Annotated in this window: 102 protein-coding genes and 1 tRNA gene (2 of these 103 running past the window's edge); 47 read left to right on the top strand and 56 right to left on the bottom strand. The window is 61.3% G+C overall.

The window, feature by feature from the left end; translation table 11 throughout:
• The 3 genes from rpe to KP703_RS00770 form a co-directional block, all read left to right on the top strand.
• Positions 1-285, top strand: partial view of a ribulose-phosphate 3-epimerase gene (gene rpe, locus KP703_RS00760; protein WP_215753489.1) — the 3' end only. 387 nt of this gene lie to the left of the window's left edge; only the last 285 of its 672 coding nucleotides appear in the window; the start codon falls outside the window, past its left edge; it ends in the stop codon at positions 283-285.
• A gap of 93 nt (positions 286-378) precedes the next feature.
• Positions 379-2,568 (top strand): heparinase II/III family protein, encoded by a 2,190-nt coding sequence (locus KP703_RS00765; protein ID WP_215753490.1) that lies wholly within the window; start codon positions 379-381, stop codon positions 2,566-2,568.
• An 8-nt stretch (positions 2,569-2,576) separates the two neighbouring features.
• Positions 2,577-3,689: a glycosyltransferase family 4 protein gene (locus KP703_RS00770; RefSeq protein WP_215753491.1), complete on the top strand. Its 1,113-nt coding sequence runs from the start codon at positions 2,577-2,579 to the stop codon at positions 3,687-3,689.
• A 98-nt stretch (positions 3,690-3,787) separates the two neighbouring features.
• Here the strand turns inward: KP703_RS00770 and KP703_RS00775 are convergent, their stop codons facing one another.
• The 6 genes from KP703_RS00775 to KP703_RS00800 form a co-directional block, all read right to left on the bottom strand.
• Complete coding sequence (locus KP703_RS00775; RefSeq protein WP_231866209.1) at positions 3,788-4,294, bottom strand: hypothetical protein; 507 nt, start codon at positions 4,292-4,294, stop codon at positions 3,788-3,790.
• Between the two features lie 145 nt (positions 4,295-4,439).
• A complete protein-coding gene (dnaQ, locus tag KP703_RS00780) occupies positions 4,440-5,117 on the bottom strand; it encodes a DNA polymerase III subunit epsilon (protein WP_062250689.1) in 678 nt (225 codons plus the stop codon).
• On the bottom strand, positions 5,114-5,701 hold the full coding sequence (gene coaE, locus KP703_RS00785; RefSeq protein ID WP_215753492.1) for a dephospho-CoA kinase: 588 nt from the start codon (positions 5,699-5,701) through the stop codon (positions 5,114-5,116). The genes dnaQ and coaE overlap by 4 nt, the downstream gene beginning before the upstream one ends.
• Positions 5,702-5,752: 51 nt before the next feature.
• Positions 5,753-6,628 carry a shikimate dehydrogenase gene (locus KP703_RS00790; protein WP_215753493.1) on the bottom strand — a complete coding sequence of 292 codons (876 nt, stop codon included), beginning with the start codon at positions 6,626-6,628 and terminating at the stop codon, positions 5,753-5,755.
• A gap of 246 nt (positions 6,629-6,874) precedes the next feature.
• On the bottom strand, positions 6,875-7,732 hold the full coding sequence (locus KP703_RS00795; RefSeq protein ID WP_215753494.1) for an N-formylglutamate amidohydrolase: 858 nt from the start codon (positions 7,730-7,732) through the stop codon (positions 6,875-6,877).
• A gap of 94 nt (positions 7,733-7,826) precedes the next feature.
• Positions 7,827-8,150 carry a hypothetical protein gene (locus KP703_RS00800; RefSeq protein WP_215753495.1) on the bottom strand — a complete coding sequence of 108 codons (324 nt, stop codon included), beginning with the start codon at positions 8,148-8,150 and terminating at the stop codon, positions 7,827-7,829.
• A 247-nt stretch (positions 8,151-8,397) separates the two neighbouring features.
• On the opposite strand from KP703_RS00800, the gene argH reads away from it, so the two are divergent.
• The 6 genes from argH to KP703_RS00830 all read left to right on the top strand — a co-directional run bounded on the left by argH (position 8,398) and on the right by KP703_RS00830 (position 16,232).
• A complete protein-coding gene (gene argH / locus KP703_RS00805) occupies positions 8,398-9,852 on the top strand; it encodes an argininosuccinate lyase (protein ID WP_062270883.1) in 1,455 nt (484 codons plus the stop codon).
• A gap of 2 nt (positions 9,853-9,854) precedes the next feature.
• Positions 9,855-9,998 carry a hypothetical protein gene (locus KP703_RS00810; RefSeq protein WP_167375208.1) on the top strand — a complete coding sequence of 48 codons (144 nt, stop codon included), beginning with the start codon at positions 9,855-9,857 and terminating at the stop codon, positions 9,996-9,998.
• A gap of 134 nt (positions 9,999-10,132) precedes the next feature.
• Entirely contained in the window at positions 10,133-11,476 is a 1,344-nt protein-coding gene (gene lysA / locus KP703_RS00815) for a diaminopimelate decarboxylase (protein WP_215753496.1), read from the top strand.
• Complete coding sequence (locus KP703_RS00820; RefSeq protein WP_215753497.1) at positions 11,473-14,307, top strand: DUF4175 domain-containing protein; 2,835 nt, start codon at positions 11,473-11,475, stop codon at positions 14,305-14,307. Before lysA ends, KP703_RS00820 begins: the two co-directional genes overlap by 4 nt.
• A gap of 91 nt (positions 14,308-14,398) precedes the next feature.
• Positions 14,399-15,385 (top strand): UDP-glucose 4-epimerase GalE, encoded by a 987-nt coding sequence (galE, locus tag KP703_RS00825; RefSeq protein WP_062250719.1) that lies wholly within the window; start codon positions 14,399-14,401, stop codon positions 15,383-15,385.
• Positions 15,386-15,491: 106 nt separating this feature from the next.
• Positions 15,492-16,232 (top strand): trypsin-like serine protease, encoded by a 741-nt coding sequence (locus KP703_RS00830; RefSeq protein WP_252353724.1) that lies wholly within the window; start codon positions 15,492-15,494, stop codon positions 16,230-16,232.
• Positions 16,233-16,347: 115 nt separating this feature from the next.
• Here the strand turns inward: KP703_RS00830 and KP703_RS00835 are convergent, their stop codons facing one another.
• Positions 16,348-16,677, bottom strand: a complete 330-nt coding sequence (locus KP703_RS00835) for a helix-turn-helix transcriptional regulator (RefSeq protein WP_215753499.1) — start codon at positions 16,675-16,677, stop codon at positions 16,348-16,350.
• Between the two features lie 95 nt (positions 16,678-16,772).
• Between KP703_RS00835 and KP703_RS00840 the strand changes: the two genes are divergently transcribed.
• Positions 16,773-17,864: an NADH:flavin oxidoreductase/NADH oxidase gene (locus KP703_RS00840; RefSeq protein ID WP_215753500.1), complete on the top strand. Its 1,092-nt coding sequence runs from the start codon at positions 16,773-16,775 to the stop codon at positions 17,862-17,864.
• Positions 17,865-18,116: 252 nt separating this feature from the next.
• Here KP703_RS00840 and panB read toward each other — a convergent pair whose 3' ends face one another.
• Positions 18,117-18,938, bottom strand: a complete 822-nt coding sequence (gene panB, locus KP703_RS00845) for a 3-methyl-2-oxobutanoate hydroxymethyltransferase (protein ID WP_062140796.1) — start codon at positions 18,936-18,938, stop codon at positions 18,117-18,119.
• Positions 18,939-19,103: 165 nt separating this feature from the next.
• On the opposite strand from panB, the gene KP703_RS00850 reads away from it, so the two are divergent.
• Positions 19,104-19,189 (top strand) — tRNA-Tyr (locus KP703_RS00850).
• A 106-nt stretch (positions 19,190-19,295) separates the two neighbouring features.
• Here KP703_RS00850 and KP703_RS00855 read toward each other — a convergent pair.
• From KP703_RS00855 to KP703_RS00875, 5 genes are all read right to left on the bottom strand, one after another.
• Positions 19,296-20,042, bottom strand: a complete 747-nt coding sequence (locus KP703_RS00855; protein WP_215753501.1) for an HNH endonuclease — start codon at positions 20,040-20,042, stop codon at positions 19,296-19,298.
• 89 nt (positions 20,043-20,131) lie between these two features.
• Positions 20,132-20,944 (bottom strand): SDR family NAD(P)-dependent oxidoreductase, encoded by an 813-nt coding sequence (locus tag KP703_RS00860; RefSeq protein WP_373687407.1) that lies wholly within the window; start codon positions 20,942-20,944, stop codon positions 20,132-20,134.
• 81 nt (positions 20,945-21,025) lie between these two features.
• Entirely contained in the window at positions 21,026-21,910 is an 885-nt protein-coding gene (locus KP703_RS00865) for an S-methyl-5'-thioadenosine phosphorylase (RefSeq protein ID WP_215753502.1), read from the bottom strand.
• On the bottom strand, positions 21,897-22,637 hold the full coding sequence (locus tag KP703_RS00870) for a cytochrome c1 (protein ID WP_252353741.1): 741 nt from the start codon (positions 22,635-22,637) through the stop codon (positions 21,897-21,899). The genes KP703_RS00865 and KP703_RS00870 overlap by 14 nt, the downstream gene beginning before the upstream one ends.
• Before the next feature lie 137 nt (positions 22,638-22,774).
• A complete protein-coding gene (locus tag KP703_RS00875) occupies positions 22,775-24,037 on the bottom strand; it encodes a cytochrome b N-terminal domain-containing protein (RefSeq protein WP_252353742.1) in 1,263 nt (420 codons plus the stop codon).
• A 177-nt stretch (positions 24,038-24,214) separates the two neighbouring features.
• Here KP703_RS00875 and hemF point away from each other — a divergent pair, with 177 nt between their 5' ends.
• Both hemF and KP703_RS00885 read left to right on the top strand, forming a co-directional pair.
• Positions 24,215-25,129, top strand: coding sequence for an oxygen-dependent coproporphyrinogen oxidase (gene hemF, locus KP703_RS00880; RefSeq protein WP_215753503.1), 915 nt, complete (start codon positions 24,215-24,217; stop codon positions 25,127-25,129).
• Positions 25,130-25,263: 134 nt separating this feature from the next.
• Entirely contained in the window at positions 25,264-26,424 is a 1,161-nt protein-coding gene (locus KP703_RS00885; RefSeq protein ID WP_215753504.1) for a hypothetical protein, read from the top strand.
• On the opposite strand, the gene KP703_RS00890 is transcribed toward KP703_RS00885, so the two are convergent.
• From KP703_RS00890 to KP703_RS00905, 4 genes are all read right to left on the bottom strand, one after another.
• Positions 26,389-27,012 carry a Smr/MutS family protein gene (locus tag KP703_RS00890; protein WP_215753505.1) on the bottom strand — a complete coding sequence of 208 codons (624 nt, stop codon included), beginning with the start codon at positions 27,010-27,012 and terminating at the stop codon, positions 26,389-26,391. The genes KP703_RS00885 and KP703_RS00890 overlap by 36 nt on opposite strands.
• Positions 27,013-27,125: 113 nt before the next feature.
• On the bottom strand, positions 27,126-28,559 hold the full coding sequence (locus KP703_RS00895) for a cytochrome-c peroxidase (protein ID WP_215753506.1): 1,434 nt from the start codon (positions 28,557-28,559) through the stop codon (positions 27,126-27,128).
• A gap of 125 nt (positions 28,560-28,684) precedes the next feature.
• The gene (locus KP703_RS00900; protein WP_215753507.1) at positions 28,685-29,530 is read right to left on the bottom strand and encodes a site-specific DNA-methyltransferase; all 846 of its coding nucleotides are present in this window, start codon (positions 29,528-29,530) and stop codon (positions 28,685-28,687) included.
• Positions 29,527-30,204, bottom strand: coding sequence for a Tim44/TimA family putative adaptor protein (locus KP703_RS00905; protein ID WP_062250654.1), 678 nt, complete (start codon positions 30,202-30,204; stop codon positions 29,527-29,529). The genes KP703_RS00900 and KP703_RS00905 overlap by 4 nt, the downstream gene beginning before the upstream one ends.
• 102 nt (positions 30,205-30,306) lie before the next feature.
• Here KP703_RS00905 and KP703_RS00910 point away from each other — a divergent pair, with 102 nt between their 5' ends.
• Both KP703_RS00910 and secB read left to right on the top strand, forming a co-directional pair.
• Entirely contained in the window at positions 30,307-30,885 is a 579-nt protein-coding gene (locus KP703_RS00910) for a histidine phosphatase family protein (RefSeq protein WP_373687408.1), read from the top strand.
• Between the two features lie 124 nt (positions 30,886-31,009).
• Positions 31,010-31,507, top strand: a complete 498-nt coding sequence (gene secB / locus KP703_RS00915) for a protein-export chaperone SecB (RefSeq protein ID WP_062250651.1) — start codon at positions 31,010-31,012, stop codon at positions 31,505-31,507.
• A 115-nt stretch (positions 31,508-31,622) separates the two neighbouring features.
• On the opposite strand, the gene KP703_RS00920 is transcribed toward secB, so the two are convergent.
• On the bottom strand, positions 31,623-32,357 hold the full coding sequence (locus KP703_RS00920) for a uroporphyrinogen-III synthase (RefSeq protein ID WP_215753508.1): 735 nt from the start codon (positions 32,355-32,357) through the stop codon (positions 31,623-31,625).
• 9 nt (positions 32,358-32,366) lie between these two features.
• Entirely contained in the window at positions 32,367-33,440 is a 1,074-nt protein-coding gene (gene hemC, locus KP703_RS00925; protein ID WP_062270900.1) for a hydroxymethylbilane synthase, read from the bottom strand.
• 172 nt (positions 33,441-33,612) lie between these two features.
• Between hemC and tsaD the strand changes: the two genes are divergently transcribed.
• Together tsaD and KP703_RS00935 are read left to right on the top strand one after the other, a co-directional pair.
• Entirely contained in the window at positions 33,613-34,725 is a 1,113-nt protein-coding gene (gene tsaD, locus KP703_RS00930; protein WP_215753509.1) for a tRNA (adenosine(37)-N6)-threonylcarbamoyltransferase complex transferase subunit TsaD, read from the top strand.
• The gene (locus KP703_RS00935; protein WP_215753510.1) at positions 34,722-35,543 is read left to right on the top strand and encodes a 23S rRNA (adenine(2030)-N(6))-methyltransferase RlmJ; all 822 of its coding nucleotides are present in this window, start codon (positions 34,722-34,724) and stop codon (positions 35,541-35,543) included. The genes tsaD and KP703_RS00935 overlap by 4 nt, the downstream gene beginning before the upstream one ends.
• A gap of 88 nt (positions 35,544-35,631) precedes the next feature.
• On the opposite strand, the gene KP703_RS00940 is transcribed toward KP703_RS00935, so the two are convergent.
• The 3 genes from KP703_RS00940 to KP703_RS00950 are packed head-to-tail and all read right to left on the bottom strand — an operon-like array spanning position 35,632 to position 40,121.
• A complete protein-coding gene (locus KP703_RS00940; RefSeq protein ID WP_062250641.1) occupies positions 35,632-36,360 on the bottom strand; it encodes a MarC family protein in 729 nt (242 codons plus the stop codon).
• 47 nt (positions 36,361-36,407) lie between these two features.
• Positions 36,408-38,444: a lysylphosphatidylglycerol synthase domain-containing protein gene (locus KP703_RS00945; RefSeq protein WP_252353725.1), complete on the bottom strand. Its 2,037-nt coding sequence runs from the start codon at positions 38,442-38,444 to the stop codon at positions 36,408-36,410.
• A gap of 54 nt (positions 38,445-38,498) precedes the next feature.
• Positions 38,499-40,121 carry a lysine--tRNA ligase gene (locus KP703_RS00950; RefSeq protein WP_043553235.1) on the bottom strand — a complete coding sequence of 541 codons (1,623 nt, stop codon included), beginning with the start codon at positions 40,119-40,121 and terminating at the stop codon, positions 38,499-38,501.
• Between the two features lie 165 nt (positions 40,122-40,286).
• Here KP703_RS00950 and KP703_RS00955 point away from each other — a divergent pair, with 165 nt between their 5' ends.
• Complete coding sequence (locus KP703_RS00955; RefSeq protein ID WP_215753512.1) at positions 40,287-41,042, top strand: molybdopterin-binding protein; 756 nt, start codon at positions 40,287-40,289, stop codon at positions 41,040-41,042.
• A gap of 27 nt (positions 41,043-41,069) precedes the next feature.
• On the opposite strand, the gene KP703_RS00960 is transcribed toward KP703_RS00955, so the two are convergent.
• From KP703_RS00960 to KP703_RS00970, 3 genes are read right to left on the bottom strand one after another with little or no spacing between them, the layout of a single operon-like run.
• On the bottom strand, positions 41,070-42,026 hold the full coding sequence (locus KP703_RS00960; protein WP_062250637.1) for an acetyl-CoA carboxylase carboxyltransferase subunit alpha: 957 nt from the start codon (positions 42,024-42,026) through the stop codon (positions 41,070-41,072).
• 59 nt (positions 42,027-42,085) lie between these two features.
• Positions 42,086-43,024 (bottom strand): tyrosine recombinase, encoded by a 939-nt coding sequence (locus KP703_RS00965; protein ID WP_264821245.1) that lies wholly within the window; start codon positions 43,022-43,024, stop codon positions 42,086-42,088.
• Positions 43,021-43,410, bottom strand: coding sequence for a hypothetical protein (locus KP703_RS00970; protein ID WP_215753513.1), 390 nt, complete (start codon positions 43,408-43,410; stop codon positions 43,021-43,023). Before KP703_RS00970 ends, KP703_RS00965 begins: the two co-directional genes overlap by 4 nt.
• 63 nt (positions 43,411-43,473) lie before the next feature.
• Between KP703_RS00970 and aroB the strand changes: the two genes are divergently transcribed.
• From aroB to KP703_RS01000, 6 genes are all read left to right on the top strand, one after another.
• A complete protein-coding gene (gene aroB, locus KP703_RS00975; protein WP_082779324.1) occupies positions 43,474-45,207 on the top strand; it encodes a 3-dehydroquinate synthase in 1,734 nt (577 codons plus the stop codon).
• 339 nt (positions 45,208-45,546) lie between these two features.
• Complete coding sequence (locus tag KP703_RS00980; RefSeq protein ID WP_062140923.1) at positions 45,547-46,689, top strand: OmpA family protein; 1,143 nt, start codon at positions 45,547-45,549, stop codon at positions 46,687-46,689.
• Positions 46,690-46,806: 117 nt separating this feature from the next.
• Positions 46,807-47,319: a GtrA family protein gene (locus KP703_RS00985; protein ID WP_062250710.1), complete on the top strand. Its 513-nt coding sequence runs from the start codon at positions 46,807-46,809 to the stop codon at positions 47,317-47,319.
• Between the two features lie 168 nt (positions 47,320-47,487).
• A complete protein-coding gene (gene alaS / locus KP703_RS00990) occupies positions 47,488-50,133 on the top strand; it encodes an alanine--tRNA ligase (protein WP_215753514.1) in 2,646 nt (881 codons plus the stop codon).
• Between the two features lie 81 nt (positions 50,134-50,214).
• Positions 50,215-50,904, top strand: a complete 690-nt coding sequence (locus tag KP703_RS00995) for a phosphatidylserine decarboxylase (RefSeq protein WP_062140758.1) — start codon at positions 50,215-50,217, stop codon at positions 50,902-50,904.
• Between the two features lie 4 nt (positions 50,905-50,908).
• Positions 50,909-51,814, top strand: coding sequence for a phosphatidylcholine/phosphatidylserine synthase (locus tag KP703_RS01000; RefSeq protein WP_061507142.1), 906 nt, complete (start codon positions 50,909-50,911; stop codon positions 51,812-51,814).
• Here KP703_RS01000 and KP703_RS01005 read toward each other — a convergent pair.
• From KP703_RS01005 to KP703_RS01035, 7 genes are read right to left on the bottom strand one after another with little or no spacing between them, the layout of a single operon-like run.
• Positions 51,781-52,293, bottom strand: coding sequence for an NADH-quinone oxidoreductase subunit B family protein (locus KP703_RS01005; protein WP_043552111.1), 513 nt, complete (start codon positions 52,291-52,293; stop codon positions 51,781-51,783). The genes KP703_RS01000 and KP703_RS01005 overlap by 34 nt on opposite strands.
• A gap of 27 nt (positions 52,294-52,320) precedes the next feature.
• Positions 52,321-53,820, bottom strand: coding sequence for an NADH-quinone oxidoreductase subunit D (locus KP703_RS01010; protein WP_215753515.1), 1,500 nt, complete (start codon positions 53,818-53,820; stop codon positions 52,321-52,323).
• Positions 53,820-54,941: a hypothetical protein gene (locus KP703_RS01015; protein ID WP_215753516.1), complete on the bottom strand. Its 1,122-nt coding sequence runs from the start codon at positions 54,939-54,941 to the stop codon at positions 53,820-53,822. The genes KP703_RS01010 and KP703_RS01015 overlap by 1 nt, the downstream gene beginning before the upstream one ends.
• On the bottom strand, positions 54,938-56,164 hold the full coding sequence (locus KP703_RS01020) for a hypothetical protein (protein WP_215753517.1): 1,227 nt from the start codon (positions 56,162-56,164) through the stop codon (positions 54,938-54,940). The genes KP703_RS01015 and KP703_RS01020 overlap by 4 nt, the downstream gene beginning before the upstream one ends.
• Positions 56,161-57,171: a hypothetical protein gene (locus KP703_RS01025; protein ID WP_215753518.1), complete on the bottom strand. Its 1,011-nt coding sequence runs from the start codon at positions 57,169-57,171 to the stop codon at positions 56,161-56,163. Before KP703_RS01025 ends, KP703_RS01020 begins: the two co-directional genes overlap by 4 nt.
• Entirely contained in the window at positions 57,168-58,964 is a 1,797-nt protein-coding gene (locus tag KP703_RS01030) for a hypothetical protein (protein ID WP_215753519.1), read from the bottom strand. Before KP703_RS01030 ends, KP703_RS01025 begins: the two co-directional genes overlap by 4 nt.
• Positions 58,965-59,006: 42 nt before the next feature.
• Positions 59,007-59,807, bottom strand: a complete 801-nt coding sequence (locus KP703_RS01035) for a class I SAM-dependent methyltransferase (protein WP_215753520.1) — start codon at positions 59,805-59,807, stop codon at positions 59,007-59,009.
• 84 nt (positions 59,808-59,891) lie between these two features.
• Here KP703_RS01035 and gloB point away from each other — a divergent pair, with 84 nt between their 5' ends.
• On the top strand, positions 59,892-60,617 hold the full coding sequence (gloB, locus tag KP703_RS01040) for a hydroxyacylglutathione hydrolase (protein ID WP_215753521.1): 726 nt from the start codon (positions 59,892-59,894) through the stop codon (positions 60,615-60,617).
• A gap of 75 nt (positions 60,618-60,692) precedes the next feature.
• Here the strand turns inward: gloB and KP703_RS01045 are convergent, their stop codons facing one another.
• The 3 genes from KP703_RS01045 to KP703_RS01055 form a co-directional block, all read right to left on the bottom strand.
• Positions 60,693-61,982 carry a DUF2125 domain-containing protein gene (locus tag KP703_RS01045; RefSeq protein ID WP_215753522.1) on the bottom strand — a complete coding sequence of 430 codons (1,290 nt, stop codon included), beginning with the start codon at positions 61,980-61,982 and terminating at the stop codon, positions 60,693-60,695.
• 57 nt (positions 61,983-62,039) lie between these two features.
• Complete coding sequence (locus KP703_RS01050; RefSeq protein WP_215753523.1) at positions 62,040-62,729, bottom strand: class I SAM-dependent methyltransferase; 690 nt, start codon at positions 62,727-62,729, stop codon at positions 62,040-62,042.
• A gap of 420 nt (positions 62,730-63,149) precedes the next feature.
• Entirely contained in the window at positions 63,150-63,890 is a 741-nt protein-coding gene (locus KP703_RS01055) for a 1-acyl-sn-glycerol-3-phosphate acyltransferase (RefSeq protein WP_215753524.1), read from the bottom strand.
• 174 nt (positions 63,891-64,064) lie between these two features.
• Here KP703_RS01055 and ahcY point away from each other — a divergent pair, with 174 nt between their 5' ends.
• Both ahcY and KP703_RS01065 read left to right on the top strand, forming a co-directional pair.
• Entirely contained in the window at positions 64,065-65,354 is a 1,290-nt protein-coding gene (gene ahcY, locus KP703_RS01060; protein ID WP_215753525.1) for an adenosylhomocysteinase, read from the top strand.
• A gap of 238 nt (positions 65,355-65,592) precedes the next feature.
• Entirely contained in the window at positions 65,593-65,991 is a 399-nt protein-coding gene (locus KP703_RS01065; protein WP_062140736.1) for a DUF3597 domain-containing protein, read from the top strand.
• Positions 65,992-66,083: 92 nt separating this feature from the next.
• On the opposite strand, the gene KP703_RS01070 is transcribed toward KP703_RS01065, so the two are convergent.
• From KP703_RS01070 to zapE, 5 genes are all read right to left on the bottom strand, one after another.
• Entirely contained in the window at positions 66,084-67,103 is a 1,020-nt protein-coding gene (locus tag KP703_RS01070; protein ID WP_215753526.1) for a L,D-transpeptidase, read from the bottom strand.
• A 65-nt stretch (positions 67,104-67,168) separates the two neighbouring features.
• The gene (gene lpdA / locus KP703_RS01075) at positions 67,169-68,911 is read right to left on the bottom strand and encodes a dihydrolipoyl dehydrogenase (protein ID WP_215753527.1); all 1,743 of its coding nucleotides are present in this window, start codon (positions 68,909-68,911) and stop codon (positions 67,169-67,171) included.
• Positions 68,912-68,990: 79 nt separating this feature from the next.
• Positions 68,991-70,226, bottom strand: coding sequence for a 2-oxoglutarate dehydrogenase complex dihydrolipoyllysine-residue succinyltransferase (gene odhB / locus KP703_RS01080; RefSeq protein WP_215753528.1), 1,236 nt, complete (start codon positions 70,224-70,226; stop codon positions 68,991-68,993).
• 114 nt (positions 70,227-70,340) lie between these two features.
• Entirely contained in the window at positions 70,341-73,235 is a 2,895-nt protein-coding gene (locus KP703_RS01085; RefSeq protein ID WP_215753529.1) for a 2-oxoglutarate dehydrogenase E1 component, read from the bottom strand.
• A 218-nt stretch (positions 73,236-73,453) separates the two neighbouring features.
• The gene (zapE, locus tag KP703_RS01090; RefSeq protein WP_215753530.1) at positions 73,454-74,650 is read right to left on the bottom strand and encodes a cell division protein ZapE; all 1,197 of its coding nucleotides are present in this window, start codon (positions 74,648-74,650) and stop codon (positions 73,454-73,456) included.
• A 129-nt stretch (positions 74,651-74,779) separates the two neighbouring features.
• Between zapE and KP703_RS01095 the strand changes: the two genes are divergently transcribed.
• Positions 74,780-75,115: a carboxymuconolactone decarboxylase family protein gene (locus KP703_RS01095; RefSeq protein WP_215753531.1), complete on the top strand. Its 336-nt coding sequence runs from the start codon at positions 74,780-74,782 to the stop codon at positions 75,113-75,115.
• A 10-nt stretch (positions 75,116-75,125) separates the two neighbouring features.
• Here KP703_RS01095 and KP703_RS01100 read toward each other — a convergent pair whose 3' ends face one another.
• Positions 75,126-77,342, bottom strand: coding sequence for a ComEC/Rec2 family competence protein (locus tag KP703_RS01100; protein ID WP_215753532.1), 2,217 nt, complete (start codon positions 77,340-77,342; stop codon positions 75,126-75,128).
• 38 nt (positions 77,343-77,380) lie between these two features.
• Here KP703_RS01100 and gltX point away from each other — a divergent pair, with 38 nt between their 5' ends.
• The 10 genes from gltX to KP703_RS01150 all read left to right on the top strand — a co-directional run bounded on the left by gltX (position 77,381) and on the right by KP703_RS01150 (position 91,288).
• Entirely contained in the window at positions 77,381-78,787 is a 1,407-nt protein-coding gene (gltX, locus tag KP703_RS01105; RefSeq protein ID WP_215753533.1) for a glutamate--tRNA ligase, read from the top strand.
• Positions 78,780-79,721: an aspartate carbamoyltransferase catalytic subunit gene (locus KP703_RS01110; RefSeq protein ID WP_062250595.1), complete on the top strand. Its 942-nt coding sequence runs from the start codon at positions 78,780-78,782 to the stop codon at positions 79,719-79,721. The genes gltX and KP703_RS01110 overlap by 8 nt, the downstream gene beginning before the upstream one ends.
• Entirely contained in the window at positions 79,718-81,010 is a 1,293-nt protein-coding gene (locus KP703_RS01115) for a dihydroorotase family protein (protein ID WP_215753534.1), read from the top strand. The genes KP703_RS01110 and KP703_RS01115 overlap by 4 nt, the downstream gene beginning before the upstream one ends.
• The gene (gene plsY, locus KP703_RS01120; protein WP_043553204.1) at positions 81,010-81,651 is read left to right on the top strand and encodes a glycerol-3-phosphate 1-O-acyltransferase PlsY; all 642 of its coding nucleotides are present in this window, start codon (positions 81,010-81,012) and stop codon (positions 81,649-81,651) included. The genes KP703_RS01115 and plsY overlap by 1 nt, the downstream gene beginning before the upstream one ends.
• Positions 81,648-82,994, top strand: a complete 1,347-nt coding sequence (gene dprA, locus KP703_RS01125; RefSeq protein ID WP_215753535.1) for a DNA-processing protein DprA — start codon at positions 81,648-81,650, stop codon at positions 82,992-82,994. The genes plsY and dprA overlap by 4 nt, the downstream gene beginning before the upstream one ends.
• 33 nt (positions 82,995-83,027) lie before the next feature.
• Positions 83,028-85,760 carry a type I DNA topoisomerase gene (gene topA / locus KP703_RS01130; protein ID WP_252353726.1) on the top strand — a complete coding sequence of 911 codons (2,733 nt, stop codon included), beginning with the start codon at positions 83,028-83,030 and terminating at the stop codon, positions 85,758-85,760.
• Between the two features lie 3 nt (positions 85,761-85,763).
• A complete protein-coding gene (locus KP703_RS01135) occupies positions 85,764-87,851 on the top strand; it encodes a ribonuclease R family protein (protein WP_215753536.1) in 2,088 nt (695 codons plus the stop codon).
• Positions 87,841-89,598, top strand: coding sequence for a S41 family peptidase (locus KP703_RS01140; RefSeq protein ID WP_252353728.1), 1,758 nt, complete (start codon positions 87,841-87,843; stop codon positions 89,596-89,598). The genes KP703_RS01135 and KP703_RS01140 overlap by 11 nt, the downstream gene beginning before the upstream one ends.
• Positions 89,598-89,936 carry a DUF1491 family protein gene (locus tag KP703_RS01145; RefSeq protein ID WP_062140708.1) on the top strand — a complete coding sequence of 113 codons (339 nt, stop codon included), beginning with the start codon at positions 89,598-89,600 and terminating at the stop codon, positions 89,934-89,936. The genes KP703_RS01140 and KP703_RS01145 overlap by 1 nt, the downstream gene beginning before the upstream one ends.
• Positions 89,937-90,136: 200 nt before the next feature.
• A complete protein-coding gene (locus KP703_RS01150) occupies positions 90,137-91,288 on the top strand; it encodes an OmpA family protein (protein WP_215753537.1) in 1,152 nt (383 codons plus the stop codon).
• A 168-nt stretch (positions 91,289-91,456) separates the two neighbouring features.
• Here the strand turns inward: KP703_RS01150 and cysK are convergent, their stop codons facing one another.
• Entirely contained in the window at positions 91,457-92,443 is a 987-nt protein-coding gene (gene cysK / locus KP703_RS01155) for a cysteine synthase A (RefSeq protein WP_062140702.1), read from the bottom strand.
• A gap of 149 nt (positions 92,444-92,592) precedes the next feature.
• On the opposite strand from cysK, the gene KP703_RS01160 reads away from it, so the two are divergent.
• The gene (locus tag KP703_RS01160) at positions 92,593-93,042 is read left to right on the top strand and encodes an Rrf2 family transcriptional regulator (protein ID WP_062140700.1); all 450 of its coding nucleotides are present in this window, start codon (positions 92,593-92,595) and stop codon (positions 93,040-93,042) included.
• A gap of 137 nt (positions 93,043-93,179) precedes the next feature.
• Here the strand turns inward: KP703_RS01160 and KP703_RS01165 are convergent, their stop codons facing one another.
• Complete coding sequence (locus KP703_RS01165) at positions 93,180-93,725, bottom strand: hypothetical protein (RefSeq protein WP_043552062.1); 546 nt, start codon at positions 93,723-93,725, stop codon at positions 93,180-93,182.
• Between the two features lie 450 nt (positions 93,726-94,175).
• Between KP703_RS01165 and KP703_RS01170 the strand changes: the two genes are divergently transcribed.
• The 3 genes from KP703_RS01170 (at position 94,176) to KP703_RS01180 (ending at position 97,814) form a co-directional block, all read left to right on the top strand.
• A complete protein-coding gene (locus KP703_RS01170) occupies positions 94,176-94,715 on the top strand; it encodes a hypothetical protein (protein ID WP_062250578.1) in 540 nt (179 codons plus the stop codon).
• Between the two features lie 110 nt (positions 94,716-94,825).
• Positions 94,826-96,850: a DNA topoisomerase IV subunit B gene (gene parE, locus KP703_RS01175; protein WP_215753538.1), complete on the top strand. Its 2,025-nt coding sequence runs from the start codon at positions 94,826-94,828 to the stop codon at positions 96,848-96,850.
• A 61-nt stretch (positions 96,851-96,911) separates the two neighbouring features.
• Positions 96,912-97,814 (top strand): DMT family transporter, encoded by a 903-nt coding sequence (locus KP703_RS01180; RefSeq protein WP_215753539.1) that lies wholly within the window; start codon positions 96,912-96,914, stop codon positions 97,812-97,814.
• Between the two features lie 47 nt (positions 97,815-97,861).
• Here the strand turns inward: KP703_RS01180 and KP703_RS01185 are convergent, their stop codons facing one another.
• From KP703_RS01185 to KP703_RS01240, 12 genes are all read right to left on the bottom strand, one after another.
• A complete protein-coding gene (locus tag KP703_RS01185) occupies positions 97,862-99,379 on the bottom strand; it encodes an NADH-quinone oxidoreductase subunit M (protein WP_215753540.1) in 1,518 nt (505 codons plus the stop codon).
• A 127-nt stretch (positions 99,380-99,506) separates the two neighbouring features.
• Complete coding sequence (gene mutL / locus KP703_RS01190; RefSeq protein WP_215753541.1) at positions 99,507-101,615, bottom strand: DNA mismatch repair endonuclease MutL; 2,109 nt, start codon at positions 101,613-101,615, stop codon at positions 99,507-99,509.
• Between the two features lie 15 nt (positions 101,616-101,630).
• Positions 101,631-102,161, bottom strand: coding sequence for a DUF3035 domain-containing protein (locus KP703_RS01195; protein ID WP_062140689.1), 531 nt, complete (start codon positions 102,159-102,161; stop codon positions 101,631-101,633).
• A 56-nt stretch (positions 102,162-102,217) separates the two neighbouring features.
• Positions 102,218-102,718 (bottom strand): signal peptidase II, encoded by a 501-nt coding sequence (gene lspA, locus KP703_RS01200; RefSeq protein ID WP_082779869.1) that lies wholly within the window; start codon positions 102,716-102,718, stop codon positions 102,218-102,220.
• Positions 102,715-105,639, bottom strand: a complete 2,925-nt coding sequence (gene ileS, locus KP703_RS01205; RefSeq protein ID WP_215753577.1) for an isoleucine--tRNA ligase — start codon at positions 105,637-105,639, stop codon at positions 102,715-102,717. The genes lspA and ileS overlap by 4 nt, the downstream gene beginning before the upstream one ends.
• Positions 105,640-105,767: 128 nt before the next feature.
• On the bottom strand, positions 105,768-106,715 hold the full coding sequence (locus tag KP703_RS01210) for a bifunctional riboflavin kinase/FAD synthetase (RefSeq protein ID WP_197463901.1): 948 nt from the start codon (positions 106,713-106,715) through the stop codon (positions 105,768-105,770).
• A complete protein-coding gene (gene mtnC, locus KP703_RS01215; protein WP_215753542.1) occupies positions 106,712-107,428 on the bottom strand; it encodes an acireductone synthase in 717 nt (238 codons plus the stop codon). Before mtnC ends, KP703_RS01210 begins: the two co-directional genes overlap by 4 nt.
• Positions 107,425-107,970 (bottom strand): acireductone dioxygenase, encoded by a 546-nt coding sequence (locus KP703_RS01220; RefSeq protein ID WP_215753543.1) that lies wholly within the window; start codon positions 107,968-107,970, stop codon positions 107,425-107,427. The genes mtnC and KP703_RS01220 overlap by 4 nt, the downstream gene beginning before the upstream one ends.
• A complete protein-coding gene (locus KP703_RS01225) occupies positions 107,967-108,587 on the bottom strand; it encodes a methylthioribulose 1-phosphate dehydratase (RefSeq protein ID WP_061508897.1) in 621 nt (206 codons plus the stop codon). The genes KP703_RS01220 and KP703_RS01225 overlap by 4 nt, the downstream gene beginning before the upstream one ends.
• A 76-nt stretch (positions 108,588-108,663) precedes the next feature.
• Positions 108,664-108,915 (bottom strand): twin-arginine translocase TatA/TatE family subunit, encoded by a 252-nt coding sequence (locus tag KP703_RS01230; protein WP_062250564.1) that lies wholly within the window; start codon positions 108,913-108,915, stop codon positions 108,664-108,666.
• A 169-nt stretch (positions 108,916-109,084) separates the two neighbouring features.
• Entirely contained in the window at positions 109,085-109,543 is a 459-nt protein-coding gene (locus tag KP703_RS01235) for a CHAP domain-containing protein (RefSeq protein ID WP_061508896.1), read from the bottom strand.
• Entirely contained in the window at positions 109,540-110,217 is a 678-nt protein-coding gene (locus KP703_RS01240; RefSeq protein ID WP_215753544.1) for a RecX family transcriptional regulator, read from the bottom strand. The genes KP703_RS01235 and KP703_RS01240 overlap by 4 nt, the downstream gene beginning before the upstream one ends.
• A 247-nt stretch (positions 110,218-110,464) precedes the next feature.
• On the opposite strand from KP703_RS01240, the gene KP703_RS01245 reads away from it, so the two are divergent.
• The 5 genes from KP703_RS01245 (at position 110,465) to KP703_RS01265 (ending at position 115,080) form a co-directional block, all read left to right on the top strand.
• Complete coding sequence (locus tag KP703_RS01245; protein ID WP_215753545.1) at positions 110,465-111,670, top strand: aspartate aminotransferase family protein; 1,206 nt, start codon at positions 110,465-110,467, stop codon at positions 111,668-111,670.
• A complete protein-coding gene (gene argF / locus KP703_RS01250) occupies positions 111,667-112,665 on the top strand; it encodes an ornithine carbamoyltransferase (RefSeq protein WP_215753546.1) in 999 nt (332 codons plus the stop codon). The genes KP703_RS01245 and argF overlap by 4 nt, the downstream gene beginning before the upstream one ends.
• A 3-nt stretch (positions 112,666-112,668) precedes the next feature.
• Positions 112,669-112,986 carry a hypothetical protein gene (locus KP703_RS01255; protein ID WP_215753547.1) on the top strand — a complete coding sequence of 106 codons (318 nt, stop codon included), beginning with the start codon at positions 112,669-112,671 and terminating at the stop codon, positions 112,984-112,986.
• 88 nt (positions 112,987-113,074) lie between these two features.
• Positions 113,075-114,025: an Hsp33 family molecular chaperone HslO gene (locus tag KP703_RS01260; protein ID WP_215753548.1), complete on the top strand. Its 951-nt coding sequence runs from the start codon at positions 113,075-113,077 to the stop codon at positions 114,023-114,025.
• Between the two features lie 14 nt (positions 114,026-114,039).
• The gene (locus KP703_RS01265; protein ID WP_215753549.1) at positions 114,040-115,080 is read left to right on the top strand and encodes a hypothetical protein; all 1,041 of its coding nucleotides are present in this window, start codon (positions 114,040-114,042) and stop codon (positions 115,078-115,080) included.
• Positions 115,081-115,141: 61 nt separating this feature from the next.
• Here the strand turns inward: KP703_RS01265 and KP703_RS01270 are convergent, their stop codons facing one another.
• On the bottom strand, positions 115,142-115,343 hold the end of the coding sequence (locus KP703_RS01270; protein ID WP_252353729.1) for a TonB-dependent siderophore receptor. 2,093 nt of this gene lie beyond the right edge of the window; the window shows 202 of its 2,295 coding nt (coding positions 2,094-2,295); the start codon falls outside the window, past its right edge; its stop codon occupies positions 115,142-115,144.

Below are 115,343 nucleotides of genomic sequence, written 5' to 3' on the forward strand. Positions count from 1 at the left end.
GAAATTCTGGATCTGGTGGACGTTATTCTGGTAATGAGCGTCAATCCCGGGTTTGGCGGCCAGAAATTTCTGACCAGTCAACTCCCCAAAATCCGCCGCCTGCGGGAAATGATTACCACCACAGGCCGGGACATCCGTCTGGCCGTCGATGGCGGGATTGACCCGAAAACCGCCCCTCTGGCGATAGAGGCCGGAGCGGATGTGCTGATTGCCGGCAGTGCGATTTATGCTCAGCCGGACTACGCCGCAGCGATAGACGCCCTGCGGTCTCGCGTTACAGCATGATGCAGATCATTCCGCCCCTTTGCACAGGGCTTTATCACTCCTGACAGATCCTCTGTCCTCCCTGCCCTCTCACTTCGGAGCACTCCCTGCCTGATGCCCCTGCGCCGCTGGACCCGTGATGCCCGTCTGACCTTTGCCATGCGGAACCCGCTGGGTGGTTTTAGCCGTGTGCCTGCCGCACCGGCCCTGACATTGCGAGACCTCTGGCCGGGGGACCCTCTGGTGGGTGAACGTCTGGTGCGGAACCAGAGCCTGTTTGAAGGGGTTGTGCGCAACCTCCAGCATTTGCAGTGGGATAACCCCGCCTGGCCGGAAGCCTATCGCCGCTGGCTGCAAGGCTTTACCTGGCTGCGGGACCTGCGGGAACTGGGGGCGGAATCTGCCCGCATCAAGGCGCGCAGCATGGTCGCCACATGGATTGGCCAGCCTGCCTCTGAACGCCCGATTACTGACCCTTCCGTAACCGGGGCGCGTCTGGCCGCGTGGCTCTCCTATTACGAATTTTTCGCTGCTGCTGCGGATGACAATTTCCGGCAGAACCTGATGGCTGCGCTGATTATGGAAGCCCGCTCCATTATGGCGCTGATGCCGGAGGGAGCCCGTGGCTGGCGCGCGCTGACAGCCCTGAAAGGCCTGCTGGCCGTTGCTGTCGCCATTCCTGACCATCCGGAATTTCTGTCCCGCTATCTCAAACTGATTGATCAGGAAATTGATCAGCAGTTCCTTGCGGATGGCAGCCACATTACCCGCTGCCCGGAAGACCAGTTTCAGGCCGTGCGGGAACTGGCGGAAATGCTCAGCATTCTCCAGACAGCCCGCCTGCCCCTGCCCTCCCGCCTGATGGAAGTGGCCGACCGCGCAGCTCCGGCCCTACGCGCCATGCGGCACGGGGATGGCGGGCTGATGCTCTTTAACGGCAGCCGGGAGCGCGACCCGCAGTTGATCGAGCAGGTGCTCAACCGCGCCTCCCGCGGGCGCGTGGTCGCCGCCAGCCAGCCGGAAAGCGGGTATATCCGCCTGACGAGCGGCCGCACCATGCTGTTTGCCGATGCCTCCGGCCCCGCCCCGGCGGGTTATGACAGCACGGCCCATGCGGGCATGCTTTCCTTTGAATTTTCCTCTGGCCGCCAGCGGATTATCGTCAATTGCGGGTCCAGCACGCAGCGTGGCTGGGCTGAGGCGCTGCGCGTCCCTGCGGCGCATTCCGTGCTGGAGATGGGCTCACTCTCCCCCCTTACGCGCAACCAGAGCGGGGCCATTACGCACCGGCCAACCGTCACGCGCGCGCAGGCCTCGCAGGACGGCGCGCACTGGCTGCACATGACGCATGATGGCTACAAGCCACAAGGCGGCGGCGTGTATTCCCGCCAGCTTTATCTGGGCAAAGATGGTCAGACCCTGCGCGGGGCGGAAGCCCTTGAGGGCACAGAAAGCCGGGATTTCTGTGTGCGCTTCCATCTGCATCCGGACATTACCGTAGAAGAAATCGAACACGGCTTCCTGCTCTACACGCAGGAAGAAAGCTGGCTGTTTCAGGCCAACGTGGCCGCTTATCTGGAAGACAGCGTCTATCTGGGCAGTGGCGAGCGCGTGGACTCTCTGCAAATTGTCCTCTGCCCGCCAGAAGCACCCGAACCACCGGAAGAACGTGCTGCTGAAGGCGAAGAAGAGGCTCTGGAAACCGAGGCGCACGGTGCAGACCACGCCGCAGCCCATGCGCAGGGCGATACCTACCCGGAAGACAATGCCGCTTATTCCGCCGACCACACGGACAACACCACGGAACAAAACGCTTTTTACGGCCAGTCTCATGCGGCAACTGAGCACGAGGCCTATCAGCCAGAAAACGGGGGCTACGCCGAACAGGATGCGTCAGCCGCCTACCCAGACCATGCCTACGCCCAGACGGACATGCAGGGTTATGTGCAGGAGGGTGAGGCTTACGCCGCAGCCCCGCAACACAGCGAAGAAGACGCCTTCAGCCCGCTGCTGCATGATGCGCCTCCCGCCGACAGCATGCCCTATCAGGCTGCCAGCACGACGGGCCTGAGCCATACGGGCCAGTCCGAACACGCCACGCAGGAAACGCCGAGCATGGCGGAGGCGCTTTTTGCCGGGCAGGATGCGGCGGCTGACCATGCACCGCAGACGGAAGGTCCCACAGAGCACGGGACATCCGCACAGGCCTCTGAATCCGCTGCCTCCAGCAAACCTGCCGGAACTGCCCCCTCCGCCCCGGCCATGCGCCCGGTCCGCTGGGCGCTCACCCTGATGACTGAGTAAGGCCGGGCGTGAAAATTCTTGAAATCACGAACGTCGATTTTTCCCTGAATCACTTCCTTCTCCCCCTCATGCGCGCCCTGCGGGAAGAGGGGCATGAGGTGGTCGGGGTTTGTGCAGATGGCCCTTTGGTCGCCCCGCCCCGACAAGCCGGGTTCCGGGTGGAAACGCTGCCCTTTGCCCGCTCTTTTTCCCCTCTGGCACAGGCCAGGGCGTTCTGGGCGCTGGTGCGACTGATCCGGCGGGAAAAGCCGGACATGGTGCATGCCCATATGCCCATCAGCGGTATTTTAGCCCGCGCGGCCGCCAAACTCTGTGGCGTGCCGCGCATTGCCTATACCTGCCACGGTTTTCTGTTCAATCAACCGGGGTCTGCGCTGCGGCGCGGGCTGGCGCTGGTTCTGGAATTTCTCTGCGGGCGCATCACAGATGTTTATCTCACCGTCTCGCAGGAAGAAGCCGAGGATGCCCGACGGCTACATATCGCCCGCAACCCCATCGCCATTGGCAATGGGCGGGACAGCTCCCGCTTCCGGCCAGACCCGGCAGCCCGCGCCCGCATCCGTCAGGAACTGGGCACGGCAGAAGAGACGCCGGTTATCATGGTGGTCTCTCGTCTGGTGCGCCACAAGGGCTATCCGGAACTGCTGGACGCCATGCGCACCGTGCCCGAGGCCGAACTGTGGGTGGTGGGCGAACGCCTGACCTCCGACCACGGTGCCGCACTCGACGCCTGTTTTGCCGAAGCACAGGCCACCCTTGGCTCGCGCCTGAAATGTCTGGGGTATCGGGCTGATACGCCTGCGGTTCTGGCTGCTGCGGATATCTTCACACTGCCCAGCCATTTTGAAGGGCTGCCCATGTCCATTATCGAAGCGATGATGACGGGCCTGCCCGTGGTGAGCACCGATATCAGCGGCCCACGAGAGCAGATTGTCTCAGGAGAAACCGGCCTGCTGGTGCCACCTGCTACAGTCGCACCGCTCGCTGCGGCCCTGCGTCAGCTGGTGCAGGACGTGCCCCTGCGCACCCGCATGGGGCAAGCCGGACGGCAGCGCGCTCTGGCACTATTTGAAGAAAAGCAGATTATTCAGAAGACAGTCCGCTTGCTCACCAGCGGCTGAGCAACGCAGAGACCGTCAAAACATTGGTGCGCTAAGCAGACAAAATGACGGGCGCAGGCGAGAGGTTTAGTCCCTCTCACCCCGTCAGATCTCAAAACTTATTTGGCCGCAGAATGGGCCTTTGCGTTGCCTGTATGCTCACCGGAAGACTGCTCCGGCGTTTTGAGCAAACGGATGGTCAGACGAGACGGAGAAGCGGCAATTCGTGCCCCACCCCGCGTGTAGTCCAGACGAATCCGCACGCCGTTGTCATTTTCCATCAGCTGGCCGCTGACGCCACGCCCCACGGTCGCTTCACCGGAGAGCGCCCAGAACGTACCGGCAAAATCTTCAATCCGCTGAAGATTATAAACCTTGCCCACACTATCACCGGATGAATAGCCGATTGCTGCGGCGGAAGCGCCCTTGACGGAGAACGGATAGGTCCGCCCGCCGTAAGTCAGAACCCCATGGCCCCACGTATAGCCCACACCCAGATCGGCTGAACTGGTGTGAAACGAGACTTCACCCGTTACAGGCCCAAGCGTCGTCTGGGCACAGGCGGTCAAAGACCATGTACCACACAAGGCCAGGGCAGTCGCAATGTGAAGGGATGCAGAGCGCATCAACAGGCTCCTTGCTGTCAGGATGGCGGCCGCCAAAGTCCGGGGGATCCAGATGCAGCGCCTTTTCGTCTTGCCATGTTTTACGGAAAGAAGAAACACGGCAAGACCATAAAGACAGTAACCTTTTTAAAAAGATATGCTGCCTCTATTCAGCAGTCCACACAGGTTCCTTGAGTTCTTCCACAAAAGCGCGGTGCGCCGCCAGTTCTTCCTGCGTGGGCACAACCCGCACAACCCGACGATTCACCGGCCCCTCATACATCACGGCATGGCCGTTGGTGCCGTCTGCCACCAGCCCGAGCCCGTGCTGGCGTCCCCCCATCAGCTCCACATACACATCGGCCAGAAGCTTGCAGTCCAGCAGGGCGTTATGCGTGGTTCGGGCAGACAGATCGATACCAAAACGGCGGCACAGCGCATCCAGACTGTTGGGCATACCGGGGAAGCGCTCGCGCGCCATATCCAGCGTATCCACCATGCGGCCCAGATCCAGCGGCTTACGCCCCGCCCGTTTCAGTTCCGCATTCAGAAAGCCAAAGTCAAAGCGGGCATTGTGGGCAATCAGCTGGTCATCGCCAATAAAGCTGAGAAATTCGTCTACAACCTCAGCAAATTTCGGCTTCCCCTGAAGATCCGCTGCCGTAAAGCCATGCACGCGGGAGGCCTCTTCCGGCACGTCCCGCTCCGGGTCAATCAACACGCGGTAGCTCTTGCCAGTTGGCAGGTCACCCACCAGCTCAAGGGCCGCAATTTCAATCACCCTGTCCCCGGTGGCCGGGTCCAGCCCTGTGGTTTCCGTATCGAACAGAATGGAGCGTTTCATGCCTTTAGTGCCTTAATCAGAGATCGAACCTGCCGCTGCGTTGCGCCCAGAGCCACACCAGTCTCTATCACCGTATCCGCCAGCCGTCTCTTTCTGGCATCGGGCATTTGCCGGGCCATCAGCCGCCGGGCCTCAGATTTTGGCAACCCACGCCGCCGCGCCACGCGCTCAGCCTGCAAACGGGGCGGAGCGGACACCAGCAGGACATGGTCACAGGCCCGCTGGCTGCCGGTTTCAAACAACAGCGGAATATCCAGCAGCACGCAGCGCGCGCCTTGCCGACGGTGGCGGCTGAGAAAATCCTGTCGGGCCGCCCGCACCATCGGGTGAAGAATGGCCTCAAGCTGCCGCAGCAGACCCGGCGTTTCCGCCACGGCCCGCCGGAGAACGGCTCTGTCAAGATGCCCATTCACCACCGCCTGCGGCACCAGTTCCGCAATCGGCCCAAGGGCCGGACCATGATCGGCCTGAAGCTGGCGCACGGTGGCATCGGCATCAAACACCGGAACGCCCGCCTGCCGGAACATGCTGGCCACGGTGCTTTTGCCCATGCCCATCCCACCTGTCAGCCCCACAACCTTCATCTCAGACCTTTCTGTTTGCCTGATGCGCGCCGCGCTCCCCCCGTCAGCGCATTACAAGCTGGCAGTCACAGTTGCTTCTGTTTCCGCATCCACGACCGGGTCCTGCCCGAACCATTCGCGGAAACCGAGGCGCGCCTGATGCAGCAACATGCCCAGCCCTCCCAGCGTTTTCAGGCCGTGCTGTTCTGCCTCAGCCAGCAGTGGGGTCAGGCGCGGCACGTAAACAATGTCCGCCACAACCAGTTTATGAGAGGCCGCTTTCAGAGACGGACGGAACATCGGGTCCGGACCGCCTTCCATGCCCAGTGAGGTGGTGTTCACCAGCAGGTCATACCCGCCCAGCCCGGCTTCCCACGTCTCCCACGGCACAACCTCCAGCCCCGGCAAAACAGCAGCAAGGCTGTCAGCCCGTGCCTGCGTGCGGTTGGTCACGGCTACATGCAGCCCCCGGTCCTGCAACGCCGCCGCGACTGACCGCGCAGCGCCTCCGGCCCCCAGCAGCAACGCCCGGCCAGACGCCGGAAGACTGATGCCGCTGGCGTCCATGCTGGCCACAAAGCCTCCGCCATCGGTTGAGAGTCCCCGAATCCGGCCATCCTCTTCAAACACCAGCGTATTGACCGCTCCGGCCCGCTGAGCGGACGGGTCCAGCTCATCCGCCAGCGCGCAGGCAGCTTCCTTGTGCGGAATGGTGACATTTGCGCCCCGGAACCCGGCGGCCTGCAAACCGCGCACGGCAGCTTCAAACTGTTCCGGCTTCACGGGCAGCGGCACATACGCGCCATCAATCCCGTAACGTCGCAGCCAGTAATTATGCAGCGCGGGAGAACGGGAGTGAGAAACCGGCCAGCCCAGCACCCCGGCCAGACGTGCCTTGCCGGTGATGATCTGAGGTTTGGAGGAAACAGAATCGGGCGTTTTGGTCATGCTGTTCTCTGGCGTTTCAGACGGGAAAACGGGAGCAAGCCCTCTCCGCACAGACGGCGAAAGGGAGCTCCTGTTTCAAAAAATGGCTTTATCAAACATTAAGGGCAACACGCACGAACGCAAAGGCGACACATTAAAGCGCCCGGAACAGTTCTGAATCGCACGCATGCAACCTGCATACCTCTCCGATTCAGTCCCACTCTCTCCCGCCTTATACTCAGCCAAGACACACGCTTACCTGCCAGACTACCGGCTGGCCTGACCCGCCTGCTTTGCAGATGCCGGAGCGGATTGCTGGTTATCCTGCGCGGTGAGCGCTTCCGTGATCTGACTGGCCCCATAGACTTTGCAGAATTGCGCCCATGCCTCCGGCAGCAGGCGCGCCAGACGCTCAGCCCAGTCTTTCTGGCCTGCTTCATCGGCAATCAGATCCTGCCGGATTTCAATTTCCAGATGCGGGAGCTGTCGTTTTTCGCCATGCAGCGGGATGGTGTAGTCGGACGTATCGGTCAGCGCATAAGGCTCATTGTCCCCCACCGTCAGACCATCCTGCCGCAGCAGGTCGAGCATGATGTGTGCCAGACGCGAATCATGATTATGCAGAATGCCGGCATGCCAGGGCCGTTTGAAGCCCCGCATTTCAGGCGTGAAGCTGTGCAGCGCCACAACCGCCGTCGGGCGACCGGCTTTCAGACGGGCATCCAGTTCCTGCGTAATGCGGCCGTGGTAGGGATGCAGAATGGTCTCATGCCGGTCGGCAATCTGCTCTGGCGTCAGCCCCGCATTGGCAGGCACCGCCGTGCCGTCGCTCACGCTGACAATGGAGGTCGGGTGACCGGGGGCGCGGTTGCAATCAATCACCAGCCGGGAATAAACCTGCTCAATCAGCACCGCAGGCAGCAGAGCGGCCAACTGACGGCCCACGCCATCAATCCCGATATCCCAACCGATATGGCGCGCGCGCTCTTCCGCACTCACGCCCAGATCCCCCAGCGCGGGCGGCACGGCGCGGCCTGCATGGTCACTTACCAGAACAAAGGGGCCGCCCTGATCGGTGCCATAGACGGCAAAACTTGAAGCTGTTTCTGCGGTGCTGTCCGTCATCCTGCATCCTTCCAATACGCAAAAAGGCCACCACGGACAAAACCGGGCGGCCTCCTGCTCAGCACTCCGGCGTTTTGCCAGAAGTCCTCATGCCTCAGCCTTTGGCGGAAGAGACAACCACGCCCGCTTCATCAGCCTGAGCGCGCACCAGACCGGCATCTTCACCCGTCAGACCTTCATCATCCAGTTCCGCGTCCGTCAGGTCATACACCAGATAGACCGGGTCGGACCCGTCCAGCGATTCTTCGCCACCCAGATCGTAGGAACGGGCTGCCACATACTCAGGCCCGCGCATTTTCTCTTCGATTTTCTTCACGGCTTCAATCGGGCTTGCGGCCTTCATGACTTCCAGCAGCACATTCGGGCCGGGATCAATCACAGCGTAGGTCGTAAGTTTGTTCGTTGCACTCATAGTCATGAACTCCTTGGAATCCTGTTCCTCTTGCCTGCGCAAGATAGGGATGATCCCGCGTTACGAAAACCCATGCCGCGTAGCAGGGCAGCCCCGCCCTCACAACAGGTGATAACGGCATCATGGCGTATCCTCACGGTTTGCGCCACGGCGCGCGCATCAGTAGGGTGCACGCTTTGCACGCTGCGCCCGTGGGCCACCCCCGCCGGATGCAGCACACAGACACTTTTAAGGATACGGGTTGGGGCATGACATGTCTCTGAGCAGCACGGACACCACGGCCTCCGGGGCCAAAGCAGACGCCAACATGCAGTGGGGCGGCCGGTTTGCCGGTGGCCCTTCCCAGATCATGCAGGCCATCAACGCCTCGATCGGGTTTGATAAAGCCATGTGGAAGCAGGATATTGCAGGGTCTCTGGCCCATGCTGCCATGCTGGCCCATACCGGCATTATCTCTGCTGAAGATGAAGCCGCCATCCGCGAGGGCCTGACAGCCATCGGCAAGGATATTGAAGCCGGCCGCTTTGAATTTTCCGAAGCGCTGGAAGATATTCACATGAATATCGAAGCACGCCTGTCCGAACGGATTGGCGAGCCCGGCAAACGCCTGCACACCGCCCGCTCCCGGAACGATCAGGTTGCGACTGACTTCCGCCTCTGGACGCGTGACGCGCTGGACGGGCTGGACCAGCAAGTGGCCTCCCTGATGCGCGCCCTCGCCCGCCGGGCGGAAGAGCATGCCTCAGACCCCATGCCCGGCTTTACCCACCTGCAAACCGCGCAGCCCGTAACGTTCGGCCACCACCTGATGGCCTATGTGGAAATGCTGGCCCGTGACCGTGGCCGTCTGGCAGACACGCGCAAACGCCTGAATGAATGCCCGCTCGGCTCCGCTGCGCTGGCTGGCACATCCTTCCCCATCGACCGGAAGATGACGGCCCGCACGCTGGGCTTTGACCGCCCAACGGCCAACTCACTCGATTCCGTGTCCGACCGGGACTTCGCGCTGGAATATCTCTCAGCCCTGTCCATCATGGCCATGCATCTCTCCCGTCTGGCGGAAGAGATTGTGATCTGGTGTTCCTCACCGTTCTCCTTCATCCGGCTGTCCGATGCGTTCACCACTGGCTCGTCCATCATGCCGCAAAAGCGCAACCCGGATGCTGCTGAACTGGTGCGGGCCAAAACCGGCCGCATTACCGGCAGCCTTGTCAGCCTGCTGACGGTCATGAAGGGCCTGCCGCTGGCCTACGCCAAGGATATGCAGGAAGATAAAGAGCCGGTTTTTGCTGCCACCGATGCCGCCGCCCTCTCCCTCGCTGCCTGTGACGGCATGGTGCGGGATATGACGGCCAATACCGCCCAAATGCGTGCGCTGGCTGGCTCCGGCTTTTCCACCGCGACCGACATTGCCGACTGGCTGGTGCGGGTGCTCAAGGTGCCGTTCCGCACCGCGCATCACGTCACGGGTCGTCTGGTCGCCAAAGCGGAAGAAAAAGGCGTCGATCTGGCCGATCTGTCTCTGGCAGAGATGCAGGCGGAAGAACCCGGCATTACGGATGATATTTATTCCGTACTGACGGTTGAAGCCTCCATTGCCTCCCGCACCAGTGAAGGAGGCACCGCCGGCAGCAATGTGCAGCGTGAAGCCCGCAAATGGCTGGCCGCACTGGATGCTGAACCTGTGGCTGAACACAAAGGGGCGTGAGCATGAAGATCCGTCTGATTGTCAGTTTTCTGGCGCTGGTCGTGCTGGCCCTGCCGCTGAGCGGCTGCGGCAAAAAAGGCTCTCCCCATGCGCCGGGACCGCAGGATAAAATCATTTATCCGCAGGGCTATCCGCCCGCCGACTAAGCTGGCTGCACTGGCATGATGACTGGCAATCTGTCAGGCTGGCGGTATAACAGAACAAACACGCTCCGGGTCCGGCAGAAGCCGCCCTGCCCCATGGGTGCCGGAGCATTTTATTTTCAAGGCTTACGCGCCCCATGGCCGATGATGTGACGTTTCATGACCCGGACCCATCCGTTGCGGAGCTGCTGGCCAGCCGTCCGTTTCTGGAGATGGACCCGCTCTGCGGCCTGATGCTGGATAGCGTGGCGCTTAACGCCATTGCGGATAAAGTCGGCACCCCCTGCTGGGTGCTGAGCGGTGACACCCTGCGCGCACGCATGCACCGGATGCGGCAGGCCATGCAGGATGCCGGGCTGAACGCCTCCATCCATTACGCCGTGAAAGCCAATGACCATCTGGCCGTTCTCTCTCTCCTGCGTGAAGAAGGCTTTGGTGCAGATATCGTCAGTGGTGGCGAACTGGCCCGCGCGCTTAAAGCCGGCATCCCGGCCAGCCACATCGTGTTTTCCGGCGTGGGTAAAAGTGATGCCGAGCTGGAGCATGCCATCGGTCTGGGCATTGGGCAGATTAATGTGGAAAGTGCGGAAGAGCTGGACATTATTTCCGGCATTGCCCGCAAACTCGGCAAAGACGCTACCATCACCCTGCGCGTAAACCCGGACGTGGACGCTAAAACCCACGCCAAAATCACCACCGGTCTGGCCGCCAACAAGTTTGGCATTCCGTATGATGACGCCGCAGCCCTTTACGCCCGAGCTGCCAGCCTGCCGGGCATTCGCGCAGTCGGGTTCTCCACCCACATAGGCAGCCAGATCACCTCCGTTGCGCCTTATCGGGCAGCCTATGCCCGCATTGCCGAACTGGTGCAGACCGTGCGCGCTGCGGGTCAGACGGTTGAAGTCATGGATTGCGGCGGCGGCCTTGGCATTTCCTATCGCAACGAGCCGGAAGGCCAGCCGGAAGCACTGGCCGGGGCCATCAGGGCGGAACTCGGCGGCCTGAATGTCCGTCTGGCCATTGAGCCGGGGCGCTGGCCCGTTGGCCCGTCCGGCCTGCTGCTCAGCACCATTATTCTGAACAAGGCGCGTGGTGATGAAGCCCCGTTCCTTGTGCTGGATGCCGCCATGAATGACCTGCTGCGCCCCAGCATGTATGATGCCTGGCATGGCATTGTTCCCCTCAGCCCGCATGACGCCGCCCTGCCCGCTGCCCCGGCCCATGTGGTTGGCCCGGTGTGTGAAAGTGGGGATACCTTCGCGCGGGACCGCGCCCTTCCCCCCATGCAGCGCGGCGCACGCGTCGCCATTCTGGACACCGGGGCTTACGGCGCTGTCATGAGCTCCACCTACAACAGCCGCCCGCTGGCAGCGGAAGTGCTGGTAGACAAGGGTTCATGGCACGTCATCCGCCCTCGCCAGCCGCTTGAAGCCCTGTGGCAGGATGAAAGCGTGCCCTCCCACCTTGCCGGAACCGCATGAAGACGGCGGATCTGAAACAGGATCTGGCCTCCTCCACTGCGGACGGAGGTTCTCTGGCGGCCCGGCTGGCGACCGTCCGCCAGCACGCGGCCTTTGTGCTGCATACCGAACAGCTCTGGCCCGCTCTTCAGCCCACGCTGGCGCTCCTTGGCGTGTATGGCGTAGCGGGGCTTTTACGCCTGCCGCAACATCTGCCGGACGGGCTGCGGCTTGTGGCTGTTGCCGGATGGCTCAGCCTGTGCGGATGGCGGCTGCATAATGACCTCTCCCGCCTGAAGGCCCCCACCGCGGACGCCATTGACCGCCGGATTGAACGCGCCTCCGGCCTCCACAACCGTCCGCTTGCCACCCTGACAGATCAGCCCGCCGGTGCCCGCAAAGGCCGGCCGCAGCCGTTGTGGCAGGCACATCAGCAGCGCGTTCTGGCCTCTCTGGGCACGTTACGCGCCGGATGGCCACGTTTGCTGCCTGCCAGTCCGGCGCGCCGCTGGATTGGGGCGGCTCTGCTGGCGGCTTTCGTTGGCACCGGGGTTATGGCGGGGTCGTCCGCGCCCGGTCGTCTTCTCGCCGCGTTCATCCCCGGCCGGGATGATCCGGACGTGCCGATGGCGCATGTGGAAGCGTGGATCACGCCTCCGGCTTACGCACCGGAAGCCCCGGTTTTCCTCAACTCTAATGCTCCCGCTCCTTCCGTCCCGGAAGGCGCGCGGCTGACCGTTATTGTCACGGGCCTGTCCTCCCACCCGGTTCTGCGCAGCGCAGGCGGGCTGGTCATGCAGGATGAAGCGCGTCAGACGCTGGACCGTCAGAGCTGGAAAATTGAAGTCACCCTGCGCCACAGCGGCCTTGTGCGCGTCGCGGGACGAGGCCGCACGCTGGCCCGCTGGCCGGTCACGGTTCTTCCCGATGCGGCCCCGACCGCTGCATGGGGCCCAAACCCGGGCGCAGGCAAAACAGACTGGCGCACCCGCCTGCCGTATGAAGCCGCTCACGCCTACGGGCTGGCCTCGCTCTCTGTGCAGCTACATCTGGTTCATCCGGGGCGCGGGCCGTCCCGCACGCTCACAGTGCCTCTGCCTCTCAGCGGTCATCCCAAATCAGCCAAGGGTATCAGCACGCCGGACCCCTCAGAAGACCCATGGGCGGGCGAGGAAGTAACCGGCAACGTGGTGGCCACTGCCGTCAGCGGGCATGAGGGCCAGAGCAAACCCACCACCTTCCGGCTGGGCGCGCGTGTGTTCCACTCCCCCGTGGCCCGCGCGGTGCTGGACCTGCGCAAACGCTTTGCTCTGGGGCGCGAAAGCCGGAGTGAGACCGCAACAGACCTCGCCGCACTTGGCGAAACCCCCGGCCCGATTAATGACCACACGGGCATGTTCCTGACCCTCACCAGCCTCGTCGCCATGCTGGACGACAAGGAAGTGGATACGGAAACCGCCCGCACCAGCACGACGAATCTGTTGTGGGATCTGGCGCTGGATATTGAAGACCGCCGCAAAGGCGATGATGCCAGCGCTCAGGCCTCCATTGAGGTACGCGCCGCTCAGGCTGCCGTGGCCCAGCAGTTGCAGCACATGCGGGAAGACGGCCAGCAATCCCCGCAGGCGCGGGAGGAACTGGAAGCCCGGCTGAAAACCCTGAAAGACGCCATTGCCCGCAAGATGCAGGCTCTCGCAGCGCAGGCCATGCGGGAACATACGGCCATTCCGGATCTGCCCGGTTTTTCCAAAGCCGGGGACAAGGCCTTTTCCCGCCTGATGCAGCAGTTGCAGCGTGATGCCGCCAACGGCCATTCTGCCGATGCTCTGCAACGGCTGCAACAAATGGAAGACGCCACCGAGCGCATGCGCAACGCCACCCCGCAGGATATGGCAGCCATGGCGCAGCAGATGGTGGCGCAGCAGAAAGCGCGTGAACAGGGCGCCGCCTTGCGGGACCTGACAGGCAAGGAAACATCCCTGCTGGACCACGCACAGTCGCGTCTGGATGAAACACTCCGCGCTCAGTCCCGCCAGCAGAACGACATGGATCAGGACGAAGACGGCGACGAAGATTACGGCGCGATGTCCACCTCCGAACTGCTGCGTAAGCTGGGTCTCCCCGTGCCCCCGGGCACTGACCAGAATGCCCCCTCGCCGCACGCAGCCCCTCAGCATCCAGACGCCTCTTCAGGCGATGCGCAGCAACCCGCTCTGGACCCGGCCAAAGCCGAAGCGCAGGCCGCTGCACGCCGCACAGAGCGCGCCACTCAGCACGCGCTGGACCGGGCATTGGATGAGCTGAAAGACGAATTCAAGGAACTGACCGGCAAAACGCCCGCGGCCTTCTCAGACGCACAGAAAAGCATGCACGATGCCCGCAAGGCATTGGCCGACGGAGATGATGCCGCCGCCGCCACTGCGGAAGAAAAAGTGCTGGAAGCCCTCCGCAAAAGCCGCCAGCAGATGCAGGACAGCATGAAAGGCAACGGCCAGAACGCGACCCCGAGCTTCCTGCCCGCTTTTGGCGGCAATAGTGGCGGCCAGCCCGGTGGACAGGGTGAAGGGTCGCAAGGTCAGGGTAGCGCAGACGAAGGCGATGGGGGAGCCTCGCCCTCTGATGACGCGGATGACAGCGACGGTCAGGAGAACGGCAAAGACAAGCGTGACCCGCTGGGCCGTCGCATGGGTGAAGGCGGGGATCAGGCCCCGGACGACGGTACGCATATCCCCGATAACGTCGCCCGCCAGCGCGCGCGTGAGATTGAGCAGGAACTGCGCCGCCGCGATTCCGACCGCACCCGCCCCCAGCAGGAACTGGACTATCTGGACCGCCTGCTCAAACCCTTCTGAAGCCAGAAAAGGGCCGCCTCGGCCTTGCTTCCGGTCGCTCAAAAGCCCTAGGGTCTCAGCCATCTTTTAATGGATATGAGTATCGGCTTTCATGGCTCGTTTTCTAGTTACTGGTGGCGCCGGATATGTTGGCAGCCACGTTGTTCTTGCCCTTCTGGATGATGGGCATGACGTTGTGGTGTTCGACAGCCTGCGCACGGGCCATCGCTCTGCCGTGCCGGATGCGGCAACGTTCATTCATGGGGATCTGGCGGATCTGGAGTGCCTGAACCGTGTGCTGGCCGATGGTCCGTGGGATGGTGTGCTGCATTTTGCCGCCCTCTCTCTGGTGGGTGAGAGCATGCAGGACCCGATGCTCTATATGTCCGCCAATGCGGGCATCGGCTTCGGGCTGATTGATGCCTGCGTGCGCCACGGCATCAAACGGTTTGTGTTTTCCTCCACGGCGGCTCTGTTCGGCTCTGCCGGGGATGAACCGATCAGCGAAGACACCCCTGTTGACCCCGGCTCCCCGTATGGTGAGAGCAAATACATGGTGGAACGCGCCCTGTACTGGGCCGACCGTATCCATGGCCTGAAGAGCGCGTGCCTGCGCTACTTCAACGCCGCCGGTGCTGATCCTGCTGGCCGCGCCGGGGAAGACCATCGCCCGGAAACGCATCTGATCCCGCTGGTGATTGATGCCGCCCTCAAACGCCGCGCGGCTCTGACCCTGTTCGGGCAGGATTACCCCACGCCAGACGGCACCTGCATCCGTGACTATGTGCATGTCACGGATCTGGCCCGCGCGCATCTGGCCGTTCTGCCCCTGCTGAACGAGAAGAGCGTGACGTTTAACGTTGGTACCGGGCGCGGCAATTCCAACCGTGAAATTATTGAAAGCGTCGCCCGCGTGACCGGGCTTGAAGTGCCCTGGCAGGCAGGTGACCGCCGCCCCGGTGACCCGCCGTGTCTGGTGGCCAGCCCCAAACGCCTGATGGCCGCCACCGGCTGGGCTCCGGAATTCACGGATATCGACCGTATTGTGGAAACCGCCTTTGCATGGCGCAAAGACCACCCGCAGGGTTATGCAGACTAAGCCGAAACACTTTCCCTTGGCCCTGCTTTACGTCTGTTTGCAGACATTACGCAGGGCTTTGCCCGCGAGGTGTGAGCTCGCCGCATTTGTAACAGCCGGGGCAGCCATGTCTCTGCTGTTACCCACTCTCCCTGCTTATGCAGAAGGCCCAGATTACCGCACCCATCTGGCCGGGGTCACGCCCTTTGCGGACCCTCGGCAGCGCGTCTCCACCACACAGGCCCCGTGGTCTGCCATTGGCCGCGTGCAGACGGAACTCGGTTCCCGCTGCACCGGCTTTCTGATCAGCCCTGTGCTGGTAGAAACAGCAGCCCATTGCCTCTGGCTCACGCAGCCTCAACGTTTTGTTCAGCCCAGCAGCGTGCATTTTCTGCGCGCCTATAGTGGCGATAAATTCACGGCCCATGCGCGCGTTGTCCGCTTTATTGTGCCCCCCGGTTATGCGCCCAACAAAGAAAGCCTGAGCGCTGGGCTGGACCATGCCACACTGGTGCTGGACCACCCGGTTGCGCGCCCGGATGAGGCCTTTCACGTCAGCACCACACCCGACGACATTAAACCCGGCATGGCGGTTGTGCTGGGAGGCTACGAGCAGAACATGCCGGACGTCATCACGGCGGATCTGCATTGCCATATGACCGGCCTGACGCACGACAGGAGCGGCAATCCTCTGTTCTCCCATGACTGCGCCGGCACACACGGCAGCAGCGGCGCCCCCCTGCTCTATCAGGACGCCTCTGGCTGGCATGTGCTGGGGGTGCAGGTTCTGGCGAGCAGCGCCCACGCAGGCGGTCAGGCTGTGCCGCTCTTAAATAGTCGAAGCGGCACGTCGGAAGATCCGCAATAGCGTTTTCTTCCTAGCGTAACACGCCATCCCGCACCTTACCGTGCGGTGACCAACGCGCTTTGCAGCAACCTCCCGCACGCGCCCTTCCAAAAAGCGCAAGACATTCGTAACGCCGTCAATCCTGCGCAGGCAGTTCTGCACTCCGTGCCGCAGCCTCCAGAATCGTTTTCAGTAAACCGGGAAAGCGCGCCTCCAGCTCAGCATCCCGCAGGCTGTTCATGTGAGTCACACCCACAACCAGAGTCCGCACCAGCCCCGCTTTTCGCAGCACGCTAAAATGGTGAGAGACGGAGGATTTCGGTCTGTCTCCCTGTAACGGCGCGCAGGGTTGCGGCTGCAAAACCGAGAGTTTCTGCACAATGGACAGCCGATACGGGTCGGACAGCGCATGCAGAATGGCCGTTAACTGAAACGCCTCTGCAGGCGGATGCTCATACTGCTTCATACGTTTTTCCTGCCCTTTGCCCTTGCGCACGATAATAGTTCGATTATTGTCGAACTATTCACTCACCCGCGTCATTTTGAAAAAGGGCCTCATCCATGCCAACTCTCTTTGACCCCTATACCTTAAAAGACGTCACCTTACGCAACCGTATTACTGTTGCCCCCATGTGCCAGTATATGGCGCAGGATGGTGTGCCGAATGACTGGCACCATGTGCATTACGCCGGCCTTGCCCGGGGCGGCTCTGGTCTGGTGGTGGTGGAAGCCACGGGCGTTTCTCCCGAAGGCCGCATCACCCCGGGCTGCCTCGGCCTGTGGAATGATGAACAGGCTGCGGCTTTCGCCCCGATTGTGGAGTCCATTCGCAAGGCTGGCGCTGTGCCGGGCATTCAGATTGCGCATGCAGGCCGCAAGGCAAGCGCTAACCTGCCGTGGGAAGGGGATGACCACATTCCTGAAGGCGACCCGCGCGCCTGGCAGCCCATTGGCCCCTCTGCCATTCCGTTTGGTGCCAACCTGCCCCGCACGCCGACGGAAATGACGCTGGACGATATTGCCCGCGTGAAAGCAGACTTTGTCAAAGCCGTGGAACGCGCACGGGATGCAGGCTTCCAGTGGCTGATGCTGCATTTTGCGCACGGCTATCTCGCGCAGAGCTTCTTCTCCCCGGACGCTAACAAACGCACAGACCAATATGGCGGCTCAGCTGAAAACCGGGGGCGTTTTCTGGTGGAAACACTGGAGGCTGTGCGGAAAGTCTGGCCGGAAAACCTGCCGCTGACTATTCGGTTTGGCGTAATTGAATTTGACGGCCATGATGACGAAAACCTGCGGGATTCCGTTGCCCTCCTCAAAAAACTCAAAGAATCCGGGCTGGATTTTCTGGATGTGAGCATCGGCTTCTCCACCCCAAACGGCCAGATCCCGTGGGGTGCGGCGTTCATGGCGCCGTATGCACACCAGATCAAACAGGAAACCGGCCTGCCCGTTTCCACCTCCTGGTATATCAGTGAAGGGCGACAGGCTGATGCGCTGATCCGCACCGGCACGCTGGACGCCGTCGCTCTTGGCCGCCCGCTGCTGGCTGATCCGCACTGGCCCTACGCTGCGGCGCGGGCCGTGCATAAAAAGCAGCCCGCTGGCGTTCTGCCCCCACCGTATGGCTGGTGGCTGAACCGCTACCAGTAAAGCCTGCCAGCCTCCTCTCTGTTCGTCCCCATCACGGGAAGCAGAGAGGATTTTCTTGCAGACACGATTTCTTTGCAAAAGCCTGAAAGAGCGGAGCCACATGCCCCGCTCTTTCAGATACAATCTGATAATCAGTGACTATTTTAAAATCCTATTAGGCGGCCTCAAAATACGGCTTCATGCCTCTGGCCTGCATTTTCAAAACAGCCATTTAAAGCCACTCTGTAAAATACCTTACTCCAGAAGAGTTTTTCAGGACTCTTTTTTCGGCATCCCAACGCACTGCTCCGGCCCCGGAAAACTGCGGTTCCGCACGGCTTCGGCATACTCCGCCACGGCTTTATCCACCTGCTCGCCAATCGCCGCAAAGCGTTTAACAAAACGCGGGGTGAAATCAGAGAAAAGCCCAAGCATATCTTCCCCGACCAGAATCTGACCACCACAGGCCGGAGAGGCCCCAATGCCGATTGTCGGCACGGAGAGCGTTTCCGAAATCTCACGCGCCAGCGGTTCCATGGTGCTTTCAATCACAATGGAAAAAGCCCCGGCGGCTTCAATCGCTTTTGCGTCCTGCATCACCTGCTCGGCCTCGCTCCCACGCCCTACGGTGCGGAAACCGCCGTGCGTATGCACAGCCTGCGGCTTGAGGCCGATATGGCCGATGACCGGAATACCGCGCTGGGTGAGGAAGTGGACAGTTTCAGCCATTTCCACGCCGCCTTCCAGCTTCACGCAGCCAGCCCCGGTTTTCGCCATGATTTCGGCCGAGACAGCAAAGGCCTGCTGCGGGCTCTGCTGGTAGCTGCCAAATGGCAGATCAATCGCCACACACGCACGCTGGCTGCCGCGCACCACGGCCTGCCCGTGCGCAATCATCATCTCCGGCGTAACGGCCAGCGTGGAGTCCATGCCATAGACCACCATGCCCAGAGAATCCCCCACCAGCAGGAGGTCACAATGCGGGTCCATCAGGCGGGCCATGGGGGTGGTGTAGGCCGTCAGCGCGACAATGGGGGCGTCCAGCGCCGCGAGGGACCGCGGGGTGTGCCGTCTGGCTGTCACATGTTTGCTCAAGACTGTCTCTCCTGCTCAAAAAAGCTGCTGAGCGGCACCTTTCACGCCTGATGGCACCCCTGTCCACCCATCGCCTGCAAAGTTTTTTCCTGAATACGGAAAGAGAATGAAAACAGAGTGTTGACAACAGGCCGCCTGACCTCTAATTCCTCCCTCAACAACCCCGGAGGAGTGCCCGAGTGGCTAAAGGGGGCGGACTGTAAATCCGCTGGCGTACGCCTACGTTGGTTCGAATCCAACCTCCTCCACCATTGTTGTTTCTTCCAGCATAAATAAATATTTAGATCATAACTAAGATGTTTCTAAATTTAGTCTTTTGGTGCCCGCTGACTACTCTACGCACTTAGGCCCTAACTGCTACCGTAAAATCCGACGCAGTTCCTCAATGGTAAGCCACGGACGTTTCGCGTGAATCATACGATGACAATTCGCACAAAGAAGAGCCAAATCACTTAGTTGAGTTTTTATCTCCCCAGACAACTCGGCAAGCGGTTTAATGTGATGGCACTCTATAAAACCTACCCCACGCTCCCCATATCGTTTCACGAAATCGAAGCCACAAGCTTCGCATACTAAACAGCCCTTTTTTGCAAGAACATCATCTTTTTTGTTCTTCACTATCTCCCAAGAACGCTCTCGCCGGCTATGAACCGCAGTTAATAAGCGTCCTTCTACCGCCTCGGCTCCCTCTAATTCATCAATTGGTAGCCCATCGAGCTTTCCCGAAACATCTCGACTTAAAGATGCAATCGCAGAGCGAATAGCAGCAGCTGTTTCAATTAAATAATCAGGACAATTCCAAAAATTGTTCCAAACCTCTGCTTCTAGCTTAGAACCGGCTTTAAGTCCTGCCAAATGACCATATTTTGGGTCATGGACTCTTAGGTTCATCAGTTTCATTTTGATGCCATTAGTATTTCGTAGCGTATGACCTACGTAACCTTGCCCTTGCCAGAATTGATTAAGTAATTGGCTTAACTCTATGACTTTTTCGTCGTTTCCCTTAGGCCAACCGCCCTCAAACTGGCGATAAAGATCCAGCGCGAGAATAATTTCATCTCTACTCCAGGCCGGATTTCTTTTCGATTTTTCTTCAGATTTCACAGCTTTATTAGCGCCAATACACTTTACCAATTAACGCACAAATAACGGAAGACCAGGAACCAAACCTAACACTCCTCCTCCGCCATTCCTCAGCACCGCCCCTGCCCATCCAGATACTTCCGCAGGCCCTTGCGGCCTTTTTTGAGCAGGATTGGCAAAATCAGCCGCCAGACGCGGGGCATCATCAGCATCAACTGAGCCAGAATGCCATCTGAGCTGGGGCAGAACACCTCCGCACGCGGGCGGCGCAGCAGGCCCATCACAATAGCGGCTATGCCGTCTGCGGTGGCGGGAGCGGTGACGAAGTTGAGCGGTGAGCCACCGTTATCAATCTCGCGCTTGAGCATGGGCGTATCGACCGCGCCCGGAAAAACGGACGAGACATGGATGCCGCGTTTGCGCACATCCTGCGCCAGAGAGAGCGCAAACCCGCGCAGCCCAAACTTGCTGGCCGTGTAGATACTGCTGCCCTCCAGCGGCACGAGAGCGGCCATGGAGTTGATAAACACCACATGCCCGCCAGAGGGGATATGCGGCAGCAGCTTCATGGTCAGGAGAATGGGGGCTTCAAGATTGACGGCCAGCTGGCAGGAGACAGAGGCGGTATCCCCGCCCCCCATACGCTGCGGCACAATCACACCGGCGCAATGCACCAGCGCCTGCACCCGGCAACCGAGCGTAGCAATCTGCGCCACAACCTGTTCAATCTGCTCAGGCTTCGTCAGGTCACACGACATCGGCGTGACAAACGGCTGCGCCTCACCCCCACTCCGGCTGAGCGCCAGAACATGATAGCCAGCCGCCACCAGACGGCTGACAAGCGGCACACCAATGCCACCCGCGGCCCCGGTTACAAGGGCCAGCGGGCGGGTTGAAGAGCGAAGATGTTCAGAAGTCGTCACGAGAGCAAAGCCATCCATTCTTTTGGCTAGCATTCGCCCGTTTTTGTGAGACGTGCAAGAGAGGCCACCTGGTTATCAGCCTTACAGTACGCGCCCGGCTACCACCTTCAACTTACTGATAAGCGCAGGGTCCCGCGCTTCCGGGGCGGTAATCAGGGCATATTCCAGCGCTCTGTCACACCCGGCAGAACACAGACCGCGCGGCTGACCGAGGGCGGGAATCACCGCTTTCACCAGCGCCTTCGCTTTGGCGGAGTTGCCCTGCATGGTTTTCACCACGCTTTCTACCGTCACGTTGTCGTGGTCTTCGTGCCAGCAGTCATAATCCGTCACCATGGCGACGGTCGCGTAGCAAATCTCGGCTTCCCGCGCCAAAGTCGCTTCCGGCATATTGGTCATGCCAATCACGGAGCAGCCCCATGAGCGGTAGAGGTTGCTTTCCGCACGGGTGGAAAACTGCGGACCTTCCATCACCAGATACGTGCCGCCACGGGTCGCCTCAATATTCAGCGCCTTGGTCTGGGCTTCCAGCACGTCGCCAATACGGGCGCACAGCGGGTCAGCCATGGAGATATGGGCGACGCAGCCCGTGTCAAAAAAGCTTTTTTCCCGCCAGATGGTACGGTCGATAAACTGATCAACAATCACAAAATGCCCCGGCGGCAGCTCTTCTTTCAAAGACCCGACGGCAGAGAGCGAGACAATGTCCGTCACGCCGGACATTTTCATGGCCGCAATATTGGCGCGGTAGTTCAGGCGAGACGGCGGAATGGGGTGCCCCCGGCCATGGCGCGGCAGAAAGACGCAGCGCACGCCATCCAGTCTGCCAAACAGAAGCTGGTCAGACGGCAGACCCCACGGGGTTTCAACAGTCCGCCATTCCTTCTCTTCCAGCCCGTCAATATTATACAGGCCGGACCCGCCAATAAGACCGATGACGGGTTCCACAACTTCATTTTGAGACATGAGACCAGATTCTCCGTTTCAGGATAACAAGAAGACAGGCGAGAAAACACAGATAGAGCACAACCCCAACCCCCAGCCTGCGTTTGTCATCCGCATGCGGGTTGGAAATCCACGCCAGAAAGGTTGTGACATCCCGCGCTTCCTGCTGCGCAGTGGGCTGGTTACCATCCGCATACAGCACGGCATTGTCCCGCAAAGGCGGCGGCATGGCTGTGCGGTGGCCAATGGCATAGGGGTTGGCAAACCCTGCTTCCGGGGGCGTTGGCGCAGGATGCCTTTCTGCATCAGTCCCGGCGCCAGAGGCAGGCACATAGCCCGTCAGCAACGCATATACGCGATCTGGCCCGCCGGGATAGACCTGCGTAATGCGGGACAAATCAGGCGGCACTGCGCCACGGTTTGCGGCGCGTGCGGCATCCGGGTCCGCATAAGGCCGGGGCAGCGCATCATCCGGGGTAGCTTTGCGATGTTTGAGATGCCCTCCCGCATCCCGCCCTGCGGCAACCTGCCAGGAGGCCGCAAGAGCCGTCACCTGCTCCGGGCTCAGCCCCATATCGCCAAGGTCGGAAAAATGCACCTGCGTCAGGCTGTGGCAGGAGGCACAAACGCCGGCAAACACCGCATAGCCGCGCTGCACGGCACCCAGATCAAAATGTCCTAAAGGCCCGTTGAAAGACCAGTTCTGTGCAGGCGCATGGGCCGGAGCTCCCGGGGGAGGCGCTGCCAGTGCGGAGGGTGTGAACGCACCGTGCCCAACCGGCGTGACGGAAGAAACCAGCACGCCCAGCGCAACACGCGGCAACCAGCGCAAACCATGCCAGCGAACAGCCGCGAGAGACCGCACCGGGAAAGACCTCCGCGTCTTCAAGACCGTGCCTCCTTACGTGCCAGCCGACTATAAAATGGCAGAAAACCGAGGAAATAGAGGTAATATCCCAGCGTCGCCAAACGCCCGACCAGCAACCAGACACCCTGCACATGGTGCCGCCCTGCAAGCCCGGCCAGCACAAAGGAACAGACCAGAACCGCCAACGCCACACGTGGCAGCCAACGCAGGCCGCCCCACCGGCCAGCCGCAAAGGTGGCGGACGTCCCCCGGTCCAGCAAGGGCACAAACAACAGGATGGCCACCGCGCCACCAGACACCAGCAGCCCGAAAAACTTGGAGGGCACAGCCTGCAACATCCCGTAAAACGGCAGGAAATACCATTCCGGCTCAATGTCCGCAGGGGTATGCAGAGGGTTGGCCGGACGGTAATTTTCCACCTCAGTCACCAGCCCCGGCCAGAGGCACATGACCAGCGTAAACAGAATGGCCAGCACGACCACGCCCAGACCATCCTTGACGGTAAAATAAGGATGGAACGGGAGCATCCGTGCCCGGCTCTGCCCCATGGCACCCGATGGACTGGTGCTGCCTCTGGCATGCAGAACCGCCACATGCAGGATCACCATGCCGACAATGGCAAAAGCAAGCGTGAAGTGCAGCACGAACATCCGGTGCAATGTGGCCGTGCCCGGCGCGTCACCGCCCAGAAAAACCCGCTCCAGCGTATTCCCTGCCAGCGGGATCGCGCCAACAGCTTTGCCTGCTACATCGGCCCCCCAATAGGACATCTGGCCCCATGGCAGCACATACCCGGCAAAAGCAGTAATCATCACCATCATCAGCAGAACCGTGCCAACGCCCCACAGCCCCTGACGCGGCGCACGGTAGGAGCCGTAACACAGCCCCCGGAACACATGCAGATAGAGGGCAGCCATAAAGAACGTAGCCCCCGTCATATGCATACTGCGCAGAAGCCAGCCGAAGGGCACGCGTCGCTCCAGTGTTTCGACTGAGGTAAAGGCCAGCGAGGCATCGGGCGTATAAGTCAGCGCCAGTGTCAGGCCGCTCAGCAACATAAGAGCCAGAACGGCCACCAGCATGGCACCAATGGTCCAGAGCAGGTTGAGGTCTCGCGGCAGGAGAAACGCCATATATTCACGCACAAACCCATAGGCCGTATGTGTTTGTGCTGGACCACCCGCTACGGAACCAGCGGATGCTTCCGGCACGGGCTGCACCGCAACCGGCCCCGTTGGCGGCTGATAGGCCTGATCCTGACACGATGGTGTGCCTGCCATCCGTTCCCCCTCACCTCTGCCAGACACGGCATCCCGAACGCCGTACAGAAACAGTGTTGTCGTGTTTAACGATGAACGGCATGATCTTGCAATGATCGTCAGGAAGGCGCACCTCTAAGGCCTTTAGCAGGCGCGGGTGAGCCTCCATCCGCGCGTGAGAGGAAAAAAGACCCGGCTATGACTCCCACCAAAGCGTATTCTGTGCCCGCCCATACAGCTCTGAAAGCGGAAGCTAAAGAGTGGTTTGAAACCCTGCGTGACAGGATCTGCGCTGCCTTTGAGCAGATAGAGCAGGACGCCGTGCAGCAGAACGCGCCTATCCTGCCGGGGCATGAAGCCGCAGGCCAGTTTGAGCGCAAAAGCTGGAACCGCCAGAATCAGGACGGCACCCCCGGCGGTGGCGGCGTGATGAGCCTGATGCGGGGCCGCGTTTTTGAAAAAGTGGGCGTGAATGTCTCCACGGTGGAAGGCACATTCTCCCCGGAATTTGCTGCCACCATTCCCGGTGCGTCGGAAGACCCGCGCTTTTTTGCAACCGGCATCAGCCTTGTGGCGCATATGTGCAGCCCGCTGGTGCCTGCAGCGCACTTCAACACCCGCATGATCATCACCACGCAGGGTTGGTTTGGCGGCGGCGGGGATATTACCCCCATGTTCCCCGAAAGTGCGGAAGCCATTGATGACGCCGCCCGTTTCCACGCCGGGTTTGAGCAGGCCTGCGCCCGCCATGACCCCGAGTATTATCCGCGCTTCAAAGCCTGGTGTGACAAATATTTCTACCTGCCGCACCGCAACGAACCGCGCGGTCTGGGCGGCATCTTTTATGACCGGCTGGATAGCGGGGACACTGCGCAGGACTTCGCCTTTACCAAAGATGTCGGCCTTGGTTTTCTGGAAACCTACCCCGAAATTATCCGGGACCGGATGATGGAACCCTGGACGCCGGAACAGCGCGAGGCGCAGCTCATCCGCCGTGGTCGCTATGTGGAGTTCAATCTTCTGCATGATCGTGGCACGCTGTTTGGCCTGAAAACCGGAGGTCATACGGAAGCGATTCTGATGAGCATGCCGCCGGAAGTGAAGTGGCCCTGAGCGACCGACCGTAATTTTGCCGCAGATCGCTGGTGCGGTCTGGCGGGGCTTGCAGGACTCCACTCCCTGAGTCTCCCGGCCCCGCCCCTTTAAGGACGCTCAGACAGATACGCCGACTGGGAGGTTTTTCACACGTGCCGCGCACTGATCAGCCAGATCATTCTTCTTCCGCCAGACCGTTCTCCCGCCGCCTGCTCTTGAGCGGTCTGGGAGGCGCCGCTGTCGCGTCTCTGCTGCCGCGCCACGCCGCACGCTCCGCCACGCCGCTGAATACCCAGCCTCTGCCGCCGCTGATTGTAGGCGGCGCGTCCGAGAGCATCTGTGGCCAGTGGGCCGCCCTGCTGGCCCCGATCCTTGCGGAAGAGATGCATTATGCAGATCCCTTCCCTCTCCGCCTGACCACCGGCTGGGATGGTGTGACGGGTGGCAATCTGTTTGACATTCAGCAGGAACAGGCGACCCCGCCCTCTGGCCTGGTCGTGCCCGGCTCCGGCCTGATTGCCGCTCTGACGGGCGATCCCCGCGTGCATTACGATGCCCAGCGCTGGCTCCCCGTTTTCATGAGCTGTCAGCCCACAGTCACCATTGGCAAAATCAGCCTGCACCGCAGTTTTGCCAGCTTCCTGCAGGGCCGCCCCTTACGCGTGGCCGTTTCTGCTGTTTCCGGCCCGGAACTGCCCACCCTTGTGGCTCTGGACCTTTTGGGCATGCATCCTTTGCCCGCTCCGGGCTACGGCACGCCAGACACCGCCATTGCCGCGCTGAAGGCCGGCACTGTGGATGTCATTCAGCTTCCATTTGACGAAGAGTATGAAGAACGGATGGCCTCCCTGCAGGATGATGAGCCGAACACGCAGCCCCTTTTCTCCAATGTGCTGCCGGCTTCAGTCTCCCCGCGCCTGCGGCTGCCACCTGACTTCACGACCATTTTCAAACAGGAAAGAAAGCGCCTGCCCTCCGGGCGGCTCTATGACGTGTGGAAAACAGCGGCTTCGGCTGCCAGTCTGAAAGCCGGGCTGATGCTGCCCAACCTGTCTCCGCCAGATCTGGTCGCCCGGTTCCGGCACGCCGCACAGGTCGCTGCCAATGAGCCTGCTTTACGCGCCCACGCCCGGGAGCAGAATCAGCTGCTTTTTGCAGGTCTCCCCTGCTCAACACTCTATGCGGATATGATGCCGGATCTGGACCGTATTCTGGCGCTCCGCCGGTGGCTGTCCGTTAATATTCCGCGCTGGCGGGATGCCCCTGCGGGCAAGCCGTTACCGCCGACGGCGACGCAGCAGAATACGGACTGACCCCTTATTCCCCGCATGGGGATAGGCCACGCCCAGAATCCGGTGGCGCATCTCCGCGCGAGCCAGCCAGTGGGGCAGCTCTCGCCGCAGGATGCCGCCCTCCTGCCCGGTGCCAAGGCCTGTCACCACTTCCACGCAGCGCAGGCCGCACCGGAACGACACATCCATAAATTCCATCAGTCGGCGGAACGCATCTTCCGCAACCATGCCGTGCAGGTCGAGCCGCCGCTCCACCTTCATCTTGCCGTCGGTAAAGGTGCGCCAGCTGTAATTATCGACACCCGGAGAACGCCGCCCGATTTCCTCCACCGGCTGCACCACATGCTGCACCCGCACAGGAGGCACGGCGGCTGGCACAAACAGCGGGATATCAACCGTCGTCAGACGTCTTTTATGCCGGGGCTGTTTTTTCTGCGCGGCCAGAGCCAGACGCTTGCCTTTGGCCTCTTCCGCCGCAGTCGCCTGCTCATCTTCAGTAGCATTATCGGGGGATAGGCCGGCACGCGGCACATGCAAGGGCGCTACGTCCCGCACCACTATGGACCACAGCGCCTTTTCTTCTTCACGGAGATGACGCCGCCTGACCACTGGTATTCCTTCCCAAATAAAAACGGCCCCTTGGCAAGCTTATCACCTGCCGAGGGGCCGTCTTTCAAGGGACCAGCGCATTTATCTGGCTGATCCCTCGTTTTTTCTGCGCATTACCGGGCTGGAGCAGGCTGCCCCATGTCGGCCAGAGAGTGACCTTCATACTTCCCGGTCAGGCTCTTGAGGAACGCTACAATGTCGCTCACGTCCTGATCAGAAATAGCTGCATCCGGCGTCTGATATTTCGCCATTTTCCGCACGGCCTCGTCCAGCGTCTTCACGCTGCCATCGTGGAAATACGGGGCAGACTGGTCGATGTTCCGCAGGGTGGGGACCACAAAGCGGAAGTGATCTTCGTCCTTGTGCGTAACATCATAGCGGCCTTCATCAGCAGCTGTAAGCTTGCCGCCACGATCCTTGAAGTAATCGCCTTCCAGACCCATCGCTTCATAGGCACCACCGCCCACACCAATGCCGCTATGGCAGCCCGAGCAGCCGATGCTCTTGAACTTTTCATAGCCACGTTTGGCCTGTTCACTCAGCGCGCTGGTGTTGCCCTTCAGATAGTCATCAAAGGGGCTATCCGGCGTGATCAGCGTTTTTTCAAACTCGGCAATTGCGGAGGTGATGGTATTCTGGTCCATCGCCGCATCTGCGCCAAAGGCGGACTGGAACATCGGTGCGTATTCCGGATTGACCGCCAGCTTCTGCGCCACACCGGCCCAGTCATGCGAGCCCATTTCCACCGGGTTCATCACGGGGCCAGCAGCCTGTGCTGCCAGATCATCCGCACGACCGTTCCAGAACTGGGCAATCTTGAAGTACGCGTCATACACCGTCGGCACATTGATGGGGCCTTTCTGGCCGCCAATGCCCGTGGCCGTCACCAGATGGTCCACGCCACCGTGGTTCAGGTCATGGCAGCTTGCGCAGTTCAGCGTGCCGTCACCAGAGAGGTTTTTGTCAAAGAACAGCTTGCGGCCCAGCGCAACCTTGGCGGCATCCACCGGCACGCTTTCCGGCACGGGGCGGATAGGCTCCCCGGCAAACTGGGAGGCCGCACCCGTGTTGGCGTAGTATTTGCGGCGGGTGTCTTCCACCCACTTCAGCACAGCCTGACGCTCCCCGTCAGAGAGATGCGCATGCCAGTGCATGAGCAGATACATGCTCGGCGGCATACGGTTCTGCGTAATGACTTCTTCAATACGGGACAGCTGCTCTTCCGTCGGCGGCTTGCCTTCCTTGAAGGCTTCCAGAACCGGCTCAATGCGGAAATGACGCAGACCTTCATGCAGGTCTTTTTCCATCAGCTGGTTGGCAATCGGCAGCTTGAAATAGAACGGCAGATCACGGCCCGTCGCGTGGCAGTAGTCACAGCGGGATTCCCGCACAGCATTAAAGGCGGCAAGAGCCACTGGGTCTTTTAACGTCGGTGAAGCAGCAGGTAATTCGGGGGCCGTCACATGGTCAAAATGGGTAAGGAAGGCAATTGTTCCACCATAAGCCAGAACACCTACCCCTACTAACGAGGCTATTAATCTGCGCAACACCACAACTCCTGAGTTCTTAGAAACACTGCATAGCTTTTATTCGCTGTTGCCAGGGTTGTGTTTGATACATGTCAAAATGTCAAAACGATTATTTTCATAAAAATCATTTAAACATTCGATTGTCAGTCTTCCGCAGCCTCCAGATCCTCTCTCAGACGCTGCCGCGCAATGGCGACATAATCGGGGTCAATTTCAATCCCCACCCCAAAACAACCAAGGCGTTGTGCGGCTAACAGCGTGGTGCCTGTGCCCATAAACGGGTCCAGCACCTGCGCTTCTTTCTGCCCGTGCAGCAGCAGGCACTGCTCTGGCAGCGCCACGGGAAAAGTGCCCGGATGGTCGAATTTCTGTTTACGGTCCCGCACAGTTTCATACGGAATAAACCACGCATCGCCCCGGCAGCGCCGGTCCTGCTCATGCCCACGGCGGGCAATATTGGATTTATCCTTGTACGGCACCCCGGCACTCAGCCGGTCCAGCTTCACGTCCCCGCTCAGAGTGAAATGGAACAGATGCTCATGCCCACGGTGGAGGAAGCGCTGGCTGTTCATGGGTTTGAAATGGCCGAAACTGTCCTCACCCACAGAAATGGATTTCACCCACGAGATATGATTTTGCAGCACGAACAGATCCCGCAGCCGGACCGCCAGTTCAAACGGCAACCAGGGCTGAGCGGAGGAGCCTGAAATATTCAGGAAAAAGGAGCCATCTGCCCGCAGCACGCGGCGCAGACCATGTGCAACATCGAGCATCCAGTCCAGATACTCGTCCTCTTCCTTCCTGTCCGGGTAGCTCCGGTAGGACAGACCGATATTGTAGGGCGGTGATGTGATGATGACATCAACGGACTCAGCCTCCATACGCCGCAGCGCACGCAGGCAGTCTCCCCGGATAATCTGTTGCTGGCCAACCTTGTACCGCTGCGCTCGGGCAGGCGGTTTTGGTTTAGCCCCGGCCCGTGCTCTCACGCACTCCGCGCCGAAGCCAGACGCCAGCTGCTGCCGTTAACACCCAGAAGGCGTTCAAACGTCCACAGATCAGAAAATTCGGTTACAGCATCCGTCCCGGTTACGGGCTGGCCCTGCGCGTCCGTCACCAGACTGATCTGGTCGGACACAATGCGCACATCAACAGACGCCCCGGTGCCAACATCCAGCGTCACCAGACGCACATCCTCAATGGCCAGAGACCGAATCGTTTTGATCTCACTGCGCTGTTTTTCGCCAGCCGCTTCCCGCGCATCCATTGCAGCCTCAAAAGACGCATAGACTGCCGGGGTCAGACGGGTTTTCAGGGTTGCGCGATCCCCTTCCGCATAGGCTTTCACCACCTGCTGGAACGAGGCCTGCACACCGGCCAGAAACTGCTGCGGCGTAAACGTGCTGTCCTGCCGCTGCACATCCATCAGAAGCTGGCCCACGCGTGTGCCCTGACCAGGGATATCATAGGCCACAGCTTCAACCTGTTCCGCCTTGCCGTCTATCACCTTACCCGCTGCATCCGGGCGCGGGGGCACGGGCATGGGGGCAGGCTGAATGCCAACGCGCTTGCCCAGCACACTACGCAGGCGCAGCGCCAGAAACGCCGCCACAAGAGCGAAAAGAATCAGATCGACCGGAAAATGGCCGAAAGAAAAATCCATCTGTCACACGTCCATGTTCGACCAGCCCGGGCTTCAGGCGCAGCCTTATCGTTCAGGAGACCTTTCTTTATACATAGACAAGCCCCCTGCCCGTTACAATGCGTGCGCACACTCTCTCTGCCCCTTGCGGAAGTCCGGCCGCTGTTCCTAAGTGCTGAGACCATGATTATTCTGCGGCACTGCGAAAGCGAATTCAACCGGCTGTACACTGCCACAGGGCGTGACCCCGGCCTCTCAGACCCACCCTTATCCACGCGAGGCCGCGTGCATGCGCAGCGCCTTGTGCAGGAACTGGCGGGGGAAGGCATTACGCGCATCCTCGTCTCCCCCTTCACCCGGGCGCTGGAGACCGCCACCCCTCTTGCCCGCGCCCTGAACATCACGCCGGAAATCACCCCGCTGGTGCGGGAGCGCGCCATGTATTCGTGTGATGAAGGCTCCTGCGCCTCCACCTTGTATGAAAGCTGGCCACATCTGAATTTTGATGCTCTGGAGGAGGTCTGGTGGACAGCAGCACCGGAAAGTGACGGCATGATGCAGAACCGCGTGCAGCGTTTCCGCACCTTTATGGCGCAGCAGCCAGATGCCGGAACAACGCTGGTTGTGTCCCACTGGTGGTTCCTGCTCGGCCTGTGTGGCGAGAGTCTGGAAAATGGGGACTGGCAGCATCTTTCTGCCTGACACCGGCTTACTGCCTGAAAATCCTTTTAATTTTTTCTGTCTCATTCTGACGGTTGGCGAAGCCAGACCAGCATGCTACCGTTAAAGACCTCAGTGTGACCTGATTACGAAAGCGCATTTTTCCATGTCTGACTCTGAACAGTCTGCCCCGCCCGCCCTTCCGCTGGCCATTAACCTGCAGTACACGCGGGACCTGTCCTTTGAAGTGCCCGGTGGCGCAGAAATTTTTGCTACACTGCGCTCTCAGCCCAATATTGCCGTGAACATTGATGTTCAGGCCTCCAAACTTCAGGACGACCAGTCTGTTTATGAAGTAACGCTGGCCATCAAGACCGAAGCAAAAGAAGCTCCGGAAACGGAAGGTGGCGCTGCGGGCCGCACGGTATTTATTGCCGAGCTGGCCTATGCTGCTGTTGTCACCCTGACCAACCCGCCGCAGGAGCTGATCGAGCCGATGCTGCTGGTTGAAGTGCCGCGTCTGATCTTCCCGTATGCCCGCAACATCATCAGCGATGTCACGCGTGACGGCGGCTTCCCGCCGATCGTGCTGCAGCCGATCGACTTTGTGGCCCTGTGGCAGGCCAAGCGTGCGGAATTCCCGCAGACCGCTGGCAATGCCTGAGACTGACGGCCTGCGCCGCTAACACGCTGCGGGCCTCGGTTTTAAACGGTTTCAAGAAAACCGGCTTTCGGAGTTTTCCGGAGGCCGGTTTTTTTGTGCCTTGGCCTGAAGACTTTCAGGGCCGTCCCACTGTGCAGACACCGAGTGCCGCCAGCATCGCCTGCGCATTGGGCTTGTGGGCGACGACGCTCTGCGTCCACCCGGCCTTTTCCAGCACGACCGCTGCCGCCTGTGAGATAACAATGGCGGTTGTTCGGCACACAGCGTCCCGATACGCCTCGGGCAAAGCGGCCAGCCAGCTTGCGGCACTTTCCGAAGAAAAAAACAGGCTATGGCTAATCTCGCCAGCCCGCAAAGCACGCAGCACGTCCGGTGCAATCTGCCGGGCTGGGCGGGCCGTGTATGCTACACGCCGCACCACCCGAAAGCCTGCCTGCCGCAACCTGTCCGCCAGTTCCATTCCCTGCCGTGCGCCGGAAAGGAGTAGAAGCGGGCCAGACTCTGGCGTCCGGGCATGAATAATCAGTGCTGCCAAAGCCTCCGCATCGCCGCGCGCGCTCTCCACAGCCGTAAATCCAGCTGCTTGCGCTCGTTGTGCCGTGCGGTCACCGACGGCGTAAACTGGGCATGTGGAGAGGAGAGCAGCCTGTGCAGCCTGCACCGCCTGCCCGCTTGTCAGCACACAGGCAGCAAAGTGATGCGGCAAAGCCCGCAGAGTATGGGCCGTAATGCACAACGCCGGAGAGGCATAAGGCACCCATCCGGCGGCAGAAACAGCGGCCAACGTTTCAGACAACCCCGGCTCCGGCCGCGTGACCAGCACGCCGGGGCTAGTGCCGGGGGTTGGCATCAGGCTGCCTTACTTGTCTTCAAAAATATCGGCAGGACTATCGGCCCGCAGACTTTCACCCAGTTCCTTACCCAGACGCGCCGCATCTTCCGGGGAACCGCTAATGGCGCGCTTGAGCAGGAAGGACCCATCCTCCCGCGCCACAAGGCCGGTCAGGTGCAGTTTGGGATCTTCACCGGCAACCACCGGGATCAACTGCGCATAGCCACCAATCGGCGTGCGGCAGGAGCCATCCAGTTCGGCCAGCAGGGCGCGTTCTGCCGTGGCCACAGCGCGGGCTTCATAGTCCTCAATGGCGGCCAGCAGTTCGCGCAGTTCAATATCGTCCTCGCGCACCGTCACACCCACAATGCCCTGCCCTGCGGCTGGCACCATGACGGTGGGGGACAGCACCAGAGAGGCGCGTTCCGCCATACCCAGACGGCGCAGGCCAGCCAGAGCCAGCAGCGTGGCGTCACACTGGCGGCCAGCCAGCTTGTCGAGTCGGGTCTGCACGTTGCCACGCAGCAGGCCGAATTTCAGGTCGGGCCGCACATGCAGCATCTGGGCCTGACGGCGTACAGACGCACAACCTACCAGCGCGCCTTCCGGCAGCGCGGAATACGGATCATCCGGATCAGTCGGGGCAAGGTTAGGGCCGAGAATCAGCGCATCGCGTGCATCCTCACGCCGCAGCGTGCAGGCCAGCACGAGGCCGGGGGGCAATGTGGTTTCAAGGTCCTTGAGGCTGTGGACGGCAAAATCAATGCGACCGTCAGACAGGGCCTCGTGAATTTCCTTAGCAAACAGCCCTTTACCGCCAATTTCGGCCAGACGGCGGTTCTGCACCTGATCACCCGTGGTGTTGATCTGATGCTCCTGAAACGCGCCCATATCCCGCAGCACGGGGCAGAAGCGCGTGAGCATGGTCAGGAAGGCACGGGTCTGGACCAGCGCGAGGGGTGAGCCTCGCGTTCCGACACGGAGGGGCAGAAGACGACGGGACGCATGCCCGGAGGTCTTTTTCTGGCGAGCTGCCGCTTCCGCCGCAACTTTCTGCAGCGCGGGCGAAGGGGCGGGCGAGGAAGGGTAGGCTGAGTCCATAAGAGTGTCTATTACCGGGAATGGAGAGAGGACAAGAAGCCATGATACCCGAAAGGCCTGAAAAACTTGCGCCCCAGAGACGCACGGCACGCGCAGCAGACCGTTTCGACCCCGGACAGCATACGGAATATCAGGGCTTGTTTCCCATCACAGCACATGGAGTCACAGGGCGATGAGCCACCAGAACCTGCCGAAAAACAGCGCCCTTGCCGGACCTGTGCTGGCTATCGAATCGTCCTGCGATGAGACTGCCTGCGCCATCCTCTCCAGCGAGGGCGTCTGCCTTGCTCAAAGGGTCGTCTCGCAGGACGGCCATGCAGATTTTGGGGGCGTGGTGCCGGAAATTGCCGCCCGCGCCCATCTGGCTCTGCTGCCCGGACTCGTGCAGGCCACGCTGAAAGACGCGGGCATGACTCCGAATGAGGTCGGTTTTGTCGCCGCCAGCACCGGGCCGGGGCTGATTGGCGGGCTGATTGTGGGAGCCAGTTTTGCCAAGGGGCTCGCACTTTCGCTCGGCAAGCCGTTTGTGGCCGTCAACCATGTGGAGGCCCACGCCCTGACGGCGCGCCTGCCCGGTCTGGTGCCGGGTGGGGCCGCCTTCCCCTACCTGCTGCTGCTGGTTTCTGGCGGCCACTGCCAGTGCATTGCCGTGGAAGGCGTTGGCCGTTACCGCAAGCTGGGCGGCACCATTGATGATGCGGCGGGCGAAGCGTTCGACAAAGTCGCCAAAATGCTCGGCCTCGGCTGGCCCGGCGGCCCCGCACTGGAAAAGCTGGCCCAATCCGGCAACCCGAAAGCCATCCCCCTGCCCCGCCCGCTGATGGGCCGCGCGGGATGTGATTTCTCCTTCTCCGGCCTGAAAACTGCACTCTCGCAAAAACTGGCCCCGTATGGGTTGGAGCCTCTGCCCCACCAGTTTGCAGCCGACCTCGCAGCCTCCTTCCAGCAGGCTGTGGCAGATGTTGTGGCCGACCGGGTGAGCAATGCCCTGAAAATGATGCCCGAAGCTGGCCTGCTGGTAGCTGCGGGTGGTGTGGCCGCCAACAGCGTGCTGCGCGCCCGGCTGGAAGAGGTTGCCGCGAGTGCCGGCCTGCGCTTTGCCGCCCCGCCCCTGCGCCTGTGCACCGATAACGCCGTGATGGTCGGCTGGGCTGCTCTTGAAACCTGTCAGGAAGCGGCGGACCTCGGCCTGCCTCAGCCGGATGACAGCACCGTCCGCCCCCGCCCGCGCTGGCCGCTTGAAGACATGGCCGCCCGCTTTGCCCCCCAAGAGAGTGTTGTATGAACTACCGCCACATCTACCATGCCGGAAACTTTGCAGACTGCATGAAGCACGCGCTTCTGGTCTCGCTGCTCGGCCATTTTCTACGCAAACCCAGCCCATTCATGGTGCTGGATACCCATGCGGGCATTGGCCGGTATGATCTGACCAGCGAGGAAGCCGAGAAAACGCAGGAATGGAAAGAAGGCATCGGCCTGCTGGCCGAGGAAGGGCCGGACAGCCCCCTCGCTCCTTGGCTGGAGCTGGTCAAAAAAGCTGGTGGCCCGCGCTATTACCCCGGATCACCAGTGCTGACGTCCCTGATGCTGCGCCCGCAGGATGAACTGATCTGCTGCGAGAAGCACCCCGATGACAAGCGCAAGCTCTACGGCCTGTTTACCCGCACGCCGAATGTGTTTGTGCATGAGCGTGACGGGTATGAAGCCCTCCGCGCCCTGCTGCCGCCCAAAACTGCCAAACGCGGCCTGGTGCTGATTGACCCGCCGTTTGAAGAACCCGGTGAGTTCGACCGGCTGCTTCAGGCTGTCCACACCATCCAGGCGCGCTTCCCGACGGGCATGATTGCCATCTGGTATCCCATCAAGCATCGCACGCCCATTCGGGCCTTCTATACGGCCTTGCAGGATGCCGGTGTGCCGGATGTTCTGGCCGCTGAACTGCTGATGCGCAAACCCGTGGACCCGGACCGGCTGAATGGCGCAGGGCTGGTGGTTATCAAACCGCCCTACGGCTTTGCGGAACAGGCCACGGCCCAGCTCAACCGCCTGAAAACCCTGCTGCATGCGCAAGACGCTTCAGTGACGCAGATCACGGCGGAATAAGCGCGTCCTTTAAAAAGCCGCGCAGAAAAAAGGGCAGCGCAACACAGTGTGTCGCCTGCCCTTTCCAAAACCACCTGAGAAAAACGCCTCAGCCAGCAGCTTTGATATGCTGCCAGATATCCACCACAAAGCCCTGCACACCAGCGGCCAGAATCTGCACACCAATGCAGAGCAGCACGAGAGCGGCCATCCGGCTGACAATACGCGTGCCCGTTACACCCAGCATGGAAACCAGCTTTTCCGAGCCGGAATAGGCCAGCCACACGATCAGCACGACGCAGATCGCTGCAATGGTAATGCCGCCTTCATAGGCCAGAAAGGACGCCCCCGGTGGGCAACCTGAACCCAGCGCAATGGCAACAGCAATCGTCCCCGGCCCTACGGTAAACGGCATGGCGAGCGGGAAGAAGGCGGAGTCAGACCAGTTGGGAGACATGACGGTCTTGCCGCCCTGCAGAGCCTGCTTTTCCTTCTGTGCTTCAATGCTTTCCGGGCTTTGCAGCAAATCCCACGCCCGCACGGCTACCACGGTGCCGCCAGCTACGCGCAGGGCGTTCACGGTCACGCCGAAGAACACCAGCACCTTACTACCGCACCAGATGGACACGACCATCAGCACAAAGGAATAAAACGCCACCAGCCGGGCCAGCGCGAAGATTTCCTTCTGCGAGCGGCCAGCCGTTGCCTGCGCAAAAATCAGCGCAGCCCCAAACGGGTTAACAATGGAAAACAGGGCGGGAAATGCCAGCAGGAAGGAGGTTGTCGCCACACGGGCGGCCCCTCCGCTAAACAACGAGGCAGTAATATCAGCCGACATGCACGTATCCAGCAAAACCGGCCTCTTACGAAGCCCTGCATAAAACCTTATTGCCCGGCAGAGGCCGGAGAATCCACTCTGCCGCCCTTATAGGTGGCAAAAAACTTGGATGCGAGAGCAATATCGTTCGCCGGATAGCAGAAATGCAGCCCTGTGCCATCGTCCATTGGCCAGACACTCAGGCCAATATCATCATAAATCCGTAAAAAAGGTACCCCGACCTGCCAGAACACGGGTTTCAGCCCGTCCTGCAACGCCAGATCCCGCATACGCCAGATGGCGGAAACACAGTCTTCCTGCGCCCCGGCCGGATCACCCAGCCCCACAAGGAAGGCCCCACTCTGGCGGACCGGGATCACAGCCTCACCGCCCTCACCGGCCACAAAACCTTCCGGCCTCAGGTCCTGAATGGTGGGCATGGCGTGATCAAGCGTGAGGTAATGCGCACAGGCATCCTCATCCCATTCCTTAACCGTAATGCGGCCCGGCCACATCAGGCGGGCAATGACGACCAGCGCCATCAGCACGGCTAACGCGATGGTCCAGCGGGCAGCGCCTGAGGCCGGAAAGATGAAAACCATCTGCCACCAGCTCCCGGCGCCGTGCCGGTTAGCCAGCGCAATCACGCACCCAAACAGCAGCAACAGGCACAGCAAAGTGGAGGTAGAAAGCGGCTCACTCAGCAGGCGGGCATGGCGGTAATAGCAAGCCCGGAACGGCGCAACCAGAAAGGCTGAAAGCCCCAGCATGACTGGCACCAGCACCGTATTCCCACGCAGGAAGGTGAGGATCGCTGCCGTCACCAGCAGCGCCAGCGTGCCGCGCCATGCCAGCGTGACGCGCTGTGACAGACCAATGCCCAGACCAATCAGCGCAACGCCCATCAGCGAGAGCAGGTAGTTACTGACGGACCCCGCTGCCGAGAACAACCCCGCCTGCACCACACCGAATTTGGGCACAGGGTCCAGCAGCACGAGGCAGATCAGCATCAGACCGCAGAGCGAGACCGTACCCGTTGCCACAGCCACGGAAAAATCGGCTTCACTTTCGCGCACCACCTGACTGGGGCGAATACGCACAGCCGCAGGGGTTTTCTGCTTCCGGCTTTTCTTCTTCGCCAGCGCATCATCCCCGCGCAGGAACAGCTCATGCCCCGCGAACATGATCCCGGCCATGAAGAGCGGGATGATGTAGTAGAACAGCCGGAAAATCAGCACGACGCCGAGGATTTGCGGCGCAGGCATATACGGCCCAAGAGCCAGCAGCATTGCGCCGTCAAACACACCCAGACCACCCGGCACGCTGGCAATCAGCCCGGCAGTATAGGAGGCAATATAAATCGCCAGAAAGGAACCGTAATCCACACCAATACCGGGCGGCAGCAGCACATAAGCAATGCCAGCCGTCGCCGCCACATCCGCCGCTGCGACGACCGTCTGCATGACGGCCATCCGGGGAGATGGCAGATCCACCGTCCATTTACGGAAGGTAAAGGTGCGGACCTTGAAGGCCATACCGATATAGCCCAGCACGGCAGCCCACAGCAGCACGCCAATAACGGCCAGCATCCAACTGGGCACATGACTGCCCGCCATGGGAATAACCTGCGGTTCCCACACCAGCACGCCGCCAATCAGCACGGCGGCCCCTAGCAGGTAGGTGGCAGAACAGAAGGCAATAATCTGGGCTATAGCAAAGGAACTGACGCCCCAGTTGCGATACAGCCGATACCGCACCGCAGCGCCCGAAACGGCCGAAAACCCAAGGTTGTGCGACAACACATAGGAGCAGAACGCCGCAAACGCCGTGCGGCGGAAGGATATCTGCTTGTAGCCAACCTGTATGACGGCCAGCCGGTCGTAAAACGACAGAATGAAATACGAGAAAAACGTGCAGGCCACACCCAGCCAGAGCTGACGGCCCGGAATGGCCATCATCGCCTGCTTGATGTCCGCAAGACGCAGGTGACGCAGCTCATGCTGCACCACCCCGATCGCGGCCACCATCAGCAGCAGCCCGATCAGGTGTGGCAGATGCTTCAGCCATCGCTTCCACCCCGGCCCGTCCGGCTGGTGCTTAGGCATCTGTCCTTGTGGTGATGACGACATGTTCTTCACCATGGAGACAAGATCCCGCGCTTACGCCTGAGACTCTCGCAGCAGAGCGGCCTCAATCAGCGCGACGGTTTCCGCCACCCCGTACAGAGCCACAAAGCCACCAAAGCGCGGGCCTTCCTTCTGGCCCAGAAGCACCTCATACAAACAACCAAACCAGCTGCGCAGCGGTTCAAACGCATGGCGCTTGCCAATTTCGAACACCAGATTCTGCAAGGTTGCGGCGTCAGAAGCCTCGCCTTCATACCCGCGCAGGGACTCAGCAAGGTCCACCAGAGCCGCACGCTCCTTGTCCGTAGGGGCGCGGAAGGTTTTGGCCGGACGGACGAAGTCCGCATAATAGGCAATAGCGTGGCTGACGAGGTTGGCCAGCATCGGGTGACTGTCCGGGGAAACGGACGGGTCATACCGGCGGATAAAGCCCCACAGCACTTCCGGCGTTTCCGCATTGGCCACACTGGCCAGATTCAGCAGCATGCCAAACGGCACCGGGCTGCCGGCGTCCGTCGGGATATGGCCTTTATGGATAAACCAGGCCGGGTTGGCCTTCAGGTCCACGCTCTCACTATCCGCAGCCTGCAACGCTTTGGCTTTTTCCACATGCGTCAGATAGTCATCCGCCGTTTTGGGGATCACATCAAAAAACAGGCGTTTGGCGCGCTGCGGCTGGTTGAACATGAACTGGCCGAGGCTTTCCTGCGGCGCATAGCGCAGCCATTCCTCAACCGAGAGGCCGTTGCCCTTGGATTTGGAAATCTTCTGGCCGTTTTCATCCAGAAACAGCTCATAGGTCAGGCCAGCCGGAGCCGTGCCGCCCAGAATACGGCAGATACGGCCAGACAGACGGACACTGTCAATCAGATCCTTGCCGGACATTTCATAATCGACGCCCAGAGCATACCAGCGCATGGCCCAGTCGGCCTTCCACTGCATCTTGGCGTGGCCACCCGTCACCGGGGTTTCAAACGTCTCACCATCCGCATCGGTCCAGCGGACGGTACCCGCTGCGGCGTCAATGGCGTCCATTTTCACCTGCATCACCTCACCCGTACGCGGGTGCAGCGGCAGAACCGGAGAATAGGTTGCCCGACGGTCCGGCCCGAGCGTGGGCAGAATGACCGCCAGAATTTCATCATGCACTTCCAGCACCCGCTTCAGCGCGGCATCAAACCGGCCAGACGTGTAGTAGGTGGTGGAAGAGGCAAATTCATACTCAAAGCCGAAGCTGTCGAGAAAGCTGCACAGGCGCGCATTATTATGTGCGGCAAACGACTCGTGTGTGCCAAACGGGTCCGGCACGCGGGAGAGCGGCTGGCCGATATATTTTTCCAGCAGCTCCCGGTTCGGCACATTGTCCGGCACCTTGCGCAGCGCATCCATGTCATCCGAGAACGCGAGCAGGCGCGTCGGGCGGCCTGTCAGCGCCGTATAGGCCTGACGTACCCAGGACGTACGTGCCACTTCCCCAAACGTGCCAATATGCGGCAGGCCGGACGGGCCGTATCCGGTTTCCAGCAGCGCAGGGCTTGCCGCCGTGTCCGGTTTGGCAGCCGTGCGGGCATCCACATGCTCGGCAAGTTTTCGCGCTTCCTCAAAAGGCCAGGCGCGGGGAAGAATGGGTTCGGGGTTTGAGCGGTTCTCGGACATGGTGCGGAAGCTATGAACTGCACCGCTCCCGGTCAATCCAAAAACACGCACGGCCTCGCTCTCTTACAGAGTTATGAGGCCATTGACCGCAGGCAAGCACGGCCTCATTTTTCCAAAAGCCGCTTGCTCCCATCCAAGGGACCACGCTGAAAGGACCGGTTTTTCATGCGTCGCACCGCAGCACTCATTCTGATTGGCAATGAGATTCTCTCCGGTCGCACCCGAGACGACAACATCCAGTTTCTGGCCACGCGGCTTGGAGAACTGGGCATTCCCCTGCGGGAAATCCGCGTTATTCCCGATATTCGGGAAACGATTGTTGAAACGGTGACGGAACTCCGCGCCAGATTTGATGAAGTTTTCACCACCGGCGGCATTGGCCCCACGCATGATGACATTACCGCACCATGCATGGCCGAGGCATTTGGCGTGCCGTGGGAATTCCACCCGCCCACTTTCGCGCTGCTGGAAGATTTTTTGGGCGCGGAAAAATTCAATGCCGCCCGCCAGCGCATGGCGAAGTTGCCGCGTGGCGCGACCCCCATCCCCAATTCCGTCTCCGTGGCGCCCGGTTTTACCATCGGTAATGTGCATGTAATGGCCGGCGTGCCCCGCATCATGCGGGCCATGTTTGAGGCTCTGGCCCCTTCCCTGAAGCAGGGTGCGCCCGTCTTCTCCCGCACCTGGTACACGCCCTCGCTTTACGAAGGTGCTCTCGCTGAAGGGCTGGAAGCGATTCAGGACAAGTTCCCGGATCTGGATCTCGGGTCCTACCCTTTCCACCGTGAGGATGGTCGTCGCGGTGTGGCCCTTGTCGCCAAAGGGCAGGACAAGGCCGAGGTCGAAAAGGCTGCTCAGGCCATTTATGATCTGCTCAAAGAAAAGGGCGGCGCTCCCGTGGAAGGGGAACCACCGCCCTGAAACCTTAAAGCGTTAAGGCCTGTCCGTTCAGGACAGGTTTTCACGCCCCATGGCGAGAAACTTCTCGCGCCGCAGTTCCTTCAGCCGGGCCGGAGCCAGCGGCGTGAGCGCCTGCAATTCTTCCGCCAGCGCATCATGCACGGACGCCATAGCCGCTTTCGGGTCACGCTGCGCGCCCCCAACCGGCTCAGGGATAATCCGGTCAATCAGCCCAAGGCGGGACAGATCCTGCGCGGTCAGACGCAGCGTTTCGGCTGCCGTGCTGGCCTGCTTGGGGTCACGCCACAGGATGGAGGCACAGGCTTCTGGCGAAATGACGGAATAGATGGCGTTTTCCAGCATCATCACCCGGTCGCCCGCACCCAGCGCCACAGCCCCACCGGACCCGCCTTCACCAATCACGGTGGCAATCAGCGGCACCGGGGCTTCCAGACAGACTTCAATGGAGCGGGCAATGGCTTCGGCCTGACCGCGCTGCTCAGCATCAATACCGGGCCATGCACCTGCGGTGTCGATAAAGGTGAGAATCGGCAGGTTGAAGCGGCCTGCCAGCTTCATCAGCCGCTGGGCCTTCCGGTAGCCTTCCGGACGGGCCATGCCAAAATTGTGGGCCAGACGGGTTTCAAGGTCGGAACCACGTTCCGTGCCAATCACCACCACAGGCTGACCATCAAAGCGGCCCATGCCGCCAATAATGGCTTTATCATCCGCATACAGCCGATCCCCCGCCAGCGGGGTAAATTCGGTCAGCAAGGCGTTGACATAGTCCTGCGTGTGCGGGCGCTGCGCGTGACGCGCCACCTGCACCTTCTGCCAGGGTGTGAGCTTGGCATAAATGGCACGAAGATGCTTCTCCGCCTTATCTGAAAGGCGGGCCGTTTCTTCGGCGATATTGACCCCGTCGGGGTCGGTCATTTGCCGCAGCTCGTCGATCTTGTTTTCAAGTTCGGCGACGGGCTTCTCGAAATCCAGGAACTGACGCATGCGCAAGCGGATAGCACAGCCACGCGTAAAACCAAGCCACTTCGTGCATGGCGCGTCGTTTAACCTGTTTTTTCAGTCTGCCCGGCGCGCTCGGAGGCCAGCGGATGGAAAGACTCCACGGCCTGTTTCAGCCGTTCTGTCTGCACATGCGTATAGATTTGTGTGGTGGCGATATCCGCGTGCCCCAGCAGCATTTGCAAGGCCCGCAGGTCCGCCCCGTGCGCCAGCAAGTGCGTCGCAAAGGAGTGGCGCAGCACATGGGGAGAAAGCCGCGCCGGGTCCAGCCCGGCCTGCAGGCCGACTTCATAGAGAATCTTGTCAAAAGCCTGCCGGGTCAGCGGTCTTTTCGGGTCACGGCCCGGAAACAGATAGGGACTGGCCTTAGGGGCATCGAGTGCCAGCAACGCCTGCGCGGCCTCGCGCGCACTGTCCGACAAGGGCACCAGTCGTTCCCGACCGCCCTTCCCGCGCACCACCAGCATCTGCCGTTCTCCGGCCAACGCCTCGCGCGGCAGGGAGAGCAATTCTGAAATACGCAGGCCGGAGGCATAGAGCAGTTCCAGCGCGGCCCGCGCCACCAGCCCACGCCGCTGTTTGGCCTCCGAGGCCTCGGGCGAGACCGCACAGGCATCGATCAACGCGACGACTTCCGATTCGGAGAGAAAATGCGGCAACGAGGCCTCAGGCCGGGGGGCGTCCAGATGCGCCGCGGGGTTATCCTCCCGCAGCCCTTCACGCAGCAGAAACAGGTAGAACTGTTTAATACAGGAGAGCCTGCGGGCCACGGTGCGGCGGGACTGCCCGCTGCGGCCCATATCGGCCATCCATTCCGCAAGGCCTGCGGCACTGGCCTGCAACAGAGTTTCCCCCTGTGCAGCCAGAGACTCTTCACAGCAGGTTAAATCCGCTGTGTACGCGGCCAGAGTGTTGGGGGCGGCGGCCCGTTCAGCCGCCAGCATTTCCAGAAACAGATCTGTGCCGCGTGCGTCCGTGCTCACGGGTGCGCAGGAGCAGCCGGAACAGGAACAGTGACCGGAGCGGCAGCCGGAGCAGACCCGGCAGCAGGAGCCTGCGCCGGAGCAACGGGAGACGTCACAACCGGACCGCTCGGCCCTGCGGGCACCAGCGCCGCAGCAGACGGACCCTGTGCAGCAGGCGGCACAGCGGCAGCAGGATTAGCCGCACCAACCGGAGTCACAGCCGGGCCTGCCGGCGGGACAGGCACCATGGCAGCGGCGGGTGCTGCGGCAGGCGGAGCAGCAAGCGGAATATCCCGATGCACAGCCTGCGGTACAGGCGGATGTCCGGACAGGCCAAGGGCTGAAAGTCCCCCAACCAGAGCAACACAGATAACGGCAGCAACCAGAAGAACCGTGCGGTTCATATGTTTTGGCTCCATAACAACAGAATAAGTACGTTCTCTCTGCTCTATGGTAAGCTGCGTTTCATGTCATCACGTATCTCGTACCCACCCCCCGACGCTGCGGAAAGCCCCCCGATTCCCCTTGATCTGGAAAGAGTGGGGCGCTGGCCTGCAACCAGCCTCATTCCGTCCGGACGCAGCATTGTTCTTGTTGGTCTTATGGGCGCCGGCAAAACCACCATTGGCCGCCGTCTGGCCACACGGCTTGGCCTGCCGTTTGTGGATGCTGACGTAGAAATAGAACGCGCAGCCGGCTGCTCCATTGCGGATGTGTTCCGCCTGTATGGCGAGGCTGCCTTCCGCGATGGCGAACGCCGCGTGATTCGCCGCCTGCTGGAAGGACCGCCCATGGTGCTGGCCACCGGCGGCGGCGCGTTCATGAACGCCAGTACCCGCGCTCTGGTCCGCGCACGAGCCATGTCCGTCTGGCTGCGCTGCCCCCTGCCGGTGCTGCTGCGCCGCGTGCAGGGCCGGACGCATCGCCCTCTCTTAAATGAAGCCTCGCCGCGGGATGTGCTGGCGCGCCTTATAACGGTGCGCCACCCCATTTACGCCGAAGCCGATGTGATTGTTGATTGCGGAGACCACAACGTGGACCACAGCACGACCCGGGTGATTGAAAGCCTGGCCCTCTCCCGCAGGCCCGTCCGCCTGCCCGTCGCTCTTGATCATGCTTCTTATGATGTGGTGATCGGCACCAATCTGATCAGCCGGGCCGGAGCGTTGCTCGCACCGGTGCTGCCACAGAAGAAGGTCATCATCATTACAGATGAGAATGTGGCCGCTCTGTATCTGCCTGCCCTGCAGGAAGCTCTGAAGGAAACCGGCATTGAGTTCCGCGCCCTGACCATTGCTCCGGGCGAGCACTCCAAGTGCCTGAAGACCTATGAACGCCTGACCGACGCGATTCTGGAAGAAGGTGTGGAACGCCGCACCACCATCATCGCCCTTGGCGGCGGCGTGGTGGGGGATCTGGCGGGCTTTGTGGCCGCCTCCACTCTGCGAGGCCTGCCTTTTGTGCAGATTCCCACCACCCTGCTCTCTCAGGTTGATTCGTCCGTCGGCGGCAAAACCGGCATCAACACCCGCTGGGGCAAGAATCTGCTGGGGGCCTTCCATCAGCCGCTTTGTGTGCTGGCCGATGTCTCCGCCCTCAGCACCCTCCCCCAACGGGAACTGGTGGCGGGCTACGCGGAAATCGTGAAATCCGGTCTGATTGGCGACCCGGACCTGTTCCAGTGGTGCGAGAAGAATGGGGACTCCGTGCTGGCCGCTGAACCGGATGCCCTGACGGAAGCGGTGCGCCAGGCCTGCGCCTTCAAGGCCCGCGTCGTCGCCGCGGATGAGCGCGAGGCGCAGGCCAGCAATGGCCGCGCCCTGCTCAACCTTGGGCATACCTTTGGCCACGCGCTGGAAGCCGAGCTGGGATATGATGGCCGCCTGCTGCATGGGGAGGGCGTGTCCATCGGGCTGAAACTGGCCTTTGCCCTCTCGGTCAGGCTGGGCGTCTGCCCGCCGGAAGATCTGGCACGGGTGGAAGCCCATCTGCGGGCCCTGAAGATGCCTGCAAGTATTACTGACCTGCCATACAGCTTCCGCGTAGCAGATCTTATGGCGCACATGCAGCGCGACAAGAAAATGCAGGACGGGCGCCTGTCTTTTGTCCTTGTGAACGGAATCGGAAAAGCCTTTACCAGCCGTGACGTACCGGCAGAAATGGTACGGGACGTTCTGATTGAAGATGGCTGTAAAGCCTAGAAAACTGCCACTTCTGCGGCGGGTTATCTCCAACTGTAATAACCTGCCGCAATTCCGCCTTATTCAGAAACGAGACAGACCCGGCATTTGCAACCTGGCAATGTTAAACGCAAGCAGTCTTAAGCTGAATAGTTAACTATGCAGCAGCAGCATCTTGGGATACCGAAATGAACTGTTGCAAATAAAACACGGTTATGGCTTCTAATCACCAAGAGCACGAAGCTTCGGGTTTCTATTTGGGAACCGATCGTTTTATACGGCTTTAGGCATCTTGCTGGCACTGACCGCTAAATGGTTAGCGGCAGAGTCGAACAGATGAAAAATATTGAGGACGAAAAAATGCGTCTCCGCACGGCGTTACTCGCAACGACACTGATGGCAGCGGCTCCGGCGGCCGCATTCGCCACCACGATCACGGGCCCTTATGTTGATCTGGGCGGTGGTTACAACCTGGTGCAGAATCAGCACGCTCACACTTCCGGCTACGGCGGCGGTGCGAACGGTTCTGAGAACACCTCTTCTTCCCAGTTCCGTCACGGCACTGGCTTCACCGGTTTCGGTGCATTCGGCTGGGGCTTCGGCAACGGTCTGCGCGCTGAAGTTGAAGGCGTGTATAACTACTCCAACATCAACCACCAGGGTGGCACAGGTGTTCCGGGTCGTACCCGTGGCAGCGACCAGTCCTACGGCGGTTTCATCAACGTGCTGTATGACATCGACCTGAAGCAGTTCGGGATCGACGCTCCGGTTACCCCGTTTGTTGGTGTTGGTGCTGGCTACCTGTGGCAGCATTACAACCCGACCACCACGGCCTTTAACAACGGCAACACCAGCCGTCTGGGCGGCACGAACGGTGGCTTCGCGTATCAGGGCATCGTCGGTGCTGCATACGACACGGGCATCCCGGGCTTCCAGGTGACCACGGAATACCGCATGATCGGTCAGCCGGGCTCCTTCTCTGATGGTGCGTTCACCTCTACGGCGAACTACGCAAACGGCGGTCACGGTCGTGGCAACACGAACTTCGATCACCGCTTCAACCACCAGTTCATCCTGGGCCTGCGTTATGCGTTCGATACGGCTCCGCCGCCGCCGCCGCCAGCTCCGGTTGTAGCAGCTCCGGCTCCGCTGCCGGCTCGCTCCTACCTGGTGTTCTTCGACTGGGATAAGTCTGTCCTGACGTCTCGCGCTCGCCAGATCGTGGCAGAAGCTGCTCAGGCTTCCACCCACGTTCAGACGACCCGCATCGAAGTTAACGGCTACACCGATAACTCCGCTGCTCACCCGGGTCCGCGCGGTGAAAAGTACAACCTGGGCCTGTCCCTGCGTCGTGCTAACAGCGTGAAGGCTGAACTGATCCGTGACGGCGTGCCGGCCACCGCGATCGACATCCACGGCTATGGTGAATCCAAGCCGCTGGTGCCGACCGGCCCGAACACCCGTGAGCCTCAGAACCGTCGCGTGGAAATCATCCTCCACTAATCGACCGGTTCCTTGTGATCGGAAAAAGGGGTACCTTCGGGTGCCCCTTTTTTTTGCTCCGTTCTTCCCGCCCCGCCTGAGGGACTCTGCGTGACCCGTTCCCCATCCTCTGCCCCTATCCAGTCTGACGCGCCTGCCCCGGCGTCTGACTCCACCCCCCGCGCCAAACTGATTCGCCTGCTGAAATTCGGCACGGTTGGTGGTCTGGGTCTGGTCTGGGATTCGGGCACCCTGTACGCTCTGCGTCCGCTTATCGGGCTGACGGCAGCAACACTGGTGGCTTACTTTGTGGCCGCCACGATCAACTGGATGCTCAACCGCCTCTGGACCTTTAAAGGGGCCGGGCAGCATGACCACCCGGTGCTGCAATGGCTCCGGTTCCTGCTAGCCAACAGCCTTGGCTTTCTGCTGAATCGCGGCACGGTTTATACGCTGTTCTATACGGTGCCGCTCTGCGTGACCTATCCGGTTCTCGCACTGGCGGCTGGCTCTCTGGCGGGCATGTTCGCCAATTTCAACCTCAGCCAGAAAATGGTTTTTCGGGAGAAACCGCCTACGTCTGTGGAGGATCTGGCCGAAAGCGCCATCGCCTTTCCAACGTCACCCAAAAACCCCAGTCCGGAGCCATAACGCGCTCTTCACCCCGCCCCGCGCGCTAACCCCTTTCAGAGCCGCGCCGTGTGCGCTACATCTGGCAACGGGTTAAAGAAGCCTTTCCGCTTTTCGCCTGGCCGTGAGGACTTTTCCTGCAAGGGAGATCACGCGCCCAACCAGTTTCAGGACCGTCTGCCTCACGCCATGCTCACAACAAACGATATTCGCACCACCTTTCTGGAGTATTTTGCCGGACAAGGGCATCAGATTGTGCCCTCATCGTCGCTGGTGCCGCGCAATGATCCCACCCTGCTGTTCACCAATGCGGGGATGGTGCAGTTCAAGAACGTCTTTACGGGGCAGGAAACCCGCCCCTACTCCCGCGCAACCACCGCGCAGAAGGTCGTTCGGGCAGGCGGCAAGCATAACGATCTGGATAACGTGGGTTATACGGCCCGCCATCACACCTTTTTTGAAATGATGGGCAACTTCTCCTTCGGCGATTATTTCAAGCCCGAAGCGATTGAACTGGCCTGGACCCTTATTACCCGCAACTTTGGCCTGCCCAAGGATAAGCTGCTCGTCACCGTATATTCGGAAGATGAGGAAGCCGCTGGCCTGTGGCGCAAAATTGCCGGGCTGGATGACAGCCGTATTATCCGCATCCCCACCTCCGACAACTTCTGGCGGATGGGTGACACCGGCCCCTGCGGCCCCTGTTCTGAAATCTTCTTTGACCATGGCCCGGATGTTCCCGGTGGCCCGCCCGGCTCCCCGGATGAAGATGGCGACCGCTTTGTCGAGATCTGGAATCTGGTCTTCATGCAGTTCTTTGAAGATCCGCCGGGCGTCCGCTCTCCGCTGCCCCGCCCCTCCATTGATACCGGCATGGGGCTGGAACGCTTCGCCGCCATCATGCAGGGCAAGCGCGACAACTATGATACGGACACCTTCGTTGCCCTGATTAAGGCCTCTGCCGAAGTCACGCAGCAGGCTGCCGATGGTCCGTTCAAATCCAGCCACCGCGTTGTAGCCGACCATCTGCGCTCCACAGCCTTCCTGATTGCCGATGGCGTTCTGCCGTCCAAGGATGGCCGGGGTTACGTGCTGCGCCGCATCATGCGCCGTGCCATGCGCCACCTGCACATGATGGGCACCAAGGAGCCGGTTTTCTACAAACTGCTCCCGGCCCTTATCCAGCAGATGGGCGGTGCGTATCCGGAACTGGTGCAGGGTGAAGCCCTCATCCGTGAAACCATGCGCAATGAGGAAGAACGCTTCAAAGCCATGCTGGATCGCGGTCTGGGCCTGCTGGAGGAAGAAACCTCCAAGCTGTCCAGCGGTGCCGCTCTGCCGGGTGATGTCGCCTTCCGCCTGTATGACACGTTCGGCTTCCCGCTGGATCTCACGCAGGACGCCCTGCGCGGCAGCGGGCATGGCGTAGACGTAGACGGGTTTGACGCCGCCATGAACGAACAGCGCCAGCGTGCCCGCGCCGCATGGGTTGGCTCTGGTGATACGGCAATGGAAACCGTCTGGTTTGAAGCACGGGACAAATTCGGGGCGACCGAATTCCTTGGTTACAGCACGGAACAGGCTGATGGTGAGGTTCAGGCCGTTATCGCTAACAACGGCTTCCTGAAAGAAGCCGGCGTGGGCACGGAAGTTGCTGTGCTGCTCAACCAGACACCGTTCTATGGTGAAAGCGGTGGTCAGGCTGGTGATACCGGCTTCCTGACGGCGGCTGGCGTTCGCGTTGCCATTACGGATACGCAGAAAAAAGCGGGCGATCTGATTGTGCATTACGGCACCGTAACCGAAGGCACCCTGCGCCCCGGTCTGGCCGTAACGGCCACGGTGGATCACGACCGTCGTTCCGCCATCCGCGCGCATCACTCCGCGACCCATCTGCTGCATGAAGCCCTGCGCCGCCGCCTTGGCGACCATGTTGCCCAGAAAGGCAGCCTGAACACGCCGGACCGTCTGCGCTTTGACGTCAGCCAGCCGCGCCCCATCACGCCGGAAGAACTGGCGGAAATTGAGGCCGAGGTGAACCGCCGGGTGCGTGAAAACTCTCAGGTTGTCACCCGCTCCATGACGCCGGAACAGGCCGTGGAAGAAGGCGCTATGGCCCTGTTTGGGGAAAAATACGGTGATGAAGTCCGTGTTGTCTCCATGGGTGGCCCGGATGAGAACAAGTCCGCATGGTCTCTGGAACTCTGCGGCGGCACGCATGTGGACCGCACCGGGGACATCGGCCATTTCCGCATCACGTCTGAAAGCGGTGTCTCCGCTGGCGTGCGGCGGATTGAAGCCGTGGCCGGCACCGCAGCGGAAGCCCTCTCCATTGCGAATGAACAGCGCCTGACACAGATGGCCGCCATGATGAAAGTCAGCGTGGCCGATGCGCCGGAACGTCTGGCCCTGCTGCTGGAAGAACGCCGTACCATGGAACGGCAGATTTCCGCTCTTCAGCGCAAGCTGGCGGCGGGCTCTGTTGAATCCGCCGGTGTGGAACAGGTCGGTGCCGCGCGTCTCGCCACTCGCAATGTAGGGGAGACCGCGCCGCGTGAACTCAAGGGGCTGGCAGAAACCATCCTCAAACAGGGCAATGCGGATGTGGTCGTGCTGATTTCCACCGCCGATGGCAAAGGTAGCGTTGTGGCCGCCGTTGCCCCGGCGCTGACGGAAAAAGTCGATGCCGTTGCCCTCGTCCGCGCAGCCAGTGCTGCCATGGGTGGCAAGGGTGGCGGTGGCCGGCGCGATATGGCGCAGGCTGGCGGCCCGGATGCCGGTGCAGCCGATGCCGCTTTTGCAGCCGTGCGGGAAACTCTGGCCGGTCTGGTCTGATCCTTCTCCGGCGCAGGGGAACGTCTGGCACGGTCCCCTGTTTTCTTCCCACACTCCGGCCTTTTGCATGAGGACCCCTCCATGTCCCTGATCGACTCTTTCAAACTTGTTCTGGCGCCCCCCCACCCGGAAGCGAAGCCGTTCCTGCTGGCCTCTGGTGCGACCACACTGGTCACCCGTTTTCTGGGCAAGAAGCTCTCCTGCCCGGTGCTGCGCCATGTGGGCACCGCCAGCGGCCTGTTCTTTGGCTTCTGCCTGTATTTCTTCCGGGACCCGGAACGCACCACCCCGGCCCGCAGCGATGTTGCTGTCGCCCCGGCTGATGGCCGCGTGGTGTCTGTTGAGAAAATCGCTCCCCCGGCCGAGCTGGGCATGGGCACCGCTCCGGTCTGGCGCATTGCCACGTTCCTGTCCGTGCTGGATGTGCATATCAACCGCATGCCCGCCGCTGGCACGGTGACGCGCATTGCCTACCATCCCGGCCAGTTCCTGAACGCCAGCCTTGATAAGGCGTCTGAACTGAACGAGCGCAACGCCCTCAGCCTGACCCTGCCCGATGGCCGGATGATGGCCGTGGTGCAGATTGCCGGTCTGATTGCCCGCCGCATTGTGTGCAGTGTGTCTGAAGGCATGAAGGTGGAAGCTGGTGAACGCTTCGGCCTGATCCGCTTTGGCTCCCGCACGGACCTGTATCTGCCGCCGGGCGTGGAACCGCTGGTTTCCGCAGGCCAGACCATGGTGGGTGGTGAAACCGTGATGGCGCGCCTCTGATCCCGTGACAGATCCGCAGACACCAGCGCAGCTTCCCGCTGCCTCGCCATCTCAGGCACCGCTTACCCCCCGAGGGCTGCGCCGCAAACGGCTGCGCAAACGGGTGCGGACCAAAAAAATCCGTGGCCCGTCCTTCAACCGGCTGATCCCCAACATTCTCACCATGCTGGGGCTTTGCTCGGGCCTGACGGGCATGCGCTTTGCTGTGGAAGGCCGCTTTCAGGCAGCCGGGATCGCCTTACTACTTTCCGCCTTTATTGATGGGCTGGACGGGCGCATTGCGCGCCTGCTGCGGGGTTCCACCCGGTTTGGCGCAGAGTTTGACAGCCTTTCAGACTTTGTCTGCTTTGGCGTAGCCCCCTCGTTCCTGCTGTTTTTCTGGGCGTTGCAGGATGGCGGACGCTACGCGTTTCTGCCGTGCCTGATGTTTACGGTCTGTATGGCCCTGCGTCTGGCGCGCTTTAACGCCACGCTGGATGGTGAGGAAGAAAAGCCGAAATACGCCAGCAACTTCTTTACGGGCGTTCCGGCGCCTGCCGGGGCCGGTCTGGCGCTGTTCCCGCTCTTTCTGGGGCTGGAAGCGCAGAAGCTGGGGATCGACTGGCTCTATCGCCTGACCCGCCTGCCCTGGCTGCCTGCCTTCACACTCATCAGCACAGCATTTCTGCTGGTCTCCACGCTGCGGGTCTGGTCTTTCAAGAACTTCAAGGTGCCGGCGCAGTATGTGCTACCCGTCATGCTGGGCACGGGGGCTTACACCGCCGTGCTGGTGGCTGACCCGTGGGGCGCATTGGCCGCCGCTGGCGTGATTTATATGATCCTGCTGCCCCTCAGCCATTTCAGCTTTCTCAAGCTGAAAAAAGCGGCTGAAGATCTTCAGGAAGAGGTTGAGGACGAACCCTCAGCCTGAGCCCCTCTGGCGGGCGGCACACGCTGCCCGAACAGAGAACACAGTCCGTCCAGCACCTGCTGGGGGGATGGTGGGCAACCGGGAATTTGCAGGTCAATTTTCGCCTTGCGGTCCAGCCCACCCAGAACGGAATAATTTTCCGGAAAATAGCCGCCATCCATGGCGCAGCCCCCCACGCAAATTACCCCTTTGGGTTTCGGCATAGCCTGCCACGCCGCTTCCAGCACGGGAGCCATGGTGCGGGTGAGCGTGCCTGTCACCAGCAGCACATCCGCAGAGCGTGGAGACTGCACAAAACCAAAGCCTGCGCCTTCCATGTCATACGGGCCAGTCGCCAGGGCTTCCAGTTCCATGCCGCACCCGCCGCAACCACCGGTATCCACATGGAACAGCAGCAGCGGCCAGCGCGGCCCAACGGGTTTCAGACGCGGGCCACCCTGCCGGAAAGCGGCATCAAACACTGCGCGGATCAGCCCCATGACTGCAAACCCTTCCTGTCCTGTTCTCTAGCCATCAAGTGCCGCCGCATTCACCCCGAGGGACTGGCGCACAAGAGCCAGATCGGCCACATCCTGCCCTGCCAGCGTCTCTTCAAAGACCATCAGCGCGGCAGGGGCCGGGTCATGCACAAACACCTGCGCTACGCGGCCAGCATGCAGACGCACCCAATAGAGGACATTGCCCCACGGGCCTTCCGTCATCCCCAGCCCTTCTCCATCCTCAAGAGTAAGGTCCACACGGCCACCGGCAGTCAGCCCCAACCGGGGGCCTGCTTCGCCCAGCATGCGCAGGCTTTCACCAATTTCATCCAGCAGGACAAGAGCGCGATCTTCCGCCGTGCCGCCGTGTCGGCCAGCGGTCAGCCGCCAGAGGGTCTGGTAAACGCGCTGCGTGCGCCGCCCGTCACAATCCTTCCCACTGGCTCGTGCCACCGGCCCATCCAGCCCCACACGGTCAAGCAGGGCAGCATCCACCTTGCCTACCCCACTTAGACGAACAGAAAGTGCTGGATAGGTGCGCCAGAGCGTGGCCAGTCCGGGATAAATCTCTTCACCGAGCTTTGCCAGACTGATGCAGAGATCGCCCAGACCTGTCGCCTCACGCAAACTGGTGCCGCCGGGCACACAATGGTCCATGAGCAAACGCGACCCAATGATCGGCGCAGACTCTGCAAGCAACTGTTCCCGAAACCACGCACAGCACGACGCCACCACCAGCGCTCCGGCACCCCGCGCCAGCCCGGCCAGCGTGTGCAGATGCAGCAGAATGCGTTCCAGTTCCAGCAACACCACACGGATCAGCGACGTTTCCGGCCCCACCGCACTGCCACACGCGGCTTCTACAGCCTGACAGAAAGCCGCCTGATGCGCCACAGAGCACCCGGCCGCCACACGCCCGCTCAACCGGCAGGCATCCTCCAGACGGCTATTCCGCCAGCGAGCCGCAAGCCCCCGATGCGCATAGCCGGACACTGTTTCCGCCTGCGTGATGGTCTCGCCAGCTACGGCCATCGCCACATGCAAGGGCGTCTCCATGCCGCCGGTGGCTGGTCCTGCGCTCGCGTTCACACCGCCAGCCGCCAGCAAGGCGTCAGACGGCTGAAAGCTGATCTGCCCTTTATGCCCCCCGGCAGGGCCGGGTGTCGCGGCCAGCGGTGCGGTCGCGGACCAGACATCATGGTCCACCAGCGGGCGCACATCGACCGCCCACATGCCTTCCGCGCCATACAGGTCATACGCCCTGCGCTCGTATAGGCTCGAGACCGGTCTTACGGGAGAAAGTGCCGGATACCGGCCATCCTCCAGCGCCAGCGTGGCTGCCAGCGGCTGCGTGGGGGAGAGCATGAACAGGGCATGCACATCCCTGCCGTCACACCACAGCCCGACAAACGGCAGCGTATCCTTTTCAAGTGCAGCGACCATATCGCGCCAGCCGAGTTCATCCAGCCGGAAGCGCCAGGGGGTGTCCGTCTCCTGCCCGGCGCGGATCAGGCTTACAGCATCCATCAGAACGCTCCCAGCATCATGGCCAGCGGCACCAGAAATCCGGTCAGCACCAGCACGGAACAGGCCACCCGGCCCGCAGCATCTTCAGGCCACAAATCCTGCGTGAACCCTTCCACCGGCACGGAACGCACCACCGCGCACAAGATCCCGGCCACGGTCAGCACCGTGACACTCCAGGACCAGTCGCTCAGCATGGAGAGCAGCAGCAGACAGCCCACAAAAGGCGCACCCGGCGGGAAACAGGCCAGCGCCCGCGCCGCCCATGAGCGCCCGGAACGATTGCCCCCGGCCAGACACCAGCCACACAGGAATAGCAACGCCGCCACATCGGCTCCTGCTCCCACAGCCATCAGGGCCAGAGCAGACGGAAAGGTGCGGAACAGGCGCAGCCCCTCATCGGAGCGACCCGCGCAGGCTGTCAGCCAGACCGAGGCCAGACCCGCCGCAACCAGCGCCGTCTCAAACGCCTCACCACCATGCACTCGCAGCCGCATGGAGAGCAGCAAGGCAGCCCCCGCAAATGGCAGGAACAGATAGGTATCATTTTCCTCACGCCATGACTGACCAAACGGCGTCAGCCCTGCGAGCATGACCAGACCACAGGCCATCATTAGTCCGGCTGGTGCAGAACCTGACGGCAACAGCAGGCCAGACAGCACCAGAAAAATTCCCACAGACCCGGTGCGCACCAGCGCCCATCCGGCCCGCGCCTGCCCGGCGGGGCGGCTGAACACAAACACGCCGTAAGCCAGTGCGGCTTCCAGAATACCAAGCCCGATAATCGGGTCTGGCGCGACGCAGGCCAGCCCCGTCAGTGCGGTCGAAATGTGTGGCAGTCCGCGCAACAGGCGGTCCTGCAAGGTGCCATTTTCCATCACCGTCAGCAGCAAGCCAAACGCCAGCATCACACGGCCTGCGCGCTGGACCGGGTCATCATCCCAGCCCTCCGCAGCAGCACTTGTGGCGGGGAACAGGAACACGGCCACAGCCAGCGCACAGCCAGCCCCGGCCATCCAGATGGCAATCTCGCGGCTGCGCAGTGTGGGTGCAGCCATGACAATGGCAGCCCCCAGCAAAGGCCATGCAAAGGCCAGAGCCGCCAGAAAAACAGGAACGGTCATGCGTCCCTCCCGCGCTCGGTCAGATAGCCTCTCAGCCAGACATCCCGCGCAATCATTTCCGGCGTGCGCGGCACTGGCTCGGCCTCAGGCTCTTTCTCTTCCGGGCCAAACGGCTCGGGCTGATCCGCCGTGCTGGAGGACGCCGTGTCCGATGTGTGTTCAGGTATTTTTTCAGAGGCTTCGGCGGCAGGAGTTACCGGATCCATCCCCGTCTTACGCTCTTCAGCGTCTTCTTCAGAGAGGGCGTTTTCAGAGGGGTCTGTTTTCAGCACGCCGCTCTCGGTGCTTTCCGTTTCTGTCGGCTTAGCAGTGTCATGACTGGCGTCCGGGACGTCCTTCTGTTTCACCGTTTCAGCATCATCATCAGAGGCGACCGTTTCTGCATCCGAAGCCCTCTTATCCTGCGGCGCGCCTGTCTCGACTGGCGGCTGATCGACGTCTGCCTTTGCTTCTCCATCGGAAGGTACGGCTTTTTTTGCCGCCTTGTCTGGCCGGGGAAGCGGCTCTTCGTCCTCAGCCGCTGCCTCGGCTTCTGTCCAGATACGCGGAGCCACCACGGCTTCCGGCCCCAGCCCTCGCGGTTCCGGGCCTGTCGGTTCGACATCGCTCAGTTCAAATCCTGCGGACCGGGCGGAAGGGCGCTCAGCCCCTGCCCCGTCCTGAGCCGGTGCCACCGCAACCCGCAGCATGACGCGATGCACGCACATGCCACCCAGCAGAGCCACCACGCAGCCCGCCAGCGCTGTAACGCCCACCACCATGACCTGATTTTCAATGACGCCGGAGAGCATGACGCCATCCACACAGGCCAGCAGGCCAGCCCACTGCCAGACCATGGCCTGACGACAGGTTACGGCCACCAGCCCGGCGAGAGCCACGCACAGTCCGGCAGGCAAATAGGCTGCTCCGGCATGGCCGGAAGCTTCCCCCATAGCCGCAGGCGTGCCCGTAGCGAGTTGCAGAATGACCATCAGCCCGAGTGCCAGAAACGGCACCATCGGGCCGGTGCGCTCGCGTGCGCCATCATCCTGATATCGGCTGACAAACCAAACCGGCAGCACGGAAAACAGCACCACACAAACCGCGCCAAATTCCTGCAAAGGTTCCCGCGCGTCCACCAGCATGGCCACCGCTGTCACCACGCCCAGCGCGGGCAAAAAGCCAATGCCTCGGGCCACAACACACAGCGCCAGCAGCGGCGCCAGAATGACAGCAAGCGTCATGGTGTTGCGTTCCCTTCATCACTCCATGCAGAATCCTGCTCATCCTGCGCGGAGGCCGTTTTGTCCTGCCCCACAGCGCCGGACTGGCCCGAATACGCGACCTGCCAGGCCAGCAGCCCCAGCAGGAACACCGCAGCCAGACGCACACGCGCCCGGCGCGGGAAAGTGATTACCATCAGTTGCGTGCCTGCCAGCAGAAGAGCCGCAATCGCCAGCTTCGCTACCCAGAACGCGCCACCCGCAAGACATTGCGCCAGCCAGGGCTCCACACCGCTTTCACCCGGCAGAGCGAGGCTACTGGCCCATGCCACATCCCCGGCCAGTGTAATCCAGACCAGTTGCACGCAATCCGTAGCCAGCATCCACAAGGCACGATCAGCCCCCGAAAGCTGGCACGGCAGTTCCGCACCGGCCTGCCGCCCTTTCCAGGCCGTGACCAGAAACAGGGCGACGCCCATCAGCACAAACGGTGCGCCATCCCCTACCGGGGAAAGCTGGCGTAAATGCGCAAGAAAGGCGGAAAAATCCTGACCACCCGCCATAACCAGCACCGGCACCAGCGCAGGCAAGAGCAGGCTCTCCGCCAGCAGCGCCGCATACCCCGCCAGAGTTGTTGTGCCGCCCTGCACCACCAGCGGCAGGCCCAGCAGAAGCGATGCGCCGACCAGTGCTGAACACAGCAGGAAAAAGCCCGGTGCGGGAAAACCTGCCGGAACCAGCGTGAAAACCGGTGTCATGCACGCTGCAAAAACAGCCAGAACCAGCGCGCCCCGGCAGGCCAGACTGCTCAGCCCATCCCCGCGCTGGCGCAGGCCCGGCCTGCGGAACTGATGATGAATATCCTGCCAGCGACCACCGGCCAGAAAACGATGCTCGCCCGTCAGACGACCTGCCAGACGATTGACCCAGCCACTAAACCAGGGGGCAGCCAGAACCATCAGAACAGTTTGCAGGGCCAGAGCCAGCAGGCAGGCAAAAGCCCAGCCCCATGTGAGATCATGCGTCATTTTGCAGCAAACAGCCCCAGCAGCAGCCCGGCCCCCAGAAAGAGCAGGATGAGAACCATGCCCTGCGCCTCACACCATGCCACGGTTCTGAACAGCACAGCCTGAAGATACCGCGCCCCGGCGCTCGTCTTTTCCACCACAGGCCAGTCGGTTGGCTTCTGCTCCGCAGCTCCCAGCAGAACCCCGAATGCGGTCCAGACCACAGGCATGGAGGGCTCGGAAATTGGAGCAGACTGCACTTCGTCATCCTGCTGGACGACTGGGGCACCGTCTCGCCATGCGGCTGCACCGGGCACCGCCGGACGTAGTGGGAACACGCCAAACGCTCGCCCCAGCAAACCGGCACCCACCACACAGACCGCTAGTGCAAGCACCGAAAACACAGGCGTCAACGTGATATCAGATCCGGCAAATTGCACCCGCGCCAGCGTCTTCCAGGCAAAGTCACGCGGTGTATCCCCTGCAAACAGATGGTCCACCAGCGCCAGCCAGCCACCAGGCAGTAACGTAATCAGCGCCGCACCCCCTGCGCAGATCCATGCCGGTAGCAGAAGCACGCTGCTGAGAGATGGGGCATCATCGGCCGTTCGGCTGCCCTGTGGCACGGAAGCGGGCATTTGCTGCACAAAGGTTGCAAACCCCACCCGCAACAGACCGATCATCCCCAGCGCCATGACACAAGCAGCTCCGACCAGAACCAGCAATAGGCACAAAGCCTGCGCCGGGTGCGTATGGGCAGCGGCCACTTCACCCGCGTTCAGCAGGCACCAGAAAACAGAAAAGCCCCCGAGCGGCGGCACAGCGGAGAGCAGCAAAAGGCTGCCGCCCAGCGCAAGCCGACTACCACGGGCCTGCGCCACAGCACTGTTTGGCGTAAACAATCCGCCGTCCTGCCGGGAAAGCCAGAGGGCTGCCAGCAACGCCAGAAATGGCGCACCCGTTGCCAGAAGTGTTGCTGTGCGAAAGAACTCTCCGCCCTTTACAGGGGCAGCCAGAGCCAGTGTCAGCATGACCACCAGCCCGCCATAGCCTGCGCTGGCTACACCAGCGAGAACCCCGCAGGCCGCAGGACTGCGCACGGCCTGCACTGCCCCCCAGAGCGCCACAGCGCCACCGCTGACCATCAGCAAGCCCTGCTGCACCGGTGGCAGAACACCGACTTCCGCCAGCAAGCGCCCAAGCAGAAACAGACCAATGCCCGCAGGCAACACAGCCTCTGGCCCTTTTTGTGAAGAAACCGCCCAGCCCAGCAACAGCACCATCAGGCACAAGGCGGGCGGAGAAAGAGGACTATCTGCGGGAATACAGGCCGGAATCACAGCAAAAGGCAGACACACGCCCTGCCGCCCACGGTCGGCCAGCAACACCAGCGCCGTGCCTGCAAGGAGCCCGAAAACCAAGGGAGAAAGAGCCAGAAACGCCAGTCCGGTAAGCGCGCAGGCCAGCCCACGCTGCCCCACGCCCATCAGTCCGCCGGTAAAGGCCAGCAGCACCAGCATGGGCAAAGCCGGTCCATCCATGCCGAACACCGGGAACCAGCTCACCCCGCCTTCCAGCCTGCACACCGCCCCGACCAGCGCCAGCAGGCCTAAGCAACCCCAGACCCCGGCCAGAATTTCAGAGCGCCACGGAGCGCACCGCCGCAACAGGCGCTCTGGCAGCACAGCCAGAACCCCCGCCACCACAAACAGCACGAACAAACTGCAAAGAACAAAAGAGGTGAAAATGGAACTCTGGCTCCAGACGGGATGTAAAGACGGGCGGATAACACCATGAGCGCGGTTCTGTGGCAACGCTCGTGGCAGAAGGCAAGGCTACGCGCAGCGAATTTGCCTTTATGTCTCGGGTATACGGCTCGCACCCTCCGGCGGGCCACCGCTCTTTTGGGTTGCCGTCTCCTGCGCCGGGCAGAGCATCTTTTTAAACCATGTCCGGGGAGAGCGGACGGGCAGCGGCGTGCCGGAAAAGACATCTTTCACGGCTTCCACCAGCATCAGGCTGCCAAGCCCCGGTGAGAGAACTTTTCCAGCAATATCGGACCGGCGCCCCCGGCCCATACTGGTACAGGCCTGCCGGGCAGGCAGAAACAAAGCCTCATCCCGCCGCTCTGCCAGCAGCATGGCATGGCCCAGTATGGTACGCAGGCCTGTGCGGGAACAGGCGACATCCTGCGCAAAAGGCGTATTTTTCTGCCGCAGCCGCCCGCCCAACCTGTTAGGCAGGATCATCAGCAGTCGCCCATCATCTTTCAGAACCCGGCCAGCCGCCCGCAACAGAGGCACCATCTGGTCCTCCTCCGCACAGGCATGCACCAGCACGATCCGGTCAAAGGCATCTTCATCAAACGGCAGAGCATACGGGTCCACCACGCATTCCCGGTCGCAAGCCGAAAACGGCATGGACGTTTGCACGTTGGCACTCTGAGGCCAGTGGTCCGGCGTTCGGGCGGAAATGCAGAGCGCGCCGCGCCCGCGCCATGCCCCCAGATACGGCCCGGCATAGCCCAGCCCCAGCACGCGCTGACCGCGCAGATCAGGCCAGAACCATTGGAGCCGCTCACGCAGCAAAGCCGCGCAGGTCTGGCCCTCGTGGGTCTGATAAAAGGCGTCTGCCGAGGGAGGAATGGCCTTATGCATAGCGGATGTGTACCATGATATCCGCTCCCGGCGCCATGACTGCGCATACGTCCCCTCAAAGTTTCCACTCTGGAGAATTGCCCCATGTCTCTTCAAACCCGCGCCATTCCGGTTTTGTCAGACAATTACAGCTGGCTTCTGCGAGACACGGAAACCGGTTGCACCGCCATTGTGGACCCCGGAGAAGCCGCCCCCATTCAGGCTGTGCTGGATGAGACCGGCGGGCGACTGGACCTGATCCTGCTCACCCATCACCATGCCGACCATGTTGGCGGCACGGATGCCCTGCGCACCCGCTACAATGCCCGCGTGGCTGGCCCGGCCTCCGAAGCAGCCCGCATGCCTGCGCTGGATATTGAGCTGCATGACAATGAGACGATTGCCGTTGGCCAGTCTCAGGGCCGGGTCATTGCCGTGCCGGGCCACACACGCGGCCATATCAGCTATTATTTTGCGGAACCGCCGACCCTGTTCTGTGGAGACACCCTGTTCAGTCTGGGTTGTGGGCGCCTGTTTGAAGGCACGGCGGAACAGCTTTTTGAAAGCCTGAAACGCTTTGCTCATCTGCCAGACGAAACGCTGGTCTGCTGCGGGCATGAATACACCCAGGGCAACACCGCCTTTGCCCTGCATGCCGAACCAGACAACACCGCCCTGAAAACCCGCGTGGCGGAGGTTAAACGCCTGCGGACTGAAGGCCGCGCAACCGTGCCCTCCACACTTGGCGAAGAACGCGCCACAAACCCGTTCCTGCGCGCCCCTGATGTGCCGACCCTCGCCAGATTACGGCGTGAGAAGGATACGTTTTAAGGAAGGATGACAAACGCAACGAACACTCCCTGGACATCATGGCAGGGGTCTCAGCGTGCATAATCATACGTTAAATCAGGGGGCGCTCGCACCCGATAGCGAAACACTGTGCAGCGTCGCCAGCACAGACAGAAGCGGCACTCCGCCAAGCTGCACAGCCCCGTCCTGCACCTGCAAAGGCACACTCAGCGGCCCTTCTCTGCCACTGGTGCGTTGCTCAAGCTGGTCGGTCAGTTTTGACAAAAGCACCGTTTGCGCCGGGCTTAGCGTTTTGTCCTGCTGCAAACGCGCCAGAAAAGGTCGCCAGTTACTCAGGGTCAGCCATGTCTCGCCCAACGGCGTGCCTCCGGGAGCCATGACCAGCCGACCCGACCATGAGATGCCCAGCCCACGCCAGCGCCCACTTACATGCTGCACCAGAATTTCCGCGTAACCGGGCGCGGCCGCAGAAGGCGAAGACGGGAAAACCGAGGGAGACCCGGCATCCGTCGCCTCATGATCGGACGATGCCGACTGGTCCTTGGACGTCGAACCCATCCCACCGTCGGGGCTCTCTCCCCCGCCCAGATTTCCAGCATCTGAAGCCGGTGGATCATTGGAAGCAGCCTCATCCAGCGACCACAGTGCTACAAGCCTTCCCATCGGCCCGGGGAGGGAGACCGCGCCTTGCACATCGTCCACGCTGTCCGCCCAGGGTGCCACCACGGCACGTTGAGCAGTAAAAGACAGTGCCAGGGCGCTGGCCTGCGCATCCGCATGGCTATTCCAGACCAGCTTTCCGCTCACACCTCGCGCCGTAACCGGATGCGCTTGCGCCACGCCACGTTGCGGCACCAGATGCAAAAAGTCGGTGTGGAACAGGAGAGTGCCTGCCTTAGTCGCACGTAAAGGCAGAGAAATCCGCACGGGTGCGCCATCTGTTTTGAGCAGGAGATACCCCGGCTTTTGGCCGCCCGCAGGCCCCTTTTCTGCTTGCACAGCCAGTGCCTGCCCACCGTCCAGCGTGCCCTGCACTGTGAGCGGATGCCATGGGGCCAGATCCAGCACGGCATGGCTTACAGCATAAGACACGCCACCCTGCCCGGCTGACACTCCACACATTATCTGCACACCCTCCAGCAATACCTGTGCCCGAAACGGCCACCCGCCCCGTTGTTTGTGCTGAAAAACCACCGGACAGCCGGCAGACTGCGCCATGCCTCCCCCGCCACTGGCACTGGCACTAGCACTGGCACTGGCACTGGCACTGGCACTGGCACTGGCCAGTCGATGCTCCAGAAACTGAACGCCACCCCACCAGAGCAGACTATCCAGCGCCAGCACACTCGCACCGGCGCAGGCCAGCAGTCCTAAAGATTTACGCATTCAGCCCCCGGCCACACAAAGCGCTGGCCCAGACAGCGAAGACCTGAAAAGCCGCACTCAAAAGCGACCCAGCTTGGTATAACCCATTTTCTGCACTAGTCTTTGCAGAATACGACGTGGGCGCGTTGCGGGATGCTTGCGCAAAACGATATCGCAATACATGTATTCCTGAAGCGCAAAAACGACCATTTCCCACCCATGACGCAGCATGAACTCATGGGCCGCCTGAATGACGCCATACGGGCCGCCACCATCCGCCATGATGTAATCATTAAGGATCAGCAGGCCAGTATGCGGTTTCAGCTTGCGCTCGCACAGTTCCAGATCCCGCACAACGGCCTGATAATTGTGGTCGGCATCCAGATAAATCACGTCCACACCATGGTCTGGCAACTGGTCCAGCATCACGCCACTATCGCCCACCAGAACCTTGACGCGCCCGCGCGCAATCTCGTCCGCAAAGCGGGATTCATAGAACGCCTGCTGCGTTTTATTATCGAACATTTCAGCCGACGGCTGGCCCCACACTTCCGGCAGTTCATGCACATTGAAAATATCCAGCGCGTAAAACTGCCGGGGTTTGCAGATATCGAGAATTTTCTGAGAGAAATCACCCGTCATCACCCCCACCTCCGCAATCACTGCGTTTTTGGGCAGAAGCGGCAAAATATCATCCCGGTTTGGCAGCATCCGGACATTGCGCAGTAAAAACGCTGGAAGGGGTGCGGCAGGCATCATCTGAGACATGAAAAACTCTGGCTGAGCGAAGAAGATGGTTAGCTTACCAGACTTTCATGTCCCCTCAAATGCAGGGCCATATGCGCGAGATTCCGCTGGAGGAACTGCCAGCGTCCCACTGTTCTTTCGGAAAATCCGGCATTTCGTCCACATTGGTCCACCGTTCCTGCAAGGAGCAGCGCGTCTGAATTGTGTTTCAAAAATGACAGTTTTCAGACAGTCCTTCATAAAAATTTAAAAATTGAAACAGGCTTATTTTTCAAGGACTTTCTTAATTTTCAACAAAAATCCATTTCGTTTCTCTGCCAGTATTCATGCTGGCCTTTACTGGAATGCCACATGAAAAAGGATGTTTTACCTGCGGCACGTCAAAGCACCGCCTCCTGCATCCACAAAGTTATCCACAGGATAGTCTGACTTATCCCCGCCTCAGACGACCTTGCCGTCTACAATCCGGTCCTGCGCGGCAAAGTCCTGCTCCAGCCCGCGCCAGCTTTTCTCAATCTCACCCAGCAACAACTTCCGGTTCATCGGCGCGAGAGGAGCACCAATAGCGACATGCAGCACACCGGAGCGCTTGAGAAAGGCATTGCGTCCCCAGAACAAGCCGGAATTAGTCGCCACCGGCACAACCGGAAGCCCGGCATGCGCTGCCATGGCGGCAATGCCGGGTTTGAGCGCCACATGCTCGCCCGGAGCGGTCCGCGTCCCTTCCGGGAAAATGATAATCTGCTTGCCTGCCGCAACCGCTTTTTCCGTCTCGCTCAGCAAAGCCCGCATAGCCTTGGCGCCAGCTGCACGTTCAATCGGCATCATGCCCGCCAGAATCAGCATCGGCCCCAGCAGCGGAATGCGACGCAGCTCGCCTTTCATCACGTAGGACGGATACGGTACCAGCAGCATCCAGATCAGCGTATCAAAGGCGGACTGATGCTGGGAGGCAATCAGCATGGGGCCGCCACCAGCTGCGGCCAGATTCTCAAGGCCAGTAATGCGCACTTCCACCCCGCAGATATCGCGGAACAGCATCAGCACCAGCCGGGTCCATAGCTTGGCGTACGGCAACGCCAGCCGCCTGGCGAACCAGCGAATGGGAAACGCACCAACCCCCATAATCAGGGTCAGCACAAAGGCCATAACATTGAACAGGATGGAGCGAAGCAAAGCCATAAGCGAGCCAGACCAGCAAAATTCAAAGGGATAATCTGCCCTGTGGAGACCAGAAAACAGCCCGTCTTGCAAGCTGCGCGCACGTTTGCGCGGGGCTGATGCGGGTTACGGCTGGCCTGAGTGCCTTCCAGCCTGTATAGAAACCCTCGATTTTGATCAGGAAGCAGGACAATCATGACCGATTACAAGGTTAAGGACCTCTCGCTCGCAGAGTGGGGCCGTAAAGAAATTTCCATCGCAGAAGGCGAAATGCCGGGCCTGATGGCGCTCCGCGAGGAATACGGCGCCAGCCAGCCGCTGAAGGGCGCACGCATTGCGGGCTGCCTGCACATGACCATCCAGACCGCCGTTCTGATTGAAACGCTGGTTGCTCTGGGTGCCACGGTGCGCTGGTCTTCCTGCAACATCTTCTCCACGCAGGATCAGGCTGCTGCGGCCATTGCTGCTGCCGGCATCCCCGTATTCGCCTGGAAAGGCCTGACGGAAGACGAATTCAACTGGTGCATTGAGCAGACCATTCAGGGCCCCGATGGCTGGACCCCGAACATGATTCTGGATGATGGCGGTGACCTCACCGTTATGATGCACGACAAGTTCCCGGAACTGCTGAAGAACGTTAAGGGCCTTTCTGAAGAAACCACGACGGGTGTGCATCGCCTGTGGGAAATGCAGAAAAAAGGCACGCTGAAGGTTCCGGCCATCAACGTGAATGACAGCGTTACCAAGTCCAAGTTCGACAACCTGTATGGCTGCCGTGAAAGCCTTGTTGACGCCATCCGCCGTGGCACGGACGTGATGATGGCCGGCAAGGTTGCCGTTGTTGCGGGTTATGGTGACGTGGGCAAAGGCTCCGCTGCCTCCCTGCGCAACGCAGGTTGCCGCGTGCTGGTGACGGAAGTTGACCCGATCTGCGCTCTGCAGGCCGCCATGGAAGGCTATGAAGTTGTGACCATGGAAGAAGCCGCCCCCCGTGGCGACATCTTCGTGACCGCAACCGGCAACGTGGACGTCATCACGCTGGACCACATGCGCGCCATGAAGCACCGCGCGATTGTGTGCAACATCGGCCACTTTGATTCTGAAATTCAGATCGGTGCCCTGCGCAACTTCACGTGGGACAACATCAAGCCGCAGGTGGACGAAGTTGTGTTCCCTGATGGCAAGCGCCTGATCATCCTGTCCGAAGGCCGTCTGGTGAACCTGGGCAACGCCACGGGCCACCCGTCCTTCGTGATGTCTGCCTCCTTTACCAATCAGACGCTGGCGCAGATCGAACTGTGGACAGCTCCGAAAGGCAAGTACGAAGCCAAAGTCTACACCCTGCCCAAAAAGCTGGATGAGAAAGTGGCCTTCCTGCACCTTGCCAAAGTTGGCGCGCAGCTGAGCAAAATGTCTCAGAAGCAGGCTGACTATATTGACGTGCCGGTTAACGGCCCGTTCAAGCACGAAGAATACCGCTACTAAGACGACCCCGGAGCGAAGCAGCCGCCCCTGCCCTTCCGGCTGGCGGCTGTTTCTCTCCCCGCATTACCCTGCTCTGCCCATCTGGCAGGCAGGGAATGCTTCCCAGATATGCAAATCGTTCATCACACTTCTTTGCAACCATTCCTATTGGTGTATGGTTTGTAAGAAGATGATTCAGTATGCGAGCACGCTTTCGTGTTGGCAGCTGAGCGTTATCTGCTGCGAAAGGACTTTTAGAATGAGCATTTTCGGCACCATTCTCTCCACCATTTTCCACCACGCCAACGCGGCTACGCCGTCTGCCGCTCCGGCTGACGCACCGGCCACGCAGGCTGCTGCACCGTCTGCTTCCCCGGAAGCTGCTGCTGCCGCTGCCCCGGCTGCTCCGGTGGACATTGATGCCGTTCTGACCGGTCTGGCTGCCCAGAACGGACAGAACCTCAACTGGAAAGAGTCCATCGTTGATCTGCTGAAGCTGCTGGGTCTGGACAGCTCTCTGGATGCCCGCAAGAAACTGGCTGCAGAACTGGGCTACACGGGTGACACCAATGATTCCGCCAGCATGAACGTCTGGCTGATCAAGGAAGTCCGCGCCAAACTGGCTGCCAACGGCGGCAAGGTTCCTGCTGGTCTGTAAGTCTTACAGTCAACTGGACACAAAAAAGGCGTGCGGGGGAAACCTCGCACGCCTTTTTCTATGGAAGACCGGGCAACCCGGCCTCACCCTCTTTAACTATGCGTTTGCGACGGAGTATGACGCGCCGCGGCGGTTTTGTTCTCGCTAATATTCACATGCGCCAGATCAGGCCGACTGGCGCTGTCCACCACAATCACGGCAGAGCCTGCCAGCGGAGACACCACACGGTCAGACCGCAGAAGCGCGCGGAAGCGGTTATCAATCACCGCCATCTGCTCATCTTCCGCATCAATCAGACCGTGCTTGTCGATAAACACATTCAGCGATGATGGGATGCGGATACAGCCCTCGGACGCCACATGGCCCAGACGGCTTTCCAGATAGACCGGGTCCGTTGCATGCATTTCCAGCCGGATCTGCCCTTTTTCACGCGGCACAGGCAGCCAGCCTTTTTCGGCCCATTGCCAGCCAAAATCCCACACCCGCATGCCCTTGGTGCCGTTCCCCATAATGCCGTTCTCGTTCTTGGTGCCTAAAGCCCGATAGCCGAGAATATCCGCCGTATTGTTAAACACGCCGGTGGGAGTGATGTAATAGAATTTCCGCCCGGTTGTGCCGGTGGAGACCTTGGTGCTGCCAATCACCTGCCAGTCTGACTGCCCCGGCAGCGCCAGCATCAGGCACATACGCTGCACGGCAGGGTTGCGGTCCACCACCAGCACCACCTGCGGGCGGTCCAGCGGAAAAGATGCCTGCTGGATCTGTTCCTGCGCCAGCATAATCCATGCGGCTTTTTGTGCGGATGAGACTTTAAGCGCCACAGGCACTTCATGCCGGAAGGCACTGTTCAGACGCGTGGCTTCCGCCCGCGCATCCTCTTCATTCAGAACTGGAATCTCCGGCAGGGGCGGCGCTTCCTTTAGCACCGGCTCCGCCGGAGTGAGTGTCGGGGACGGTGCCCCTTCCTGATCAGGCTGTGCGGGCTGAGCGCTTGTCTGCCCGGACGACGAAACGGGATCAGAAGACCCCGTTCCCGCTGCGTATGCCAGTCCCGGCACAAGGAGCAAGCTGCCGGCTATAAAAAGAAGTGTCGGACACCTTGCCCCTGACATACCAAGTCTCTCCTGCATCACTATCAAAAGAGATTATGGCATTCCTTCCCGCAGGAAGGAAATCGTCAAATATTGATGGAGCGATTATCTGCACCCAGAGCTGCTTCCTTCACAGCTTCACTCAGTGTGGGGTGAGCATGGCAAACCCGACCGATATCCTCAGCGGATGCACCAAACTCAATGGCCATGGTGGCTTCGGCAATCAGTTCACCCGCACACGGGCCGATGATATGCACGCCCAGAACGCGGTCTGTTTTCTCACAGGCCAGCACTTTGACGAATCCGTCCGTCATGCCCAGCGCCCGCGCACGGCCATTGGCCATGAAGGGGAATTTGCCGATTTTGTAAACGGTGCCTTTTTCCTTGAGCTGCTCTTCCGTAAAGCCCACGGAGGCCACTTCCGGCCAGGTGTAAATCACGCCCGGAATGGCATCGTAGTTCACATGGCCAGCCTGCCCGGCCAGAATTTCGGCCAGAGCAACGCCTTCTTCCTCAGCCTTGTGCGCCAGCATCGGTCCGGCAATCACATCGCCAATGGCGTAAATGCCCGGAACGTTGGTGGCAAAGTGAGCGTCCGTTACCACACGGCCGCGTTTGTCCAGCTCAATCCCGGCTTCTTCCAGCCCCATACCTTTGCTGGCAGCGGTGCGGCCGACTGCCAGCAGCACAATGTCAGCTTCCAGCGTTTCGGCTGCGCCACCGGCAGCAGGCTCAACCGTTAGCACCACGCCTTTTTTGGTTTTTTCGGCTTTGGTGACCTTATGGCCCAGCTTGAGCTTGAAGCCCTGCTTGACCAGCAGCTTCTGGAACTGCGAGGCGACCTCGTTATCCGTGCCCGGCACCAGACGGTTCAGATATTCAATGACCGTGACGTCTGCACCCAGACGCTGCCAGACACTGCCCAGCTCCAGACCAATCACGCCGCCACCAATGACGACCAGACGCTTTGGCACTTCGGAGAGTTCCAGTGCGCCGGTTGAGGTGACGATGGTTTTTTCATCCACTTCAATGCCCGGCAGATTGGCACTGTCACTACCGCTGGCGATGATGATGTGCTTCGCCGTAACCGGCTTGCCATCCACCGTAATGCGGCCTGTGCCTTCCACCTTGCCGTGGCCTTTCAGCCAGGTGATGCCGTTTTTCTTGAAGAGGTATTCAACACCCTTCACGTTCGCGCCAACAATATCGGCCTTGCGGGCCTGCATGCGAGCCAGATCCAGCTTCACGCTGTCAATCACCACACCATGCGCTGCAAAATCATGGCCTGCCGCATGGTAGTTTTCAGAAGACTGCAACAGCGCCTTGGACGGGATACATCCCACGTTCAGACACGTGCCGCCCAGTGTGGCGCGTTTTTCCACGCAGGCCACTTTGAAGCCAAGCTGCGCAGCGCGAATGGCGCACACATAGCCACCGGGACCAGCACCAATCACCAGCACATCATAATCTGTTTCAGCCGGGGCTTCGGCCTGCGCAGCTGCGGGTTTGGCTGCGGCGGCGGACTGAGCCGCAGGCTTGTCCGCTTTTGCTGCCGCCGGAGCCGCCTTGGCCGGTGCAGACGCGCCAGCAGCCCCCTGCTCCAGTGTTGCCAGCACGGCACCCACGTCCACTTCATCCCCTTCTGCAACCGCGTGCGCAGCCAGCCGACCATCCGCCGGAGCGGGTACTTCCACGCTCACCTTGTCCGTTTCCAGCTCCACAACCGGCTCATCCGTTTTTACGGCATCGCCCGGCTGCTTCAGCCATTTCCCCACGGTGGCGGTGGTGACACTCTCTCCAAGGGACGGAACTTTGATTTCAATCGGCATGGCTTCGCTCTCGTTCGCATTCAGGGGTCAGAAAAAGAAAAAGGCTGGCCGACTATGTTTCGGCCAGCCCTGAGCAGTCTCAGACGTCAATCAGAAGACGACGCGGGTCTTCCACATTCTGCTTGATGCGGACGAGGAAGCTGACCGCCTCCTTCCCGTCCACAATGCGATGATCATAAGACAGCGCGGTATACATCATCGGGCGGATCACCACCTGACCATTCACTGCCACCGGGCGTTCCTGAATGGCGTGCATGCCCAGAATACCGGACTGCGGTGCATTCAGAATAGGCGTGGACAGCAGAGATCCATAGATCCCGCCATTGGTGATGGAGAACGTGCCACCGGCCAGATCATCAATCTTCAACGTGCCTTCACGCGCAGCTTTGCCGAAGCCTGCAATGGTTTTTTCAATTTCGGCATAGCCCAGCTTGTCGGCATTTTTAATAACCGGCACGACCAGCCCGTTCGGGCCACCCACGGCAATACCGAGATTGACGAAGTCGCGATAAATCACGTCATCGCCGTCAATTTCAGCGTTAATCGCCGGGAATTCTTTCAGGGCCGCAATTACAGCGCGGGAGAAAATGGACATAAAGCCCAGCTTCACACCATGCTTTTTCACAAATGCGTCCTGATATTCCTTCCGCAGCGCCATGGCTTCGGAAAGGTCAACCTCGTTAAAGGTCGTCAGAATAGCAGCGGTGTTCTGCGCATCTTTCAGGCGGCGGGCAATGGTGCGGCGCAGGCGCGTCATCTTCACGCGTTCTTCACGCGGGTCATCATTACGGGCCGGTTTGGGGGCTGCGGGAGCCTGAGCCACCGGCGGCTGGGAGAGGAAGCCCAGAACGTCGCCTTTGGTAATCCGTCCATCCTTGCCGGTGCCAGCGCCAAGCTGTCCTGTGCTCAGGCCGTTTTCCGTCATCATCTTGCGGGCAGCAGGCAGAGCCGCAGCAGCGTCCACTGCCGGAGCAGAGGCCGGGGCGGCTTTGGGTGCAGGCGCAGGTGCTGCGGGAGCGGAGGCAGCCTTCTTTTCAGACGGAGCAGCTTTGGCTGCGGGCTTCGCTGCGCCAGCGGCACCGGGTTCCAGCGTCGTCAGCAGCGCGCCAACTTCCACCTCATCCCCTACCTTGGCTACTTCCGTGCCCAGTACACCAGCCTGCGGTGCCGGAACTTCCACACTCACCTTGTCGGTTTCCAGCTCAACAATCGGCTCATCAGCCGCCACAGTGTCCCCAGCTTTTTTCAGCCATTTGGCCACCGTAGCCGTTGTTACGCTTTCACCCAGTGTCGGCACCTTGATTTCGACTGACATCCTATGTCCCCATTTCCTTCAAACACTCCCCGGCAGAGTCTTCTGTTTTTCAAATCTGCCGGGCTGGCATGCCTGCCGTTATTGCGGCAGGCGGTCTTTTCAGATGGTCTGCTTTCAGTCCGTTTTTTTCAAACCCAAGGCCCTTTCCACAAGGTTCGCCTGTTCTGCCGCATGGATGCGCGCCAGACCTGTGGCCGGGCTGGCCGCTGCGGCACGGCCCACATAACGCGGACGACCCGCCTTATGCTGTGCAGCCTGCAAGGCGCCCTCAATCCGACGATCCACAAAGTGCCAGGCCCCGCCATTTTCCGTTTCTTCCTGGCACCAGATCACTTCGGCTTCAGGATAACGCTTCAGCTCGGCCGCGAGGGCTGCTTCCGGGAACGGGTAGAGTTGTTCCAGACGCAGGATCGCCACCTCCTTCAGCTTGTTTTCCCGGCGTGCCGCCAGCAAGTCATAATAGACCTTACCAGAGCAGATAACGACGCGCTTGATGCTGGCATCCGGCGCCATGCCGTCCAGTTCCGCATCATTCACATCCGCCAGAACCGGCTGGAAGCGCGTGCCCGGCCCGAAATCGGACAGAGCAGAGACCGCCAGCTTGTGACGCAGCAGAGATTTCGGCTCCATCAGGATCAGCGGCTTGCGATAATCCAGCTTCAACTGGCGGCGCAGCGCATGGAAGTAGTTGGCCGGGGTCGTGATGTTACACACGAACATATTGTCTTCAGCGCAAAGCTGGAGATACCGCTCAAGCCGCGCAGAAGAATGTTCCGGCCCCTGCCCTTCGTACCCATGCGGCAGCAGCATCACCAGACCGGACATCCGCAGCCACTTGGTTTCCCCCGAGGCGATGAACTGATCAATGATAACCTGCGCACAGTTGGCAAAGTCACCAAACTGCGCTTCCCACAGCACCAGCGTTTTCGGGTTGCGCAGGGAATAGCCATACTCAAAGCCCAGCACGCCGTATTCCGAGAGGTGGGAATTCCAGATCTCGATTTTGGCCTGATCGTCTTCAATATGGTTCAGCGGTGTAAACGGCGTCTGGTTTGTCTGGTCAATCAGCACCGCATGACGCTGGCTGAAGGTGCCGCGCTGGCAATCTTCACCCGAGAGACGCACCCGATGCTGTTCCACCAGCAGAGAGCCAAAGCCCATAGCCTCACCGGTTGCCCAGTCAAACCCTTCACCTGAGGAGAACATCCCAGCTTTTGCTTTAAGCTGGCGGGCAATTTTGGAATTGAGGTCAAAATCACCCGGCACCTTGGTGATGGCCGCCCCAATTTTCTGGAGCGTTTCAACAGCCACACCTGTTTCCGGATAAGCAGCGTCCACCTTGCCGGATGTCGGGGCGATCAGCCCGGACCAGCCGCCTTCCAGCCAGTCCGCCTTGTTCACCTTGTAGGACTGCGCGGCCTTGTAGTCTTCATCCAGCTTCTGGAAGAAGGCATCCCACTGGGCCTTCACGTCGTCTTCCGTCACAACACCTGCGGCAACAAGGCGTTTTGAATAAAGCGTGTGCGGCGTTTCATGGTTCGCAATGGCTTTATACATCACTGGCTGCGTGAAAGCGGGTTCATCCGTTTCATTGTGCCCGTGGCGACGGTAGCAGACGATATCCAGCACGATGTCACTGGCAAAAGCCTGTCGGTAATCTTCTGCCAGACGGGAGACGTAAATCACCGCCTCAGCGTCATCACCATTCACATGGAGCACCGGGGCTTCAATGGATTTGGCAACGTCGGTGCCGTAAATGCCGGAATGGCCGTTTTTCGGGTCGGTGGTAAAGCCCACCTGATTGTTCACCACCATATGGATGGTGCCACCCGTGCGGTAACCGGGAAGCTGAGACATGGAGAGGGTTTCATACACCAGCCCCTGCCCAGCAAACGCGGCGTCACCATGGATAATTACACCCATATGGCCGGTGCGGGTTTCCGTATCGCCCGCATCATCCTGAATGGCGCGCACTTTACCGCACACCACCGGGTCAACCGCTTCCAGATGGGACGGATTGGGTTGCAGCGCGATATGCACGGACTTGCCGCTGACTTCCACATCCGTGGAGGAACCGAGGTGATATTTCACATCGCCCGAGCCTGCCACGTCATCCGGTTTGAAAGACCCACCGGCAAATTCATTGAAGATGGCCACATACGGTTTACGAACCACGTTCACCAGCGTGTTCAGACGCCCACGATGCGCCATGCCGATGGTGACAGAGGTCACGCCCTGTGCGGCGGCCTGATCAATAATGGCATGCAGGGAGGGGATGGAAATTTCCCCGCCTTCCAGACCAAAGCGTTTCGCGCCCACATAGCGTTTCTGGCAGAAGCTTTCAAAACCTTCCGCTTCTGTCAGGTTTTTCAGGATGGCTTTCTGCTCATCCACCGTCACCGTCTCGCGCCACTTATCGCCTTCCAGCCGGGTGCGAAGCCAGTCACGCTGCTCGGCGTTGCGGGCATACATGTATTCCGCGCCGATGGTGTCGCAATAGACCGCCCGCAGCGCGTCTACCACTTCGCTCACTTTGGCAGTGGTGCGGCCTTTCAGCAGCGGTGCCATCAGAGAGCCTATAAAGACCTCGCGGCCCAGATCTTTCTGCGCAAAGCCATACGTGGCCGGATCCAGTTCCGCGGTTGCATGCGGTTCATGCAGGCCCAGCGGGTCCAGCCGGGCTTCCTGATGCCCGTAAACGCGAAAGGCGCGGATCAGCCGGGCAATGGCCAGACTGTCCGTTGCGGCCAGCCCACCTGCGGGGCTGCCTGCCACACCTTTGGCCGGTGCTGCCGGCTCTTCACCCGTAATGATGGACGGGCGCGGGGCCCAGGAGGCTCCCACGGCGTCTTTCAGCACAGCGGCTTCATCATCATCCAGAGAGCCGAAAAGCGTATCGAATGAAGGATCAACGCTTTTGGGGTCCTGCGCCCAGCGGGCATACAGGTCCGCCAGATACGCGATATTCGCTCCGTTAAGCGCGGTTGTCAGCACGTCTGAAGCTGCCATGATCAGAGTCCTCCCTGCTGCCGGGCAAGCCCGTTCTGGCAGCCAGCGGTTGTGTTAGTCCCGAACGTAAGCCGGTTCATTTTTTCTCTCACCCTGCGGCGTTGCAGGGTGCCCTGCCCGCATAGTCTGAATTCCGTGAGGCTGAAGACCTTAATGCCCTCAGCCGCTCTGATGATTTTGCTAGACCGCGCCAGAAGCGGGGACAAGAGAGCCAGCTGTCACGGTGTGGAGAGGCGATGCGCGGCCTGTGCAGCCGCCGCCCCACGCGCCAGCCAGCTTTCACTTCCCATCTCTGCGAGGCGTGATGCGGTACGGGCAAACGCGTCAGATCCCTCACCCGTGGTAAAAAGTTGGTCAGGTGCCGCTTCTGCCGAGGCAAAAAGCAGGTTTCCGTTATCGTATAGCGCATCTACGAGGGTAATAAACCGCCGGGCGAGATTGGCCTCGTCCTGCCCCATGCTGGGAATTCCGTCGATAATCAGCACGGGGAAGCGTCTGGCCAGCGCCAGATAATCGTTCGGCCCGCGCGGCGTGCCACACAAAGAGTTGAAATCGAACCGGGCCACGGAACCCGCCGCCTGATCCACCTCAAACGTGCGCCCACTGAATTCCAGTGAGACAGGCGTGGCCTTCTCGCCCTCCGCATAGCGGGTGAAAATAGCGTCCAGCCGGGCACGCGCCTGTGCATCTGCGGGAACCAGCCATGTCTCCCGGTCCTGCTGCCGCCCACGCCGGTAATCCCGCTGGGAGTCCAGTTCCACCGTATCCAGCTCCCGCCGGATGATGGCGATAAACGGTTTGAAGGCATCCGCACCAGGGCGGTTCTGGAACAGTTCACCCGGCTCGGTGTTGGAGGTCGCGACAATGACGACCCCCTGCGCAAACAAGGCCTCGAACAGCCGCCCCAGAATCATGGCGTCGGCAATGTCATTGACTTGGAATTCATCAAAGCACAGCAACCGGGCGCGGGCAGCTATGGCCGCAGCCAGTGGCGGAATGGGGTCCGTCATGCCGGGGTTGGCGGCTTTCAGGTCATGCAGTTTCTGATGCACATCCTGCATGAAGCGCAGAAAGTGGATGCGCTCCTTTTTCTGCACCGGCGCACAGCTGAAGAACAGGTCCATCACCATGGTTTTGCCACGGCCAACCCGCCCCACAATATATAGCCCGCGCGGGCGTGGTGGCGGAGCCTGTGGCTTCAGCCTGCGCGCAAGGCCCGCCAGCAGCCCGCCCTTAGCGGGTGGGGCCTGTGGCGGCATGGTGGCCAGCTCGTGCCAGAGCTGGTCCAGCCGGTCCACCACACGGGCCTGATCCGGATCATTCTTCAGGTCTCCGGACGCAATACGCTCCCGGTAGACAGCAAGAGGCCCGCGCCCGCTAAAAGACGAGGCCTCGTCCTTGTTGATATACGTCATAACTATAGGCGGATAGCGGGGACATATGCCCTTCCGCAAGGGTCAGAGCCTCTCGTAACTGTGTCGTGACAGACTCCGGGCCGCCCGCGGCACTCTTGGAGACCCTTTTTCCAAGCAGGAGCAGGACTTATGGACTGGAACGCCTACCGCACCCATCTGGGTGCCAACACAAAGGTTTTCGTGCAGCTTTCCCCCAACACGATGAAGGGTTTGCAAACGCTGGAAACCGTGCCCGCTGAGCACAAACATCTGGATGCCAAAACACGGGAACTCATTGCGCTGGCCGTGGCCGTCACCACCCGCTGTGATGGTTGCATTTCCGTCCACACCGTCGCTGCCAAAAAAGCCGGAGCAACAAAGGAAGAAATTGCAGAAGCCCTTGGCGTCGCCGTGGCGCTGAACGCGGGGGCTGCCGTGGTCTATTCCAGCCGGGTGCTGGATGCGTTTGAAAATCAGCCTGCTTAAAAGCAGCCTCTTATTCCTCCGGAGCCAGCGGCAACGTGGGCATGCCGTGGCCTCCGGGCTTCATCACCCAGAGACGAGCACCCCGAACCTCACGATCTGATACCACCTGCACAGCATCCGGACGCAGGAAGATTGCCTGCGCGCCCTCGCGCCATGCCGTAAACCGATCCAGTTTGCGCACACCGGGGCATGACTGGCGCAAAGGCGCAGCGCTGATAACCAGATCCATCCCCGCACAGAGCGAGTCGGGTAGCAGAGCCTCCCCATCGGACCGATCCCGCACCCTGAGCAGCACGGAACGCCCTTTCAGGCTGAGCACACACACATCCGGCATACCATCCTGCCCGCATGCCAACACGCCATCCGGAGTTTCTTCGCCCTCCGCAGGGAAAGGCTGTGGAGGCAATGCCAAGGCCTGCTGCCATGCAGCGCGCACGAGAAACGCATCGCGTGATTGTCCCCCCATCAGCAGCGCATGCCCCTCCCGCACCGCCATCAGGCCCCCATCCGGGCTGATCAGCAGGTCTGGCTGCGTGACAAAAAACGGGGAGAGCACCCCCACCAGAAGAGGCACCACTCCAGCAAGTCGCCACACCGGCCGCCACAGACACAGCCAGCACAACCCGAGCAACACAGCCGCCAGCCCCCATCCGGGCATATGCGGCACAAGCATGCGGGCTGCGGGCCAGTGCGCAATGCTGTGAGCCAGATGCAGCACGACCTGAATGCCCCAGCCCATCAGATGCAATGGCACGGCATCCAGATGCAGCGGCATCAGCACCAGAGCCAGCAGGCCCAGCGGCATGATCCACACAGCCATGAGCGGCACCGCAATCAGATTAGCCAGAATAAAAAACGGCTGCACTTCTCCAAAATGCGCCATCACGACAGGCAGCGTCGCAAGCCCCGCCAGAAGACTGGTCAACGTCAGGGTGACCAGATGCAACGTCAGCCAGCGCCGGAAACCGCGTCCTTCTTCCCGGAACCGGGCAAGATGCGGGCGTGCGACTTCATAGCCCGCAATCAGCGCCATGACGGCGGCAAAGGACATCTGGAAGGCAGCACCAAGAAGCTCCTGCGGCATGACCAGAAGCAAAACAGTCGCCGCCAGCGCCAGCCCGCGCATGGAAACCGCACGTCGCCCTGCCACCAGACCCAGCACAACAACCGCCGCCATCATCAGGCTACGGGTCGCGGGCAAATGCAGGCCGGTCAGCGCCACATAGGCCGCACCACCCAGCAACGCCAGCAGGGCAGACAGTTCCTTGCACGGCCAGCGCAACGCCGCCCACATCCATGCGGAAAAGCCGATGCGAAACACAGCCATCAACACGCCCAGCACAATGCCCAGATGTAACCCGGCCACCGCCAGCAGATGCGCCAGACCAGAGGCGGCAAACTCTTCGCGCACGTCTCGCGGCACAGATGCGCCCTCACCCGTCAGCACCGTAGAGGCGACAGTTCCCGCAGGCCCCGGCAGAACCTGCCTGATCCGGGCGTCAATCCGCTCCCGCAGTGGCTCCAGCCTTATGGAAAAATCTTGTTGAGACGCCACACAGGCCGCCAGACCGCCATGAAACGACTGTTCATTTGAGCACGCCACCGGCTGCATCCTCCCCAGCGCCCGGCCAGACCCGGCGCTGCCCGCAAACCACGCCTCGCGCTGAAAATCCCGCCCGCCGGGAAAAGCCGGAAACGGCGGAGGCCGCAGCAAGGCCCGCACCTGCACAGCCGCACCGGGAGCCAGACTCGCGGGGTCATCCGGGCGGAGTGTCAGGCTCAGCGTGCGCTGCAAAGGCCGCATGTCATGGTTAAGCGGCGTTGCGAATCTGGCCCCGGCCAGCACAACCCGACGCGCTCCGGCGGAATCTTCCGCGCCACGCGGCGGCAGGACCATAACGGACTGCACCGTGCCCGACACCACAACCGCCCGACGCGGCAACTCCGGCATGGGCGGCTGGCGATGCGCCGCACTCCACACCGATACAAACCCCAGCGCCACCGCCACGCAGGCCCCGCCTGCCAGACGCGCCCAGAGGGACAGCCAGCCAGCAACCAGAACCCCAAGGCCCAGCGCCAGCCCCGCCGCAGGTAGCCCCACGCCCCACAAAGCCCCCGGCTCCTGCGGAAGAAGAAAATAAACCAGCACGCCCAGCGCCATGCCGACCGGCGCCCACAGCACCAGTCGCCGTTGCTCAGCAAGAAGGGCAGCCGTCAGCAACGGCATATGGCTCCCCGCGTGTGTGCGTGATAAGGATGCGCCCCATGACGACGATCCGCACACGCTTTGCCCCGAGTCCGACCGGCCTGCTGCATATCGGCAACGCCCGCGCGGCCCTGTTCAACTTTCTTTTTGCCCGTCATCACGGCGGCGAATTCCTCCTGCGTATTGAGGATACCGACCGTGAACGGTCCACCCAACAGGCTGTCGATGTTATTTTCGACGGGCTGGCCTGGATGGGCATTACGGCAGATGAAAAACCTGTCTTTCAGTCCACCCGGCAGGACCGCCACACGGAAGTGGCGCTGGAACTGCTGGAAAAAGGTCTGGCCTACAAGTGCTATTGCACGCCTGAAGAACTGAAGCAGATGCGTGAAGACGCAATGGCAAACGGCAAGCCGCCCCGGTACAACGGGATGTGGCGCGACCGTGACCCGTCCGAAGCCCCTGCCGGCGCACCCTATGCCGTGCGCATCAAAGCCCCGCGTGAGGGCGAAACTGTTATTGAAGATCTGGTTCAGGGCGAAGTCCGCGTGGCCAATGCCGAGCTGGATGACATGATCATCCTGCGCTCTGACGGCACCCCCACCTACCAGCATGCCGTGGTGGTGGATGACCATGACATGGACATCACCCACGTTATTCGCGGGGATGACCACCTGACAAACACCTTCCGTCAGGCCATGATCTACCGGGCCATGGGCTGGGATCTGCCGCGCTTTGCGCATCTGCCGCTCATCCACGGGCCGGATGGTGCCAAACTGTCCAAACGTCACGGCGCGCAGTCCGTTGTGGAATTCCGGGATGAAGGCTACCTGCCGGAAGCCCTGTGCAACTATCTGCTGCGTCTGGGCTGGGGCCATGGCGATGCGGAAATCCTCTCCCGTGAAGAACAGATCAAGCTGTTCGATCTGGACGGCGTGGGCCGCTCTCCGTCCCGCATGGATTACGCCAAGCTGCTGCACATCAACGCCGTCTGGATGCGTCAGGCTGATGATGAGCGCCTGACCAGTGACGTGATGGATCGCCTGAAAGCCGTTGAGGGTGTGAGCACGGATGACACCGTCCGCGCCCGCGTTCTGGCCCTGATGCCCGGCCTGAAAGAGCGCGCCCGCACGCTGGTGGAACTGGCTGACAGCGCCGCCTTCCTCGGCCGCCACGTGCCGCTGAGCTTCAATGCCAAGGCAGAAAAAATCCTCACGCCGGAAGCCCGCACCATTCTGGATGGTCTGGCGCGTGAACTGGCTGCGGTGGAAGACTTCACGCCGGAAAACATTGATGCCGCCCTGCGCCGCTTTGCGGAAGCTGGCGAGCACAAGCTCGGGCAGGTTGCCCAGCCGGTGCGTGCTGCGGTGACAGGCTCCAACACCTCCCCGGGGATTGATGCCACGCTGGCGGCGCTGGGTAAGGACGAAACGCTCGCACGCATCGGAGCAGTTCTGCATGGCTAGCTTCCCCGGCCGTCACTCCCGGCATCTGCTCGGTCTGCAAGGCATGACGCCAGACCAGATTGAGCCGCTGCTTGATCTGGCCGAAAGCTATGCTCTGCTCAACCGCTCCCGCAAGGTGCCAAGAGACGTGCTGCGGGGCCGGACGCTGATCAACCTCTTTTTTGAGGACAGCACCCGGACCCGCACCTCTTTTGAGCTGGCAGGCAAGCGTCTGGGCGCGGATGTGATCAACATGTCCGTGGCGCAGTCCTCCGTAAACAAGGGGGAAACCCTGCTGGATACGGCGGCCACACTCAACGCCATGCAGGCGGACCTGCTGGTGGTGCGGCATTCCCAGTCCGGCGCGCCTGCCCTGCTGGCGCAAAAGGTGGAAGCCTGTGTGGTCAATGCGGGCGATGGCACGCATGAACACCCCACACAGGCCCTGCTGGATGCCCTGACCATCCGCCGCCATTGCGGCGGGTTTGGGGGGCTGACGGTCGCTATTTGCGGGGATGTCGCCCATTCCCGCGTGGCGCGGTCTGATATCCACCTGCTCACCACCATGGGGTGCAAGGTCCGCGTGGTTGGCCCGCCAACGCTCGTGCCGGGCGGCTTTAAAAGCCTTGGCGTGGAGGTCTTCCATACGATGGAAGAAGGCCTGCGTGGCGTGGATGTGGTGATGATGCTGCGCCTGCAACGTGAGCGCATGTCGTCCGGGATGATCCCCAGCGCGCGGGAATATTTCCGCTTTTACGGGCTGGACCAGCGACGTCTGGCTCTGGCGAACAAGGACGCGCTGGTCATGCACCCCGGCCCGATGAACCGGGGCGTGGAAATTGACAGTCTGGTGGCCGATTCCGACCAGAGCGTGATTCAGGAACAGGTCGAAATGGGCGTGGCTGTGCGTATGGCCGTGCTTGATCGGCTGACCCGCAGCAGGCATTCCGCATGAGCACTCTTCTTTTTGATAATGTCCGCCTGATAGACCCCGCCTCCGGGCTGGATCAGCCGGGCCGCCTGCTGGTGCGCAATGGCGAGATTGCCGGCACGGACAAAGCCGGAGCCGAAGGTGCGCCGGACAATGCTGAGGTGATTGATGGTCAGGGCGCTGTTCTGTGCCCCGGGCTTGTCGATATGCGCGTGGAAATTGGTGAACCGGGCCACGAATATCGTGAGACCATCGCCTCCGCGGCCCGCGCGGCCTCCGCTGGGGGCATCACCACCATTGCCGTGCTGCCGACCTGTGAACCCGCCATTGATAACCCCGCACTGGTCCGCCTGCTGCGTGGCCGCGGGGAAGAAACCGGGGCCATTACCATCCTCCCCTATGGCGCGCTGACCAAAGGCTGCAAAGGGCAGGAACTGGCGGAAATCGGCCTACTGCATGAAGCCGGTGCTGTCGCCTTTACCGATGGGGCCCGCGCCATTGACCCTGCCCGCCTGATGCGTCTGGCGCTGTCCTACGCGGGCGGCTTTGGCGCTCTGGTGGTGCAGCACCCGGAAGAGCCCTCTCTGGCAGGCTCCGGCTGCGCCACAGCGGGCGAACTAGCCACCCGCATGGGCCTGCCGGGTATTCCGCCGGTGGCGGAAGCCATCATGATTGCGCGGGATATTCGTCTGGCCGAACTCACCGGGGGCCGCCTGCATTTTGGGCATGTCTCCACGGGGGAAGGTGTCGAACTGATCCGTCAGGCCAAGGCGCGAGGGCTACGTGTGACGTGTGACACCGCACCGCATTATTTCGACCTGAACGAAAACGCGATTGGTGACTTCCGCACCTACGCCAAGTTCTCCCCGCCACTCCGCTCTGAAGAAGACCGTCTGGCCATCTGCGCGGCACTGGCCGATGGCACGATTGACGCCATTGCGTCCGACCACCTGCCGCGTGACGCCGATGATAAACGCCTGCCGTTTGCACAGGCAGCCACCGGTGGCACAGGCATGGTCACGCTACTGGGTGTCACACTGGCACGGGTGCATGACGGCACGCTCACGCTGCCACAGGCTCTTGCCCTGCTGACGCATAAACCCTCCGCGCTGCTGGGTGCTGCCTGCGGCACGCTGGCAATGGGGGCTGCGGCAGACCTCTGCCTGTTTGCGCCCGACCAGAGCTGGCTGGTGCAGGCGGGCAAACTGCCGGGCCGTGCCCAGAACACCCCCTTTGATGGCCGACCACTGGAAGGCCGTGTGCTGGGCACCTGGAAGGGCGGACGCCGCGTTTACGGAGCCTCCGCAGCATGATGTCCGACCTCCCCTCCTATGCGCTGTGGCTGCTCGCGGCCATGGCGTTCATGGGATACGTGCTGGGCAGCGTGCCGTTCGGCCTGATCCTGACCAATGTGGCCGGCGTGGGCGACCTGCGCAAAATTGGCTCCGGCAATATCGGGGCTACCAATGTGCTGCGCACAGGCCGGAAAGATCTGGCCGCCGCCACACTGGGGCTGGATGCAGCCAAAGGCGCGCTGGCTGTCATGATTGCGTGGATCATGACGCCGCCGGACTTTTCAGACCGGATTCTCGCCGTCACTGCGCTGGCTGTCGTGGTCGGGCATTGCTACCCGATCTTCCTCGGCTTTAAAGGCGGTAAGGGTGTCGCCACCGGGCTTGGTGCGCTGCTGGCCCTTTCCCCCATTACGGGGCTGATTGGCTGCGCGGCATGGCTGGGTGTCGCCAAGTTGACCCGTATTTCCTCCGCCGGGGCGCTGGCGGCTTTCATCATCATGCCGTTTGTCACGCTGGCTCTTTACGGGTTCAGTTTTCAGGCGTCCGGCAAGCCTATGGCCGTGCTGCTTATCAGCCTGCTGGTGCTCATGCGGCATAGTGCGAATATTGGCCGTATTCTGAACGGCACTGAACCCCGGGTTCCTCCCAAACAAAAATGAACACGCTTGTCGCCTGCCTGCGTCTGGCCCGCACCGAGTCTGTGGGGCCACGCACATGGCGGCGGCTGCTCAGCCAGTATCACACAGCCGAGGCCGCGCTTGAGGCCTTACCCCGCCTCCCCCAGCGCGGGCGGGTGCCGCTGGTTATCCCCTCGCAAGACAGTATTCTGCGGGAAATTGAAGCCACCTTGCTCATGGGAGGCCGCATCCTCACGCTACTGGATGCCGATTACCCTTTTCTCCTGAAAGAAATCCCCGACGCCCCGCCTGTTCTGAGCGTGCTGGGAGATGTCGCCGCCCTCAGCAAACCCGGCATCGGCCTGATTGGCGCACGTAATGCATCGTCCTCCGGCCTGCGGCTGGCGGAAAGTCTGGCGACGGAACTGGTGGAAGCCGGTGTGTCGGTCGTCTCCGGTCTGGCCCGCGGGATTGATACCGCAGCCCATAAAGGCGCGCTGCACCGGCAGGGCCTGACGGTGGCCGCCATTGCCGGTGGGCTGGACAAACCCTACCCCCTCCAGAATGCTCACCTACAAGCGGAAATCGCGGAAAAAGGGGCCGTGGTGACGGAAGCGCCGCTCGGCACGGCGCCGCTCAACCGCCATTTTCCGCGCCGCAACCGGCTGATTGCCGGGATGACGCTTGGCTGTGTTGTGGTGGAAGCCGCCCCTAAATCCGGCTCGCTCATTACCGCCCGACTAGTGGGCGAGTATGGGCGGGAACTCTTCGCCGTCCCCGGTTCCCCGCTGGACCCGCGCTGCCGGGGCAGTAATGACCTGCTGCGCAACGGCGCGGTGCTGACAGAAACCGTCGCCGACATCCTGCCGCACCTGCCACCAGTGATGTTCCCGGAACCCTTGCGCACCGTCTCATCCCCATCACTTTTCCCGCAAGCCCCGCGTTTGCAGACCGTTCCGGACCGCCCGCGGACTCCGCAACACTCTTTTTCACTCAGCATTTCAGATGCGCCTGAAACAGAAGAAAAAGCGAACACCGCCAGAGCCTCACAACCCGCTTCCGGCAAGACGACCGGGAACCCGCAAACTGGCGCTCTGCCGCCGTTGCAGCGTGTTTCCAGTCCCTCCGCCTCATCCGTCTCCAGCGTCGCCTCTGTCACAACAAAACCACCCCCACCCCTCGCAGAAACGTGTGAGACCGTGCGGGAAAAAGTGCTTGATCTGCTCTCCTTTACGCCCATAGCGGTTGACGATCTGGTTAGGCGCTGCCAGTTCTCAGCTTCCGCCGTCTTGACCGTGCTCACGGAACTTGAGCTTTCTGGCTGTCTGGACTCACTCCCCGGTGGGCGTGTTGTTCGTGCCGCCAGTCATGGCAAAAACGGCTGATCTAGGTGCTGCTTCCGGCAGGTCGGAGAGAGTATGACTGACGTTGTGGTGGTCGAATCGCCCGCAAAGGCGAAAACGATCAACAAATATCTGGGCGATAACTATACGGTGCTGGCCTCCTTTGGGCATGTGCGGGACCTCCCGCCCAAGGATGGCTCCGTGCGCCCGGACGAAGATTTTGCCATGTCCTGGCAGGCCGATGAGCGGGGCAACAAGCAGGTTGCCGCCATCATCAAGGCTCTGAAAGGCGCCAAAACGCTCTATCTCGCCACTGACCCGGATCGTGAAGGGGAAGCAATTTCCTGGCACGTCCGCGCCATGCTGGAAGAAAAGAAAGCGCTGAAGGGGGTAGACGTCCAGCGCGTCACCTTCAACGAGATCACCAAAAGCGCCATCAAAACCGCCATGGCCCACCCGCGTGACCTCGATATGCCGCTGATTGAGGCGTATCTGGCCCGCCGTGCGCTGGACTATCTGGTGGGGTTCACCCTCTCCCCGGTTCTGTGGCGCAAGCTGCCCGGCTCCCGCAGTGCGGGCCGTGTGCAATCCGTCGCTCTGCGGCTGATCTGTGAGCGGGAAGCCGAGATTGAGGTCTTCAAACCGCGCGAATACTGGACGGTGCAGGCAGCCCTTGCCACACCGGCCGGCGCGCCGTTTACCGCTCGCCTTACGCATCTGGATGGCAAAAAGCTCGACCAGTTTGATCTGAGCAACGAGGAACAGGCTGCCGCTGCCAAAAAGGCAGTGGAAGCGGAAAACCTGTCCGTTCAGTCGGTCGAACGCCGCAAGGTTCGCCGTAACCCGCAGCCGCCCTTCACCACGTCTACCTTGCAGCAGGAAGCCTCCCGCAAGCTGGGCATGGGCGCGCAGGTCACCATGCGGACGGCGCAGCAGCTTTATGAAGGCATTGATCTGGGCGGCGAGACTGTCGGTCTGATCACCTATATGCGAACCGACGGCGTGCAGATGGCCAAAGAGGCCATGTTCGCCATCCGCGGCCATATCAGCAAACATATTGGCGAGGAGTATGTCCCCGCCCAGCCGCGTTTCTACAGCTCCAAAGCCAAGAACGCGCAGGAAGCGCATGAAGCCATCCGCCCGACGGATGTGTTCCGCACGCCTTCTTCCGTGGCCTCGCACCTCACCCCGGAACAGCGCCGCCTGTATGAACTGATCTGGAAGCGTGCTGTCGCCAGCCAGATGGAATCCGCAGCGCTTGATCAGGTTGCCGTCGATATCGCCGGCCCGTCCGGCAAGACGGTGCTGCGCGCCAACGGCTCCATCATTACCTTTGACGGCTTCCTGCGCCTCTACACCGAAGGTCGGGATGATAGCGACAAGCCTGCGGATGATGACTCCCGCATGCTGCCGCCCATGAAGGAAAAAGACCCGCTGAAGCGCGAAAGCGTTGCAGCGGACCAGCACTTCACGCAGCCGCCACCGCGCTTCTCGGAAGCGTCTCTGGTCAAAAAAATGGAAGAAATCGGCATTGGCCGTCCTTCCACCTATGCCTCTATTCTGACCGTGCTGCGGGACCGCAATTACGTCACGCTGGAAAACCGCCGCTTCATCCCGGAAGCACGCGGGCGTCTGGTTACGGCGTTCCTTGTCTCGTTCTTTGAACGGTATGTGGACACCACCTTCACCGCCAGCCTTGAAGAGCTGCTGGACGATATTTCCGATGGCCGGGCCGAGTGGAAACACGTTCTGGCCAACTTCTGGGATGCGTTCTCCAAAGCGGTGTCGGACACCAAGGATCTGACCATTACCGACGTGCTAAACGCACTCGATAAGGATCTTGGGCCCTTCTTCTTCCCGCCGCGTGAGGACGGGTCTGACCCGCGCCACTGCACCGCCTGCGGCACGGGGCGTCTCGGCCTCAAGCTGGGCCGTTACGGGGCCTTTATTGGCTGCTCCAATTACCCGGAATGCTCCTTCACCCGCCGCCTGTCCTCCGACAGCGCGGAAGATGGCGATGGCGCAGCCCTGAAAGACGGCATGCGTGTGCTGGGTCAGCATCCGGATACGGGTGAGGACATCACCGTGCGTCAGGGGCCGTATGGTCTGTATGTGCAGCAGGGCGAACCGGACCCGGCGGATAAGAAAGCCAAACCCAAACGTGCCTCGCTTCCCAAAGGCATGGATGGGGAAGCCATTACGCTGGATCAGGCTGTAGGTCTGCTCTCCCTCCCGCGCCTTGTCGGCCTGCACCCGGAAAGCGGTGAACCGATTGAAGCGGGTCTGGGTCGCTTTGGCCCCTACGTGAAAATGGGCGCGATCTATGGCTCTCTCGATAAGGACGACGACGTTCTGACCATCGGGCTGAACCGCGCTGTGGATGCGCTGGCCAAAAAGCTGGCCTCCATCCGCAACATGGGCGTGCACCCCAAGGATGGTGAACCGGTTATGATCCGCAAGGGCCGCTTTGGTCCCTATGCGCAGCATGGCAACATGGTCGCCACCCTGCCGCGTGGCACGGATATGAACGAGGTCACGCTGGATGAGGCCGTGGCGCTGCTGGCTGAAAAGGGCAAACCCCTGAAAGCCAAAGCCGGGGCCAAAAAGAAAACCACGACCAAGACTGCCGCCAAAAAGACCGCGACCAAGGCCGAGCCAAAAACAGCCACCAAAAAGGCTGCAAGCAAGACCACAACGGCTGCGAAGAAAACGACCACCCGTAAAACGGCGGCCAAGAAAACCACGACAGAAGACGGCGCTGAGGCTCCGGCCAAAAAGCCCGCCACACGGAAGAAAAAGGCGGACTGACCCGTGCAGAAAAGATCGGGGGCCGCAGCTCTGCCTGACCCTGCGGCCCTCCGGACTTTTCTGGAAGCAGACCGCATCCCCGTCTCTCCACCGGATATCCTGCGGGCCTTTGGCCTTCCCACGCACCTGAAAGCCGCCCTGCGGACGCATCTGCACGCCATGGCGGTTGCGGGAGATCTCGCCTGTCTGCCCCCCGGCAGACTGAAGGGCGTAACCGGCCTGCCGGAAACGGCCCGCGCCATCATCACCCGCATGGGGCGCGACGGCCTGTCGCTGGCCCATCTGCCGGATGACACACGCGGCAGCACGGTTGCCCTCGTCACACCGCATCTGGACGGAAACCTGCTCATCCCCGGTGATGAGCTGATCCTCCGCCTGCGCCCTGCAACAGGCCGCACCCGGCGTGAAGGCCGCCCGATCCGCCTGCTCTCCACAGCCTCTCGCCAGATTGCCGCCGTCTTTCAGCCTGCGCGTCCTGCGCGTGAGGCACACCCACCGTCTGAGAGAAAGCCGGACCAGTTAATCCCCTGTGACCGCAGGCTCACCCGACCTCTGGCTGTCGTGCCGGATGCCGCCTCCCCTCGCCCGGCACCCGGCGATGTCGTGCTGGCGGACCTCCTCCCCACGCAGGATGGACAGCCCCCGCAAGCCCGTATTCACGCCAGTCTGGGGCCAGCCACCGCACCGGGCATGCCCGCCACCCTGAGCCTGCTCACGCACACCATCCCGACGAAATTTCCCGCAGAGGTGGAAGAAGAAGCATGCCGGGTTGCTCAGCCGCCTTTACGACCAGAATCCCCTGCGGCTCCCTCCGCAGCGTCCGCCGAAAGACGCACGGACCTGCGTTCCCTCCCGCTCGTCACCATTGATGACGCTACGGCAGAGGATTTTGACGATGCGATCTGGGCGGAACGGACGGCGGATGGGTTCCGGCTGATTATCGCCATTGCTGATGTTGCGCATTATGTCGCGCCGGGCTCTGCGCTCGATGCCGAGGCCAGAAAGCGGGGCAATTCGGTCTATCTGCCGGGCCGTGTGGTGCCCATGCTCCCGCCGACCCTTTCCGCCGGGGTCTGCTCCCTCAAACCGGGGGAAGACCGGCTGTGCCTGTTTATCGAGCTTGAAATCACGCCCACCGGGCAAATCCGCTCCGGCAAACTGGGCCGTGGGATTATGCGCAGCGCGGCGCGTCTCACATATCAGGCTGTGCAGCAGGAACTGGACAACGCCACCCCGCCCGATCTGATCCTGACCTTACAGGCTGCGGCTCTGGCGTTGCAGGCCGATGCCACCGCCCGTGGCGTTCTGAGCCAGCCGGAAGCAGAGTATCGCGTCACGCTGGATGAAGCCGGACAGCCCGCAGAGTTCAGCCTGAGGGAACGCCAGCCCGCGCATGATCTGGTGGCAGCCTTCATGATTGCCGCCAACCGTTTTGCGGCGGAGGAGCTGATGCGGCACAACGCGGCGGGACTATTCCGCGTGCATCCGGCCCCGCCGGCATCCTCCAGCGAACGCACAGGCGGCCCGCGTCTGCCGCCCCGCATGCAGGCGCGTTATGCAGCTTCACCCGGGCGCCACTATGGGTTGGCGCTGGAGCATTACGCGCATTTCACCAGCCCCATCCGCCGCTATGCGGACCTTGTGACGCATCGCGCCCTGCTGGCCACCCTTGAGCGGGACGCACGCATTGCAGCGTCCCTCCAGCCGGACAGATCAGACCTGCCTGCCCTGGCAGAACATCTGCAACTGACGGAACGCCGGGCCGCCTCTGCCGTTCAGACCTGTCAGGACAGACTTGCTGCCATTTTTCTGACCCCGTTTATCGGGCACACTCTCCAAGCTCATGTCACGGCCGCAACACGCTCAGGCCTTGCCGTGACATTGACGAAAACAGGAACTCCGTCTTTCCTTTCGTTTCTCGCCTTGCCGGATGACTCAGGGATGCATGACGACTCGCTACCTATGCGCTCAGACCTCAGTTCAGGAACCCGTTTCCTGAACAGCGGCCTGCTGCCTGTCGTCCTGACAGCAACCCATCCAGCCCAGGGCACACTGACTCTGGCACCGGCCCCCCTACGCCATGCCAGCTAGTACGGCCCGCCGCCTGTTCCCCCTGCCGTTGCGCCGTGCATTGCCCTGCATTCTCATCGCAACCTTGCTGGTCTCCCAGCCGGTGCCCCTGCGTGCGCAGGGCAACTCCCCCGCGCCCGGCCCGGACAGCCTTCCCTCATCCCAGCCCGACGCCGCACAGCCCACCCCGGCCAAAGCAGAAGCTGCCGCCCAGGTCGATGCGCCTCCGGCGGCCACCACGTCAGACGCGCCTGAAGCTGTGGAACCGGACAAACCGAGCGTCGATATGGGGCTGGTCCACTCCGTCATTGCGACGGCGCTGCAATTTCTGGCTCCCCGCACGCTGGAAGCTCACACCAGCCGGGACTTTACCTTATGGGGTCTGGGCTGCCTGACGGCGCTGGACCCCATGCTCACGCTCGATACGCGTGGGGCTGATATTCGCCTGCTGGCCGGGCAGACCAGTCTGCTCTCCCAAGCCGCCCCCGCCGCAGGCAATACGGAAGACTGGGCCAGACTGGCCGTGGACTTCATCTCCGCAGCGCGCGCCCATTCCGAGTCTGTCGCGGATGCCAGCCGGGAAGATCTGGTTCAGGCGTTTTTTGATGAGCTGTTTAACCATCTGGACCCGTACTCTCGCTATATCGGCCCCTCCTCCGCCACCACGGACCGTCAGGCCCGTGTGGGGGGTGAGGCAGATGCCGGGCTCAGCCTGACGCGCAGGGGACGGGATATCGTGATCTCCGCCGTCAACGCCAACGGCCCTGCCTGGACCGCCACGGTTGATCCGGGTGACAAGCTGCTGGCAGTGAACAACAGGCTGACAGCCGGGCAATCGGTTGAAACCGTCACCAGCTGGTTGCGGGGGGAGGAAGACTCTCGCGTCACCCTGCGCCTGCTCTCACCGGGGCAGCGGCGTGGCCATACTGTGGTGCTGCACCGCGCCAAGGTGCCGCCGGAAACCGTGTTCGCTTTTGCCAGCGGCCCGCTGGTGGTGCTGCGCGTGACCTCTTTCTCCTCCGATACGGCGGAAGAAATGAGCCAGTATCTTGATCAGGCGACGCAGGACCCGACCCTTAAAGGGCTGATTATTGACCTGCGCGGCAACCGCGGCGGCGTGCTGCAACAGGCCGTGACGGCTGCGGCCCTGCTGCTGGACCGGGGTGTTGCCGCCGTAACCGATGGGCGAGACCAGCAGGCCAACCATATCTGGGCCGTGCAGGGTGGCGATATGACCAACGGCCTGCCCATTGCCATTCTGGTGGATGGGCGCACGGCCAGTGCTGCGGAAATTCTGGCGGCTGCCCTCGCGGACCATCGCCGTGCGGTGGTGATCGGCAGTTCCACGCTCGGTAAGGGACTGGTGCAGACCGTCGCGCAGTTGCCGGATGAAGGCGAACTGTTTGTGACATGGAGCCGCGTGATTGCGCCCCTCCACTGGCCGTTGCAGGGCCTCGGCGTCATGCCCCAGCTCTGCACCAGCCTTGGGGAGACGGAAATGACACGCCAGATGCATGAACTTGCTGCGGGCACGCTGGAGAATCAGCCAGCAGTCGAGGCCTCCCGTCTTGCCCGCTTCCCGCTGCCGGTCTCGCGCATTCTGGCCATCCGCAAGGCCTGCCCGGCGGCACTGGGGAGCGACCGGGATCTAGAAGTCGCCCGCGCCGTGCTGCAAAATCCCAAATGGTATAAGACCGCCATTGCCGCCATGCCGGAAGATTCTGCGTCTGTCTCTGCTTCAGCCTCTGCCGCTTCGGTCACGCACTAATGACCACCCCGCGTCTGCGCTCTGATATTGTGGCCCGTGCCCTGCTCCGCCAGTGCGGACAGGATGGCCGATCTGCCATGATGCTCCGGCGGGGTGATGCCGATGCCGGGGGGATTCTGGTGGTTCTGCTGGGGCGGGATGGTACAGCCATGGTCCTCAGCCAGACCCGCACAGCCGAAGGTGAGGCCGCATGGCTTAAAGGCTCGGGAGAAAACCCGCTCTCACCCGAAGACACACAGGCCTATATTGACCGGCAACTTCGCTACGATCCGGATTTATGGGTTCTGGAAGTGGAAGCGCCGGACTTCAGACCTCCGTTTGAAGCAACGCTGGTCTGACAATACTTAACGGTGTGTGACTTATGTCACACGCCTGACACGCTGATTCCCCTCAAAACAGGGGTGTTTTTGAAAACAGTTTCCACAAGCTGTTGCACACAAGGCCAGTTTACAGCAAAGAAGGCAGGCATATGTGCCACGTGCACCAAGACCACAATGCCCGGCCACTGCGGAAACAGTGCCACAGCAGGGAGAAGAACATGACGCTGCGCCAAGGCCTCCTCGCGCAATCACTGCTTTCTGCACCGTTGGTGGCAGGTTTCCTGCTGTGTGCCGCGCCTGCCATGGCTCAGCCTGTTCAGGGCCTGTATATTGCGGGCGAAGGCGGCGCGACCTTCAATCAGGACCAGCGCGTCCGCACCTCCAACATGTTCCCGGACGGACGTGACCGCTGGCGCACCGGTGCAACCGGAATCGGCTCTATCGGCTATGGTCTGGGCAACGGGTTCCGTGTGGAAGTGGAAGGCGACTACCGCAACCAGACGTATCAGCGGTTTGTGACCAACTCCCTCACCAGCCGTGCTGATGGCCGCCGCCAGACTTATGGCGTGATGGCCAACGCGCTGTTTGACATGGATGTCGGCAACCCGTTCATCTTCCCGTATTTTGGCGCGGGTGTCGGCTATGGCTGGACGGCCATGAACACCTCCATCACGGCACCGGGAAACCAGCTTTCCCAGCATGTGGGCGGCACGTTCGGTAATTTTGCCTATCAGGGTATTTTCGGTGTCGCCTTCCCCACGCCGTGGGTCGTAGGGCTGTCCTTCACAGCGGAATATCGCTTCTGGACGATGCTTGGGCCGCAGTCTCACGGCTCTTCTGCATGGGGTACCATCGGCGGGGCCAACCAGCCCAAGTCCTACAGCTTTGCCACGGGCAACCGTGACACCAAGACGGACTTCAACCATTCCCTGATGCTGGGCCTGCGGTATGAGTTCAATCCGGCTCCGCCGCCGCCGCCGAAGATCGCGGAACCCGCAGCCGCTCCGGCTCCACAGCCAGCCCGCAGCTATCTGGTGTTTTTTGACTGGGACAAGTCTGACCTGTCAGACCGCGCCCGCTCCATTGTGGCTGTAGCCGCACAGGCCACCACCCATACCAGCCTCACCCGCATTCTGGTCTCTGGCTATACGGATAACTCCTCCGCCTTCCCCGGCCAGAAACGCGGCGAAGCTTACAACGTGAAGCTGTCCATCCGCCGTGCGGAAATGGTGAAGGCCGAACTGGTGCGTGATGGCGTGCCGGGAGCAACCATCGATATTCATGGCTATGGTGAAGAAAATCCGCTGGTCAAAACCGGCCCCAACACCAAGGAAGCCCAGAACCGCCGCGTGGAAATTCTCTTCCGCTAAGCAACGCGGACGGAAATTCTGTCAGGAAAGCTGAAAAGCAATCTGGCAGACTTCCTTGCGTCCAACAAAAAACGCTGCCCGGCATCAAGCTGGAGCAGCGTTTTTTATTGGCTGATACTGACCCGCCCGAGAGCAGGCCAGCCTGACGCCGCAGCGCTTACCGGACCTTTAGAGCCCGGAGAACAGAGACGTAGACAGGTAGCGTTCTGCAAAGGACGGCGCGATGGCAACAATCGTCTTGCCTTCAGACTCCGGCTTTTTGGCTACCTGAAGCGCGGCATGCAGAGCCGCCCCGGAAGAAATCCCCACCGGAATACCATCCAGCCGCGCACAACGGCGTGCCGCAGCAATGGCTTCGCGCTCAGAGACGGGAATCACCCCATCCAGCAGCTTCGTATTCAGCGTGGCCGGACAGAAACCCGGACCAATGCCCTGAATACCGTGGGGGCCGGGTTCATCCCCATTCAGAATGGCGCTTTCGGTCGGTTCCACACCAAACACCTGCAAGCCTTTGCGGCGGGGCTTCAGGGCTTCGGCAATGCCCGTGGCCGTGCCACCTGTGCCGACACCGGCAACTACAGCATCAATCTGGCCATCTGTATCAATCCAGATTTCTTCTGCCGTCGTGGCAGCGTGCACAGCCGGGTTGGCGGGGTTATCAAACTGGTCCGGCATCCAGGCATCCGGCGTTTCCCGCAGGATTTCTCCCGCACGAGCAATAGCCCCGGCCATCCCCAGACGAGCCGGGGTCAGTTCCACCTGCGCATCCATCAGCCGCAGCATGCGCCGCCGTTCAATGGATGCCCCTTCCGGCATGGTGACAATCAGCCGATACCCACGCGCGGCGGCGACAAACGCCAGAGAGATGCCTGTATTGCCGGATGTCGGCTCCACCAGCACCGTGCGGCCGGGCGTAATGCGCCCTTCCCGCTCAGCTTCCAGCACCATGGCAGCGCCAATGCGATCTTTGACGGACCCCAGCGGATTAAAAAATTCCAGCTTGAGTAAAAGGCGGCATTTCAGCTCTTCGTCCCGCGAGAGGTGCGGGAGGGCCACCAGAGGCGTTCCACCAACGACGCCGAGAACCGAGTCGTACACCTTGCCGCGTGGTGCAGCAAAGCCGTAACCACCCCCGGATTTATCCGAACTTGTCATGAACCTGCCTTTTCTGTGTGTTTTCTCACGTGGCTCTTTTATAATACGAATTATCAGCGTAGATAAACAGGAGAACGCCTGCTATATCTCGATGTCATTCATGTTTAACGGCAGATTTGCCTTTTTCTGAGGTGAAAGGAACCAGACCCATGATCCTGCGTCGGGACAGAGCTATGACAGCCGTGCTCATCATGCTGGATGTCGCCTTTCATGCAGGCCGCTCCGGCACGGTCAGTGCTGCTGATATTGCCGAACGCTCCGCTCTGGCACGGCGTGGAATTGAGCCGCTGTTGCAGGCCCTTTCACGCACCGGGCTGCTGGAAAGCATTCGCGGGCCGCGCGGTGGCTACCGTCTGGGTCGCCCCCGGCGGGATATTTCTCTGGTCGATATCATCAATGCGGTCACGCAGGATGACAATAACGGGGATGATGGCCCGCAAGGTCCGCTGTTCAGCAAGGTGATCGAACCGTGCTGGAAGCAGTTCGACAAAGATCTGACGGCCCAGATGAAGAAAACCACGCTGGATGATCTGGTTAAAAAGACCGAGAGCTGTGGTCTCAAGCGCCCGCTGAGCGAACCGATTACCTTTTCCATCTGATTTCTGCGGGCACACAACCTGCCCAAAACAAAAAACGCGCTGCCCCGAAAATACCGGGGACAGCGCGTTTTTTATGAAAAGCGTCTCAAAAACAGCAGCGCCCCCATAAACCGGGAGACGCTGCACACATCAGAGACTTATTTCTTGTGGCTCACTACACGACGGCGGGTCGTGGTGGCCTTTTTAGCGGTCGTTTTCGTTTCCGCAGCTTTGGTTTCCACCGGAGCGGCAGGCCGGGGCAGAACAACGCCGGTGGCGTCAACCTGAGCCGTGACCGTCAGGCGGGTGCGTTTTTCACCCGGCCCCGGCACCAGAATAGCCGTGAACGTATCCTGACCGGCATAAGCCATGGTCGGCGTGTAGGTCACGTGGGTATCGTTATCCAGGCTATACAGGAACGCCTTACCGTGTTCCGGAGCCGGAGAAACACCGAAGGAGGCATAGGCCTTCCCGTTGTCCTGAGAGACCTTGAGGTCACACAGGCCATCGTCCGAACGCACCGTCATGGTGGTGCTCAGGCTGCCATCAGCGGCCTTTTTCAGCGGCGTGGTCTGGCAGACCGCAGATTTCTTCATATACCCAAACGGGTTGGGAGACCCGGAGTTAACTGGCCCACCTGTAGTCGCACAGCCGGCAAGCATACCACCAGTTAGCGCCAAAACGGCAATTCCTCGCAAGCGCACTCGACAGCTCCGCTTCACTATTTATTAAGTACACATGAACCTTCTGCGCACTCTATTGCGGGCAAATAGGGCAAACTTATGCCCACTTCCCGCTGTGCCGCATGATTCGTCTTTGCGTTTAGAACATACTGAGGAAGGAAGAAAGGGGGATAAAGAGCATCTCCCCGCACGGCTGCCTCGCTTTTGAAAAAGCGACATCATTTTGCCCGAAATTAAGAGTTTGGAAGACCACACTGTGTCATCCCTGTGTTCCGGCCTGCGTGAATGTGATGAGACTTCCAGCATGCTGTAATGCTGAGACGCGGTATGAAAAAATACTTCTATCTTTCTCTGCTGAATACGCTATTTCGTTCATCAAACCTTGTCGAAAACCGTTTCATACGCTGAGCCTGCCGGGGAGACCTTGATGTGAAGAGGCACGCCCGCTCCAGCTTGTATCGGAGGACCCGCATGTCTTTTTCCCGTTTTCTTGCCGCTGGTGCCGTTGCTTTTGGTGTGCTGCACAGCACCGTAACGCTTGCTGCCACCCCGTGCGGCCACTCCCCGGCGCATGAAGCGTTCGATATTCAGGCTCTGAAAAGTGAGCTGATGGTCACGGCTCTCTCCTGCAACGCGCAGGACCGTTACAATGCGTTTGTCGGCAAATTCCGCTCCACGCTGCTGAATGAAGAGCAGAAGCTCAACACCTATTTCCGCAGCACCTATGGCAGCAGCGCCCAGCGTGAGCATGATGATTACATCACACAGCTGGCCAATATTCAGTCTGAAAAAGGCCTTCAGTCCGGCACCATCTTCTGCATGCAGCGCATTGCCATGTTTGACGAAGTGAATGCTCTGGAAAGCTCTGAAGATCTGGCCAACTATACGGAAGCCAAGGACGTCACCCAGCCGGCCTCTTTTGAAACCTGCGCAGCCCCTGCGGCCTCCCATTCGGCCCGCCCGGCACGCCGCGCAACAAAAGCCAAAGCAAAAACGACGCATCGCGCCTGAGGCTTTTAGCCTTGCGACGGATGGTATTGCAGTTCAGGCCCGGCCATCCGTCGCCCTTCCAGATCAGGCCTGCTTGACGAATCAGCGACAAAGCGGGACAGACCATATCCATGAGCGACCTGTTTTCTGCGCCCCCGCCTTCCCGCAAGCCTGCGGGAAAACCTGCGACCAAAGCTGAGACCAGCCCCCAGGCCTATGACGCCAGCGCCATTGAGGTTCTGGAAGGGCTTGAGCCTGTCCGCCGCCGCCCCGGCATGTATATCGGCGGCACGGATGAGGGCGCCCTGCATCACCTCGCCGCCGAAGTGCTGGATAACGCGATGGATGAAGCCGTGGCAGGCCATGCCTCGGCCATTGATGTGCGGCTGGCCCCGGAAAATCGTCTGACCATTCGGGATAACGGGCGCGGTATTCCCGTGGATGCGCATCCGCGCTTCCCCGACCGCTCCGCGCTGGAAGTCATTCTCACCACCCTGCATGCTGGCGGCAAATTCTCCGGCAAGGCCTATGCCACCTCCGGCGGTCTGCACGGAGTCGGGTCTTCCGTGGTGAACGCCCTCTCCTCCCGCATGGATGTGGAAATTGCCCGGGACCGTGCCATCTGGCGTCAGGCCTATGAGCGCGGCAAGCCCGTCACGGCGCTGGAAAAGGTTGGCCCCACGCAAAACCGGCGCGGCACCCAGATTACATTCCAGCCGGACACGCTCATTTTCGGTTCGCACGTTTTTGTGCCGTCCCGACTCTACAAGCTCTGCCGGTCCAAGGCCTTCCTGTTCCGGGGCGTGACCATTCGCTGGTCCTGTGATCCGTCTCTGATCAAGACGGGAGATGACACCCCGACAGAAGCCACGCTGCATTTCCCCGGCGGTCTGGCCGACAGCCTGACGGATGAACTCGGAGCCTCCGCCCCGCTGCTCACCCCGCTCTGGGCCGGTGATGCCAACCTGCCGCCAGCAGCCGATGGTACGGATAATGGCCGCGTGGAATGGGCCGTCGCTTTTCTGGAAAGCGGGACTGCGGCGCTGGCCTCCTACTGTAATACCATCCCTACCCCGCAGGGCGGCACGCATGAGACGGGCTTCCGTAACGCACTGGTCAAAGGCCTGCGCGCATGGGGGGATCAGCGGTCCAACAAGAAAGCTGCCTCCATCACGGCGGAAGACGTGCTGGGCATGATTGCCGCCAAGCTCTCCGTCTTTATCCGGGATCCGCAGTTTCAGGGGCAGACCAAGGAAAAGCTGACTTCCTCCGAAGCCAGCAAACTGGTGGAAACCGCGCTGCGGGATCGGTTTGACCACTGGCTGGCCCAGAACCCGCCGCAGGCCGATGCCCTGCTCGGTTTTGTGATTGAGCGGGCCGAAGAACGTCTGCGCCGCCGCGAGCAGAAAGACACGCCGCGTAAAAGTGCAACACGCCGCCTGCGCCTGCCGGGTAAGCTGACCGACTGCACGCGGGAACGCGCCGAAGAAACTGAAATCTTTCTGGTGGAGGGTGACTCCGCCGGTGGGTCCGCCAAGCAGGCCCGCAACCGGGAAACGCAGGCCGTCCTGCCTCTACGCGGGAAAATTCTGAACGTGGCCAGCGCCACCACGGAAAAACTCCGCGCCAATCAGGAACTACGGGATCTGATTGAAGCCCTCGGCTGCGGTTCGGGCGACCGGTTTGAACTGAGCAAGCTGCGCTATGGCCGCGTCATCATCATGACCGATGCTGACGTGGACGGTGCGCATATTGCCTCGCTGCTCATGACGTTCTTCTACCGTGAACTGCCGGATCTGATCCGCAACGGGCGGCTCTATCTGGCGCAGCCACCGCTTTACCGGCTGACCCAGGGTGCACACACCGTCTATGCGATGGATGATGCTGACCGTGAGCGCAAAATGAAAACCGCCTTCAAGGCGCGGGGCAAGATTGATGTCTCCCGCTTTAAAGGTCTGGGCGAAATGCCTCCGGGTGACCTGAAAGAAACCACCATGGACCCCAAACGCCGCACGCTGCTGCGCGTAGTGGCCCTGCCGGAAGATCGGCTGGCCACGCGGGAAAGGGTGGAAAGCCTGATGGGCCGTAAGCCGGAACTCCGCTTTGCCTTCATTCAGGAACACGCTCAGTCTGTTGGTGAACTGCTGGATGTATGATCCAGCCCCCTTTTTCTAACATCATGTTCGGCATGCTCCGGACTCATGGACACGCCTGAGCATGCCTGCTTCCTTTGCCAACAGCCCTCTTAAGGAACGCGTGCTTGCGCTAACCCAGCTGGTCGGCAGCATGATCTGCCTCCAGTTTGGCTCATCACTGGCTAAATCTCTGTTCCCGCTTTTTGGGGCTGGGGGCATGGTCGGCCTGCGCACGGCGTTTGCGGCCATTGCGCTGGTTGTGTTTTTCCGCAGCTGGCATGCCATCTCACGCCGCACCCTTCGGCTTGTGCTGCCTTACGGCATTGCCATTGCCGGGATGAACCTGTGCTTCTACCTCGCACTGGAACGCATTCCGCTGGGCATGACCGTCGCCATTGAATTTACCGGCCCGCTGTTTCTGGCCTTTATTGGCTCCCGCAGGCTGGCTGACATCGGCTGGATTACCCTCACAGTGCTGGGCCTGTGCCTGCTGCTGAAGCCGGATACAGCCGCTCTGCCGGATATGGTGGGCGTTGGGTATGCCGTGGGGGCAGCTATCTGCTGGGCGCTCTACATCGTTTTTGGCAAACGCATGACCGGCAAGCTCTCCCCCGGCCACGCCTGCGCTCTGGGCCTGTTGTCCAGCGCCGTCATCCTGTTCCTGCCCTGCTTCACCCCGGCGTTCCTGATCGGCCTGAACCACCCGCTCCTGCTGGGCATGGCAGTGCTGGTGGCACTGAGCTCCTCCGCGCTGCCTTACGCGCTGGAAATGCAGGCCATGCACCGCCTTTCCGCGCGGGATCTGGGCGTGCTGTATAGTCTGGAACCTGTCTGTGCGGCCTGTGCGGGGATTCTGCTACTCCACGAAACCCTTTCCCCCCTGCGCATGGGCGGCATTTTGTGCATTGTGCTGGCCTCTGCGGGCACAGTGCTAACACCGGGCAAAAAAGGCCCGCCGAACGAACAGCCTGAATTACCGCAGTAAAACTGCCGCCCACCAACGCCGGAAAGGCCCGGTCTAAAAGGCCCGTTTTACCGGGCCGCCAGATGCACCGTGGCGTCTGGCAGAGAGGCCGTAGCTGTGAGAGCGCCATGATGCATGGCCTGCATCACTACGGGGTCAAACAGGCGGGTAAAGCTACCGGGGTGAACGCCCATCCAGAGTGTGACAAGCGCCAGCGGAGCAAGCACCGCCATTTCCCCCACACTCAAATCGCGCAGCAGATGCACAGCCCCCTGCACGCCGCCAAACAGCACCCGGCGATACAGGGAGAGCATATACACCGCCCCCATAATCATGGTGCCTCCGGCCAGCAGCGCGACCCAGACTGAGACGTGAATCGCCCCCATCAGCACCAGCACCTCACCCACAAAGGAGCCGGTGCCGGGCAGGCCGATATTGGCCATGGTAAACAGCATGGTCAGCAGAGCCAGCACCGGCATTTGCCGCGCCACACCACCCAAAGCAGAAATCTGCTGCGTGTCCGACCGCAGGGCGACCGCTGAAACACAGAAGAACAGTGCAGCAATCACCACGCCATGCGAGAGCATCTGGAAGATAGCGCCATCAATGCCTTCTGCCGTCAGCGTGAACAGCCCCACGGCAATCATGCCCATGTGGGAGAAGGAGGAATAGGCGATCACCCGCTTCATATCCGTCTGCGCAAAGGCGACGAAAGCGGCATAGAGAATCGCCACCACACCCAGCGCCAGCACATAGGGGGCGAACAGATGGGCGGCATCCGGGAACATCAGCACCCCAAACCGCAGCAGACCATACGCCCCGGTTTTGGACAGCACGCCGGAAAGCATGGCGGAGGCCGGAGCCGGTGCTTCGGAATACGCATCCGGCAGCCAGGCATGCAGAGGGAACAGCGGAAGCTTCACGCCAAACGCCAGCAGGAAGGCCAGAAGCAGCCAACCTTGCAGGGAATGGGAAAAGCCTGCCTGCATGAGTGCCGGAATATCCGTCGTTCCCGCCTGCTGCCACATCACGATCAGAGCGATGAGCATGAACAGCGAGCCGCCGAACGTGAACAGGAAGAACTGCAACGAGGCCCATGCCCGCTTCGGGCCGCCCCAGATGCCGATCATCAAACTCGCGGGGATCAGCGTTGCTTCATAAAACACATAGAACAGCAGCAGGTCCTGCGCGGAAAACAGGCCGAAGAGCGCCGTTTCCAGCAGCAGCATGGCGGCCACAAACTCCCGTGCCTGCGTGCGGATGCTGCGCGCCCCCGCGGCCATGGCCAGCGGGGTAAGAAACGCTGTGAGCAGGATAAACACCAGCGAGATGCCATCCACTCCGGTATGGTAGGAGATCCCGGCATCCGAGACCCAGCCCAGCCGGGTTTCAAACTGCAGGCCCGGTGTTGCGGGGTTAAAACCGCACCACAACGCAACGCTCAGCGCCAGAACGGCCAGACTGGTCCCCAGCCCGATCCGCCGGGCCAGAAGGTCCTGCGCCTCCCCTCCCCGACAAAAAAGCCAGGCTACCAGCGCACCCGCCAGTGGGACATAAGTTATCAGAGACAGCAGAGCATGGGGCACAGCGTTTTTACCATCCAGATTGCATCACTTCATTCTGACCCTGCTCTCTTTTAGAAAGAGAAACCAGAGAAGTGCTGTTCACGTTCCGCAGAGCACACGCCAATACTCTGTGAGAACCTGCGGAGTCTCACCGCCGCCCGAACAGTTTTTCCAGATCGTTTTTTGTCATTTTCAGCCATGTGGGCCGCCCGTGGGAACAGGTGCCAGCGCGCGGCGTGGCCTCCATCTGCCGCAGCAGGGCGTCCATTTCTTCCCGGCTCAGGCGTCGCCCGGCGCGAATACTGCCGTGGCAGGCCATGCGGGCAATCACCGCGTCCAGCCGCCCGTCCAGCGAGGGCATTTCATCCGGCGCGCCGGAATCATCCGCTTCCAGCTCTTCGGCCAGATCGCGCAGCAGGCCAATGGCGTCCGTGGTGTTCAGCATGGCGGGGAGAGCACGCACCAGTACAGCAGTGCCGCCAAAGGCTTCCAGCTCAATGCCCAGTTTGGCCAGCATCTCCTGCCGGCTCACCAGCACGTCCACCTGCCCGCGTGGCAGTTCCACCACATCCGGCACCAGCAGGCGCTGCCCGCGTATGCTACCGCTGAGGAACTGCTCCCGCAGGCGCTCATGCGTCAGCCGCTCATGCGCGGCATGCTGGTCCACCAGCACAAGACTGCCATCCGCTGCCACCGCAATAATGTAAGTATCCAGCACCTGCGCCACCGCCGCCCCCAAGGGGTGCGCGGCGGCCTGCTGTGCAGAAACAGCGGATGGCGGGGCAGTTCCGGCAGCATACGACTCCGGCAATACCCCCGGTGCCCTGCTACCCGCATCCCATCCGCCAGCGCCCGGCGCATAACCGGAGGCAAGCCCGCTCTGCCCGTCCTGCGTTGGCCCATCCGATGAGAAGGCAGGCGCATCTAATCCGGCCCCAAAGCCCCCAGAACCAGACATGTCTGAACCCCGCGGGCCGTCCTCAGCGCCGGTGCCGTTCCCATACAAGCCCGTCCCATCCCCCGAAGGCAAAGGCGGCAGCATACGGGCGGACGGCGTATCCCCCAGCCCAAGACGCGGCTCGGCAAAGCTTCCCTGCGTGCCATATGGCATAGGCCGCTGGCCCGGTGCGGGAGGCGCTGGCTGTTGCGGCGTGTTTTCCGGCGGATACCAGATGCGACCCGGCCTGACGGCGGAAAACGAAGGCCGGACGCCTACGCTGCCTGCACCGGCCTCCAGCGCCCGCCCCAGCGTGCCGATGACCAGAGAGCGGACAGAGGCCTCATCCGCAAAGCGCAATTCTGTTTTGGCGGGGTGGACGTTCACGTCCACGCGGTCGGGCGGGATGGTGAGCATCAGCGCCACCACGGGATGCCGCCCATGTTCAATGACCCGCCGATACGCCACGCGCACAGCGGTTTTCAAAACCGGGTCCACCACCGGACGGCCGTTGACCAGCATGAACTGCCCTGCCGCCGTCGCCCGATGCACGGACGGCCCGCAGGCAAAACCGGACAGCGTCATACCGTCCCGCTCGCCGTGAATTTTCAGAAAGCCATCGGCCTCATTGGCCCCCAGCAGGGCCGCCGCCCGGGCCGCCATATCCTGCGCGGGCAAATCAAACACCACGCGGTCATCCATGCTGAAGCGAAAGGCCGTATCCGGCACCGCCAGCGCCAGACGCCGGATGACGCTCTCGGCATGCCGTCCTTCAACGCGCGCGCTTTTGAGAAACTTGCGCCGGGCCGGGGTCGCAAAAAACAGGTCTTCCACCACCACACTGGTGCCCGGTGCGCCTGCGCTGGGTTCAGGCGGAAAAATCCTGCCGCCTTCGACGCGGATTTTCCACGCGCCACTCTCGCCACGCGGGCGGGAGGTGATGCTCAGCCGCGCCGCAGCCCCGATGGACGGCAGCGCCTCCCCCCGGAAGCCGAGGGTGCGAATATGAACGAGGGATTCGTCCTGCAATTTGGACGTACAGTGGCGTTCAACTGCCAGCATGAGTTCATCCGGGAACATGCCGTTCCCGTCATCCGTCACAATAATCTGGTCAATCCCGCCATTTTGCAGACTGACATCCAGCCGCTTTGCCCCGGCATCAATGGCGTTTTCCACCAGTTCCTTGAGGGCAGCCGCAGGGCGTTCAATCACCTCACCCGCGGCAATGCGGTTCACCAGTACTTCCGGCAGCCGCCGCAGCGCAGGCCGCAACGGCAGGGTGCCGGACGTTTCAGATGAGGAGGAAACCGGGTCCGACATGGTCAGACCTTAGCCTTAGAACAGGCCGGATTTTTTAGGATGCACTGTGGGGGTCACGCCTTTGGTCGGCTTGTTCCCCAGAGCCGCATTGGCTTTCAGGCGGCGGTTTTCCGCATCTGCATCAACAGCAGACCCGGCATTGCCACCTTTCCAGAACATCAGCTGGCTCACAAAGCCGGAGCCCGCAGCCCCAAGCTCGCCTTCATCCGGCGCATCGGAGGCGTCTGCCGCTTCATTCACCAGAATGGACTGGGCACCGCTGGTATCCCCGTTGGTGCCACGCAGCGCCACATCCGGAGAGAGCGTTTCCAGAGCCTGCAGGCGTTCACTCTCATCCTGCGGGCGGTCTGCCCCACTTACCGGCTTGGCCAGCGCATCCATGGGCGGCATGGACAGCGGCGCACGAGTGGTGACGGTGTATTCATCCGGCATACTGCGTTCCAGCCCGAACGCACGGGCGGCTTCCGTCCCGGAACACCCGGTCAGCATTACGCAGCCACCCAGAAGAAGCAGCGGAGAAATCAGTGTCGAGACACGGCACGCCATCTTCTGTCTTATATCCTTCCTGCCCAGCCTGCCGGTACGACAGGTTGCTTTATAAATCACGATGCCTGCTGCTGCCGGTCCGAGAAGACACTCTGCAACACCAGAACACAGACTGCACATACAATAGCAGAGTCAGCCACATTAAACACATACCATGACCAACCAAAAGCATGTGCATGAATAAAATCGACCACCGCGCCATAACGCACGCGGTCAATCACGTTGCCAATGGCCCCGCCGGTAATAGCCCCCACGCAGGCGGCTGTCAGTTTACTGGGGGTTCTGGCCATCCACACCAGCAGGCCGGAGGCCACGCTGAGCGCGATAACGGAAAACAGAATCCGCCCGGCATTGCCTAAACCACCGAACATCCCGAACGTCACCGCATGGTTCCAGACCATGGTGAAGTTCAGGCCCGGCATGACCTTGACGGAAACCCGGTCCGGCAGATCCAGCCCATACAAAATCCAGTATTTGCTGAGCTGATCCGCCGAGAGAGCCAGCATCAGCACCAGAAAGCCGATGCCGAAGGGCCGGCGCACAAGCGGTGTGCTCACGCGCCCTCCTGCACAGCCGTTGTCACCTGCTGTTCCCGCTCCGCCACCACATCGGCACAGCGCAGGCACAGGCCCGGCGCCCCGTCTCGCGTGCCGGTTTCCGGCAGAACTTGCCAGCAACGAGCGCATTTCTCACCCTCTGCCGGACGCACAACCGGAGCCCCATGCAGTTCGCCACCTTCTTCGCCCTCGACATAAACCGAGCTGCTCTGCGGAGCGATCAGCACGTCGACGTGCGAGACAATGGCCAACTCGCTCCAGTTCACCCCGGCAAACTCAGCCGCTTCCTCTTCAGAAAGGGTCAGTTCCACCTGGGCCTGCAACGAAGAGCCAACGGTGCCATCACGCCGCGCGCCTTCAATTTCCGTGGTGATGATACGCCGCACACCGCGCAGGCGCGTCCAGCGTTCATCCAGTTCCGGATTGCTCCACTCAGCCGGCAGATCCGGGAAGGCCTGCAGATGCACGCTTTCACCGTCCCCAAAGCGGGCCGTCCATGCTTCTTCCGCCGTAAAGACCAGCACCGGCGCCAGCCATGTGGTCAGGCAGCGATGCAGATGGTCCAGCACTGTCCGGGCCGCACGACGCGTCAGGCTGGACGGCGCATCGCAATAGAGCGTGTCCTTGCGGATATCGAAGTAGAAGGCCGACAGATCCGTGGTGCAGAAGCCATGCAGGGCCGGATAGACCCCAACCCATTCATGCGTTTCCACAGCGCGAGTCATCAGGCCGCCAAGGTCGGTCAGGCGATGCAGCACCCAGCGTTCCAGTTCCGGAAGCTGGTCATACGGCAGCGCTTCTTCTTCCGTAAAGCCATCCAGAGCGCCCAGCAGCCAGCGCAGCGTATTACGCAGGCGGCGATAGAGTTCGCCCTGCTGCTTGAGGATTTCCTTACCGATGCGCAGATCTTCATTGGTGTCGGAATTCATGACCCACAGGCGCAGGATATCCGCGCCCAGATTGTCATTCACTTCCTGCGGCGCGATCACGTTGCCCAGAGATTTGGACATTTTGCGACCGTGCTCATCCAGCACAAAGCCGTTGGTCACAACAGCCTTGAAGGGTGAAATGCCCCGCGTACCAACACTTTCCAGCAGTGAGGACTGGAACCAGCCGCGATGCTGGTCAGACCCTTCCAGATACAGATCTGCCGGGAAGGACAGACCGGGCTGGCCGAGCACGAAGGAATGGGTGGAACCACTCTCGAACCAGACATCGACAATGTCGAACACCTGCTCGTAATCGTCCGCGTTGCGCCCTTCCCCAAGGAAGCGAGAGGCCGGAGAGCTGTACCATGCGTCAGCCCCTTCCTCACGGAAGATGTCCACAACACGCTGCATCACTTCGGCATCACGCAGGACTTCGCCGGTGCGTTTTTCAACAAACACGGCAATGGGCACGCCCCATGCGCGCTGGCGGCTGATGCACCAGTCGGGGCGATTTTCGATCATGGACGTCAGGCGGTTGCGGGCCTGTGCGGGCACAAACGTCACATCATCCAGCGCATTCAGCGCCTTCTGACGGAGTGCGGCCTCGCCATCCATGCGGATGAACCACTGCGGCGTGGCGCGATAGATCACCGGGGCGCGGGAGCGCCAGGAATGCGGATAGGAATGAACCAGTTCACCACGGGCCACCAGACCGGCTGGTGCTGTGCCTGCAGCGTTGGCCTGCTCCATTACAGCGGTCAGCGTCGCACAGACCGGGTCCGCTGCCTTGAACACATGCACACCGGCAAAACCCGGAACCCACGGCGCATATGTGCCATCATCCTGTACGGTTTCCGGCACTTCCACGCCGTAATCCCTGCACAGACGGAAGTCGTCCTCACCATGAGCCGGGGCCATGTGCACAAGGCCCGTGCCTGCTTCCGTCGTGACAAAATCACCCGGCAGCATCGGCACGTCATAATCATAGCCGGAGCCACGCAGCGGATGCGCGCAGACGGCCCCCTTCAGCGCCTCACCCGGCAGGGTGTAGAGAATATGGTGCGCGGAAATATGGGCTTCGTTGCAGAAGCTGTCCACCAGTGCTTCGGCCACCAGAACCTTGGCACCCGGCTCCAGCAGAGCGCCCTCACGCGTTTCATCCACACGCAGCACCACGTAGGTGATCTCCGGCCCGTAAGCCAGCGCGCGGTTACCGGGGATGGTCCACGGCGTGGTGGTCCAGATCACCACGGACACATCCTTGAGCGCATGCGCCGGGGTGGGGTCTTTCACAATGGGGAAAGCCACCAGAATGGTTGTGGATTTGTGGTCGTGATATTCAATTTCAGCTTCGGCCAGAGCGGTTTTTTCAACCGGGCTCCACATCACGGGACGCAGGCCGCGATACAGACCGCCATTGAGCAGAAAACGCCCGATTTCCCCGACGATGGCGGATTCGGAAGAAAAATCCATGGTCGCGTAGCGGTTGGCCCATTCGGCCTGCACGCCAAGGCGCTTGAACTCTTCCATCTGCACGCCCAGCCATTTGGCGGCATAGGCGCGGCATTCCGCACGGAATTCCAGCACAGGCACGGAATCCTTATCCCGTTTCGCCTTGCGGTATTCCTCTTCCACCTTCCACTCAATCGGCAGACCATGGCAGTCCCAGCCCGGCACATACCGCACGGCATAGCCGGACATGCGGTGGGCGCGGTTGATGACGTCCTTGTTGATCTTGTTCATCGCGTGGCCGATGTGCAGGTGGCCGTTCGCATACGGAGGGCCATCATGCAGCGTGAAGGGCTGACGGCCTTCCGCCTGCTGCTTTATCTGCGCATCCAGCCCAATCTCAGCCCACTGGGCAAGCCAGTCCGGCTCCCGCTTTGGCAGGTTGCCACGCATGGGGAAGGGCGTGCGGGGCAGAAAGACGGTATCGCGATACAGATCGGCGTTAGCGCTTTTCTCTGAATCACTGCTGCTGGATTTAGACATGGAACGGCAGGTGTCACTCTGGTTCGGGTTCGGCACAACAACAGGCCCGCCAGACTGGCAGACCTGCACGTTTATCCGTTATCCAAGCGCAAGCCCAAAGGGTCAAGCTGCAAGGGGCATTATCAGGGTTAATTCCCGCGCAGTTCTTCTTCCAGAACGCCACGAGCCTGCACGGCATCCTGCCTGATCTGGTCTTTCAGCGCGTCCAGCCCTTCAAAGCGTTTTTCCGCCCGCAACATGCGGTGCAGCGCGACAGAGAGGGTCTGGCCATACAGGTCGCCGTCAAAGTCAAACAGATTGACTTCCAGCCGGCTTTCCTGCCCGTCATTAATCGTCGGGCGGCGGCCGATATTGGCCACACCGGGCCGCGTCTGGCCGTTGGGCAAGCGCACCGTGACGGCATACACGCCGCGAGCGGGTTCCAGATGCCGCCCGAGCGGAATGTTGGCGGTGGGGAAGCCCAGCAGACGGCCTCGCTTGTCGCCATGCTTGACCTCACCCCGGATAAACCACGGGCGCCCCAGCTCTTCCGCAGCCCGTTCCGGGTAGCCATCCTGCAACAGCCGCCGGATGCGGGAAGAGGAATACGGTCCTGCCCCGTCGGACAGCGCCTGCACGGGGGTAAAGCCCATCCCCAGTTCCGCCGAGCGTTCGGACAGGAACGTCACGTCGCCCCCGCGCCGGTGCCCGAAAGCAAAATCCGGCCCGCAGGCCACATGCTTCAGGCCCAGCGCATCATACAGCACATCTTCCACAAACCGCTCGGCGGACATCTGGGAGAAGGCTTCATCAAATTTGATCTGGAAGACATGCCGCACACCCAGCGCCTCAAGCGCTGCCAGCTTTTCAGCTGACAGGGTCAGGCGAAACGGCGGGTCCTGCGGGCGGAACAGTTCACGCGGGTGCGGGTCAAACGTCACCACAGCCAGAGGTAGGTCAGGCCGGGCGGAATGGAGGGTATGCACCAGATGAGCGTGCCCAAGATGCACCCCATCAAAATTCCCCAGAGCAGCAGCGCAGCCACGAGCTTCATCGGGGATGGCCTTCCAGTTCTCGTGCAGCTGCGCCCGGATCACGCCTGCGGCTCCGCACCGCGCAGACCGAACAGACGCGCCGCATCCTGCAGGGTTGCCGCCACCGGATGGCGCTTGCCTGCCACCGTGCCATCATCCGGACGGACAATCTGGCAGACCTGCAACCCGGCATCCGCTGCGGCATCAAGCTCCGCCGTCACATCAGAGAGAAACAGCACATCCTCAGGCTTCCAGCCGGTTTCCAGCAGGATGTTGCGATAGCTCTTCTCGTCTTTCTTGCCGCCCACACGCAGATCAAAAAACCGGCTGAACAGCGGTGTGACGTCACCCTGCTGCGTATGGCCGTAAATCAGCTTTTGCGCAGGCTCGGAGCCGGAAGAATAGACCGCCAGCGTCACCCCGGCTCTGGACCAGGCTTCCAGCGCTGGCACGACATCCGGATACAGGCTGGCAATCAGTTCACCGCGCTGATAGCCCTGCCCCCACACAATGCCCTGAAGCGCCTTGAGCGGGCTGACTTTGGCATCCTCATCCATCCAGCGCGTCAGCTGATCCATGGGGGGCACACCGGGGGCCAGACGGGCAATTTCTTCCAGCTGCTCATGCACCACCGGGTCATGCGCATGTTCCGCCACCAGTTTAGGCAGATGGGTGCGGGCATAAGGGAACAGCACCTGATGCACGAAGGAGACCGGGGCAGTTGTGCCCTCAATATCCAGCAGGGCGACGCGCGGCGTGTGAGAGACTGCACTCATTGATCGTAAGCCATAAAACGGTTTGCAAGGTCGGTGCCGGTATAGTCTGCAATCCAGCCTTCCTTGCGGGTAAAAATCCGCAGAGCCACCACATCCGGCGCAGGCCCGGCATCAAACCAGTGCTTCGTGCCCTCGGGTACGGAAATCAGGTCTGTCTGGGTGCATTCCACATCGTAAATTTTGTCCGCCACATGCAGGATGAAGTGGCCGGAGCCATGCACAAAAAAGCGCACTTCATCTTCACTATGCGTATGTTCGGACAGGAATTTGGCCCGCAGCGCAGGAAGATTGGGCGTGTTGGGGTCCACGCGCATAACGTCAGCAGAGCCTGCCCCCGTCTCGCCCATCAGCTTGTCCAGAAACGGACGATAGGTGGCCAGAACCGTCTCTGCATCAGCAGAGCGCGGCGGGATTTCCGGGCCTTCCCACCGTTCAAACCGCACACCCAGCGGGCGCAGCTGGCTGGCGATTTCCGCCGAGTCCTGCGTTTGCAGAACCGGGGTTTCGGGGACGGTATCCTGATAGATGGTCAGCGTGCTCACAGGCCCAGCTTCCTTCTTTCCAGCAGGCAGGCCAGAAGAAACTCCAGCCCTTCCAGCCGCGCCAGTGCGGTCGGCATATCCTTACCCCACACATACACGCCATGGCCGCGAATAATGTAGCCCGCCGCCATGCTGCCGAAGGAGGGTGCGACCACCTGCGCCAGACGCGCAATGTCCTGATCGTTCTCAAACAGAGGCACCGGCACAGACGTTTCGTGCGTGGTCTGGCCTTCAAACACTTTCAGCACTTCATAGTCTGCAAGGTGAAGAGCCGGGCCTTTCTCAATCATGGACAGCACGGTCGCCGCCACGGAATGTCCGTGCAGCACGGCTCCGGCCGTGGGGTCCTGCTGATAGATCTGGCAATGCAGCAGCGTTTCCGCACTTGGCTTATCGCCGCTGCGGTGGGGCTTTCCGGCCTCATCAACCGTGATCACATCCGCTGCCTGCAGGAAGCCCTTGTGGCAGCCGGAGCGGGTGATGGCGATGCGCCCATCCGGCAGACGGCGGCTGATATTCCCTGCCGTGGCAGGCACCCAGCCACGCGCATCCATCCGCTGCCCAGCCACCAGAATATCCTGCGTGGCGCGTGCAAAATCCGTCATGGTTTCGCTCATGCTTTAAATCCGGCCTTTAATCCGCCTGCGGACCGCCCGAGGGCGGCCTGCGTCCTGCCGTGCCGTACGGCTGGCCTCAGGGCTGGTGTGTTTTTTCAGGCTGCACAGCAGCGGGGTCTGCCGGTTTGGCAGCAGGCGGGGGAGAAATATGGCCACCGGCGCGGGGAGCCGATTCATCCATCGGTTCATCATCCGCCATGTGCTTCTTGAAGGATTTAATCCCCTTCGCGAAATCACCCATCATGGAGCTGATCTTGCCGCCACCGCCAAAAACCACCAGCACAACCGCAAGCACAATCAGCCAGTGCCAGATGCTTAAGCTACCCATTCAACAGCCCTCTGTTTATAAGGCCGGCGCACTGCGAACGGCCAAAATTCCCTGTTTCTGTTCTGACCACATGGCGGCGCTTCCCCCATCATGCAAGCCCGATCTCTCTGCGGGGCCTGAAAAACGGGGCAAAACACCGTGCGGACCGATCACCCGGCGGACGCCAGCCTCAGGAGCTGCCGCCCTCCAGCACAGGTTCTATAAATCCATACGTAGGGTAGACGGTTTTCCCCATGCCGTGAATAGGCGACCACCAGACACGCACCTGCGTCCAGTTATTCCCCGGTGAGATATCTTCCACCGGCGCGCGGCGCGTCACACGTCCCGGCTCCCAGTTGGCGTGGTCCACCAGCACAAGGCGGGAGTTTTTCACGGCCCGCACTACAGAGACATGCCCGGATGGCAGACGCCGTGTGGAGCGGAACACCAGCACCTCGCCCGGTTCCGGCGCGGAAGTGCGGGTGTAATGCCCCCCGGCCTGCCGCCACCAGCTGGCTGCGGCGCCGCGTAACTGAACGCCGGAATGCTCCCGCGCATACGGCGCGCACTGCACAGAACCACCCCATCCGCCATGCCCGGCACAGGCTGCCAGCAACAGCGGCAGTAACAGAACACTCCAACGCTTCACGACTCGGCCCTCAAACGCTCCATCCACTCCTGCGCTTCCGCAGGGTCCATCTCCAGCACCCGCTGCGCTACATCCCGACCAAACCCGGCACGGGCCAGAATGCCCATAGCGCGGCGTTCCTCAACCTCTTCCGGGCTCAGGCCGCGTCCGCCCTCTTCTTCCTTCGCCGCAGACGCACGCGGTGGGCGGAGAGACGGCATTCCGGCAAATGGCCCCAACCGCCGCTTGCGCGCCAGCACAAGGGCTGAAGACAGTTCAACTTCCGCAGGAGAAAACCCTTCGACCACCTCCTGCAAGGCGGCCTCACGCACATCAGCCTCCACCCCACGGGCGGCCAGATGCGCCTGCACGGCCCGACCGGAGCGACCGGAGCGCACTAATCGACGGGCGCGGGCCTGCGCAAAAGCGGCGTCATCCACAGCGCCCAGACGAATCATATCGTCCGCTACAGTTTCCACCACCGGGCGCAGGGCTGCGGCTGTGGCACGCACATCCTCCTGCTCGGCCCCGGCTTTCAGGGCGCTCCGCTCCCAGCGGGCAATACGGCGCAGCAACACCTGCTCCAGCCCCTGCCGCGTGGTGGAAAAGCGCGCCAGATGCGCCAGAGCCGCTTCTCGCAAAACCTTCCGATCAGGCGGCGGAACATCGGAAGGGGGTGCAGTATCAGATCCCATGCCCGCCCTTATGCCTCATTTTGCTGCAAAAAGACCATTCCTGACCCATTTACCCCTCCCCTGCGCAAGAAATGTGACAGTTTCATGCGAGATTTTCGTTTTAGGCGTTTGACTCTGCCCGCAGGACACCGTCATCATGCCGGGTGCAAACGGGTCGCCCGCTCCAGATCAGGCAGCGGGCATTTTCTGTTTTGCACTCTTTTCCTTTTTTGATGACCACCTCACACGCAGCACAAAGAATTATTCCATGATTCCAGCCCTGACACCGACCTACAACCGTGCCCCCCTCGCTTTTGAGCGTGGCGAAGGCGCCTGGCTGTACACGACGGACGGGCGACGATTTCTGGACTTTGCTGCGGGCATTGCCACCTGCTCCATCGGGCATGCGCACCCGCATATGGTCAAAGAACTCCGCGAGCAGGTGGGCCGCGTCATGCACGTCTCCAACCTGTTCCAGATCCCGCAGGCCACGCGGCTGGCCGAACGGCTGGTTGCCAACAGCTTTGCGGACAGCGTGTTCTTCTGCAATTCCGGCGCGGAAGCTAATGAAGGCATGGTGAAGTTTGCCCGTCGGGCGCAGGCCATGTCCGGCCACCCGGAACGGACGGACATTATCTGCATGGATGGCGCGTTCCATGGCCGGACGCTGGCCATGCTCTCCGCCACAGGCAACCCGAAATATCTGGAAGGCTTCGGCGCTCCGGTTCCGGGGTTTGTGCATGTGCCGTTTAATGACATCGCAGCCCTGAAAGCCGCCATTACGCCGCAGACAGCCGCCATCATGCTGGAGCCCATTCAGGGGGAAAGCGGCATTAAGGTTGCCAGCCCTGAGTATCTGAAAGCCGTCCGCGCGCTGTGTGATGAAACCGGCGTGCTGCTGGCGCTGGATGAAGTGCAGTGCGGCGTAGGCCGGACTGGCAAGCTTTTTGCGCATGAATGGGCCGGGATTACGCCGGATGTGATGTCCGCTGCCAAAGGTCTGGGCGGTGGCTTCCCCATCGGGGCCGTTCTGGCGACGGAAGCTGTTGCCAAGAACATGACGGCGGGCACGCACGGCACGACCTTTGGTGGTAACCCGCTGGCCTGCACGGCGGGCAATGCGGTGCTGGATGTTCTGCTGGCTCCGGGCTTTCTGGAGCAGGTCTGCGCCCGCGCGGCTCTGCTGGATGGCTTGCTGGACGAACTGGTGCAGAGCGCACCCACCATTTTTGCGGAACGGCGTGGCCTTGGCCTGCTGATCGGCCTGCGCTGCGTGCTGCCGGTTGGCACTGTGCAGGCCGCAGCGCAGGACGCCGACCTGCTGTGCGTGACAGCGGGTGACAACGTACTGCGTCTGGTCCCGCCCCTGACGATTTCTGAAGATGAATGCCGTGAGGCTGTCTCCCGCCTTAAAAAAGCGGTGCAGATTTTGACCAATACCCAAAATAACAAAACACTGGAGCCCACCCTGTGAGCGCTGCCCTTTCCTCTCTCTCCACCCCCACCAAGCAGACCGGGCCGCGCCACTTCCTCGACCTGAAAGATCTGGACGCCACAACCCTGCGCCAGATTCTGGATGTCGCTGCCGGTATGAAGCAGATGCAGAAGGGCCGCCGCTTCCCACTGCATCCGCGCGTGCCGCTGGCTGGCCGGGCGCTGGGGATTATCCTCTCCAAACCCTCCACCCGCACCCGTGTCTCCTTTGAAGTGGGGATTCGTCAGCTGGGCGGGGATGCCGTCATCCTCTCCCCGGCCGACATGCAGATTGGCCGTGGTGAGACCATTACAGACACCGCCCGCGTTCTCTCCCGTTTTGTGGATGCGCTGGTGCTGCGCACAGGCCGCACGGAAAACCTGCATGAGCTGGCGCGTGCCGCCAGCGTGCCGGTGATCAACGGTCTGACGCCAGCTTCTCACCCGGTGCAGATTCTGGCCGATATCCTGACGTATGAAGAGCATCGCGGGCCGGTCAAAGGCCGCACCTTTGCCTGGACGGGTGACGGCAACAACGTGCTGGTCTCCCTGATTGAAGGGGCTGTGCGCTTCGGCTTCAAGCTGCGCGCCGCCACCCCGGCAGACATGGCCCCGCCGCAGGACGTGCTGGACTGGGCGAAAAAAGAAGGTGGCGATGTGGTGCTGACCACAGACCCGCGCGCTGCCGTGGACGGTGCTGACTGCGTGGTGACGGACACATGGCTGAGCATGTCGGACTCGGAAGAAGAATCTGCCATGCGCCTTGCCAAGCTCTCTCCCTACCGGGTGGATGCGGCTCTGATGGCCGTGGCCGCGCCGGATGCCCTGTTCATGCACTGCCTGCCTGCCCATATTGGGGAGGAAGTGACGGAAGACGTATTTGAAGGCCCGCAATCCGTCGTGTTTGATGAAGCCGAGAACCGTCTGCACGCTCAGAAAGGCCTGCTGGCCTGGACGATGGGCGGAGAGAACTGGCTCTCTTTCGGGAAGGAATAAGCAATGAACGGCGCGGATAAACCCGTAACCCCCTCCGGCACGGAAGATACACCGGCCACACCGGGATGGGTGGAAGACAGTCTGGACACCATTCTGGCCAGCCTGCCGCTTACAGCGGAGAAACTTGCGCCGTTCCGTGCCTCCTATCTGGACTGTCTGGCTGGCTGTGGCCGCGCTGCGGATCTGGACAGCGCGCATGACGCCTGCCGTCAGGGCTTTCTGCGCGCCCTTAAGGACAGTCTGGGCCTGAATGCCGAGGCCGCCCGCGCGCTGGAACAGCAGCTTGAACAGCTGGAACTGTCCATCTCCTCAGACGTCTGAGCCCCTGCATCAGTCAGCAAGGACGCCCCCTGTTATTGCCGGGGGTGCCTCCCCATATTGTCAGCACTGATCGCATTTAAGGTTTTTTATGGAAACTCCTGCTTTTCTTGACCGTGACCGTCCCGATGTGCCGGATCTGGTTGTGCCCGGTGGCGTCACGCCATTCTATCTGCAAGGCCGCCCTGTGCGTGGGCGTCTGGTGCGCCTTGGCGTGCTGACCGATGTGCTGCTGACCCGCCATGACCACCCCAATGTGGTGAACCGTCTGGCCGGGAAAGCCCTCGCACTGGTCGCCGGCCTCGCCTCTGCGCTGAAGTTTCAGGGCGCGTTTTCTCTCCAGATCAAAGGCGACGGCCCCGTCACCATGCTGGTAGCAGACTGCACCGACACCGGCGCGCTGCGCTTTTACGCCCGCACGGATGATGACGCGCTGGACGCTCTGCTTCAGGACACCCCGAACCCGACTGACCGTGACCTGCTGGGCAATGGCTATATGGCCCTCACGGTTGATCAGGGTCCGGACATGGAGCGGCATCAGGGTATTGTGGACCTTGCGGGCGATGACCTCGCCGCTATGGCGACGCATTACTTCAGCACCAGTGAGCAGCATGCCTGCTGGATCTATCTATGCTGCACCATGACGGATGCAGGCTGGCGCGCTGGCGGCCTTGTGCTGGAACGCATTGCCGGTGAAGGCGGTACCCACGTTGTGGGCGATGAAGACGCCGACGCAAGCTGGGAAACCGCCACTATTCTGGCCTCCACGCTGTCCACAAAGGAAGTGCTGGACGACGCCCTGCCGTCTGCCACCCTGCTGCACCGCCTGTTCCATCAGGAAGATCTGCACGTCAGCCAGCCCCGCGCTCTGGCTTATGGCTGCCGGTGTTCCCGCGCTCGTCTGGCCAATGTGCTGGAAGGGTTCGACACGGATGATCTGGACCACATGTGCCAGGATGACGGGCAGATTGTGATGACGTGCGAGTTCTGCAACCATGACTTCCGCTTCCCGCGCAAGGACATCGCGCCGCGCTCCGCCTGAGAGGACTTGTTTCCATGTCGCTGTTTTCTCGCCCGCTTCGTGCAACATGCTCTGTCGCTCTGCTCCTGCCAGCTTTTCTGGCAGGCTGTGCGGGCGATAAGCAGCCGACAAAATTCGCCCCGCTCCGCTATGACTATCTGAGCGTGATGCACCTCAATGCGGCCACGCTGAACATTGAGGACGCCACGCTGCAAAACCCGGTGGTGGGCGATATTGGCAACCGTGCCCCCACCCCGCCCGTACAGGCCCTCCGCCAGATGGCGCAGGACCGGCTGGTGGCGACGGGCTCCTCCGGCACGGCGCAGTTTGTGATTGATCGCGCGTCCATCCTGCATCAGGCAGGCGGCGTGCTGGCTGGGCAGATGGATGTGCATCTGGTGTTGCTGAATAGCAGCGGCACACAGGCTGCACGGGCTGAAGCGCATGTCTCCCAGACCCTGCGCCCGGATCTGTCCAAAGGCGATGCTGACAGCCCGGCCAATCTGTATGAACTCACCAACGACATGATGCAGCGCATGAACGTGGAGTTTGAATATCAGATCCGCAATACGCTGAAAGACTGGATGACGGACGCGGGCGGCACCCCGGTTGGCTCGGCTATTCAAAGCCAGTCTCTTGATGCTCCGGGCACCAAAAGCAGCAAAGCAGCCAGCACCGCCGTGCCTGCCGCAGCGGTTCCGGCGGCGGCTACAGGTGTGACCAGCACGCCCGCGCTGACAACACCGGCCATCACGACGCCGGAAGTCACCACTCCGACCATCACGACACCCACGGTGACAGTGCCAACTGTTTCCACCCCGAACGTTTCCGTGCCGGATGCCACATCCGCCACCACCCTGCCGGAAAACGCGCCTGTTTCTGAGACATCGGGCAGCAGTGCCGCTACCAGCGAGGGCTCCTCGTCTGGCAGCACAACCACCGGTAACGCAGCCTCTGCAAAAACATCTGAACCTGACCCGGTTTTTCCGGCTGGCGAAGATGATGACGCATCCTCTTCCACCACCACAAAAGCCCGTTCCCCGACCCCCGGCGTTCTGCAGCTTCCCAAAAAATAAGCTTTTGCTTTAAACCCGGCCTGCCAGTCCTTCCGGCAGGCCGGGTGCCACACAGCAGTTTTCAGAAATTGCTTTGCACGGACGCCATAAAGCTCCGCGGCTCTCCATAATAATTGTAGTAATAGACATTTCCGAGACGCTGATAATACCGCGTATTGGAAAGGTTATTGACGGTAAACGTCATGTTCAGTTCTGGCCGCCACTGATACCCAACCTGTGCACTGGCCACCGCATACGCACCCTGCCGAACAGCACGGTTTGTG

It is taken from the genome of Acetobacter sp. P5B1, assembly GCF_018811985.1.
GTDB lineage: Bacteria > Pseudomonadota > Alphaproteobacteria > Acetobacterales > Acetobacteraceae > Acetobacter > Acetobacter cerevisiae.

Excerpts from the sequence above, each read along its gene's own strand:
- KP703_RS00765 (WP_215753490.1), top strand. The coding sequence starts at position 379 with ATGCCCCTGCGCCGCTGGACCCGTGATGCCCGTCTGACCTTTGCCATG.
- KP703_RS00775 (WP_231866209.1), bottom strand. The coding sequence starts at position 4,294 with ATGCGCTCTGCATCCCTTCACATTGCGACTGCCCTGGCCTTGTGTGGT.
- dnaQ (WP_062250689.1), bottom strand. The coding sequence starts at position 5,117 with ATGAAACGCTCCATTCTGTTCGATACGGAAACCACAGGGCTGGACCCG.
- coaE (WP_215753492.1), bottom strand. The coding sequence starts at position 5,701 with ATGAAGGTTGTGGGGCTGACAGGTGGGATGGGCATGGGCAAAAGCACC.
- KP703_RS00790 (WP_215753493.1), bottom strand. The coding sequence starts at position 6,628 with ATGACCAAAACGCCCGATTCTGTTTCCTCCAAACCTCAGATCATCACC.
- KP703_RS00795 (WP_215753494.1), bottom strand. The coding sequence starts at position 7,732 with ATGACGGACAGCACCGCAGAAACAGCTTCAAGTTTTGCCGTCTATGGC.
- KP703_RS00800 (WP_215753495.1), bottom strand. The coding sequence starts at position 8,150 with ATGACTATGAGTGCAACGAACAAACTTACGACCTACGCTGTGATTGAT.
- argH (WP_062270883.1), top strand. The coding sequence starts at position 8,398 with ATGTCTCTGAGCAGCACGGACACCACGGCCTCCGGGGCCAAAGCAGAC.
- KP703_RS00810 (WP_167375208.1), top strand. The coding sequence starts at position 9,855 with ATGAAGATCCGTCTGATTGTCAGTTTTCTGGCGCTGGTCGTGCTGGCC.
- lysA (WP_215753496.1), top strand. The coding sequence starts at position 10,133 with ATGGCCGATGATGTGACGTTTCATGACCCGGACCCATCCGTTGCGGAG.
- KP703_RS00820 (WP_215753497.1), top strand. The coding sequence starts at position 11,473 with ATGAAGACGGCGGATCTGAAACAGGATCTGGCCTCCTCCACTGCGGAC.
- galE (WP_062250719.1), top strand. The coding sequence starts at position 14,399 with ATGGCTCGTTTTCTAGTTACTGGTGGCGCCGGATATGTTGGCAGCCAC.
- KP703_RS00830 (WP_252353724.1), top strand. The coding sequence starts at position 15,492 with ATGTCTCTGCTGTTACCCACTCTCCCTGCTTATGCAGAAGGCCCAGAT.
- KP703_RS00835 (WP_215753499.1), bottom strand. The coding sequence starts at position 16,677 with ATGAAGCAGTATGAGCATCCGCCTGCAGAGGCGTTTCAGTTAACGGCC.
- KP703_RS00840 (WP_215753500.1), top strand. The coding sequence starts at position 16,773 with ATGCCAACTCTCTTTGACCCCTATACCTTAAAAGACGTCACCTTACGC.
- KP703_RS00865 (WP_215753502.1), bottom strand. The coding sequence starts at position 21,910 with ATGTCTCAAAATGAAGTTGTGGAACCCGTCATCGGTCTTATTGGCGGG.
- KP703_RS00875 (WP_252353742.1), bottom strand. The coding sequence starts at position 24,037 with ATGGCAGGCACACCATCGTGTCAGGATCAGGCCTATCAGCCGCCAACG.
- hemF (WP_215753503.1), top strand. The coding sequence starts at position 24,215 with ATGACTCCCACCAAAGCGTATTCTGTGCCCGCCCATACAGCTCTGAAA.
- KP703_RS00905 (WP_062250654.1), bottom strand. The coding sequence starts at position 30,204 with ATGGATTTTTCTTTCGGCCATTTTCCGGTCGATCTGATTCTTTTCGCT.
- secB (WP_062250651.1), top strand. The coding sequence starts at position 31,010 with ATGTCTGACTCTGAACAGTCTGCCCCGCCCGCCCTTCCGCTGGCCATT.
- KP703_RS00920 (WP_215753508.1), bottom strand. The coding sequence starts at position 32,357 with ATGCCAACCCCCGGCACTAGCCCCGGCGTGCTGGTCACGCGGCCGGAG.
- hemC (WP_062270900.1), bottom strand. The coding sequence starts at position 33,440 with ATGGACTCAGCCTACCCTTCCTCGCCCGCCCCTTCGCCCGCGCTGCAG.
- tsaD (WP_215753509.1), top strand. The coding sequence starts at position 33,613 with ATGAGCCACCAGAACCTGCCGAAAAACAGCGCCCTTGCCGGACCTGTG.
- KP703_RS00935 (WP_215753510.1), top strand. The coding sequence starts at position 34,722 with ATGAACTACCGCCACATCTACCATGCCGGAAACTTTGCAGACTGCATG.
- KP703_RS00940 (WP_062250641.1), bottom strand. The coding sequence starts at position 36,360 with ATGTCGGCTGATATTACTGCCTCGTTGTTTAGCGGAGGGGCCGCCCGT.
- KP703_RS00945 (WP_252353725.1), bottom strand. The coding sequence starts at position 38,444 with ATGCCTAAGCACCAGCCGGACGGGCCGGGGTGGAAGCGATGGCTGAAG.
- KP703_RS00950 (WP_043553235.1), bottom strand. The coding sequence starts at position 40,121 with ATGTCCGAGAACCGCTCAAACCCCGAACCCATTCTTCCCCGCGCCTGG.
- KP703_RS00955 (WP_215753512.1), top strand. The coding sequence starts at position 40,287 with ATGCGTCGCACCGCAGCACTCATTCTGATTGGCAATGAGATTCTCTCC.
- KP703_RS00960 (WP_062250637.1), bottom strand. The coding sequence starts at position 42,026 with ATGCGTCAGTTCCTGGATTTCGAGAAGCCCGTCGCCGAACTTGAAAAC.
- KP703_RS00970 (WP_215753513.1), bottom strand. The coding sequence starts at position 43,410 with ATGAACCGCACGGTTCTTCTGGTTGCTGCCGTTATCTGTGTTGCTCTG.
- aroB (WP_082779324.1), top strand. The coding sequence starts at position 43,474 with ATGTCATCACGTATCTCGTACCCACCCCCCGACGCTGCGGAAAGCCCC.
- KP703_RS00980 (WP_062140923.1), top strand. The coding sequence starts at position 45,547 with ATGCGTCTCCGCACGGCGTTACTCGCAACGACACTGATGGCAGCGGCT.
- alaS (WP_215753514.1), top strand. The coding sequence starts at position 47,488 with ATGCTCACAACAAACGATATTCGCACCACCTTTCTGGAGTATTTTGCC.
- KP703_RS00995 (WP_062140758.1), top strand. The coding sequence starts at position 50,215 with ATGTCCCTGATCGACTCTTTCAAACTTGTTCTGGCGCCCCCCCACCCG.
- KP703_RS01005 (WP_043552111.1), bottom strand. The coding sequence starts at position 52,293 with ATGGGGCTGATCCGCGCAGTGTTTGATGCCGCTTTCCGGCAGGGTGGC.
- KP703_RS01010 (WP_215753515.1), bottom strand. The coding sequence starts at position 53,820 with ATGGATGCTGTAAGCCTGATCCGCGCCGGGCAGGAGACGGACACCCCC.
- KP703_RS01015 (WP_215753516.1), bottom strand. The coding sequence starts at position 54,941 with ATGACCGTTCCTGTTTTTCTGGCGGCTCTGGCCTTTGCATGGCCTTTG.
- KP703_RS01020 (WP_215753517.1), bottom strand. The coding sequence starts at position 56,164 with ATGACGCTTGCTGTCATTCTGGCGCCGCTGCTGGCGCTGTGTGTTGTG.
- KP703_RS01025 (WP_215753518.1), bottom strand. The coding sequence starts at position 57,171 with ATGACGCATGATCTCACATGGGGCTGGGCTTTTGCCTGCCTGCTGGCT.
- KP703_RS01035 (WP_215753520.1), bottom strand. The coding sequence starts at position 59,807 with ATGCATAAGGCCATTCCTCCCTCGGCAGACGCCTTTTATCAGACCCAC.
- gloB (WP_215753521.1), top strand. The coding sequence starts at position 59,892 with ATGTCTCTTCAAACCCGCGCCATTCCGGTTTTGTCAGACAATTACAGC.
- KP703_RS01045 (WP_215753522.1), bottom strand. The coding sequence starts at position 61,982 with ATGCGTAAATCTTTAGGACTGCTGGCCTGCGCCGGTGCGAGTGTGCTG.
- KP703_RS01050 (WP_215753523.1), bottom strand. The coding sequence starts at position 62,729 with ATGTCTCAGATGATGCCTGCCGCACCCCTTCCAGCGTTTTTACTGCGC.
- KP703_RS01055 (WP_215753524.1), bottom strand. The coding sequence starts at position 63,890 with ATGGCTTTGCTTCGCTCCATCCTGTTCAATGTTATGGCCTTTGTGCTG.
- ahcY (WP_215753525.1), top strand. The coding sequence starts at position 64,065 with ATGACCGATTACAAGGTTAAGGACCTCTCGCTCGCAGAGTGGGGCCGT.
- KP703_RS01065 (WP_062140736.1), top strand. The coding sequence starts at position 65,593 with ATGAGCATTTTCGGCACCATTCTCTCCACCATTTTCCACCACGCCAAC.
- KP703_RS01070 (WP_215753526.1), bottom strand. The coding sequence starts at position 67,103 with ATGTCAGGGGCAAGGTGTCCGACACTTCTTTTTATAGCCGGCAGCTTG.
- lpdA (WP_215753527.1), bottom strand. The coding sequence starts at position 68,911 with ATGCCGATTGAAATCAAAGTTCCGTCCCTTGGAGAGAGTGTCACCACC.
- odhB (WP_215753528.1), bottom strand. The coding sequence starts at position 70,226 with ATGTCAGTCGAAATCAAGGTGCCGACACTGGGTGAAAGCGTAACAACG.
- KP703_RS01085 (WP_215753529.1), bottom strand. The coding sequence starts at position 73,235 with ATGGCAGCTTCAGACGTGCTGACAACCGCGCTTAACGGAGCGAATATC.
- zapE (WP_215753530.1), bottom strand. The coding sequence starts at position 74,650 with ATGACGTATATCAACAAGGACGAGGCCTCGTCTTTTAGCGGGCGCGGG.
- KP703_RS01095 (WP_215753531.1), top strand. The coding sequence starts at position 74,780 with ATGGACTGGAACGCCTACCGCACCCATCTGGGTGCCAACACAAAGGTT.
- KP703_RS01100 (WP_215753532.1), bottom strand. The coding sequence starts at position 77,342 with ATGCCGTTGCTGACGGCTGCCCTTCTTGCTGAGCAACGGCGACTGGTG.
- gltX (WP_215753533.1), top strand. The coding sequence starts at position 77,381 with ATGACGACGATCCGCACACGCTTTGCCCCGAGTCCGACCGGCCTGCTG.
- KP703_RS01110 (WP_062250595.1), top strand. The coding sequence starts at position 78,780 with ATGGCTAGCTTCCCCGGCCGTCACTCCCGGCATCTGCTCGGTCTGCAA.
- KP703_RS01115 (WP_215753534.1), top strand. The coding sequence starts at position 79,718 with ATGAGCACTCTTCTTTTTGATAATGTCCGCCTGATAGACCCCGCCTCC.
- plsY (WP_043553204.1), top strand. The coding sequence starts at position 81,010 with ATGTCCGACCTCCCCTCCTATGCGCTGTGGCTGCTCGCGGCCATGGCG.
- dprA (WP_215753535.1), top strand. The coding sequence starts at position 81,648 with ATGAACACGCTTGTCGCCTGCCTGCGTCTGGCCCGCACCGAGTCTGTG.
- topA (WP_252353726.1), top strand. The coding sequence starts at position 83,028 with ATGACTGACGTTGTGGTGGTCGAATCGCCCGCAAAGGCGAAAACGATC.
- KP703_RS01140 (WP_252353728.1), top strand. The coding sequence starts at position 87,841 with ATGCCAGCTAGTACGGCCCGCCGCCTGTTCCCCCTGCCGTTGCGCCGT.
- KP703_RS01145 (WP_062140708.1), top strand. The coding sequence starts at position 89,598 with ATGACCACCCCGCGTCTGCGCTCTGATATTGTGGCCCGTGCCCTGCTC.
- KP703_RS01150 (WP_215753537.1), top strand. The coding sequence starts at position 90,137 with ATGACGCTGCGCCAAGGCCTCCTCGCGCAATCACTGCTTTCTGCACCG.
- cysK (WP_062140702.1), bottom strand. The coding sequence starts at position 92,443 with ATGACAAGTTCGGATAAATCCGGGGGTGGTTACGGCTTTGCTGCACCA.
- KP703_RS01160 (WP_062140700.1), top strand. The coding sequence starts at position 92,593 with ATGATCCTGCGTCGGGACAGAGCTATGACAGCCGTGCTCATCATGCTG.
- KP703_RS01170 (WP_062250578.1), top strand. The coding sequence starts at position 94,176 with ATGTCTTTTTCCCGTTTTCTTGCCGCTGGTGCCGTTGCTTTTGGTGTG.
- parE (WP_215753538.1), top strand. The coding sequence starts at position 94,826 with ATGAGCGACCTGTTTTCTGCGCCCCCGCCTTCCCGCAAGCCTGCGGGA.
- KP703_RS01180 (WP_215753539.1), top strand. The coding sequence starts at position 96,912 with ATGCCTGCTTCCTTTGCCAACAGCCCTCTTAAGGAACGCGTGCTTGCG.
- mutL (WP_215753541.1), bottom strand. The coding sequence starts at position 101,615 with ATGTCGGACCCGGTTTCCTCCTCATCTGAAACGTCCGGCACCCTGCCG.
- KP703_RS01195 (WP_062140689.1), bottom strand. The coding sequence starts at position 102,161 with ATGGCGTGCCGTGTCTCGACACTGATTTCTCCGCTGCTTCTTCTGGGT.
- ileS (WP_215753577.1), bottom strand. The coding sequence starts at position 105,639 with ATGTCTAAATCCAGCAGCAGTGATTCAGAGAAAAGCGCTAACGCCGAT.
- mtnC (WP_215753542.1), bottom strand. The coding sequence starts at position 107,428 with ATGAGTGCAGTCTCTCACACGCCGCGCGTCGCCCTGCTGGATATTGAG.
- KP703_RS01225 (WP_061508897.1), bottom strand. The coding sequence starts at position 108,587 with ATGAGCGAAACCATGACGGATTTTGCACGCGCCACGCAGGATATTCTG.
- KP703_RS01230 (WP_062250564.1), bottom strand. The coding sequence starts at position 108,915 with ATGGGTAGCTTAAGCATCTGGCACTGGCTGATTGTGCTTGCGGTTGTG.
- KP703_RS01240 (WP_215753544.1), bottom strand. The coding sequence starts at position 110,217 with ATGGGATCTGATACTGCACCCCCTTCCGATGTTCCGCCGCCTGATCGG.
- KP703_RS01245 (WP_215753545.1), top strand. The coding sequence starts at position 110,465 with ATGATTCCAGCCCTGACACCGACCTACAACCGTGCCCCCCTCGCTTTT.
- KP703_RS01255 (WP_215753547.1), top strand. The coding sequence starts at position 112,669 with ATGAACGGCGCGGATAAACCCGTAACCCCCTCCGGCACGGAAGATACA.
- KP703_RS01260 (WP_215753548.1), top strand. The coding sequence starts at position 113,075 with ATGGAAACTCCTGCTTTTCTTGACCGTGACCGTCCCGATGTGCCGGAT.
- KP703_RS01265 (WP_215753549.1), top strand. The coding sequence starts at position 114,040 with ATGTCGCTGTTTTCTCGCCCGCTTCGTGCAACATGCTCTGTCGCTCTG.